At 69.4% G+C, this 97,748-nt stretch carries 64 protein-coding genes and 2 pseudogenes (1 of these 66 cut by a window edge); 28 read left to right on the plus strand and 38 right to left on the minus strand.

Features of this window, described 5'->3' with window-relative positions; genetic code table 11:
* The 3 genes in view from CMC5_RS41155 to treZ are tightly spaced (each overlapping or abutting the next) and all read right to left on the minus strand, a layout consistent with a single transcriptional unit that may run on beyond the window.
* On the minus strand, nucleotides 1-59 hold the beginning of the coding sequence (locus CMC5_RS41155; RefSeq protein WP_050435545.1) for a DUF1295 domain-containing protein. The gene continues 880 nt to the left of window position 1, outside the view; the window shows 59 of its 939 coding nt (coding positions 1-59); its start codon is at nucleotides 57-59; its stop codon lies beyond the left edge, outside the window.
* On the minus strand, nucleotides 56-2,206 hold the full coding sequence (locus tag CMC5_RS41160; RefSeq protein ID WP_063796447.1) for an amylo-alpha-1,6-glucosidase: 2,151 nt from the start codon (nucleotides 2,204-2,206) through the stop codon (nucleotides 56-58). Before CMC5_RS41160 ends, CMC5_RS41155 begins: the two co-directional genes overlap by 4 nt.
* Complete coding sequence (gene treZ / locus CMC5_RS41165; RefSeq protein WP_082363333.1) at nucleotides 2,203-4,209, minus strand: malto-oligosyltrehalose trehalohydrolase; 2,007 nt, start codon at nucleotides 4,207-4,209, stop codon at nucleotides 2,203-2,205. Before treZ ends, CMC5_RS41160 begins: the two co-directional genes overlap by 4 nt.
* A gap of 356 nt (nucleotides 4,210-4,565) precedes the next feature.
* Here treZ and CMC5_RS41170 point away from each other — a divergent pair, with 356 nt between their 5' ends.
* Both CMC5_RS41170 and CMC5_RS41175 read left to right on the plus strand, forming a co-directional pair.
* On the plus strand, nucleotides 4,566-5,063 hold the full coding sequence (locus CMC5_RS41170; RefSeq protein ID WP_156339269.1) for a hypothetical protein: 498 nt from the start codon (nucleotides 4,566-4,568) through the stop codon (nucleotides 5,061-5,063).
* A gap of 285 nt (nucleotides 5,064-5,348) precedes the next feature.
* Nucleotides 5,349-6,326, plus strand: a complete 978-nt coding sequence (locus CMC5_RS41175) for an SUMF1/EgtB/PvdO family nonheme iron enzyme (RefSeq protein WP_156339270.1) — start codon at nucleotides 5,349-5,351, stop codon at nucleotides 6,324-6,326.
* Nucleotides 6,327-6,361: 35 nt separating this feature from the next.
* On the opposite strand, the gene CMC5_RS41180 is transcribed toward CMC5_RS41175, so the two are convergent.
* Nucleotides 6,362-7,639 (minus strand): DUF418 domain-containing protein, encoded by a 1,278-nt coding sequence (locus CMC5_RS41180; RefSeq protein WP_082363334.1) that lies wholly within the window; start codon nucleotides 7,637-7,639, stop codon nucleotides 6,362-6,364.
* Between the two features lie 299 nt (nucleotides 7,640-7,938).
* Here CMC5_RS41180 and CMC5_RS49050 point away from each other — a divergent pair.
* Nucleotides 7,939-8,559, plus strand: a pseudogene (locus tag CMC5_RS49050) (DNA-methyltransferase); the annotation flags it as partial.
* A 118-nt stretch (nucleotides 8,560-8,677) separates the two neighbouring features.
* Here CMC5_RS49050 and CMC5_RS41190 read toward each other — a convergent pair.
* Both CMC5_RS41190 and CMC5_RS41195 read right to left on the minus strand, forming a co-directional pair.
* Nucleotides 8,678-10,162 (minus strand): hypothetical protein, encoded by a 1,485-nt coding sequence (locus CMC5_RS41190; RefSeq protein WP_156339271.1) that lies wholly within the window; start codon nucleotides 10,160-10,162, stop codon nucleotides 8,678-8,680.
* On the minus strand, nucleotides 10,159-10,752 hold the full coding sequence (locus CMC5_RS41195) for a hypothetical protein (protein ID WP_050435549.1): 594 nt from the start codon (nucleotides 10,750-10,752) through the stop codon (nucleotides 10,159-10,161). Before CMC5_RS41195 ends, CMC5_RS41190 begins: the two co-directional genes overlap by 4 nt.
* Before the next feature lie 90 nt (nucleotides 10,753-10,842).
* Here CMC5_RS41195 and bioA point away from each other — a divergent pair, with 90 nt between their 5' ends.
* Nucleotides 10,843-12,162, plus strand: coding sequence for an adenosylmethionine--8-amino-7-oxononanoate transaminase (gene bioA / locus CMC5_RS41200; protein WP_050435550.1), 1,320 nt, complete (start codon nucleotides 10,843-10,845; stop codon nucleotides 12,160-12,162).
* Between the two features lie 353 nt (nucleotides 12,163-12,515).
* Nucleotides 12,516-14,072: a protein kinase domain-containing protein gene (locus CMC5_RS41205; RefSeq protein WP_050435551.1), complete on the plus strand. Its 1,557-nt coding sequence runs from the start codon at nucleotides 12,516-12,518 to the stop codon at nucleotides 14,070-14,072.
* Nucleotides 14,073-14,113: 41 nt separating this feature from the next.
* On the opposite strand, the gene CMC5_RS46790 is transcribed toward CMC5_RS41205, so the two are convergent.
* The 5 genes and pseudogenes from CMC5_RS46790 to CMC5_RS49060 form a co-directional block, all read right to left on the minus strand.
* Nucleotides 14,114-15,376, minus strand: coding sequence for a hypothetical protein (locus CMC5_RS46790; protein ID WP_050435552.1), 1,263 nt, complete (start codon nucleotides 15,374-15,376; stop codon nucleotides 14,114-14,116).
* A gap of 26 nt (nucleotides 15,377-15,402) precedes the next feature.
* Nucleotides 15,403-16,416, minus strand: coding sequence for an FAD binding domain-containing protein (locus CMC5_RS41215; protein ID WP_050435553.1), 1,014 nt, complete (start codon nucleotides 16,414-16,416; stop codon nucleotides 15,403-15,405).
* Between the two features lie 11 nt (nucleotides 16,417-16,427).
* A complete protein-coding gene (locus tag CMC5_RS41220; RefSeq protein WP_156339273.1) occupies nucleotides 16,428-18,812 on the minus strand; it encodes a xanthine dehydrogenase family protein molybdopterin-binding subunit in 2,385 nt (794 codons plus the stop codon).
* Nucleotides 18,809-19,438 (minus strand): (2Fe-2S)-binding protein, encoded by a 630-nt coding sequence (locus CMC5_RS49055; protein ID WP_082363616.1) that lies wholly within the window; start codon nucleotides 19,436-19,438, stop codon nucleotides 18,809-18,811. Before CMC5_RS49055 ends, CMC5_RS41220 begins: the two co-directional genes overlap by 4 nt.
* A 177-nt stretch (nucleotides 19,439-19,615) precedes the next feature.
* Nucleotides 19,616-20,506, minus strand: a pseudogene (locus CMC5_RS49060) (2-isopropylmalate synthase); the annotation flags it as partial.
* Between the two features lie 360 nt (nucleotides 20,507-20,866).
* Here CMC5_RS49060 and htpG point away from each other — a divergent pair.
* Entirely contained in the window at nucleotides 20,867-22,885 is a 2,019-nt protein-coding gene (gene htpG / locus CMC5_RS41230; RefSeq protein WP_050435556.1) for a molecular chaperone HtpG, read from the plus strand.
* A 556-nt stretch (nucleotides 22,886-23,441) separates the two neighbouring features.
* Here the strand turns inward: htpG and CMC5_RS41235 are convergent.
* Complete coding sequence (locus CMC5_RS41235) at nucleotides 23,442-24,302, minus strand: tetratricopeptide repeat protein (RefSeq protein ID WP_050435557.1); 861 nt, start codon at nucleotides 24,300-24,302, stop codon at nucleotides 23,442-23,444.
* A 99-nt stretch (nucleotides 24,303-24,401) separates the two neighbouring features.
* Here CMC5_RS41235 and efp point away from each other — a divergent pair, with 99 nt between their 5' ends.
* On the plus strand, nucleotides 24,402-24,974 hold the full coding sequence (efp, locus tag CMC5_RS41240) for an elongation factor P (protein ID WP_050435558.1): 573 nt from the start codon (nucleotides 24,402-24,404) through the stop codon (nucleotides 24,972-24,974).
* Between the two features lie 235 nt (nucleotides 24,975-25,209).
* On the opposite strand, the gene CMC5_RS41245 is transcribed toward efp, so the two are convergent.
* On the minus strand, nucleotides 25,210-26,700 hold the full coding sequence (locus CMC5_RS41245; protein ID WP_050435559.1) for a hypothetical protein: 1,491 nt from the start codon (nucleotides 26,698-26,700) through the stop codon (nucleotides 25,210-25,212).
* 23 nt (nucleotides 26,701-26,723) lie between these two features.
* On the opposite strand from CMC5_RS41245, the gene CMC5_RS41250 reads away from it, so the two are divergent.
* The 4 genes from CMC5_RS41250 to CMC5_RS41265 all read left to right on the plus strand — a co-directional run bounded on the left by CMC5_RS41250 (nucleotide 26,724) and on the right by CMC5_RS41265 (nucleotide 30,795).
* Nucleotides 26,724-27,353, plus strand: coding sequence for a DUF5522 domain-containing protein (locus CMC5_RS41250; protein ID WP_050435560.1), 630 nt, complete (start codon nucleotides 26,724-26,726; stop codon nucleotides 27,351-27,353).
* 34 nt (nucleotides 27,354-27,387) lie between these two features.
* Nucleotides 27,388-28,293 carry a DUF6923 family protein gene (locus tag CMC5_RS41255; RefSeq protein WP_050435561.1) on the plus strand — a complete coding sequence of 302 codons (906 nt, stop codon included), beginning with the start codon at nucleotides 27,388-27,390 and terminating at the stop codon, nucleotides 28,291-28,293.
* Between the two features lie 323 nt (nucleotides 28,294-28,616).
* Nucleotides 28,617-29,630 carry a lipase family alpha/beta hydrolase gene (locus CMC5_RS41260; protein ID WP_281180801.1) on the plus strand — a complete coding sequence of 338 codons (1,014 nt, stop codon included), beginning with the start codon at nucleotides 28,617-28,619 and terminating at the stop codon, nucleotides 29,628-29,630.
* A 115-nt stretch (nucleotides 29,631-29,745) separates the two neighbouring features.
* Nucleotides 29,746-30,795 (plus strand): lipase secretion chaperone, encoded by a 1,050-nt coding sequence (locus tag CMC5_RS41265; RefSeq protein WP_050435562.1) that lies wholly within the window; start codon nucleotides 29,746-29,748, stop codon nucleotides 30,793-30,795.
* Between the two features lie 54 nt (nucleotides 30,796-30,849).
* On the opposite strand, the gene CMC5_RS41270 is transcribed toward CMC5_RS41265, so the two are convergent.
* The 5 genes from CMC5_RS41270 to CMC5_RS41290 all read right to left on the minus strand — a co-directional run bounded on the left by CMC5_RS41270 (nucleotide 30,850) and on the right by CMC5_RS41290 (nucleotide 36,376).
* Nucleotides 30,850-31,773, minus strand: a complete 924-nt coding sequence (locus CMC5_RS41270; protein WP_156339274.1) for a hypothetical protein — start codon at nucleotides 31,771-31,773, stop codon at nucleotides 30,850-30,852.
* A 132-nt stretch (nucleotides 31,774-31,905) separates the two neighbouring features.
* Entirely contained in the window at nucleotides 31,906-32,790 is an 885-nt protein-coding gene (locus CMC5_RS41275; protein WP_156339275.1) for a hypothetical protein, read from the minus strand.
* Nucleotides 32,791-32,851: 61 nt separating this feature from the next.
* Nucleotides 32,852-33,703, minus strand: a complete 852-nt coding sequence (locus CMC5_RS41280) for a hypothetical protein (protein ID WP_050435565.1) — start codon at nucleotides 33,701-33,703, stop codon at nucleotides 32,852-32,854.
* Between the two features lie 955 nt (nucleotides 33,704-34,658).
* Nucleotides 34,659-35,450 (minus strand): enoyl-CoA hydratase/isomerase family protein, encoded by a 792-nt coding sequence (locus tag CMC5_RS41285; RefSeq protein ID WP_050435566.1) that lies wholly within the window; start codon nucleotides 35,448-35,450, stop codon nucleotides 34,659-34,661.
* Nucleotides 35,451-35,488: 38 nt separating this feature from the next.
* The gene (locus CMC5_RS41290; protein ID WP_050435567.1) at nucleotides 35,489-36,376 is read right to left on the minus strand and encodes a 3-hydroxyacyl-CoA dehydrogenase family protein; all 888 of its coding nucleotides are present in this window, start codon (nucleotides 36,374-36,376) and stop codon (nucleotides 35,489-35,491) included.
* Between the two features lie 302 nt (nucleotides 36,377-36,678).
* Between CMC5_RS41290 and CMC5_RS41295 the strand changes: the two genes are divergently transcribed.
* The 5 genes from CMC5_RS41295 to CMC5_RS41315 all read left to right on the plus strand — a co-directional run bounded on the left by CMC5_RS41295 (nucleotide 36,679) and on the right by CMC5_RS41315 (nucleotide 54,101).
* Complete coding sequence (locus tag CMC5_RS41295) at nucleotides 36,679-47,898, plus strand: tetratricopeptide repeat protein (protein ID WP_082363335.1); 11,220 nt, start codon at nucleotides 36,679-36,681, stop codon at nucleotides 47,896-47,898.
* A gap of 15 nt (nucleotides 47,899-47,913) precedes the next feature.
* Nucleotides 47,914-48,804, plus strand: a complete 891-nt coding sequence (locus tag CMC5_RS41300) for an aminotransferase class IV (RefSeq protein ID WP_050435568.1) — start codon at nucleotides 47,914-47,916, stop codon at nucleotides 48,802-48,804.
* A gap of 46 nt (nucleotides 48,805-48,850) precedes the next feature.
* Nucleotides 48,851-49,993 carry an efflux RND transporter periplasmic adaptor subunit gene (locus CMC5_RS41305; RefSeq protein WP_050435569.1) on the plus strand — a complete coding sequence of 381 codons (1,143 nt, stop codon included), beginning with the start codon at nucleotides 48,851-48,853 and terminating at the stop codon, nucleotides 49,991-49,993.
* 17 nt (nucleotides 49,994-50,010) lie between these two features.
* Nucleotides 50,011-53,121 (plus strand): efflux RND transporter permease subunit, encoded by a 3,111-nt coding sequence (locus CMC5_RS41310; protein ID WP_050435570.1) that lies wholly within the window; start codon nucleotides 50,011-50,013, stop codon nucleotides 53,119-53,121.
* A 155-nt stretch (nucleotides 53,122-53,276) separates the two neighbouring features.
* The gene (locus CMC5_RS41315; RefSeq protein ID WP_063796760.1) at nucleotides 53,277-54,101 is read left to right on the plus strand and encodes a DUF4097 family beta strand repeat-containing protein; all 825 of its coding nucleotides are present in this window, start codon (nucleotides 53,277-53,279) and stop codon (nucleotides 54,099-54,101) included.
* Between the two features lie 115 nt (nucleotides 54,102-54,216).
* Here the strand turns inward: CMC5_RS41315 and CMC5_RS41320 are convergent, their stop codons facing one another.
* The 4 genes from CMC5_RS41320 to CMC5_RS41340 form a co-directional block, all read right to left on the minus strand.
* Entirely contained in the window at nucleotides 54,217-55,626 is a 1,410-nt protein-coding gene (locus tag CMC5_RS41320) for a hypothetical protein (RefSeq protein WP_050435572.1), read from the minus strand.
* 839 nt (nucleotides 55,627-56,465) lie between these two features.
* The gene (locus CMC5_RS41330; protein ID WP_050435574.1) at nucleotides 56,466-56,870 is read right to left on the minus strand and encodes a RidA family protein; all 405 of its coding nucleotides are present in this window, start codon (nucleotides 56,868-56,870) and stop codon (nucleotides 56,466-56,468) included.
* Between the two features lie 115 nt (nucleotides 56,871-56,985).
* Nucleotides 56,986-57,645, minus strand: a complete 660-nt coding sequence (gene recR / locus CMC5_RS41335) for a recombination mediator RecR (RefSeq protein WP_082363337.1) — start codon at nucleotides 57,643-57,645, stop codon at nucleotides 56,986-56,988.
* 66 nt (nucleotides 57,646-57,711) lie between these two features.
* Nucleotides 57,712-58,035: a YbaB/EbfC family nucleoid-associated protein gene (locus CMC5_RS41340; protein ID WP_050435576.1), complete on the minus strand. Its 324-nt coding sequence runs from the start codon at nucleotides 58,033-58,035 to the stop codon at nucleotides 57,712-57,714.
* 220 nt (nucleotides 58,036-58,255) lie between these two features.
* On the opposite strand from CMC5_RS41340, the gene dnaX reads away from it, so the two are divergent.
* Nucleotides 58,256-60,643 carry a DNA polymerase III subunit gamma/tau gene (dnaX, locus tag CMC5_RS41345; protein ID WP_050435577.1) on the plus strand — a complete coding sequence of 796 codons (2,388 nt, stop codon included), beginning with the start codon at nucleotides 58,256-58,258 and terminating at the stop codon, nucleotides 60,641-60,643.
* Nucleotides 60,644-60,669: 26 nt separating this feature from the next.
* Here dnaX and CMC5_RS41350 read toward each other — a convergent pair whose 3' ends face one another.
* From CMC5_RS41350 to CMC5_RS41365, 4 genes are all read right to left on the minus strand, one after another.
* On the minus strand, nucleotides 60,670-61,707 hold the full coding sequence (locus CMC5_RS41350) for a hypothetical protein (protein ID WP_050436428.1): 1,038 nt from the start codon (nucleotides 61,705-61,707) through the stop codon (nucleotides 60,670-60,672).
* Between the two features lie 8 nt (nucleotides 61,708-61,715).
* Nucleotides 61,716-63,581 (minus strand): serine/threonine-protein kinase, encoded by a 1,866-nt coding sequence (locus tag CMC5_RS41355; protein WP_050435578.1) that lies wholly within the window; start codon nucleotides 63,579-63,581, stop codon nucleotides 61,716-61,718.
* A 255-nt stretch (nucleotides 63,582-63,836) separates the two neighbouring features.
* Nucleotides 63,837-64,535: a thioredoxin family protein gene (locus tag CMC5_RS41360; protein WP_050435579.1), complete on the minus strand. Its 699-nt coding sequence runs from the start codon at nucleotides 64,533-64,535 to the stop codon at nucleotides 63,837-63,839.
* 63 nt (nucleotides 64,536-64,598) lie between these two features.
* Nucleotides 64,599-65,687, minus strand: a complete 1,089-nt coding sequence (locus CMC5_RS41365) for a phosphatase PAP2 family protein (RefSeq protein ID WP_156339276.1) — start codon at nucleotides 65,685-65,687, stop codon at nucleotides 64,599-64,601.
* Between the two features lie 852 nt (nucleotides 65,688-66,539).
* Here CMC5_RS41365 and CMC5_RS41370 point away from each other — a divergent pair.
* Together CMC5_RS41370 and CMC5_RS41375 are read left to right on the plus strand one after the other, a co-directional pair.
* Entirely contained in the window at nucleotides 66,540-68,351 is a 1,812-nt protein-coding gene (locus CMC5_RS41370; protein WP_050435580.1) for a bifunctional ADP-dependent NAD(P)H-hydrate dehydratase/NAD(P)H-hydrate epimerase, read from the plus strand.
* A gap of 143 nt (nucleotides 68,352-68,494) precedes the next feature.
* The gene (locus tag CMC5_RS41375; RefSeq protein ID WP_050435581.1) at nucleotides 68,495-69,109 is read left to right on the plus strand and encodes an RNA polymerase sigma factor; all 615 of its coding nucleotides are present in this window, start codon (nucleotides 68,495-68,497) and stop codon (nucleotides 69,107-69,109) included.
* A gap of 66 nt (nucleotides 69,110-69,175) precedes the next feature.
* On the opposite strand, the gene CMC5_RS41380 is transcribed toward CMC5_RS41375, so the two are convergent.
* Entirely contained in the window at nucleotides 69,176-70,681 is a 1,506-nt protein-coding gene (locus CMC5_RS41380) for a serine hydrolase (RefSeq protein ID WP_050435582.1), read from the minus strand.
* A gap of 293 nt (nucleotides 70,682-70,974) precedes the next feature.
* On the opposite strand from CMC5_RS41380, the gene CMC5_RS41385 reads away from it, so the two are divergent.
* From CMC5_RS41385 to CMC5_RS41425, 9 genes are all read left to right on the plus strand, one after another.
* On the plus strand, nucleotides 70,975-74,460 hold the full coding sequence (locus CMC5_RS41385) for a PD-(D/E)XK nuclease family protein (protein WP_245678177.1): 3,486 nt from the start codon (nucleotides 70,975-70,977) through the stop codon (nucleotides 74,458-74,460).
* Nucleotides 74,457-78,296 (plus strand): UvrD-helicase domain-containing protein, encoded by a 3,840-nt coding sequence (locus tag CMC5_RS41390; protein WP_245678180.1) that lies wholly within the window; start codon nucleotides 74,457-74,459, stop codon nucleotides 78,294-78,296. Before CMC5_RS41385 ends, CMC5_RS41390 begins: the two co-directional genes overlap by 4 nt.
* Nucleotides 78,297-78,365: 69 nt before the next feature.
* Nucleotides 78,366-79,220 (plus strand): TetR/AcrR family transcriptional regulator, encoded by an 855-nt coding sequence (locus CMC5_RS41395; RefSeq protein WP_050435584.1) that lies wholly within the window; start codon nucleotides 78,366-78,368, stop codon nucleotides 79,218-79,220.
* A 189-nt stretch (nucleotides 79,221-79,409) separates the two neighbouring features.
* On the plus strand, nucleotides 79,410-80,726 hold the full coding sequence (locus CMC5_RS41400; protein WP_050435585.1) for an inositol-3-phosphate synthase: 1,317 nt from the start codon (nucleotides 79,410-79,412) through the stop codon (nucleotides 80,724-80,726).
* A 25-nt stretch (nucleotides 80,727-80,751) separates the two neighbouring features.
* Complete coding sequence (locus CMC5_RS41405; protein ID WP_050435586.1) at nucleotides 80,752-81,681, plus strand: phosphatase PAP2 family protein; 930 nt, start codon at nucleotides 80,752-80,754, stop codon at nucleotides 81,679-81,681.
* Nucleotides 81,678-82,955 carry a GtrA family protein gene (locus CMC5_RS41410; RefSeq protein ID WP_050435587.1) on the plus strand — a complete coding sequence of 426 codons (1,278 nt, stop codon included), beginning with the start codon at nucleotides 81,678-81,680 and terminating at the stop codon, nucleotides 82,953-82,955. The genes CMC5_RS41405 and CMC5_RS41410 overlap by 4 nt, the downstream gene beginning before the upstream one ends.
* On the plus strand, nucleotides 82,939-85,461 hold the full coding sequence (locus tag CMC5_RS41415; protein ID WP_156339277.1) for an efflux RND transporter permease subunit: 2,523 nt from the start codon (nucleotides 82,939-82,941) through the stop codon (nucleotides 85,459-85,461). The genes CMC5_RS41410 and CMC5_RS41415 overlap by 17 nt, the downstream gene beginning before the upstream one ends.
* A gap of 10 nt (nucleotides 85,462-85,471) precedes the next feature.
* On the plus strand, nucleotides 85,472-86,395 hold the full coding sequence (locus tag CMC5_RS41420; RefSeq protein ID WP_050435590.1) for a DNA-methyltransferase: 924 nt from the start codon (nucleotides 85,472-85,474) through the stop codon (nucleotides 86,393-86,395).
* Between the two features lie 55 nt (nucleotides 86,396-86,450).
* Complete coding sequence (locus CMC5_RS41425) at nucleotides 86,451-87,011, plus strand: hypothetical protein (RefSeq protein ID WP_050435591.1); 561 nt, start codon at nucleotides 86,451-86,453, stop codon at nucleotides 87,009-87,011.
* A gap of 102 nt (nucleotides 87,012-87,113) precedes the next feature.
* Here the strand turns inward: CMC5_RS41425 and CMC5_RS41430 are convergent, their stop codons facing one another.
* The 11 genes from CMC5_RS41430 to CMC5_RS41480 form a co-directional block, all read right to left on the minus strand.
* Nucleotides 87,114-87,719 (minus strand): L-threonylcarbamoyladenylate synthase, encoded by a 606-nt coding sequence (locus CMC5_RS41430; RefSeq protein ID WP_050435593.1) that lies wholly within the window; start codon nucleotides 87,717-87,719, stop codon nucleotides 87,114-87,116.
* 27 nt (nucleotides 87,720-87,746) lie between these two features.
* Complete coding sequence (atpG, locus tag CMC5_RS41435; protein ID WP_050435594.1) at nucleotides 87,747-88,679, minus strand: ATP synthase F1 subunit gamma; 933 nt, start codon at nucleotides 88,677-88,679, stop codon at nucleotides 87,747-87,749.
* Between the two features lie 3 nt (nucleotides 88,680-88,682).
* Nucleotides 88,683-90,557, minus strand: a complete 1,875-nt coding sequence (gene atpA / locus CMC5_RS41440) for a F0F1 ATP synthase subunit alpha (protein WP_050435595.1) — start codon at nucleotides 90,555-90,557, stop codon at nucleotides 88,683-88,685.
* Nucleotides 90,558-90,594: 37 nt separating this feature from the next.
* Nucleotides 90,595-91,137 carry a F0F1 ATP synthase subunit delta gene (locus CMC5_RS41445; RefSeq protein ID WP_050435596.1) on the minus strand — a complete coding sequence of 181 codons (543 nt, stop codon included), beginning with the start codon at nucleotides 91,135-91,137 and terminating at the stop codon, nucleotides 90,595-90,597.
* Nucleotides 91,134-92,174, minus strand: a complete 1,041-nt coding sequence (locus CMC5_RS48865; RefSeq protein WP_050435597.1) for a F0F1 ATP synthase subunit B — start codon at nucleotides 92,172-92,174, stop codon at nucleotides 91,134-91,136. Before CMC5_RS48865 ends, CMC5_RS41445 begins: the two co-directional genes overlap by 4 nt.
* The gene (locus tag CMC5_RS41455; RefSeq protein WP_245678181.1) at nucleotides 92,171-92,644 is read right to left on the minus strand and encodes a F0F1 ATP synthase subunit B; all 474 of its coding nucleotides are present in this window, start codon (nucleotides 92,642-92,644) and stop codon (nucleotides 92,171-92,173) included. The genes CMC5_RS48865 and CMC5_RS41455 overlap by 4 nt, the downstream gene beginning before the upstream one ends.
* A 217-nt stretch (nucleotides 92,645-92,861) precedes the next feature.
* Nucleotides 92,862-93,254 carry a PIN domain-containing protein gene (locus CMC5_RS41460; protein ID WP_050435599.1) on the minus strand — a complete coding sequence of 131 codons (393 nt, stop codon included), beginning with the start codon at nucleotides 93,252-93,254 and terminating at the stop codon, nucleotides 92,862-92,864.
* Between the two features lie 3 nt (nucleotides 93,255-93,257).
* Entirely contained in the window at nucleotides 93,258-93,569 is a 312-nt protein-coding gene (locus CMC5_RS41465; RefSeq protein WP_156339278.1) for a hypothetical protein, read from the minus strand.
* Between the two features lie 31 nt (nucleotides 93,570-93,600).
* On the minus strand, nucleotides 93,601-95,127 hold the full coding sequence (locus tag CMC5_RS41470; protein WP_050435601.1) for a hypothetical protein: 1,527 nt from the start codon (nucleotides 95,125-95,127) through the stop codon (nucleotides 93,601-93,603).
* 36 nt (nucleotides 95,128-95,163) lie between these two features.
* On the minus strand, nucleotides 95,164-95,787 hold the full coding sequence (locus tag CMC5_RS41475) for a MiaE family protein (RefSeq protein ID WP_063796451.1): 624 nt from the start codon (nucleotides 95,785-95,787) through the stop codon (nucleotides 95,164-95,166).
* A gap of 85 nt (nucleotides 95,788-95,872) precedes the next feature.
* Nucleotides 95,873-96,727, minus strand: a complete 855-nt coding sequence (locus CMC5_RS41480; protein WP_245678182.1) for a TonB-dependent receptor — start codon at nucleotides 96,725-96,727, stop codon at nucleotides 95,873-95,875.
* Between the last annotated feature and the right edge of the window lie 1,021 nt (nucleotides 96,728-97,748).

The following is a 97,748-nucleotide window of genomic DNA, read 5'->3' on the forward strand; positions in this document are numbered from 1 at the left end:
CAGGAGAGCGACAGGCTGGAGAGCTGGTCGAGGGCGGAGCGAAGAGAGACGTCGTTCACGAGGGAGGGATCAGGGAACTGGAGGCGAGGCGCCCGGTCCGTTCGTCCTGACGCTCGCTACCATCGCCGCTGTTCGAGGTCATGGCAAGGCACCGGAGGGCCTCCGCCACGCTCCAGGCCTGTGCGACGCAGCCTCGCGGCACGAACGGGGGCTCGGCGTCGAAGATCTCGCTGATGGTGCCCACGCCGGCCTCGCTGAGGTGCGGTTCGAGCGCGAGCACGAAGCCGCGGGCCTCGTCGCGAGCGTGGGGGTGCACCTTGAGCCAGGCGTCGACGAAGGGACCGATCAGCCAGCCCCAGACGGTGCCCTGGTGGTAGGCCATGTCGCGCATCCGCAGGTTTCCGAAGTAGCTCGGCCGGTAATCGGGGTGGTCTGGCGACAGGGATCGGAGTCCGTACGGCGTGAGCAGCTTCTCCTTCACCTGCCGCACGACCGGCTCCCAGCGCGCGCGATCGAGGATGGGATGGGGGAGCGAGATCGCGAAGAGCTGGTTGGGTCGGAAGGCGGCGTCGTCGCCCTGCTCGCCGTCGATCACGTCGTAGAGGTGCTGACCTTTCGCGTACCAGAACCGCGCGTTGAAGGCCGCGCGAGCGCGCTCGGCGTGGGCGAGGTAATCGCAGGTCTCGTCGTCCTCGCCCCCGCACTCGGCCCAGCGCCCCATCAGGCAGAGGGCGTTGTACCAGAGGGCGTTCAGCTCGACGGCCTTGCCACGGCGCGGGGTCACGACGAGGTCGCCCACCTTCGCGTCCATCCAGGTGAGCTGGTAACCCTCCTGGCCCTGGCGCAGCAGGCCATCCGCCGGGTCGACCCCGATGCCGAAGCGGGTCCCGGCGAGGTGGCGGGCGATGATGTCGCGGAGGGTCGGCAGGAGGATCTGCAGCGTTTCGTCGTCGCCCGTCGTCGCGAGGTAGCGGTCGATGGCGTGGAAGAACCAGAGGGTGGCGTCGGCGGTGTGATAGAGGCCGGCGTTCTGGTTGTCGGGGAACATGTTGGGGATCAGCCCATCGCGCACGTACTTGCCGAACGTGCGGAGGATGTACCCCGCCTCCTTGTGGCGACCCGTGGTCAAGGTCAGGCCTTCGAGGCTGATCATCGTGTCGCGTCCCCAGTCGGTGAACCACGGGTAGCCAGCGATGACCGTGCGGATCTCGTCGCCCGAGGCGCGACACCGGGCCGCGTCGGCGACGCGTCCGGCAGGCGTGATCAGGAACTGGTCCGCGGCGAGGACCAGCTCGGCGGCGAGGCCTTCGCGAAGCGCCGGCTCCGTGGCGAGCAGCAGCCGCTTGCGGCGCTCCTGCTCGGCGCGGCGGGCTTCGGCAGGAGGCAGCGCATGGATGACCTCCCAGCTCTCCGTGGAAGCCACGAGGGTGACCTCGGAGCCGGGGTCCAGTTCCAGACGAAAGAGCCCCGGCGTGTAGAGATCGCCGCTGGCGTCGTAGCCTCGGCTGCGCTCGATCCGGTAGTGGACGTCGCGGATGGGCTTGCCGTCGATGCGGATCCCCGCAGGCTGCCCGTAGAACTCCAGCCGGAGCGAGGGCAGGTCGTCGTCGCCGGTGAGCTCGTACCGGGCAGCTATGATGGTGAGCGAGTAGTTCGCGTCGAGGGGGCGCTCGAGGGAGCCTTCGTGCGGCCGGAAGTTCACCCAGGGCTGTAGCTCCAGGCAGATGGAAGCGTTCCCTTCGAGGCTGTAGGTGATGTGCGTGGTGTTCTGGCCGTGGACCATCAGGAGCCGCTTCTCCAGGATGGCGCCCTGGGGCAGCTCGTAGCGCCACACCGGCATCCCCGCGTCGAGCTTGAACTCGATGAGCTTGGCGAGCCCGCAGTCCGGGTGCGCCGCCCCGGGCTCGCTCTGCGCACCGAGGGACACCAGTTCCCCGCAATGACCGCGTTCACCAGGGGCGTGCGCCACCTCGCGCAGGTGATTGAGCATCATCGTGCGGCCATGCGGCGCGGGCAGCGCGGCGATGAGCAGGCCATGAAAGCGGCGGGTGATCAGCCCGGCCAGGGTCCCCGAGGCATACCCGCCCAGACCGTTGGTCACCAACCACTCGGCGCTCGCCGGGTCTTCTCCATGTTCGGGATCGGCGCCTGCTCCGGGCGCATCGCCGAGCAGGTCGACACGGCGGCACGGTAGCTCGGACGTCATCGCGCGTTCTCCTTCTCCTCGTTCGTTGCCTCGGCATGGGCGCTGGCCTCCACCTCGGTCTCCGGGTGCTCGGCCTTCGCCACCACACCCGCCACGCACGCCACACCCGCCACGACCTGAGGAACCTGAACGGGCCGCAGCACCACCGCCGCGTGTCCTGGCAAGAACCACCCCTCGGCCTCGGTCTCGACAGGCGGCGTCCCCTCCCCCCCGTAACGTGGCGCCTCGCTCGACCAGAGCAGCCCCCAGCGGCGACCGGAAGGAGGCGCGAGGAGCGGCTCCGGCGCCGGCACGAGCCGCAGATCCAGGCCGAGGTTCACCAGCAGCAAGCGGTCCTCCCCTCGCTCGCCGAAGAACCGGAGCACGAACGCCTCCGGCCCCAGCACCGCCCCGTCGACCCCTCGCGGTCGCTGCGCCGAGAACGTCGGGTCTTCGCGGCGCAAGGTGAGCAGATCGCGGTGCAAGCTCACCGCCTCCGCGTTGCGCTCCCGCTCCAGGGGATCGAGCTTGCACTGGTGGAAGGTCGCCGGGTCGGCCGGCTCGTCCAGCCGCCGTTGTGCCTCGGGATCCTGGAGGGTGGGGAACTGCACGAGAAAGTCGGCCCGCCCCCGGGACACCAGCGTTGCCAGCTCGGGGTGATGATCCGCGAAGTAGAGGAACGGCTTCGACGAGTTGCACTCCTGCCCCTGGAACAGCATCGGCGTCGCCGGGATCAGCAGGGTGAAGGCGGTGAGCGCGCGGACCCGCCCGGGTGACGAGAGCGCGTGGACGCGCCGACCGCGCGCGGAGTTGGCCACCTGATCGTGGTTCTGGAGGAACGCGACGAACTGCGCGGGCGCGAGATCGAGGGAGGCCGTCCCCCGGCGCTGCTTCTGCCACGCATAGCGCTGTCCCTGGTACAGGTAGCCCCATTTCGCCACCGAGACGAGTTCCTGCGGCGCGCCACGGGTCTCCGAGTAGTAGGCGCCGTTGTGGCCGGTCAGCGCGGCCATGGCGCTGTGGTGGAAGTCGTCGTTCCACAGGGCGTCCAGCCCGAACCCTCCCGCCTCGACGGCACGCACGATGCGGCTGTCTTGCGGCTCGTTCTCCGCGATGAGCAAGGTCGCGCGCCGGCCGCCAGCCGCCCGCACACGCTGCGCGACGTCGGCCAGGATGTGCTCGGGCGAGCTGTCGAAGATGCACTGCGTCGCGTCGATGCGCAGGCCATCGAACCGGTATTCGTCGATCCAGTACCCCGCGTTCGCGAGGAAGAACTCGCGCACCGCCGCCGAGCGCTCCCCGTCGAAGTTGATCGCGGCTCCCCAGTCCGTCTTGTAGCGGTTCGAGAAGTAGTCCGCCGAGAACTGCCCCAGGTAGTTCCCGTCCGGCCCCAGGTGATTGAACACCACGTCGAGGATCACCCCGAGACCGAGCGCGTGCGCCTGGTCGACGAAGCGGCGGACGTCATCCGGGGTCCCGTAATGGTGGTACGGCGCGAACAGGGACACGCCGTCGTATCCCCAGCCGAAGCGTCCCGGGAACTCGGCGATGGGCATGATCTCCAGCGCGGTGATGCCCAGCGCCGCGAGCGCAGGAAGCTCCTGCATCGCGGCCTCCCAGGTGCCTTCCGGCGTGAAGGTGCCGATGTGCATCTCGTAGAGCACCTGCCCCTTCAGCGAGAGGCCCGGGAAGGCGTCGACGCGCCACGTGAACGCGCTCGGGTCGACGACCTCCGACGGCAGGTGCGGCCCCTCGGGCTGCCAGCGCGAAGCCGGGTCGGGGTAGAGCTGCGCATCGTCGTCGAGGCGAAAGGCGTACCGCGTCCCCACCCCGAGCCCTTGCACCAGCTTCGAGAAATACCCATTCCCTTCCACGTCGAGCTGCACCGTGAGCGGCGCCTCACCAGGAGCGCTCACCACCACGCGCACCACCTCGCGGCGCGGCGCCCACACGCGGAAGGACACGCCTCCCGCCGTCGGCTCGGCCCCCACCGGCAGCCGCCGAGAAACCGCAGCGCCCTGCATGCCGGACCTTTCCCATTCCCAGGCCAGACTCACGCCCGCAAGTGTTGGGAATCGTCGCGCCGACGTGGAGCGGGGTCCTGCCTGGTCCATCCCCCGGGTTCACCCGGACGGCGTTGTCCGAACGCGACGATTCCGACCCCATGGTTCGATTGCGGTCGATGGCCCGCGCGACGTCCACGCGCGCCTTGGTCGCAGGTGGCGCGAATCGAGCAGCTCTGGCGCCGATTGCGCCACGCTTGCAGGCGCGCTCATCGCTCCGAGCCGGCTCTGCCGCGGCGTGCTCCTTGCTCGATGAGCCTCCGTGCATCGCAATCCCCTGCGCGACCCGCGCAGCCGCATGCACGCGGAGGGTTTCCATGAAAATGAAGTCATTCACTTTGGTCGCGCTGCTCCTCGGTGGCTCTCTCTTCAGCCTCGGATGCAGCGCGAACTTGCAGGACACCGGCACGGAGGGCGCGCTGAAGGCCGTGGAGGCGGCAGACGAACAAGCAGCCGACGAGCAAGCAGCCGACGAGCAAGCAGCCGACGAGCAAGCAGCCGACGAGCAAGCAGCCGACGAGCAAGCAGCCCACGCGGCGACGCGAGGAGAGCCGATCACCACCTGCGGCGGGTTCACGGGGCAGCCGTGCGGCGGAACGAACGAGTGCGTCGACGATCCCAGCGACGACTGCGACCCCCAGAACGGCGGCTCCGATTGTGGCGGCATCTGCGTCGGCGCGATGTGTGGCGGCTTCGCCGGCATTCCTTGTTCCAGGGACCACGTCTGCCTCGATGATCCCCGCGACGACTGCGACCCGGAGAACGGCGGCGCCGACTGCCCAGGGACGTGCATCTTCGCCGGGGATCCCGAGTGACCTGCCGCGGCGCGGCGTGACCTGCGCCACGCCCTTCACCCACGCGCGCCGTCAGGCAAAAGGCAAGGGAGCTGTCCCAGCCGCCACCGAAGATCGCCGCAGAATCGCCCAGCCGAACGATCTCCGGGTACACTCCGGCGCGTGACGGGCGCTTTCCCCTTTTCGCGCATTTTCCCCTGCATTCTGGGACTTCTCGCTGGGTGCTCGTCCAGCGAACGGACCCGGGCGCCGGCGGAAGCTGCGGCCGAGGCCCCTCCTGTCGCAGCGCCCTCCGAGGGGGGCGAGGTGATCCAGGCCAGCGTGCTGACCCTTCCCTCGACGCCCGCCCCAGCACCGGGCGACGGACCCCTCGGCGCCCTGGAAGGACGCCCCGACGGCGCCGACCCGGCCGCCGACACGCAAGCGCAGCCCGCCGAGGAGCCTTCGCCGCCCGCCCCTTGTCCTCCCGAAATGGCGCTCATCGGCAAGTACTGCGTGGACCGCTGGGAAGGGCACCTCGTGGTCGAGGGAGGTGATCCGGCGACTGGCCAGGAGCTGGTGCACCCGTACTCGCAGCGCCCCGAGGCGGGTGTGCGCTACGCGGCCCGCAGTGCGCCCGACGTCTACCCGCAAGCGTTCATCAGCCGCGTCGAGTCCAAGGCGGCCTGCGTCGCTTCCGGCAAGCGGCTCTGCTCCCGCCAGGAGTGGATGCAGGCCTGCCGAGGCCGCGGCACGTACCGCTATCCCTACGCTCAGCGCGGCGAGCGCGGCAAATGCTCGACCGGGAAGCCGCACCTCCTCTCGGCGCTCTTCGGGGCGAAGGGGCGCGGCTGGACCTATGACGATTTCAACAGCCCGAAGCTCGCACTGGAGCCCGGCTACCTCGCGAAGACCGCCGAGTACGAGGGCTGCGCCAGCGAGCTCGGCGTCCACGACATGGTGGGCAACCTGCACGAGTGGGTGAGCGACAGCGTGGATCAACACTTCGTCGACCGGCTCGCCGAGGAGATCGAGCGCCGCTCGCAGCCCTGGCACGAGGGCAACGGCGTCTTCATGGGCGGCTTCTTCAGCACGACCAACGAGCTGGGGCCTGGCTGCTACTACACGACCATCGCCCACGAGCCCGCCTACCACGACTACTCCACCGGCTTCCGCTGCTGCGCCGACGCGACCTTGCCGCCCGAGCCCGAGAAGCCCACCGCGGGGAAGGGCAAGACGTCGAAGCGTCCGCAGACGGCGCCGGTCGAGGACGCCGTCGCCGCTGCGGCGCGGCGCGGTAGCTGAACGAAGGCTGAGCTGGCAAGCCTCCGCTCAGGTGCTCACGAGCGCATGGGCTGTCGCTTCCCGTACGTCAGCGTGCGCCAGAGCCACTCCAGGGGTCCGAAGCGATACCGCGAGAGCCACCACCGGCTGAGCGCGAGTTCCACCGCATAGATGCCGAAGACGACCAGGAGCCCGGCCGCGGGCCCCAGGTGCCCGTACAGTCCGAAGCCATACCCATAGAAAATGATCCCGCAGAGCAGGGATTGCAGCAGGTAACAGGAGAGCGCCATCCGTCCGGCTGCCGTGACCCACGAGAACCGCGCGCCCCAGCCTGGCCTCTGGAGCAAGAGCAGCACCCCGGCGCCATAAGCGAGCGCCTGCGCCACATACACCGCCGGTTGAAACGCGCTCACCAGGTCGACGAGTCCCCGCCACCCGCTCGGGACCCGCTGGCTCATCGTCCCTTCGAGCAGCGTGACGCCGACCCCCAGGACGAGCCCACCGATCAGCATCCGCCGAAGCGACGCCCGATGGCGCGCTGGCTCCTGCACGACCCCGGAGCGCCACACGAGGACACCCACCAGGAACGAACCGAACGCGGCGTAGGCAGCCGGCAGGAGCGTGGGCAGGTACTGGACGTAGTCGTGGATCCGGTAGCGAGCGACTTCCAACCAGCCTCCGTGACCATAGACTTGCAGCGCGACCTCGACGTGCTGGCGCGCGCTCTCCAGCTCTTCCACAGGAGGCACCGCCCGCGCGAGCCCACCGACCACGAGGCGACAGGTCACGAGGATCGGCGGGAGCGCAAACACCAAGGCCGCCCAGAAGGTCAGGGTGCGTGTCGTGCACCCCAGGAAGAGGAGCAGCAGCGGTCCGAGCAGTGCGTAGACGTGGAGCACGTCGCCCATCCAGAGCAAGCCCACGTGCGCGACGCCGAAGAGCAGCAGCACGGCGAGGCGACGCAAGGCGCGACCATGGAACCCTCCTCCCCGCGCCAGCGCGTGCTCCCGCTGCAAGGCGAGGCCTGCGCCGAACAGCATGGCGAACAGCGTGAGAAACTTGCCGTTGAAGAACGTGATGACGGCGAACTCCGCGGCGCGATCGGCGACGCCACGAAAGAGATCCGGGTCGAGCACCGATCGCGAGGGGTGGTCCCGGAACCAGTAGGTCAGGTTCACGGCGAGGATGCCGAAGAGCGCGACCCCTCGCAGCGCGTCGAGCACATCGAGCCGGTCTGCAGGCGCCGTGGGCTCCGCAGCGGACGGGGTCTCGTCAGGCGCCAGCGCCCGCTCCGCACGGACTGCGCCTGGCGATGGAAGACTCTCTTGGTTCATGGGTCCGTGCGTCGGAGGCGCCGAGCATAGCTCGGGATCCCACCCCTCCGGCAGACCGCCCACCGCACGCATGTCGGAGGCTCGCCCCCACCGAGAGGACACGCTAGGGTCGCGCGTCGATGGGTCGGACCAAGGATCAGAACGCCCCTTCGTCCCGTCGTCGTCGCGCCGACCTCGCCCCTGCGGCCCCACCGATCGCGCCTGGTGATCCGTTGCCGGAAGGCGAGACGGCGAGGGCTCGGGCCGCAACGCAAGCCCCACCGATCTTCCGTCTCCATCAGGGTGACGCCGTCGCGTGGATGCGCAGCCTCCCGGCCGAGAGCGTCGACCTCGTCATCACCGATCCTCCGTACGAGTCGCTCGAGAAGCACCGCGCGATCGGCACCACGACGCGGCTCAAGCACAGCAAAGCGTCGAGCAACGACTGGTTCACCATCTTCCCGAACGCCCGCTTCGACGAGCTGTTCAGCGAGATCTGGCGGGTCCTGAAGCGAGACGGCCACGTCTATCTGTTCTGCGACAGCGAGACGATGTTCGTCGTCAAGCCGGTGGCAGAGCGGATCGGGTTCAAGCTGTGGAAGCCGCTCGTCTGGGACAAGAAGCGCATCGGGATGGGCTACCACTACCGGAGCCGCTACGAGTTCATCCTCTTCTTCGAGAAGGGCAAGCGCAAGCTGTCGAACCTGGCCATCCCCGACATCCTCGAAGCCCCGCGCATCGTCGGGGGCTATCCCACGGAGAAGCCCTCGGACCTGAGCCGCATCCTCGTGGAGCAGAGCAGCGCGCCTTTCGAGCGGGTGGCCGATCCCTTCATGGGCTCCGGCTCCGTCGGCGTGGCCGCGTTGCAGATGGGCCGGGAGTTCTGGGGTGCGGATCTCTCTCCGAACGCGGTGGAGATCACCAGGAAGAGGCTCGCCGAGGTCGGTGGCGAGGAGGCCTCCTTCGAGGGCGTGGCCTCGACGCGCTCGCCACGCGCAGCGAGACCTCGCCGCACCGTGGCGCCCGCCGTCGAGCCGACATCCAGCGACGGCCAGCCGCTCAAGGCGCGCGCGACGTCGTCTCGTCAGCCGCCTCGGCGGCGTAGTGATACGCGCTGAGCGCTCGGTGCCAGGCCATCAGCGTCTGTGCGCGTCGGCCTGCCGTGCTCTCGCTGAGCCCGGGGACACTGGCCTCCAGGAAGGCCGGCGCGGAGTTCGGGTCGACTTCCCGCAGCGTCCTGCCGCGGCTCCATTGAATCCAGGCGTCACCACAGATGCTGGACTCGAAATGGACGACGGTCGCGCGCAGCCGGTCCTCGTCGCCCAGGCGAGCGATGAGCCGCCCTGCTGCGGTCAGTTCCCCTGAATCGCCGAGCAATCCGAGAATCTCGGCTGCGCGTCGGTAATAGGCGACCTGCCGCCGGGTCACCCCGAGCGACACGGCGTTCACTTCGTGTTGCCCCGCCACCATCTGGACCAGGCCGAAGATGCGTTCGAGATCGTCGGCCTGGGGGATGTCACGCGTGTCCAGGTGACGGAGCGCCTCCGCTTCGGTCACCTGAAGCAGCCGCTTGCGCCACCCGGCGTCGATGACGAGCTGCGGGGAGGAGAGTTCCTCTTCCAGCTCGCCCTGCGACACACTCAGCCGGATCCCGCTCCGCTGAAGGCGTGCCAGAAGCTCCAGAAGCTCACGCGCGCCGATGCGCTCCGGGGTGTCCTTCAAGAGGACGTTCAGCGTCTCGATCGCATGGGGAGGTAGCCCCGGGGCGGCGACTTCGAGGAGGAACGAGCCGGTCAGCGCACGGCAAGGCAGCAGGGTGACGTCGAGACCGAGGCACTGGGTGACGAAATCTCGGAACAGACGGCCAAACGACGCCGCGATCTGGCCCACGGCGTCGAGTTCGAGCGCATCTCCCGCCCGCTCGGAGGCCATCTTGATGCGCAGCGTGCTCATGAGCGCCGGCGTCATCCGGGTCCATGCGGCGGCCCCCACGCCCTCCCCCTCGCATGCCGGGTCGAGCTGCACCATCCGCGCCTGGGCGTCGCGCGCCTCCGCGTCGTCCTGCGTTGCCTTCGAGAGCGCCCACCACCCCTCGGCGACACCCGGGTACGCCTCCAGGAGCGCGCGCAGGGCGCCGGGATCGAGCGTCGAGGGCTCGGGTGCAGCGGGACGACCTGCCCCGAGCTGTCGCAGCGCCACGGAGAACGCCGTCACGGCTTCCTGATAGGGCTCACGCAGCCGGTCGATCATCACCGCGCCGGCCGCCGTGGAGAACACCGTCCGGGGAAGGCGCGACCAGACCTCGGCAGCCCGCACCGGATCCCGCGCCTCCAGGAACAGACCACAGGCCTCGATCCACGTCCCCAGCTTCTCCGCCTCCGGCGCGGTCTCCGCGAGTGCTTCCAGGGAGAGCTTCGCGGCGCGGTGGAAGAGCAGGACGGCCTCCCACTGGTCGGCGCGATCGCCGAGCGTCCGCAGCCGCGTGGCCCGCATCTTCGCGACGCTCGCTGCTCGGCGGAGCGCTGCCCGCTCGGCCGGGCTCACGGCTTCACCTTCTGCCACACCGCGACCCGCGGCTCACAGCACCACAGGGAGAGGTAGGCCTCTTTCACATCGGCGCGCTGCACGAGCTGCGCGTGCTTGCCGACCTTCCCCTTCGCGCCGCGGAGGGTCTGCTCCAGCGCCGCGTACCCTCTGCTTCCACGGCCAGCCACCTCGACGCCCTTCAGGGCATCCGGTGTGGCGTCCAGGAGCAGATCGGGGGAGCGGAAGTAAGCCACTTCTTCGATGCGGCGACGGAGCAGACAGGAGGTGGCCACGAACGCCAGCCCGTAGGCGGCATACTTCGCCTGGTCCTCCTTGGTCAAAGTCTTCCCACTGCGGAAGCGCGCGAGGTCGGCTTCGAGCCGAGGGTCGCGCCTGGCCAGCCGGCGCACGTTCCAGGACAGGTCGAGCCGGTGCTCGACGGGGCCGCGGCGCGTGATTTCTCGCACCTCGAAGGCGTGCTCACACTGGTCCCCCACCGGATCCAGCCAGCAGATGAGCTGCGCGATCACGTCGATCACGAAGTCCGGCTCCTGGTCCTCGTAGAGCCGCTCTAAGTCGTACGACCACCGCTTCGGCGACGTGCTCATCCAGACAGCGACCGTAGCGGGTGGCGATCCTTCCCGACAAGCCCGCCCAGCCCTGCCCGATGAGCGCACCGAGCGGTATCCTCCGCGCCGATGCATCTCGATCGTGAAGCCATCGTCCGGCTCGACAAGCAATACGTCTGGCACCCGTACACCGCCATGCGGCGGTACATCGACGAGGTCGATCCGCTCGTGATCGATCGCGCCGAGGGCGCGCGCCTCTACGACGTCGACGGCAAGAGCTACCTCGACGGCAACTCGAGCTGGTGGGTGTCCACCCTCGGCCACAACCACCCACGGCTCGTCGAAGCGCTGCGACGGCAAGCCTCGAAGCTCTGCCACACCTCCCTGGCCGGCGTGACCCACGAGCCCGCAGCGGCACTCGCCGAGGCCCTCGTCGCCGTGGCGCCTCGCCCCCTCTCGCGCGTGTTCTACAGCGACAACGGCTCCACCGCGAACGAGGTCGCGATCAAGCTCAGCCTCCAGTACTTCCGCAACGTCGGGCAGCCCGCGCGCAAGCGCTTCGTCGCGCTCGAAGGCGCCTTCCACGGCGAGACCATGGGCGTCACCAGCCTCTGCGGGGTCGAGGTCTTCCGGCGGCCGTTCGCCGGCGCGGTGATGGAGTGCCTCTTCGTCCCGCCGCCCCCGGCCGGCGAGGCGCACACGGCAGGTCACGAGGTGGCCTTCGGCGCCCTCGCCGAGGTGCTCGAACAGGGCCGCGGCGAGATCGCTGCCGTGGTCCTCGAACCCCTCGTGCAAGGCTCGATCGGCATGCGCATGTACGATCCCGAGCTGCTCCGGCGGGCCCGCGCGCTGTGCGACGCGCACGACGTCCTGCTCGTGATCGACGAGGTCTTCACCGGCTACGGCCGCGCTGGCGGCATGTGGGCCTGCGCCTCCGCGGGCGTCACGCCCGACATCATGACCGTGGGCAAGGGGTTCACCGGCGGCGTCCTGCCCATGGCCGCCACGCTGACCACGGACCGGATCTTCGACGCCTTCCTGCCGCCGGAAAACACCTTCTATTACGGCCATTCCTTCTGCGGAAACCCGCTCGGCGCCGCCATCGCCCGGGAGGTCCTCGCCGTGTTCGAGGAGGAGCAGCTGCTCGCCCAGGCGGCGCCGAAGATGGCGCGCATCGCCCAGGCATTCTCGGATCTCGGCCAGATTCCGGGCGTGTCGAACGCCCGCGCGCTGGGCATGATTGGCGCGCTGGACCTACGTCCAGGTGCGGGGTACCTCGGCGATCTCGGGTGGCGCGCCTATGCCGAAGCGCGACGCCTGGGCGCATACCTGCGCCCCCTCGGCGACGTGGTCTACATCGCCCCGCCTCTCACCATTCCCGACGACGACCTCACCGAGCTGCTCGACATCGTGCGGCGCAGCGTGCAGTTCGCCCTCGGCGCGGCCTGATCCCGGGATCGCGCGCGCACAGCGGTCCTCCCGCGCCGGCGGCCCACCAAAACGGCATCCCGCGCACGGGACCGGTGCGTATTGGAGCTTACCGAAGAGCCTTTCGCGTGCGAAGCTGATGGACCGGAGGGAAGGGGGCTCTCTGGCGGCCGAGCCACCTGGCGAGGTCTGTGCATCTCACGATCCACATGGCGCCCCCGCAGAGGCAAACAGGTCAGAGGGGAACACTCACCGTCCAGAGAGCGCGAAACGCACGCGCGCCGAGGATGGGAGCCTGGGCACGAGGGGGGAGCAGGCAGATGGGCTCATTTGCAAACCTTCAGGGCGGCCCGTATGGTCGGAGGATGGAGGGCATGACGGTTCCACCCGTGGTCAGCGCTGCGGAGGAGTTGGCCTCCACACAGGCGACCCAGGTGGAATCTTCGGGGGACCCTTCAATCCCGCCCCTCCACACCCCCGAGGAGGAGCGCACGCTCCCGAACGGCGCTGGCATCGACACCGTGGTCCTGGAGCGCAGGCAGCGCATCGAGGTGAGTCCCCCCGAGGGGCCGAGCTTCGGAAGCACCGGCGCCTTGCCTCCGGACGCGCCGGAGGTGGATGGCACCCTGGTCACCCCCTCAGACGGGACCCTGATCGGCGGCATCTACCGCGTGGTGGGCCGGCTCGGCGAGGGTGCGATGGGCGTCATCCTGCTCGCGCAGGACGAGCAGCTCCAGCGGCCCGTCGCGATCAAGCTGCTGCGGTCCGAGCAGATGGATCACCCGTCGATGCAGCACCGCCTGCTCGACGAGGCGCGCGCGATGGCCCGGGTGCATCACCCGAACGTCGTCGAGATCTACGCCTTCGGTGAGCACCGCGGCGGCCTGAACACCCGCGACAGCTGGCCCCCGCCCTCCATGCAAGGGAGCGCGCCCTACTTCGTCATGGAGTACGTCGATGGCGCGACGGTCGACGCCTACGTCCGCTCGCGTGGCGGCGCGCCGCTCCCGCTCGACGAGGCGCTCCACCTGCTCGACCAGATGTGCCTCGGCGTCACCGCCATCCACGAGGCGGGCATCGTCCACCGCGACATCAAGCCGAGCAACATCCTGGTCGGCCCCGGGCGCCGCGTGGTCGTGGCCGATCTCGGTCTGGCGAAGAAGCTCTCCCCCGACGACGCGCACCGGCCCACCTTCTCCGGGACCCCGGCGTACATCGCGCCCGAGGTCGCGCTGCGCCGCTCCGTCGACCGCGCGCTCTTCCCGCGGGTCGACGTCTACGCGCTCGGCCTCATCGCCTACTGGCTCCTCGTCGGGCGCCTGCCCTTCGAGGGGCGCAACATGATCGAGCTGTTCAAGCAGCACGCTTACCGCGCGCCGCCGCCTCCCAGCGAGCTGAACCCGCGGCTGCCGCCCTCCTTCGACGCGCCGGTGCTCGCCGCGCTCGCGAAGGACCCGGAGGAGCGCACCGCGACGGCCGAGGATCTCCGCTTCGGCCTGCTCAAGGCCCGCGAGGACGCGCCGCTCTCATGGATGCCGATGCGCGTGCTGGTCGCCGACGACAGCGACGAGTTCCGCGCGCTGGTCGGGATGGTGCTGGAGGCCGCGCTGCCCCGCGCCCAGGTGGTGACCGTGCCCGATGGGCAAGCCGCGCTGGACGAGATCCGCAAGCACCCCCCGGCGCTCGCCGTCGTCGACCTCGACATGCCGGTGATGGACGGCATCGAGTTGACGGCCGCTGTGCGGGCGCTCCCGCGCGGCGGCGACTTCCCGATCATCGTGGCCACCGGCAGCGGCGGCGCCGCGGAGTGGAAGCGCCTGTCCCAGCTCGGCGCCTCGGCGTTCCTGGTCAAGCCGTTCGACGCCGGCCAGCTCGTCACCCTCGCCCGCGGTCTGCTCGGCGACCTGGCCGAAGCGCTGTCCAAGCGCTGAGCGCTGTCCAAGCGCTGAGGTGCACCACGACGTCGAGGCCCTCACTCGGGCGTGGGCTTCTTCTTCCGCTCTCCCATCAGCACCGGGATCATGAGCAGCAGGCTCGCCCACACCGCGAGGAAGCGGGCCTGGAAGAGCTGATCGAAGATGCTCTCGAAGCGCTCGCCCATCGTCTCTTCGTGGCGCACCGAGCGTGGCGGCCCCGGTGGCGCCGGCGCCCTGGGAACCGACATCCCGGGCTCGCGCGGCGGCGCAGGCTCTCGCGGCATGTCGTCGCTCTCGTCCCGGTGCGAAAGGCGCTCGATCGCCGAGGCCCCGAGCGCGTGCCCTTGCGGCTCGACCGGCGCGACGGCGCGCTCGTGCTCCATCGGGCCGCTCCAGGGATCGACGTCTTTCGAAGGTCCTCCCATCCCACCAGCGCGCGAGCCCTCGTACCCCGACGGCGCCTGCTGCGCGGCCTGAGCGAGCTGCGCGGCCTGCGCCGCCTGCGCCGCCTGCGCCTGCGCCGCTTGCGCCTGCGCCGCTTGCGCCTGCGCCGCCTGCGTCTGCGCCGCTTGCGCCTGCGCCATCTCGGCGGCCTGCGCTTCGCCGAATGCCTCGTAACGCGGGAACGTGCCGAGCGGCGCCCCGGTCGGCGGCGACTCCAGCACCACCTTCACCGGCAAGTAGAGGCGGTTCAGCTCCTCGATGGGAATCTTCTCCACCCCCTCTTGCGTCAGCTTGGCCCGCGCCGTGTCGATCGCGCCTTGCTCTTCCTGGATCGCCTTCTTGCAGCCCGCGAGCGTCGCGTTGAAGTCGAGCGCGATGGTCCCTTGCGAGCGCCGGTCCTCTGGATCGAGTGCCGTGCACTCGCGCACGATGCGGCGCGCGTCGGGCCCGCGCGTGCGGTGAAGCACGGCGAGCTCGAGCTGCTCTCGCCCTTCCACCGTCCGCGAGACGTCCGCGCGCGTCAGGTAGCGGTAGCGCACGCGCATCGCCGTCCGGTGTGCGTCCAGCGCCGTGTCCACGACCTCCACCGCCTCGCGCTCGAACACCTCGGTCTTCACCCCGGGCACCTCGCGCTTGCTCACCAGCACGTGGGCTTGCCGGAGCGCAGGGAAGACCGAGAGCACCTGCTGCCGCACCCGCTCCACGATCACGAAGTCGGAGGCGCCGGGTTCGACGTAAACGTAGCTCTCGAAGCGGACCAGCGGCTGGTGTTCCTCTTCCTGAACACCGGCGTCTGGTGCGCTGCCCCCACCCCCACCGCAGGCAACCAACAGGGCCGCGCCGAATACGAGCGCGAGGCGCGAAGGTACGAGCATGACAGGCTACTCTAACGCGGGTTGGCTCATGCGAGGCCAGCCGCGCGTGCAATTGCTTTGCGAACCAGGATCCGGACCATCTGCCTGCGCCAGATCACCTCCTCGTCGAGGTTGCTCAGCGGCCTGCATTCGTTGAAGGCGGCCTCAGCAAGTGCCTCGACGAGCTGTTCCCGCGGTGATCCAGGCGGAATCGAGGCGGCCGCACGGACCCGTCTCGGGCGCGCTCCCAGCGCGGAAACCACCACATCGGCGGCCTCCACCGACCCGGGCGCGCCACAGCCCACCTCACCGCGATCGACGCGAGCCGCCACCGACAGCAGCGGGAAGTCGATCGCTCCACGCCGCCGTAGCTTCTCGAACGCGCTCAGACGCCCCGGGACGAGGGGCACGCTCACCCGGACCACCACCTCGCCCGGGACGAGCACGGTGTTGCGGATGCCGTCGGCAGTGTAGAAGTCGGCCGCCGCGACCCGCCGCTCCCCCTTGGGCCCGAGCACCTCGATCGTCGCTTCCAGGGCGATGAGCGCCGGGGCCGAGTCGTTGGACGCGGCCGCCACGCAGTTCCGGCCACCACGCACCACGTGGCACACGGTCCCGTCCTTCTTCAGACAGAAGCCCAGTGACTTCCGCCAGAAGTAGGTCTGGTTGTAGTAGCGACACCGCGTATCCAGGCAGATGTTGCCGCCCAGCGTCCCCATCGCCCGGTGGTGAGGCCCGCCGACCTGGGCGGCCGCCTCCGCGAGCGCTGGCGCCACCCGCTGCACGACCAGGCTCTCGGCCACCTCGAACAGGCGCATCCCCGCACCCACCAGAAGCCGTTCTCGCCCTTCGGCGTCACGCGAGAGCCGGATGCCCCGCAGCTCGTCGAGCCGGTTCACCGACACCAGCAGCTCCGGCGCGAACAGCCCGTGCTTCATGTTCGGGAGCAGATCGGTCCCCCCGGCGATGATCTGCGCCTTGTCCCCCAGCTCCGCGAGCAGGTTCACGGCCTCGGTCAGCGTCCGGGGCCGGTGGTACTTGAAGATCGGCAGCGGCAGCATGGCGCTTCAGTTCACTCCGCCGCGACCACGGCGCCCGCGCCGCTTTTGGACCCGACGCCGCCCGCGCTGCCCGCGCCGCCCGCGCCGCCCCTGGCGCCGTCTTCCACCTCGCGCCGTGCCTTCTCTTGCAGCGCCGCGAGCACCCGCGACGGCGTGAAGGGCAGCCGGTCGATGCGCACCCCCACCGCGTCGTAGATCGCGTTCGCGATCGCCGGAATCGACGGATGCAGCGGCCCCTCCCCGGCTTCCTTCGCCCCGTGCGGCCCCTCCGGGTCGTGCGACTCCACGATCAACGACACCAGATCCGGCACGTCGAGCGACGTCGGGATCCGGTAGTCGAGCAAGCTCGGGCCCTGGTGCAGCCCGTCCGCGCCGATCACGTGCTCCTCCAGCAGCGCCTCGGCCGCCCCCATGTACGCCGACCCCTCCATCTGCCCCTCCACCAGCGTCGGACACAGCGCCTTGCCGCAGTCGTGCGCGACCCAGATCGTCTTCACGTCCACCCGCCCCGTCTCCACGTCGACCGCCACCTCGGCCACGTGCGCCGTGAACGAGTACGCCGGCGACGCCCCGATCGTCCCGCCCCGGTAGTCGCCACCGAGCTTCGGCGTGTTGTAGTAGCCCACCGCCCCCAGCGTCCCGAAGCGCCCTTCCGCGAGCTGGATCGCCTCGGTCACCGTCACCCCGCGCCCGGGATCGTTCGCCACGACCAGCGCACCGCGCGTCACCAGGATCTCCTTCGGTGACACCTCGAGCTTCGCCGCCACCGCCTCGCGCAGCTTGTCGCGCACCTGCCGCGCCGCGTGCAGCGCCGCGTTGCCGTTCATGAACGTCCCGCGCGACGAGTACGCCCCGAGATCCACCGGCGCGAGGTCCGTGTCCCCCGAGATCACCCGCACCGCGCCCAGATCGAGCCCCAGCTCGTCGGCCACCAGCACCGCGAGCATCGTGTCGCAGCCCTGCCCGATCTCGCTCTGCCCCGAGAACACCGTCACCACGCCCGACCGGTCCACCTTGAGCTGCACCGCGCTCTGCGGCATGTCGTTCGGGTAGATCGCGTAGTTCGTCCCGCAGATGTACGCGCTCACCGCCACCCCGAGCCCGCGCCCCGGGCCGAGCTTCCCGCGCCGCTCTTTCCAGCCGCTCGACCGCTCCACCGCATCGAGGCAGGCCTCGATCCCGTTCGACGTCACGCGCATCCCGTTCAGCGTCGTCGACGCCGGCCCCACCAGGTTCTGGCGGCGCAGCGCGATGGGATCCATCCCGAGCCGCTCGGCGATCTTGTCGAGCGACACCTCGAACGCGAACCGCGGCTGCACGCTGCCGTGCCCCCGCTTCGGCCCGCAAGGCGGCTTGTTCGTGAAGTAGCGCGTCGACGAGAACCGGTAGCCCTCGGCGAACGCCGGCAGCGTCAAGAGCTGCCCCGAGTAGTACGCCGTCACCAGCCCGAACGACGAGTACGCGCCCCCGTCGATCGCCGTCTGCGCGTCCACCGCGGTGAGCTTGCCCTCGCGCGTCGCCCCCACCTTCATGTGCATCCGCATCGGGTGGCGGCCGCGGTGTGCATAGAACTCCTCTTCCCGCGTGTAGAGGATCTTCACCGGCCGCCCAGTCACCATCGCCAGCTTCGCCGCACAGAACTCCAGCGAAAATGGCTCGCTCTTGCCCCCGAACGCCCCGCCCACCGGCGGCTGGATCACCCGGATCCGCGCCGGCGACACCCGCAGGACCCGCGACAGCTCCCGGTGCAGGTAATGCGGCACCTGCGTCGTCGACCACACCGTGAGCAGCCCATTCTTGTCGTGCTGCGCGATCGCACAGTGCGTCTCGATCGGCGCGTGCGCCGATCCCTCGTAGTAGTAGTCCCCCTCGATCACCACGTCCGAGCCCGCGAGCAGCCCGTCCACGTCCCCGAACGACAGGGCGACTTCCTTGGACACATTGTCCTTGCCGCCCTTGCCCAGCCCCACCTCCGGCCGATCGATCGCCCCTTGCAGATCGGTCGCCGCCGGCAGCCGCTCGTACGTCACGTCCACCAGCTCCGCCGCCTCGTGCGCGAGCCGCTCGTCCTCTGCCGCCACACACGCCACCGCATCGCCCACGAAGCGCGCCCGCTCCAGCGCCAGCGGGAACTCGTCCGGCGTCCAGGGAATGATCCCGAACCGCTCCGGCATGTCCTTCCCGGTGATCACCGCCACCACCCCCCGCCGCGCCAGCGCCCGCGACGCGTCGATCTTCGCGATGCGCGCGTGCGGGTACGGGCAGCGCACGATGCGCCCCCAGAGCATCCGCGGCAGGTGGATGTCGTCCGTGTACCGCACCTGCCCCGTCACCCGCGGCGCGAGCAGCGCCCGCCCGCGCCGTCCCAGCAGGCCCGAGCCTTGCCCCGCGCTCATGACGCCTGCCCCTTGCGCGAGCGGCTCGCGTTCGACGGCAGAGGCTCCGGTGCGCACTCGTTGCCAGGCATGTCCACCCCGGCCTCCGCGTCCGCCTCGCCTCGCTTGATCTTCGCCGCCAGCTCCACCGCCTCGATGATCTTCGTGTACCCGGTACACCGGCACAGGTTGCCGGACAGCGCGAGCTTGATCTCGTCACGCGACGGACACGGACACCGCTCCAGCAGCGCCGTCGCGCTCATCAGCATCCCGGGCGTGCAGAACCCACACTGCCCACCGCCGAGCCGATCGAAGCAGTCGAGCAGCGGATCGATGTGCGGCGCCCCGGCGAGCGTCTCCACCGTCTGTACCGCGCGCCCATCGGCTTCCAGCGCCAGGGTCAGGCAGGACAGCACCGGCACCCCGTCGAGCAGCACCGTGCACGCGCCGCAGTCGCCCTTGTCGCAGCCCTGCTTGGTCCCGATCAGATCGAGGTCGTACCGGAGCGCCTCCAGCAACGTCCGCCGCGCTGGCACCGCGAGCGCCACCTCGCTCGCCCCGACCGGTCCTGCGCTCCCCACGGTCTCCAGCCCCCCGTGGCTCCCGCGCCGCACCGCGCCCGCACCTTGCACGAGGTGGAGCGTCATCGCTTGCAGCACCTCGACGGGCTCCTCCGTCCAGTGTTCCGAGAGGTTCCGGTAGCTCCGCACCCCGTCGCGCTCCTTCTGGTAGCGCGCGCCCGCGATCGGGTGATCGGGCGGGATCGTCCACGAGAGCGCGCGGGCCGCGAGCTCGCAGTACGCCACGAGCCGCGCCCGAGGCACCGCCGGCCGCGCGCCGAGGCGTCCCAGGTTGTCGATGAGCAGCTCCAGGCTGGTGTTGCCGACCCGCTCCCCCACGCCGAGGGCCGTCCCGTGCACCCGCTCCACCCCGAGCGACGCCGCCCAGAGCGCCGTCTGCAACCCCAGGCCCCGGTCGTTGTGCGCGTGCCAGTCCAGCTCCACGCCCGTCGATCCCATCGCGCGCAGCGTGTCGCGCACGAACGTCACCAGCTCGGCCACCCCGTACGGCGTCACGTGCCCCGTCGTGTCGCAGAGGCACAGCCGGCTCGCGCCTGCGTCCACCGCCGCGCGGAACAGCGCCTTCAGCACCTCCGGGTGCGCGCGCGTCGTGTCCTCGGTGACCAGACAGAAGGGCAGCCCTCCCCGCCGAGCCACGTCGGCGGCCGACTGGATGGCGCGCACCATGAAGTCGAGGTCCCACCCCTCGGCCAGATGCCGGATGGGCGAGCTGCCGATGAACGCGTACACCTCGATCGGCAGGCCGCTCTCATCCGCGGCGCGGACGATCCCCTCCACGTCGGCGGCGACCGTACGGGCGGCGGCCGTGGCCACGAGCGGCAGCTTCGCGTCCCGGATCTCCCGGCACAGCGCGCGCGAGTCCTCCGTGTGCCGCGTCCCGGCGCCAGGCAAGCCCACGCTGACCACGTCCACCCCGACCGCGGCCATGGCGTGCAAGAGGTCGATCTTGTGCGCGACCGGCGGATTCACCCCGGAGGCGTTCTGGAGCCCGTCCCGGAGCGACTCGTCCACGACGCGCACGCTCTTCTGCGGCCTCCAGGAGAGCGCGGGCGCCTCGTCGTCCGCCCCCTCCGCCCCGGAAGTCCCCTCGGTGCGCTCGTCACCGCGGTTCCAGTCGTAGATCGCGCGTTGCATGGGAGCCGACCGCCTCCGCTACCGCTTCCAGGGGAGGGGCGACGCCACGGCCGCCCGAGTTCCCGCCGCCGTCCAGAGTGAGCCGGCAGGTTACCCCCAATCGCCCGCCCGAGGACCCCCAAACGCCCGCTCGACGCCCCGCGGCAACCCCCGGCGTGCGCCTTCAGCATCCTCCCGGAACCCCGCGAATGCCCGTCTCGCTCCTCTCCGGAGCGCGGCCGACCCCCACCCGAGCCTGCGAAATCCCACCCCGCGGCCTCTCGAAATCCCCGAGGAACGACGACCCTTCCCTCTTTCCGAGCAACAACGTTCGCGGAGGGTATTGCCCTTTTCGAAATAGGATCCATTCGTGTCGGGGCCATGAGCACGGAGAACCCGAACCCCACCCCCGAAGCCACCCCTGCCGACGCCGCCGCCAGCGCCTCGGCCGCTGCCACCCCGGAAGCCACCCCGGCCAACCCGCCGGCGGAAGCTGCCGCGGCCGCCACCCCGGAGGCCCCCGCCGTCGAACTCCCCTTCCAGGCCGAGGTGCAGCAGGTCCTCGCCCTGGTCATCAACTCGCTTTACACCAATCAGGAAGTCTTCCTCCGAGAGCTGATCTCCAACGCCTCCGACGCCCTCGACAAGGCGCGTTTCCTCGCCCTCACCCGCAAGGACGTCACCGAGCAGCAAGGCGAGCCCGGGATCACCATCACCCTCGACGAGACGGCCCGCACCCTCACCATCGACGACAACGGCGTCGGCATGACCCGCGACGAGGTGGTGCAGAACCTCGGCACCATCGCCAAGAGCGGGACCCTGGAGTTCCTCAAGGCGAACGCGGAGGCGGCGAAGAAGAAGGAAGACGGCTCGGCCCTGCAGCTCATCGGTCAGTTCGGCGTCGGCTTCTACGCGGCGTTCATGGTCGCGAGCCGCGTCGACGTGCACACCCGCTCCATGCTCCCGGGCGCCGAGCCCGTTCTCTGGCGCTCCTCGGGCGCGGGCACCTTCTCGCTCTCGACCGGCGACCGCGAGCACCCCGGCACCCGCATCGTGCTCCACCTGAAGGAGGACGCGGCCGAGTACACCAAGCCCTGGCGGATCAAGGACATCATCCGCAAGTACTCCGACTTCGTTCATTTCCCCATCAAGCTGGGCGACGAGATCGCCAACCGCTCGAAGGCCCTCTGGACCTTGCCCAAGTCGCAGGTGACCGAGGAGCAGCACGCCGAGCTGTACCACCACGTGACGAGCGGCTTCCTCGGCGAGAAGCCGCTGCACCACGTGCACATCGCCATCGACGCGCCGGTGCAGTTCTATGCCCTCCTCTACATCCCGGAGAAGGCGCCGCCGGACATGTTCCAGAAGGACCGCCAGGGCATCCGGCTCTACGCCAAGCGCGTGCTCATCATGGAGGACTGCGACAAGCTCGCGCCCCTCTACCTGCGCTTCCTGCGCGGCGTCGTCGACTCCGAGGACCTGAGCCTCAACGTCTCGCGCGAGATCCTCCAGGAGAACCGCACGCTGTCGCAGATCGAGCAGCAGATCACGCGGCAGGTGCTGAAGTCACTGAAGGAACTCGCCGAGTCCGACCCGGAGAAGTACCAGGCGTTCTGGAAGGAGTTCGGCAAGGTCCTCAAGGAGGGCGTGACCATCGACTGGAAGAACAAGGACCAGATCGCCGAGCTGTGCCGGTTCGAGTCGCTGAAGACCGAGGCCGGCAAGGTGATCTCCTTGCGCCAGTACATCGAGGCGATGCCCGAAGGTCAGAAGGAGATCTACTACATCACCGGTCTCGGCCGGGCCGCGGTGGAGCGCAGCCCGCACCTCGAAGCGTTCCGCAAGCGCGGCTACGACGTGCTGTTTCTGACCGAGCCCGTCGACGAGTGGGTGGTGAAGTCGATGGACGAGTTCGACAAGCACCGCTTGAAGAGCGTGACCCACGGCGACGTGGATCTCGGCGAGGAGGCCGAGGACGAGAAGAAGAAGGACGAGGCCGAGGCCATCGAGTCCGCGCTCAAGGCGGTGAAGGAGGCGCTCGGGGATCGGGTGAAGGAGGTGCGGGCGTCACGCCGGCTGACGGACAGCGCGAGCTGCCTCGTCTCGGCCGAGGGCGACCCAGGGGCGAACTTCGAGCGGATCCTGAAGATGATGGATCAGGCCCCGGGTGCCCTGAAGGAGTCGAAGCGCATTCTGGAGCTGAACCCGGCGCACCCGATCGTGAAGAACCTGAGCAAGGTCGCCGAGCGCGAGCCCAGCTCCGAGCGGGTGAAGCAGTGGGCCGAGCTGCTTCACGACCAGGCGCTGCTCGCCGAGGGCGTCGTCGAGGACCCGGCGAAGCTCGTGGCCAAGATCCAGGACCTGTTGACCCAGGTCTCCAGCGCCGCCGTCACGCCCTGATTCGTCCAGCCTGAACCGCCGACGGGCGCGTCCTCGATCTCCGACGCGCCCGGGGGCGGCCCCCTGGCAACCCCGCCACCTCGCCCCGACCCAGCATCAACAGGTCGGACCGTTCCCCCCCGTCGATGCTGCACCAGCATCAACAGGTCGGACCGTTCCCCCCCGTCGATACTGCACCAGCATCGACCCCCTGGACCGTTGCGACCCTTCGATGCTTCACCAGCATCGACCCCTCGGACCGTTGCGACCCTTCGATACTTCACCAGCATCGACCCCCCGGACCGTTCCCCCCCGTCGATACTTCACCAGCATCGACCCCCCGGACCGTTCCCCCCTGTCGATACTTCACCAGCATCGACCCCCTGGACCGTTCCGACCCCTCGATACTTCACCAGCATCGACCCCCTGGACCGTTCCGACCCCTTTCCGCTTCCGCGTCCGCCCAGCAAGGCGCCGCGATCCGTCCACCGGCCCGCTGCCGCCGCATCCGCCGTGCTGCCCGAAGGGGGCGCGGCGCTCGGCGCGCGGCGCTCGGCGCGCGGCGCTCGGCGCTCGCTCAGTGCTTGATCGACACGTCGGCCAGGGCCATCCGCGCGTCGTTGATGAGCGGGCTGTCCGGGAACCGCCGGATGAACGAACGCAAGGTCGTCTTCGCGTCGTTCCAGGCCTGGATGTCGAGCAAGCACTCCGCCAGGAGCAGCGTTGCGTCGTCCATCACCTCGCGGTCCGGCGACGCCTCCGAGAGCGTCGTCAGGATCGGGATCGCGTCACGCTGGCGGTTCAGCTTCCGGTACGCCCGTCCGAGGTTCAAGCGCGCCGAGGGCGTGTGCGCGGCCGTCTCCTTCTGACGGATCGCTTCCTCGAACGCGACCGCCGCCTCGTGCCAGCGCCCCGTCCGCATGTGATCGAGGCCGGTCTGGTACGACTTGATCGACAGCTCGGCGCGCATCCGGTCCACGGCGTCGGAAAAGAAGGCGAGCTCGGCGCGGGAGATGGGCTCCTTACGAATGTTCTCGAAGCCCTCGATCACTTCCTGGCGCCGCTCGGCCCGGATCAGCTCGTAGAAGGCGGCGGCAGCGCTCTCGGCGCGGGCGCGATCGTCGCCGCGCTGCTGGAGCGCCTTCAGGTCGGCCTCGTACTTGGCGATCTTCTCGCCGATGCCCCGCGTCTCGCTCTGGACGGCCTCGACCCGTGCGTCCCAGGCCAGCTTGACGACGCCGATGACCACCACGACGAAAAGGACGTTCGCGCTCGCGCTGTTCCAGAAAGCGCGGCGCTCGTTGCCCATCTGGCGCCGCGACATGCTCTTGAGATCGGCCGCGAGCGCATTGGTCAGGTTGTTCGTCTTGATGATGAGCGCCCGCGATTCCACGATCTCCCGCTTGATTTCCCGGAGTTCGTCGTCAAAGTCGCGCATCTTCTTTCCACCGCCGATTCGACGGCCATTCCGGCGCGCTGGGCAAGAGAGCACGCCTGTGGTAAACGGCCGCCCCGCAACCTACCAGGACTTCAGCGTATGGACACGAGCGACATCCGAAAAGGTCTGAAGATGATGATGGACGGCCAGCCTTATGCGGTCGTCGACTTCCAGTTCGTCAAGCCTGGGAAAGGTCAGGCGTTCACCCGCGTGAAGGTGCGCAACATGGCCACCGGCGCCGTGCTGGAGCGCACCTTCAAGTCGGGCGAGAAGCTGGAGCCGGCCGATGTCGAGGAGAGGAATCTCCAGTACATCTACCCGGAAGGCACGGACTACGTCTTCATGGACGCCGCGACCGGCGAGCAGATCCCGGTGGCCGGCGAGAAGATCGGCGACGATTCGAAGTGGCTGAGCGACGGCCTCATCGTCCCCGTCACCGTGTTCAACGGGATCGCGATCGGCATCAGCTTGCCTCCGCACGTCACGCTGCAGATCGTCTCCAGCGAGCCCGGCGTGAAGGGTGACACCGCGAGCGGCGCCACCAAGCCCGCCACGGTCTCCACCGGCGCGGTCGTGAACGTGCCCCTCTTCGTGCAAGAGGGGGAGTGGATCAAGATCGACACCGCCGACGGGAAGTACCTCGAGCGCGTGAACAACGTCGGCAAGAAGTAGCCGACCCGCACGGACGCGCCTGCGCGCTCTCGCGTGGGCGCGCGTCGCTCGCTTCTCACACGACGCGCCTCGACGGCTCGCGCTCCGGCGAAGCCGCGCGGAAGGCTTCGCTCACCTCGGCATGCACTGGACGCTCGATGGAGCGCGCCTCGGCATGCACGGGACGCTCGATGGAGCGCGCCTCGTCGTCATGGCCGCGAGCGCGTGGGCGCCACGAGGACGCCCTGCTCGTCCGTCAGGGCTTGACCATGTCGGCGAGCGCTTCGGCGCGGCGGAGCGTCTTCTCGATGTCCGCGTCGGCGCACCGGATCGGCCCGTCGCTCAGCGTCACGGCGGCGGTGCCGCCCGCGTCTTCGCAGAGCAGCGTGCGCAGGCGGCGGATGGCGTTCGCGCGCGCGGGGACGTCCGGGGCCTTGGACTTGTTGCCAGCCGTCTGGAGGAGCCCCTCGGCGAGGGCGCGCAGCGCAGCGCCCGGTTGAGAGGCGTCGCGCGAGAGGCCCGCGGGTCGATCCAGGAACCAGAGCGGCGCAGTCACCGGCCTGGGCGCACGCGCGGGGGAGTTCGCGCGCGCGGAGGCGGAAGGCGCGGCGTTCGCCTCGGCCGCTTCCGGCGCGTGAGGCGGGCTGCCGGCGGCGGGTCCGTGATCGTGCCCGTCGTGGTCGCCGTGCGCGTGCGGGTCGTGCGCGGGTGCCGGGGCGGAGCGCGGCTCTCGGGGTTCGGGAGCTGGGGGCGGGACCGCAGCCTCCACGGCAGGCGTGAACGTGAACCGGAGGGCGAGATCTTCGCGCCCGTCCCCATCGCGGTCGGAGGCGTCGAGGACGACGTCGAGGGACTCGCGCGTCCGAGGCGACGAGCCCGCTCCTGCCCCTGGCGCGCTGGCCGAGCTGATGTCGCCGATGATGCCGCGGACGCGCAGCTCCAGGATGAGGGCGGGCGTCGCAAGGCTGCCCGGTAGCGCCGTGCGGAGCAGCGCGACCCAGCGGCTCGCGCGGTCGAGCTGCTCGTCGGGGCAGCGCGGGACGACGGCGAGGGCGAGCGAGACGGGGCTGATCTGCGACAGGGCGGCGCGCGAGGAGCAGCCCGCAGGCGCGAGCGCGGCAGGGAGCGCGGCCAAGGTGCGGGGAGCGCCGAGGGTCCCCGCCGAAGAAGCGCCAGGGACGAAGAGAAGCTCGCCACGCAGGCCGTCGGGAGCGCGCGTCCAGGCGACGAGATCGCGGGCGCCATCGCCGTCGGCGTCGAAGACGAGGCCCGTCTCGAAGCTGCGGCCCGCGGGCGCCTCGGCCACACGATCGCCCTCGATGGTCCAGCGCTTGCCGCCGCCATCGGGGGGCGGGGTGCCCACGAGGAGCGGGCCCGTGCCCACGAGGAGCCCGCCGCCGTCGGCGCCACCATCCAGGATGCCCGCGTCGGCCCCCGGGTGAGGCTTGGTCTCGGCGCGACCCGTGGGCGCCGCCGTCGGGCTGGCGCTGGCCTGAGGTGCAGAGGCCGCGTTCGAGGGATCGCTCGAGCCGAGGGTGTAGGGCGTGTACGGGTGCTCGTTGCGGCAACCGTCACAGCCAGCGATCAAGGCCAAGGGGAGGAGGTAGCGGGGGTGCAGTCGCATCGGTCGAGGAGGGCGTCGCGTCACGTCGTTCGTCTTCGTCATCGCGTCGGTGTTGGTCACGAGGGCACGAGTGCCCCGAGCGGCGCCCGCAGGATGGCGCAGCGCGAGCTTCCCGGGTAGCATCGAAGATCCAGGTCGGTGGCCCGATGAGCACCAAACAGATCAAGCTCGTCGAGGGCGAGGACTACTACCTCGAGAACGGACGTTACGTGTTCACGTCGACGTTCCACCTCAAGCGAGGGTACTGCTGCAACTCGGGCTGCCGTCACTGTCCGTACCGGGGGCGAGAAGACGAGTTCGCGCGGCGGCGGCGCAAGGACATGGTCCAGATCAGCGGCGCAGCCACCGTTCGCACCTCGAGCGCCAACGGCGGCGCGAGCGCCATCGGCGCGGCGAGCACCAATGGCGGCGCGAGCACCAATGGCGGCGCGAGCACCAATGGCGGCGCGAGCGCCACCCGTAGCGCGGATGGGGGCGCCGCGGCGCCGCCCGGGGACGCGACGGAGGTGATCCAGGTACAAGCCCCCGCCAGCATCCCCGGCAGCGTGCGCCAGGGATCGGCGCTCGTGAACATCCCGGGTCTCCACGTCCCGACGAAGGCCCCCGCGAGCACCGCCGGGAGCGCGTCGTTGCGCACTGCGCAGGAGGCGTCGAACGCTGGGGATGCAACGATCCAGAAGCAAGCGTCGGAGAATGCTGGCGGTGCAACGATCCAGGGTCACGGACGCGCGAACGTCGACGCAGATCGCCTGGAAACAAGCCTGAAGAAGGGGTGACTTTGGGCGCAGCGCCGCGGATAATCGCCGCATCATGCACGCGCTTCGCTCGCTTCTCGGATACGGGGGTCTGGGGTTGCTCGCCGTCGGCTCGTTGCTGCTCATCGGCTGCTCGGCCGAGGGTGGGGCGTCGTCGTTCAGCGAAGGCAACGGCGGCAACGGTCAGGGTGGATCACAAGGCGTGGGCGGAGGCCTCGGCGGCGATCTGGGCTTCGGAGGCGGCACCGGCGGCACGCACGAGAACGCCGAGGTGTTCGCGCACAGCCCGAGCACGCTGTTCCGCCTCGATCCGACGACGAAGCAGATCACCACGGTCGGCGAGTTCAAGGAGTGTCGGGACCAGGTGATCGACATCGCCATCGACGAGAAGGGCGAGATGTACGGGACCACGTTCGGGTCCCTGGTGCGCATCGACAAGACCACGGGCATTTGCACCCAGATCGCGACGGGGACGTACCCCAACTCGCTCTCGTTCGTGCCGAAAGGCACGGTCGATCCGAACGAGGAAGCGCTGGTCGGGTACCAGAGCGCGGACTACGTGCGCATCGACAAGGAGTCGGGGGCGATCACGACGCTCGGGTCTCTGATCACGCAGTCGAATCCCATCGGGAGTTACTCGTCGAGCGGAGACATCGTGTCGGTCATCGGTGGCGGCACCTACCTGACCGTGAAGGGCGCGGACTGCAGCGACTGCATCGTGGAAGTGGACCCGACGAACGGTGGGCTGAAGCGGGTGATCGGGAGGCTCAACAAGCGCGAGGTCTACGGCCTGGCGTTCTGGGGCGGCGCGGCCTACGGCTTCAACAACGACGGCGAGCTGTTCCAGATCAACCTGCAGGACGGGACCTCGACCGACATCCCCTTCCCGGGGGCGTCGCCGCTCCTGCAGTTCTGGGGCGCTGGCTCCACCACCTCCGCGCCCTTGACCCCCATCGAGTGACGCGCGCGCTCTCTCTCGCTCTCCATGCGCTCCGCGCGCGAGGACGACGTGCGCGCGCCCGGGGCCGGCATCGCCAGGGTGCGCACTTGAACGACTCCAGGGTGGATCGTGGAGGCTGGTACGTCGTTGTCCCACTGGATCTTTCAGGTCTCAGGTGGATGGGACCGTGGCTTGGTCGTTTTGCAGCACGGTCGCCCTCGCGACGGGCTGCGTCATGACCCGTTCCGTTGTGATGGCTTTTTGGTGGGCTGATCGCGGGTGACGCGTGGTGTCGGTGGCGGGCACATCGGTTGCGATGGAGCGCTGCGTCAGGAGGCAGGCGAATGAGCGAGCGGGATGCGAAGCAGTCGGTGATGGGTCGGTGGTTCGCGCGGGGCGCGGGGCTGCTGGTCCAGGCGGCGCTGGTGATGGGATGTGCCACAGCGCCGGTGGACGAGGCCGAGCAAGAGGTGGTGGAGAACGACAACGACGCGCTCTTCAATGACAACTACGCGCAGACGAGGTACCCGATCGTCCTCGCGCACGGGATGGCGGGGTTCGACTCGCTGTTCGGGGTGCTCGACTATTTCCACGGCGTGGAGTCGACGCTGCGCTCCAGCGGCGCGCAGGTGTACGTGACGCAGGTGCCGGCGTTCAACACGACCGAGGAGCGCGGTGAGGCGCTGCTCGCGCAGGTGCAGAACATCGTCGCGCGGAGCGGCCGCGGGAAGGTGAACCTGATCGGGCACAGCCACGGCGGTCTGGACATCCGCTACGTCGCCTCCGTTCGTCCCGACCTCGTGGCGTCCGTGACGTCGGTCGGCTCGCCGCACCGCGGCGCAGAGCTGGCGACGTACCTGCGCGGTCAGGTCCGGCCGGGCGGGTTCACCGAAGGGGTGCTGTCGTATTTCGCCAACTCGCTGGGGACGGTGCTCGGGCTGCTGAGCGGTCACTCCAGCCAGCAGAACGCGCTGGGCGCGCTGCACGCGCTGTCGGCCGACGGGATGGCCCAGTTCAATGCGACGTACCCGGCAGGGATCCCGTCGACGAAGTGCGGCCAGGGCGCGTCGTCGGTCAACGGGGTGAAGTACTACTCGTGGTCGGGGACGGGCGTGGTGACGAACGTGCTCGACGCGGGCGACTACGCTTTCGGCCTGACGCGGCTGTTCTACAACGAGGCGAACGACGGGCTGGTCGGCCAGTGCAGCTCGCACCTCGGGACGGTGCTGCGCGACGATTACTACATGAACCACCTCGACGAGGTGAACCAGCTCGTCGGCATCACGGCGCTCTTCACGACGGATCCGAAGTCGGTGTTCCGGTCGCACGCGAACCGGCTGAAGAACTCGGGTCTGTGAGCAGCGAGGGCGGGCGGCGCCGCGGTGAGCGGGCCGCCCGCTGATCCCTCGGCGGGTGCTTCGCCAGCGAGGTCGACTCGCCAGCGAGGACGACTCGCCAGCAAGGAGGCGCGGCGTGGCGGCGAGATGGCAGAAGGCGGTCGGGGCGGGGGTGCTCGTCGCAGGCGCTGCGGCGCTCTGGCTCCACGGTGGCAATGCGTCGTCTTCGGGTCCGCTCGGCGCGTCTCGCGCGGAGGCGGCGGCGACGTCGGCGGGGACGCGGTCGCTCGGGTCACGCGCCACCGCACCTGCCGCGCTGCCGAGCGCGCAGAAGCCGGTGAGCGAGGGGGCCATCGCCGCGCAGTCACCGCGCTCCCTCCAGGGGACGGACGTCGACGACGCGCTGCGCGTCGACGATCGGGGGCGGCTGATCCTCGGGCCGGAGGTGATCCGGTTCTTCAACTACTTCCTGTCGGCGACGGGCGAGGAGTCGGACGAGACGATCCGGGCGCGGATCCTCGCGGCCATCCGCGAGCGGCTCGACGAGCCGGCGGCAGGTCAGGCGGAGGCGTTGCTCGGCAGGTACCTGGCGCTGCGCGAGGCGTCACGCGACATGAGCGACCGGCTGACGCAGGAGGCGGAGCCGTCGGCGCGGCTGGAGGTCATCCGGCGGATGCGGCGGGAGCACTTCACGTCGGACGAGGCGGAGGCGCTGTTCGGCGCCGAGGAGCAGGAGTCCTCGGTGGCGGCAGCGCAGAGCGAGGTGATGCGCAACGAGCGTCTGTCGGCCGAGGAGCGGGACGCGAAGCTGGACGCGCTGGAGGCGCAGCTGCCCGAGGCAGCGCGGGAGGCGCGTGCAGAGGCGAGGCGGCCCGCCGAGCAGCTCGCCGAGGAAGAGGCGATGCGGGCAGAGGGGGCGACGGCCGCGGAACTCCACAAGCACCGGGTGGCGACGGTGGGCGTCGAGGCGGCGGGGCGGTTGCAAGCGCTGGATCAGGAGCGCAATGCCTGGGAGCAGCGGCTGGAGGCGTTCCGGCAAGAGCGGGAGAAGCTCACGCGCGCAATGGGCGACGGTGACGCGCAGACGGTGGCGGTGCTCGGTCTGCTGGAGCGGTCGTTCTCACCGCCGGAGCAGCTGCGGGTGCGGGCGATGCTGAAGATGCGGGGCGAGCCGATCGAGATGTGAGGTGGTGGGTCGCCGGGCCAGCAGGCGCGGGGCCATTGCGCCAGCGGAGGGCGGTCAGTTGCGCCAGCAGGCGAGACCCATCAGCTGGCCGAGTCCGCTGCTCACGGGCGCCCGCCCGACCTGGGCGCCGGTGGTCTGCTCGAAGGTGTAGAGGATCCGGTCACTGAGGACGATCAAGGTGCCATCCGTGTCGTTGGGCCAGAGGCCGTCCACCCAGCCGTCGAAGTTCTGGAGCGCGATGGTGGCGATGCTGTCGAACGCGGGGATTGGCTCCCGCTCGATGAAGCTCGTGGAGTGCCACGCCGAGAACAAGCTCGTGCGGCTGGCGGCGAAGACGAACAGGTTGTCGTTGTTGACCTGGAAGACTTCGGCGACCGAGCCCGCTCGAAGGTCGTCGAAGGTGGCATAGCGCTCGAGGTTGGACTCGAAGCTGTCGTAGGGTCTCACCAGCAGGCTGCCTTGCCAGGTGGTGATGGCGGTCACGCCACGGCTCATCGTGGCGGGCTCGATCACGCCGAGGTCCAGGGAAATGCGGGCAGCGCCGCGCTCGCCTTGGGGGAAGTAGAGATGGTTCCCCAGGACGCCGATGGAGCTGTTCTTCCACGCCGCCTGGAGGTCGCCATCGAGGAAATCGAAGAGGTGGCAGTGCTGCCCGGTGGCGGGGGAGACGACAGCCACACCCTTGTAGGCGGTGGTGACGCAGACGACGGGTTGCGCCGCGAGATCCGGGCAGCGTTGCTGGATGGGCTCGGGGACCGCTTCACCCGGCAGGCCACCGCCGGTGCCCGGGCCGCCGCCGCCCGTGCTCGCGGAGGAGGTCGGTGTCCCTGCACCACTCCCTGTCGTCCCGCTGGGGAAGCCACCCGCACCGCCTTCGCCGCCGCCAAGATCATGATCCACGACGACGATGCCGCCACAGGCTGTGGCGACGAAGAGGGCGAGCCCGGACGCGAGCCGCAGCATCCACGCGCTGTTCATGTGCATGTCGTTTCCGGAGCGGTGCAAGAGGCCCTGAGGGGCGTCAGGGTCGACAAGGAAGCTCGTGGGTAGCGTAGGCGAGAGGCTCCTCGGGAGACAAGAGCCGGGGATGAGCGCGCGGGATCGCTGGGCTCAAACGGGGTTGCGCCAGCAATGGAAGCCGCGCATCTGGGTGAGCGTGCTGTCCACCGGGACGCGGGACAGCAAGGCGCCGGTCTGTCGATCGAAGGTGTAGAAGGTGGCGCTGTCATCGAGCAGGAGCATCGTCCCGTCCACCTCGTTGGCCCACATGCCGTAAATCCAGTCGTCGTAGCCCTGGAGGTGGATGTCGGGGCGAGGCGCGAGGTCTGGCAGCGCATGCTCGGAGATCACGTCGTCCGCGTGCCAGGCGGAGTAGAGGCTGTTTGCGCCGCCTGAAATCATGAAGGGATGACGGCCGAACGAGGTGGTGCTCTCGGGCTCCACCACGCCGATCTCCTCGAACGAGCCGAAGGTCTCCAGCTCCTGGAAGCCCGAGTCGAAGCCGCGGAGGACCAGCAGCTTGTCGCCCCACGACGTCACCGCATCACAGGAGTACGGGGCCGAGAAGTCGAGGGTGGGATCGTCGAAGGCGCGGCGCTCCACCTGCGTGTAGCCGCACCAGTGAACGTGGTTGCCGATCACGCCAAGGGAGTTGCTGCCGTTCTCGTTCGCGCCGTACAGGGAGCAGTACCTGCCGTCCGACGGGGACACCACGAGCATGCCGTGCTCGGAGTTCGCGACGCACACGAGCGGCTGGTCCGCGATCTCCGGACAGGCACGGCGCACGCCTTCCGGCACGCTCCCAGCGCCACCTGCGCCCGAGGAGGAGCCCGAGTTCCCCGCGCCAGCACCACCTGTCCCACCAGAGGTGACGATGCCTCCCGCGGCCCCGGCGCCGTCGGAACTCCGAGCGTCGTTGTCGACGACGACGTTCCCTCCGCAGGCGATGGCGGCGAGACCGGAAGCGAGCAGCAAGAAGCCAAGGGCAGGGTGCATGGTCGTATCGTCTCCGAGAGCCTGCGGGGTGCGGTCGCGCGCCGCACGCCGCATGCCCGTGTCAGAGCGCATTGTGCCAGCAGTGGAGGCCGCGCTGGGGAAAGCCTTGCTCGCCGGGCGGGTGCTGGTCGAGGAGCTCTCCCGTATCGCGGTGGAAGACGTAGATCGTTCCATCGTTGAGCACGAGCACGGTCCGATCGGCCTCGTTCGTCCAGAGACCGTCGACCCAGGCGTCGAAGCCCTGCATGAGGGTGCCCGGGAGGACGGTGAAGTCCGGGGGCACCTCGTGCACGATCTCGCTCGTCGCGTGCCAGGCGCTCGACAGGACGTTCGGGCCGCCAGAGATGACCGAGTTCATGAAAAAGCTCGGGCTGGTGAACCAGAGGGTGCGCTCTTCGGGTCGATCGAAGTTTCGGTAGAACGACAGAAGCTGAGGTCCTTCCGCGAAATCCCCGAGGAACGCCACGCTGTCCTGCCACACGGTGACGGCCCAGCACGGTTCGGTGGGGATGATCTCGAAGCTGCCATCCTGGAGAGACAGGCGGCTCACGCCTTGCCCCATCTCGCACCAGTAGAGGTAATCCCCCAGCATGCCGATCGACGGTGCGTTCTGAGGTCCCTGATACCCCGGAGGACGACAGGCACTCCCGCGTCCAGGGGAGAAGACGATCAACGAGCCCCCCTCACCCGCAACGCAGACGAGGGGCTGCTGGGCTTGCTCGGGGCAAGCCGCCCAGAGGCTGTCGAGGCCGCCGCTGGAGCCGGTCCCGGGTGTCCCTGCGCCGACGCCCACACCGGGTCCCGTCCCCCCGGCGCCGCCAGCGCCGAGGTCGTGATCCACCACCACATTGCCGCCACAGGCCAGGCCGAAAAGGCCCGCGGCGAGCATCGAGATCCACGTCGTCTTGTTCATTGGAAAGGATCCAGCGACAGGTCGTCTCCGTGAAGCCGGGATGCGACGTGACGCTCGGACACGGATCGCGGACCGGAGGGAACATGCACGAGACACGATGTGCGCCGCGCCGTTCTCGACACGCATTGTGCCACCGATGGGCGCCGCGTTGGCGGAATGCGTGCCGCCGAGGGGCGACCCGCTGGCGGAACCCATGCAGCCTGCGCTGGTCACGGACTTCTCCGCTCTCTCGGGCGGATGCGGCTCACGGCCTCGTTCGCGCCATGTCCAGTCGTCCAGCCATCGAGGCCCTGCATGCAGGGGTTCGGCAGGTGAATCCTCGCCGCGTGCATGAGCTGTCAGCGCATCGTGCGATGGGGCTCGCCAGCATGGGGCGAAGGAGAAACGACGCGGATCCTCCGTGCACGAGGCAGCGCTCGAACCCGAGCAGGTGGGCAGGTGAAACCATTTCGCGACGAATGCGACATCGGTGTGTGCCCATTGCTCAGTCCGGGCATCGGCTGGTCGCTTTCTCGTCACTTTCGCTCGACAGAGCGAGGTGAGATGGCATGATGACTTTGCCGCGGGCGTTTCGGTCCGTCCCCCCCCGACCGAAATGCAGCGCGGCGCTAATTCGAGGCTCCGTGGGCGAAGCCCCTCCTCTTTGCTCACGGAAGCCGCCGCGCGCATGCCGATTCTTCCCCAAAAGTCGGTATGCGCGCGGCTTTTTCTTTGTCGGCTGGATGCTGCCCACCTGCATGGGAAGCCCGGCCAAGCGCAGAGAGCGGGCTCGGCGGACGAGGCAGCGCATGCATGCGCCTCGACGATGCCTGCACCAGCTCGGCGCTCGTCTTTTCGATGGGTGGATCCGGGGTGGATGCGCGGGGTGAGTCGGCCGCCGTGACCACGACGCGGCGGAGGTGTGCGTGGGTCCTGCCAGGCGCTGGACCCAGACCTTCGCGCGGCTTCGGCGTGACTACTTCCCGGTGAAGGTCGCTTTGCCCTTCTCCAGGAAGGCCTTCATGCCGGCCTTCTGATCCTCGCTCCCGAACAGCGTGGCGAACGCCTGCGCCTCCAGCTCGTTGGCGCTGACGAGATCGGTGCCTTCGCCGCGGAGGATGACCCGCTTGGCCGCGGCCACGGCGAGGGGGCCGCGGCTGGCGATCTTGAGGGCGATGTCGCGCACGCGGGAGAGCAGGTCGGCGGCCGGGTGGACAGCGTTGACGAGGCCGAGGGCGTGGGCCTGCTCGGCGGTGATCATGTCGCCGGTGTAGATGAGCTCGCGAGCGCGGCCCGGGCCGATGCGCCGGGTGAGCCGCTGGGTGCCACCGAAGCCCGGGATGACGCCGAGGTTGACCTCGGGCTGGCCGAGCTTGGCGCCCTCCGCCGCGTGGATGAAGTCGCAGGCGAGGGCCAGCTCGCAGCCGCCGCCGAGGGCGGCGCCGTTCACCGCGGCGATGACCGGGAAGGGCGCGTCTTCGATCAGAGCGCAGAGGCGGTGGCCGAGCTCGGCGAAGCGCCGCGCCTCGACGCTGTTCATGGCGGCCATCTCGGCGATGTCCGCGCCAGCGACGAAGGCGCGGCCGGCGCCGGTGAGCACGGCGGCGCGGACCTCGGACGGTGCAGGCGCGTCGATGAGCGCCTGGAAGGCCTGGGTGAGCTCGCGAAGGACCGTCGGGTTGAGGGCGTTCAGCTTGTCAGGGCGCTGGATGGTCACGATGGCGAGGTGGCCGTCGCGCTCGACCGTGACGAGAGAGGTGGTGGACATCGTTGGTTCTCCTCGGAAACGGGGGTGGGCAGGGGTGCTCAGACGGCGCGGCCGGTGCGCTGGCCCTTGGCGTCGTAAATGTAGAAGCCGCGGCCCGTCTTGCGGCCGTACCACCCGGCGGCGACGAGGTTCCGGAGGAGCACGGGGGGGCGGTACTTGGAGTCACCCAGCTCCCGGTGGAGGACCTCGGCGATGGCGAGCACGGTGTCCAGGCCGATGAGGTCCGCGAGTTCGAGGGGGCCCATGGGGTGGTTGAGGCCGAGGCGCGCGCCGGCGTCGATGTCTTCAGGCTCGCCGATGCCTTCCTGGAGGACGAAGCAGGCCTCGTTGAGGAACGGGATGAGCATGCGGTTCACGATGAAGCCGGGCTGGTCCTTCGAGACGATGACCGTCTTGCCGAGCCGCTCCGAGAGGGCGCGGACGGTCGTGTAGGTGGCTTCGGAGGTCTGCACGCCGCGGACGATCTCCACGAGCTTCATGAGGGGAACGGGGTTCATGAAGTGCATGCCGATCACGAGATCGGGGCGCTTGGTGGCACCGGCGAGGCGGGTGATCGAGATCGAGGAGGTGTTGGAGGCCAGGATGGCGCCCGCCGGGAGGGCCGCGTCGGCGCGTCGGAAGAGGTCGAGCTTGAGATCGACGTTCTCGGTGGCCGCTTCGACCGCCATGTCCGTCGTCGCGAGATCCTCCATGCCGCCGGCAGGCGTGATGCGGTCGAGGAGATCCTGACGCGCCTCCGCCGTCATCTTTCCCTTGTCTACCTGCTTGCCCAGGATGGACGCGATCTGGCCCTTGCCAGACTCCGCCACGTCCCGGCTCACATCACAGAGGAGCACTTCCAGCCCGGCGGAAGCCGCCACCTGGGCGATGCCCCGCCCCATCTGCCCCGCCCCGATGACCCCGAGCCGCCTGATCGTCGTTTCCATGGCGGGGCCTGATAGCCGAACCAGGGCCCGCCGTGAACCGCCGGACGGCGGACGGCTCCCGAGCCTTGAAACCGCGACAGGGAGGGGGCTATCTTCGCTGCCCCAGTGGAAGCTCACGATGTCGGCGGGCGCCGCACGAGGGCGTCGACCCAGCGGTCCAAAGCGAGCCGACGTGTGCTGACGCCGGGGCGGGCAGTGGATGGTTCTGGGCTGAGCGTGGTCGCGATTTCCGCCGACCGTCGTGCTGGTGTGCGCGGCGGTGCAGCGGGGCCGGAGAAATGATGAGCGTTGAGACGATTCGCATGGCGCTCGGGCGCCTGCAGGACGAGCCGGAAAACGATGCTGCCTGGAAGGAGCTCGAGGACGCCGTCACGGCCCCGGGCGTGAGCGAGACCGACGTGGAGCGGCTTCTCGGCGCAGCACGGGCCAAGCACGAGCAGCGCCGCGAGTGGGGCGCTGTCGCACGGATGCTCGAGCTGGAGATCGCGCTGTCCTCCGGTGGCGCCGTGGAAGCGCCGATGCAGGCGGAGCTCGCGCGGATCTACAGCGAGGAGCTGATCGACGTCGATCACGCCGACGCCGCCTACAAGCGCCTGCTCGAGCTGCGTCCAGGCGACACGACCGCGACGGAGGCCCTGGAGGGCTCCGACGTGAAGCGCGAGAAGTGGCGCGAGCTGATGGAGCGCTACGTGAGCGAGGCCGAGGCGGCGACCGACGACGCCTTCCGGAGCATGCTCTACACGAGCGCTGCCGACGTGGCCTACCGCTACGGCCGGGACGAGGCGGCGGAGAAGGTGCGCTCGTACCTGGAGGAGGCCCTCGACCGCGACCGGAAGAACCGGCGCGCGACGGCGCTCGCGGAGCTGGCCTTCGCGGCGTCGGGCGAGTGGGAGATGGTCGCCCGGGTCCAGGGCATCGTGCTCTCCGAGGGGCAGCAGAAGGAGGACCGGGTCGCCGCCGGGTTGCGCGCCGGGCGCACGCTCGCGAAGCGGCTGAGCGATCAGCCGCGGGCGGTGGCGATCTACAAGCAGGTGCTCGATCTGGCCCCGGGTCAGGCGGAGGCGATGTCGTTCCTCGCCGAGGCTTACTCGGAGGCGTGCGACTGGGACCGGCTCGTCGCGCTGTACGAGGACCAGCTCCGCGGCGGCGGCGTGAAGTCCGGCGAGGAGCTGGGCATGCTGGTGCAGATCGCGATGGTGCACTGGCGGATGCGGGAGCAGCCGGAGGCGGCCGAGCCCTACTTCGACCGGGTGCGCCGGGCGGATCCGACCCACGAGGGGATGATCGGCTTCTTCCGCGAGCTGTGCCAGGAGCGCGGTGACACGGGACGGCTGAGCACCATCCTCACCGACGCGCAGCGGGCGCTGCCCGAAGGACCGCAGCGCAGGGCGCTCGCGACGGAGATTGCGCGGATCGCCGAGTCCACGGAGAACGCGGCGAAAGCGATCGATCAATACAAGGCGGTGCTGCGGGCCGACCCGGAGAGCAAGGAGGCGCGCGACGCGCTGAAGCGGCTCTACCTGCAGACCGAGGGGTACAACGCGCTGGTCGAGCTGTACCGCTGGGACCTGGAGAAGACGCCCGCCGAGGACGCCGCTGGCCGCGCCGCGGTGCTCCGCGAGATCGCGAGGATCTACCGCGACCACGCCCGCAACGACGCGGCGCTGGTGACGGTGCTCACGCAGCTCGTGCAGCTCGACGACAAGGACATCGACGCGGTCCGGGAGCTGACGACGATCTACGAGGGGCTCGGGCGCTGGCGCGATCTGCTGCAGTACCAGCAGCGCCTCGCGGAGCTGACCACGGACGACACCGAGAAGGCCGATCTGTACCGGGCGGTGGCTCGGCGGTGGATCGATCAGTTCTCGAACGTGCAGAACGCGATCACCGCCTACGAGGCGCTCTTGCAGGTCGAGGGCTCCGACGAGGAGGCGCAGCAGAAGCTTCGCGAGCTGTACCTGAAGCGGCGCGCATGGCCGCAGCTCTACGCCCTGTACGAGCGGCAGGTCGCCAGCGCGGAGGGCGAGGCGCGCATCGAGCTGCTCGGTGAGATGGCGAAGCTCGCGGCGGAGCGGCTCGACCGAGGGGCCGACGCCATCGCGCTGCAGAAGCAGATCCTGGAGCTGGAGCCGGGGACGGCCGGGGTGCTCGACACGCTGGAGAAGCTTGCCGAGCGCGAGAAGGACTTCGCCACCGTGGCGGAGGTGCTGGAGCGCCGGGTGGAGCTGGCGACGGACGACGCAGGACGGCTCAGCGCGCTGCAGAAGCTCGGCGCCGTCTACGCGGAGCGGCTGAAGGACGGGACGGCAGCGGCGCGGACGTGGCGACGGGTGCTCACGCTGTCGCCGGGACACGCGCGCGCGCTGCGGGTGCTGCGCGATACGTACTTCACGGCCGGCGACTGGGATGGGCTGGAGGAACTCTACGCTTCGCAGCGTGACTGGGAGGGGCTGGTCGACTTCCTGTCGACGGCCGCCGACAAGGCGTCGGATCCTCAGACGAAGCTCGACATCTCGTTCCGTGCAGCGCGCATCTTCGAGGAGGAGTTGAAGGCGCCGGAACGCGCAGCGCGCTCGTACGAGCGGGTCCTCACGGTGTCGCCTCGGGACGCACGCGCCGCCGCGGCGCTGGTACCGATCTACGAGAAGGAAGAGAAGTGGTCCCGTCTGCCGGCGCTCTACGAGATCCTGCTCGAGACCACGGTGGAGATCGAGACCAAGGTCGAGATTCTGCGGAAGCTCGCCGCGGTCACCGGCGAGCCGCTTTCGGACAAGGCGAGTGCGGTGGGGTACGCGCGGCGCGCCTACGAGCTGCAGCCGGACGACGAGGGGCTGGGGTTGCTGGAGGCCTGGTCCCGCGCGGCGTCGAACTGGGGGCCGTTCGTGGAAGCCGTCGAGGGGAGGCTCCGCCAGGCGGAGGACCTGGCTCCTGACGCGAGGAGGAGCCTGCAGCTCAAGCTCGCCGAGGTCTACGCCCGCGAGATGGGCAAGCTGGACGAGGCGGTCTTGGTCTACCGGGCGCTCGTCGAGGAGGATCCCTCCGACGCCGACACCGTGCAGGCGCTCGATGAGCTGCTCCGCGCAAGCGCGCGCAAGGAGGATCTGCGCTGGCTCTTCGACCTGCGCGCCAACCAGGTCGAGGGAGAGGATCGCGCGGAGATCCTGGAGGAGTGGGCGACGCTCGAGGAGGAGGTATTCGGCGATGCGTCGAAGGCCATCGAGCTGCTCCGGAAGGTGACGGCGCTGGTGCCGAGCCGGAGCGAGTCGCTGCGGGCGCTGTCGCGCTTGCTGACGGCTGCGGGTGAGTTCGAGGCGGCGGCCGAGGTGGTGGCCGCGCACCGCGACAACAGCGAGGGCGAGGACCGGGCGCGGCGCGAGATCGAGCTGGCCGGGCTCTACCTCGACCGGCTGGCGCGGCCCGTCGACGCCTTCGAGGCATGCGTGCGGGCGCTCGAGATCGAGGCGCACGACGGCGATGCCATCGCCATCCTGGGTCGCCTGATGGAGAAGCCGGAGACGCGCGCACGCGCAGCTCAGGTGCTCTCCACCGAGTACGCCGAGATCGGGGATCCGAGGCGGGAGGCGACGGCGCTGCGGGTGCTCCTCGAGAGCGAGCAGGACGCAGAGCAGCGCCGTGAGCTGTACCTGCGCCTGGCGATCGTGGAGGAGTCGAAGCTGCGGGCGGCCGGCACGGCGTTCGACGTGTTGCTGCGTGCGCTGCACGACTTCTCGGACGATCTGGTGCTCTGGGATCGGGCGGCGGAGCTGGCGCAGCGCGCGGGACGCCCGACCGATCTGGCCGAGGCCTACCGGCTGCACCTGGTCGCCGGACGCACGGAGGGAGACAAGGTGCTCGGTAGCTCCATCGAGGTGGAGCTGTGCGAGCGGGCGGCGAGCTTGCACGACGAGCAGCTCGGCGATCCGGAAGGGGCCATGCCCTACCTGGAGCGGGTCCTCGCCGTGGATCCCAACAACAACCGGGCGTTCAGCCGGTTGAAGCAGATCCTCACCAACGCGGAGCGGTGGGGTGAGCTCGAAGATCTCTACGACAAGGCGGCCAAGGCGACGACCGACCAGCAGGACCGGATCGAGCTGCTGAACGAGGTGGCGCTGATCGCCGAAGAGATCATCGGCGATGCGTCGAAGGCCATCGGGTACTACGAGCGGGTCCTGGCACTGGACGGGTTCCATGTGCCGTCGCTCGACGCGCTCGAGAAGCTCTACGAGCGCGAGGAGCGCTGGCAGGATCTGGCGACGCTGCTGGAGCGGCGGCTGGAGACGGCGACCGAGGAAGAGGGGGTGGACATCAAGCTCCACCTCGGCCGCATCTACCTGGATCGGCTGCTTCAGCCCGACCTCGCCCTGACGCACCTGGAGGACGTGCTGCGGCTGCGCCAGAACGACGCCGAGGCGCGCAGCCTGGTGGAGCGGGTGCTGGAGATCGGGAGCTTGCGGCTCCGGTCGGCCCGGGTGCTCGAGGTGGTGTACGAGGCGCGCGACGAGATCCGGCAGCTGGTCCGGGTGCTGGAGATCCGGCGAGAAGGCGCGACCGACGAGCTGGAGCGGCGGGAGCTGCTGCGGCGGATCAGCGTGCTCAGGGACGAGCGGCTGCGAGACGACGCTGGCGCGTTCGCGACGCTGTCGGAGCTGGTGCCGCTCGAACCGGAAGATCCGGCGGCGCGGTCGCGGCTGCTGGAGATCGGGCGGCGGCTCGGCGCGCACGAGCAGGTGGCCACGGTGCTCACCGCAGCGGGCGACGCATGCCCGACGCCGGTGACGCGGGGCGAGATCCTGATGGAGGTCGCCCGAATCTACGAAGATCTGCTCGACGATGCGGATCGGGCCGAGAAGGTCTACCGACGTGTCCTGGAGATCGACGCGAGCGATGCGCAGCTGGTGATCCCGGCGGCGCAAGCGCTGGGGCGCATCTACGCCTCGCGTGAGCAGCATCAGGCGCTGGCCGAGGTGCTGGGCATCGAGGTGCGTCTCGAGGACGATCCGGACACGCGGCGAGCACTCTACGAACGGATCGGCATCCTCTACGACACGGTGCTCGACGACCCGGCCAAGGCGATCGAAGCGTGGAGCGCTCGGTTGAGCGACGACGCGACGGACGCCTCCGCGCTCTCCGCGCTGGAGCGGTTGTACGAGCGCACGTCGCAGTGGCGCGAGCTCGTGGGCGTGCTCCGGGCGCGCGAGCAGTCGACGGACGACGGCGACGAGCGTCGTCGGGCGATGACGAAGGCCGCCGAGACCCTGGCGCACAAGCTGGCCGACGTCCCCGAGGCGATCAATGCCTGGCGGGCGGTGCTGGACGAGTTCGGGCCGGAGCGCTCGACCCTGGCTTCGCTGGAGACGCTCTACGAGCTGGACGAGCGGTGGGTCGAGCTGGCCGATGCGCTCGACGTGGATCTGTCGCTGACCGACGACACGAAGCTGCGGCTGGAGCTCCTGGCCAAGCTGGGTGATGTAAGGCGGCTGCACCAGAACGACGCCGAGGGGGCGCTGGACGCCTATCGGCAAGCGCTCACGCTGGATCGCTCGGACGTGCGTTGCCGCAAGGCGCTGGAGGCGATGCTGGAGCGCGAGGACGCGCGACGTGAGGCCGCCGAGACGCTGGAGCCTCTCTATGAGGACGATGGCGATGCGGAGCGGTTGCTGCGCGTGCTGGAGATCAAGGTCGAGACAGGGACCGAGGCGAGCGAGCGGCTGTCGACGCTGAACAAGGCGCTCCGTACCGCCGAAGGGCCGCTCGGCGACACCGCACGGGCCTTCAGCTACGCGCTGCGCGGCCTGAAGGAGGCCGCCGGCGAGCCCGAGGTCTCGAGCTGGATCGAGACGGTCGAGCGGCTCGGCGAGGTGACGGGGCGCTGGGCCGAGGTCTGCGCGCTGTTCGAGGAGATCGCACCGGAGATCCTCGACGGGGATGTGCAGCAGAACGTGCGCCTCCGGGTGGGCGAGCTGGCGCGCCACAAGCTGGCCGACCGCGATCGCGCCATCAACCAGTACCAGAAGGCGCTCGAAGCCCACGGCGACGACCGGCGGGCGATGATCGCCCTCGAGGAGCTGTATGGCGAGGCGGACGACGCGGAGAACCTGCTCCAGATCCTGAAGCTCCGGGTCGAGAACGCGGCAGACGACGACGAGAAGAAGCGGCTGCTCTTCCGCGTGGCGGATCTGCAGCGGGGTCCGCTCGGGGACAAGGAGGGGGCGATCTCGACGTACGAGGCGATCCTCGACATCACCCTCGACACGGTGGCCATCAAGGCGCTGGACACGCTCTACCGCGACGCGAGCCGCTACGAGGATCTGATCCGCCTCTACGAGCGCCAGCTCGACGCAGGCGGCGGTCCCGCCGAACTCGCAGAGTTGCACGTCAAGATCGCCCTGGTCGCGCACCAGCACACGGGCGATGTGCAGCGGGCGTTCGACGAGCTGTCGGAGGCGCTGCTCATCGAGCAGAGCCACGTCGGCGCGGTGACGCTCCTGGAGTCGATCCTGGAGAATGCCACCGATCCGGAGCACAAGGCGCGGGCCGGCGAGATGCTGGAGTCCGTGTACCTGCGCCGCGCGGACTGGAGTCGCGTGAAGGTGGCCCTCGACGCGCGCCTCACCGCGAGCCACGAGCCGGCGGAGCGCCGGGATCTGCTCCAGCGGCTGGCCACGCTGCACGAGGAGCAGCTCGAGGATTACCGCTCTGCGCTGGAGACGGTCGCGAAGCTCCTGCACGAAGACCTCACCGACGAGAGTGTGTGGGCGGAGCTGGAGCGCCTGGCGAAGGTGGCGAGCGCGGAGCGGCGGCTCGCCGAGATCTACGCCGCGGAGCTGAACGAGCTGTCCGGCGACGACGACTCGAGCGCGAAGCTCTGCCGCCGGACCGGCGAGATCTACGCCGACCTCGGTGAGGTGGCCGAGGCGCTCCGATGGTACCGGAGAGCGCACGAGTTCTCGCCGGAGTCGCGGGAGCTGTTCCTCGCCATCGATGGGCTGCTGACGAAAGAGCGGCGCCACAACGAGCGCATCGAGCTGTACCGGGCGTCGCTCGACCACCGCGACGGTCAGGATCGCCTCGACGCGCTGCACACGGTGGCAGAGCTGGAGCGCCGGGAGCTGGGTCAGCCGGCGCTGGCCATCGAGACCTACCGGGCTGCGCTCGACGTGGACGACAACGACACGCGGTCGCTCGATGCCTTGACCGAGCTGTACCGAGAGCTGGATCGCCCGCGGGATCTGGCCGATCTGTACCTGCGTCGGGCCGAGGCAGCGCCCGACGGGGAGCAAGCCGCGCCCTACCGGCTGTCGCTCGCCGAGATCCTCCGGACTCGTCTGGAAGACACCACCGGCGCGATCGATCAGCTCGAAGCGATCGTGACCGAGGTGCCGTGGCACACGGAGGCGATCAAGGCGCTGGAGGCGCTCGTCAACGACGGCGAGCACAAGGCGCGGGTGGTGGAGATCCTGAGGCCGCTCTACGAGCGGTCGGACGACTGGCGACACCTCATCCGCCTGAACGAGGAGCGGTTCGCGCTGGCGTCGGATCCCCAGGACAAGGTGGCCGTACTCCGCGAGACGGCGAAGCTCTGGGAGACCCGCGGCGGCGATGAGCTGAAGGCCATTCAGGCGCTGCGCGCCGCCTTCCGGATCGATCCCGACGATGGCGAGACGCGGGCGGAGCTGACCCGGCTGGCGTCTTCGCTGGGCGCCTGGGAGGAACTCGCCGAGAGCCTGGAGCAAGGGGCGCTGGACACGTCGGACGACCTGACGCGGCGAGAGCTGCTCACGTCGCTGGCCGGGATTTACGATCGCCAGATCGACGATCCTCGGCGCGCCCTCCGGGCGTACGAGCGCCTGAGCGCACTGGATGAGAGCGATCCGGAGCCGCTGGAGGCGATGGACACCCTCGCCGTGCTGCTCAGCGACTGGGGCACGCTGATCCGCGTGCTCGAGAAGAAGAGCGAGATGGCTTCGGACGAGGAGAACGCCTCCATCTGGCGGCGAATCGCCGAGACCAAGCTGGACATGATCGAGGACTCCGAGGGTGCCATCAGCGCCTACGAGCGAGCCCTGGAGTACGACGCGCAGAGCACGATGACCCTCGATGCGCTGATCAGCCTGTACGAGCCGCTCGACAAGGCGCAGCGGCTCGTGGAGCTGTACGCGCAGCGGGTGGAGCTGACCGAGCCCGACGAGGCCGATCTGCGCTACGACCTCAACGTGAGCGCGGCAGAGCGCTACGAGAAGGCGCTGGAGAGCCCGCGCGACGCGATCGCCTCGCTGAACGCTGCGCTGGAGGCGCGGGCGGGGGATCCGGCCGTGCTCAAGGCGCTCGAGCGGCTGTACCGCAATGAGCGCTTGTGGGACGAGCTGCTGGAGAACCTCAAGCAGCAGGCAGGAGCCGCGGAAGACACCGACACGCGGGTGGCGCTCAGGACCGCGATCGGCGACCTGTACGCGAGCGAGCTGCAGAGCCCCAGCGATGCGATCGAGCAGTACCAGCTCGTGCTGGGCGAGGCGCCGACGAACGACCACGCCATCAAGGCGGTGCGCGCAATCGGCGAGGCCCACGAGGATCTTCGCCTCGACGCGGCGAACGTCCTCGAGCCCGTGCTCCGCAACGCAGGCCGGTACGAGGAGCTGGCCGCGGCGCTCGAGCTGCGGCTTCGGGCGCAGACGGAGCCCTCGGACCGGGCCACCACCCTGCGCGCGATTGCGCTGGTGCAGGACGAGCAGCTGAGGCAGCCGCTCGAGGCCGAGGCCGCGCTGCTGCGCGCCCTGGAGGACACGCCGGACGACGTGACGCTCCACGAGGACATCGAGCGGCTCGCGGAACGCACCGAGGGCTTCGGTCGCTACTGCGATGCGCTCGCGCAGCGGGCCGGGGCGATCTTCGACGCGACGGTAGCGAAGGACCTGTGGCTCCGCGTCGGTCGCGTGGCCGAGGAGAAGCTGAAGGACGACCGCCGCAGCGTGGAGGCCTATGCCAAGGCGGTCGAGCACGCGGGCGACGAGCCCGAGCTGCTCGAGGCGCTCGATCGGCTCTATGGTCGCCTCGGTGACACGAAGGCGCTGGCCGACGTCCTCGAGCGTCGGGTCGCCGTCACCACCGACGAGCGAGAGCAGGCAGAGCTGTTCTACCGGCTCGCGGTGATCCAGATCGAGTCCTTCGACGACAAGTCGCAGGGGCTCGCGACGCTGCGCCAGTCGCTGGAGCGCGCCGTGGATCACGAGAAGGCGAGCGCCGCGCTCGAAGCGCTGACCGACAAGCCGGAGCTGTTCGAGGAGGCCGCGGAGGCGCTGGAGGGCGTCTACCGGACGCGCAACGACAACGCCTCGCTGGCGCGCCTCTACGAGAAGCGGATCCGCTCGGCACCGACCGGCGCGGACCGGGTGCGGCTGCGGCTCGAGCTGGCGAAGGTGCTGGAGGAGCGCGCCGGTGACGCGCGTGCCGCCCAGGAGACGCTCGAAAAGGCGCTCGTGGACGAGCCTGCAGACGCAGACGTGCTCGCGGAGCTGGAGCGGCTCGCTCCGATGACCGGTGGCTGGCAGAGCGCCGCAGCAGCCCTCGAGAAGGCGGTCCGTGAGGCCGAGGATCTCGACGGCGACACGGCACGCGATCTGTGGATGCGCATCGCCGAGTGGCAGAAGGACCACGTTGGCGAGCCGCGAGCAGCCGAGCGAGCCTTCGAGGAGGCGCTGAAGCACGACGCCAGCAGCGAGCACATCCTGCGGTCCATCGAGCAGATCCAGCGCGTACCTGGCAGAGAGCTGGATCTCGTCGCGACCTTGCGGCGGCTCGCGGCTCTCGACGGGATGGACGGTCAGGCGGCCGATCTTCGTCGCGAGGCGAAGCAGCTCGCCGAGGAGTCACTCAAGGACAAGGAGCTGGTCGAGGCGATCCTGCGGGAGATGATCGCCGACGACGAAGGCGACGCCTGGGCGCTGGCCGAGCTGACGAAGGTGCGCGAAGCGGCCAGTGACTGGAAAGAAGTCTACGGGCTCCTGGTCCGTCAGGCCGAGCTCGCCGCCGAGTCCACGCTGATCCGCGAGAAGCGTCACGCGGCGGCTTCGGTGGCGCGCGAGCGGCTCGGGGATCACGCAGGCGCCGTCGAACTCTATGAGACGATCTTCGAGGACGACCCCGCCGACGAGCCTGCGGCTCGGGCGCTCCGCGAGCTGTACGCAGCCACCGGGAAGTACAAGGAGCTGCTCAAGCTGCTGGAGCGACTCACCGACCTCGCCGAGACGCCGTCGGCACGCTCCGCGCTGCGGCTGGAGAGCGCGGAGCTCTGCCTCACCCGGCTCGATGCGGTCAGTGAAGCCACGGAGCACCTGCGCGCGGTGCTCGACGAGGAGCCGGAGAATGACAAGGCGACCGCCTTGCTCGCTCAGCTCCTGGAGAAGACGGGCCGCGACCAGGAGCTGTCGGATCTGTTCGTGCGTCAGATCGACCTGGCGAAGGAGCGGAACGACGTCGCCGCAGAGCTGCTCTACAGCGTCCGTCTGGGCGAGGTGTACGAGAAGCGGCTGAACGATACGGGTCGAGCCATCGAGTCGTACCGAGCGGTCCTCGAGCGCGAGCCGCGACACAAGGAGGCGCTGCTCTCGCTGGCGAGGCTCTACGAACAGAAGGGCGACAAGGCTGCCGCCGCCGAGCAGCTCGAGGTGGTCCTCGCCGACACGAGCGGCGCCGACGCGGTGACCATCGCACTCCGGCTCGCGGACCTGCACCGCGCGCTCAGCGACGAGGCAGCCGTCCGACGGGTCCTGGAGCGCGGACTCTCCGCGGACCAGACGGCGACGGAGGTCCGGAAGCGCCTGCTCTCACTCTACGAGAAGCAGGAGGCGTGGACCGAACTCGCCGACCTCATCACCGGCGATGCCGACGCCGCGAGCGAGGCCCCCGAGAAGGTGAGCCTCTACCGGAAGGCCGCGCAGATCCACATGGAGAAGCGCAGCGATCCAGGGAGGGCGGCGGAGCTGCTGGAGAAGGCCTCCGATCTCCAGAAGGGCGATCGCGATCTGCTCCTCGCACTCTGCGACGCGTACAGCGCATCAGGTCGGGGGCAGAAGGCCGCCGAGGCCCTCCAGAAGATCATCGAGTCCTACGGGGGTCGTCGATCCAAGGAGCTGGCAGCCATCCACCACCGCCTCTCCAAGGCGTACCTGGCCGATGGTCAGCAGGAGAAGGCGCTGGCCGAGCTGGACACGGCGTTCAAGATCGATCCGGGCTCGATCGCCATCCTGCGCGAGCTCGGGGTGCTCTCGCTGTCGCTGGCAGGCTCGACCGAGGACAAGGTCAAGGAAGGCCACCTGGATCGCGCCCAGAAGACCTTCCGCGCGCTGCTCTTGCAGAAGCTCGATGACAGCGCGCCGATCACCAAGGCCGAGGTCTTCTACTACCTCGGCGAGATCAGCCACCGGCAGGGTGACGACAAGAAGGCCATCCAGATGCTGGAGCGCGCCCTGGACAGCAACAAGGAGCTCGCCATCGCCAAGGAGCTGATGGCAAAGCTCAAGAAATAGCGTCACCCTCCCCGGGTGACCCGACTTGCCAGCATCGATGGCGTGATCTCCAAGCCCGAGGAAGCCAAGGTCTCCGTCTACGACCGCGGCTTCCTCTACGGCGACAGCGTCTTCGAGACCATTCGCACCTACGCAGGCGAGCCCTTCGCGCTCGACGAGCACCTGGCCCGCCTGGAACGCTCGGCGGCGCGGGTCGCCATCACGCCTCCCCTCCCTCGCGTCGACTTCGCCTTGGAGATCCGACGCGCCATCCGCGCAGCAAGGAACCCAGAGAGCTATGTGCGGGTCATGATCACCCGCGGCACGGGTCCGATGGGGCTCGACACGGGCCTCGCCGAGCAAGCGCTACGGGTGGTGCTGGTCGAGCCCCTGCAATCCCTGCCCGCCACCGTGTACCGCGACGGCGTGTCCGTGATCACCTTCAAGACGCGAAGAGCCGCCGATGAGGTCGCGCAGGGAGCCAAGGTCAGCAACTACCTGACCAGCATGATGGCGCTGAAGGAAGCTCGAGCCGCTGGTGCTCACGAAGCTCTGATCCTCGACGGCAGCGGCGACGTGCTCGAAGGCACCACGTCGAACGTGTTCATCGTGGAAGGAGCGACCCTCTCCACGCCACCCGAGGAGGCTGGCATCCTGGTCGGGATCACCCGCGCGCACGTCCTCGAGACGGCTCACGAGCTGGGAGTGGCCGTCAAGATCGAGCGGCTGCCGCTCGACCGGGTCCGCCGCGCGGACGAGGTGTTCATTACCTCGACGCTTCGAGAAATCGTGCCCGTCATCCAGGTCGACGCCCAGCCGATCGGGGGCCATGTGCCTGGTCGAACGACACATGCTATTCACGCCGCATTCCGACGAAAGGTCGGCCTGGCAGCCGAGCCGCTGCCGTGGGAGCAGATCAGGGACTGAACGGTCGACACCGCACACGCCTCTGATCCGCAGTGAAGCGGAAACCATGCACGAACGAGTTCGCCGGGGTCTGATCCGATCAGTCCTCCTCCTGACGCCGAGCGCCTGCGCGTCGGAGACACCACCACCACCGCCACCCCCCGCCGAGGTCGGCGTCGTCGACGTCCAGCCGGAGCACGTCGTCCTTCGCGAAGAGCTCCCCGGACGTATCGCGCCGTTCCGCATGGCTCAGGTGCGTGCGCGCGTCGCTGGCGTCGTCCTGAAACGCAGCTTCGCGGAGGGCAGCGAGGTGAAGCAGGGTCAGCCCCTGTTCGTCATCGACCCGGCCCCCCTCAAGGCCGAGATGGACGGCGCCAACGCCACCCTCGCGCGAGGCCTGGCGACCTTGAACCAGGCCGAGTCACAGAAGAAGCGCACCGCCGAGCTTCTCGACGGCAATTCCGTCAGCGTCGAGCTCTACGAGACCACCGTCGCTGCGGAAGCCACCGCGCGCGCGGACGTCGCGCAGGCACGCGCAGCGCTCATGCGAGCACGCCTCAACCTGGGTTACGCGACCGTGACGGCGCCCATCAGCGGAAAGATTGGCGGAGAACTCGTCACCGAGGGCGCTCTCGTGGGCCAGAACGAGGCGACGCCCCTCGCGGTGATCCAGCAGATCGATCCGGTCTACGTGGACATCAAGCAGCCAGCGTCGCAGCTGATGCGCCTGCGCCGCGCGGTACCGGAGAGCGCGCGCCAAGGAGAGGCGACGGCGACGCTCGTCCTCGACGACGGCAGCGAGTTTCCCCAGAAGGGCAAGGTCCTCTTCTCGGACATCAACGTCGATCCAGGCACCGGAGAGGTGACCTTGCGCACGTCGTTCCCCAACCCCGACCGCACGCTGCTCCCTGGCATGTTCGCGCGCGTGAAGCTCGATGGCCGCGTTTACCCGGAAGCGCTGATGGTGCCGCAGCAGGCCGTCGCCCGCGACTCGGGCGGCGGCACCACCGTTCTCGTCGTCGACCCGGAAGGGAAGCTCGAAGCGCGGCCCGTCCGCGTCGGCGGGGTCGATCGCGATCGGTACATCGTGGAAGAGGGCTTGAAGGCTGGAGATCGCGTGGTGGTCGACGGTCAGCAGAAAGTCACGCCAGGCGCCGTGGTCCGTGCCGTCCCCTGGACGGCAGGTAAGACCGCCACCGCCAGAGACTGAGCGAGTTCGAGGCAAGCATGCCCAGGTTCTTCATCGACCGACCGGTCTTCGCGGTCGTGGTTGCGCTGTTCATCGCCCTCGTCGGCGCCCTGTCGATCCCCCGCCTGGCCGTCGCGCAGTACCCATCGGTCGCACCCCCGACCGTCGCCATCTACGCGAACTACCCGGGCGCCACCCCGCAGACCCTCGACCAGAGCGTCGTCAGCTTGATCGAGCGCGAGCTGAGCAGCGTGAAGAAGCTGCTCTACTTCCAGTCGTCGAGCGACTCGTCGGGTGGAGCGCAGATCATCGCCACCTTCGAGCCCGGCACCGATCCCGAGCTCGCGCTGGTCGACGTCCAGAACCGCCTCAAGGCCGTCGAGCCCCGCCTCCCCGCCACCGTGCGGCAGAACGGCCTCTTCGTCGAGGACTCCGCGTCGAGCTTCCTGATGATCGTCAGCCTCTCGTCGCATGACGGGAGCGTCGATCCCACGGCGCTCGGCGACCTGCTCGCCCGGAGCGTCATCGATGAGATGAAGCGTGTCCCCGGTGTCGGGCGCGTGCAGCTCTGGACCAGCGAGCGCTCCATGCGGATCTGGATCGACCCGATGAAGCTCGCGGCCCTGTCGCTCTCCCCCGCGGACGTGAGCGCTGCGATCGGTGCGCAGAACCTCCAGTTCGCCTCGGGCCGCATCGGCGCCCTGCCCAGCCCGCAGACCCAGCAGATCACCGCGACCGTCATCGCCGACGGACAGCTCACCACCCCCGAGCAGTTCGGCGAGATCGTCCTGCGTGCCCGGGCCGATGGCTCTCGCGTCCTGCTCCGGGAGGTCGCCGAGATCGAGGTCGGCCCGCAGAGCCTGAGTTCCTCCTCACGGAGCAACGGCAAGCCCGACGCGGCCATCGGCATCCAGCTCGCGTCGGGCGCCAACGCGATGAAGACCTCGGACCTCGTGCGCGCGCGCATGGAGGAGCTGTCGCGCGGCTTTCCGCCCAACGTGGTCTACGCCATCCCGTACGACACGGCCCCCTTCGTCAAGCTCTCGGTCAACAAGGTGCTGGAGACGCTCGCCGAGGCGATGGTGCTCGTCTTCATCGTGATGTTCATCTTCCTCCAGAACATCCGCTACACGCTGATCCCCGCCGTCGTCGTCCCGGTCGCGCTCCTCGGCACCTGCGCGGTCATGCTGGCCGCCGGCTTCTCGCTCAACATGCTCAGCCTCTTCGGCATGGTGCTCGCCATCGGCATCATCGTCGACGACGCCATCGTCGTCGTCGAGAACGTGGAGCGCCTCATGGCCGAGGAAGGCCTCCCCCCACGCGAGGCCACGCGCAAGGCCATGGACGAGATCACCGGCGCGGTCGTGGGCATCACGCTGGTCTTGTCGGCCGTGTTCGTGCCCATGGCGTTCGCGTCGGGCGCCGTCGGCGCCATCTACCGGCAGTTCTCGGTGGCCATGGGCGTATCGATTCTCTTCTCGGCCTTCCTCGCCTTGACGCTCACCCCGGCGCTCTGCGTCACGCTCCTCAAGCCTCACACCGCGGATCATGGCCCTCGACGCGGCATCTTCGGCTGGTTCAACGACCGCTTCGACAGGCTCACCCGCGGCTACCAGTCGTGGGTCGGGGCGGTGCTCACCCGTCGCGTGAGGACGCTGCTCGGCTTCGCCGTCATCCTGGCCGGGCTCGCCGTGCTCTACGTCCGCCTCCCGACCTCGTTCCTCCCCGAGGAGGATCAAGGGACCATCATCACCGACGTCCAGCTTCCTCCCGATGCCACCTATCACCGCACGCTGAAGACCGTCGAGCAGATCGAGCAGCACTTCCTCAGCCGCCCCTCGGTCGAGAAGGTCGCCACCTATCCTGGGTTCGGGTTCTCGGGCTCAGGGCAGAACGTCGCCATCGCCTACGTCATGATGAAGGACTGGAGCCAGCGCACCGACGGTGCCACGGCGCAGTCCGAAGCTGCGAAGGCAAACGAGGCCTTCGGGGGCATCCGCGACGGCATCGTCTACAGCCTCGTCCCGCCCCCCATCTCCGAACTCAGCAGCACCTCGGGCTTCACCTTCAAGCTCCAGGACCGCAGCGGCCTCGGGACCGACGCGCTCGTCGCGGCCCAGCAGCAGCTCCTCGCCCTCTCCGAGAAAGACCCTGCCCTCTCGGGCGTGCGCGCGGAGACCCAGAGCGACGCCCCCCAGGTCCGCCTGCGCATCGACCGGCAGAAAGCCAACGCCCTCGGCGTCCGCTTCGAGGACATCGCCAGCGCGCTCTCGACGGCGCTCGGCTCGGCTTACGTCAACGACTTCCCGAACCAGGGACGCCTTCAGCAGGTCATCGTCCAGGCGGCATCCTCCAGCAGGATGCAGGTCGAGGACCTCTTGAAGCTCTTCGTACGCAACGACACCGGCCAGATGGTGCCGCTCGCGGCGTTCACCTTGGCGCAGTGGGAGCGAGGCCCCCTCCAGCTCGCGCGATTCAACGGGTACCCGGCGGTCGGCGTCAGTGGAGAACCCGCCCCTGGGCGCAGCACCGGCGAGGCGATGGAAGCCATCGAACGCCTGGCGACGCAGCTCCCCCCCGGGTTCGGCATCGAGTGGACCGGTCAGTCGTACCAGGAGAGGCTCTCTGGCGCCGAAGCGCCAGCGCTGCTGGCCCTGTCGCTCGTCGTCGTCTTCCTCGTGCTCGCGGCGCTCTACGAGAGCTGGCTCATCCCGCTCGCGGTGATCCTCGTCGTTCCCCTCGGCCTCGTGGGCTCGGTGCTCGCGATGTCGCTCCGCGGCCTCCCGAACGACGTGTTCTTCAAGGTCGGACTGATCACCATCATGGGCCTCTCGGCGAAGAACGCCATTCTCATCATCGAGTTCGCCAAGAGCCTCCGCGCACAGGGCATGAGCCTCCGCGAAGCGGCCATGACGGCTGCGCGGTTGCGCTTCCGGCCGATTTTGATGACATCGTTCGCATTCATCCTGGGCGTCGTGCCTCTGGTCGTCGCGCGCAGCGCAGGCTCGGCGACGCAGCACGCCATCGGCACGGGCGTCTTCGGAGGCATGTTCACTGCCACCGTCTTCAGCATCTTCTTTGCCCCCCTCTTTTTCGTCCTCATGAGTCGCAGGAACCAGGCGGCCCCCTCGGCTGCCGTCAGCAAATGACCGAGATCCAGGGTCTTCGGGCGGGCACGGCCGGGTTCCTGTTGCGCGCTTGATTTTTTCGGGGCCTCGACCGTCCAATGACGAAGAATGCGGGAGAGACTCTCCACGGAAACGTCGGGTCCCTGCCGCGCAGACCCAGTTCAGAGGAATCCACGATGAACCACTCGCTTCAGACCGCTTGCCTCTTCTTCGCGACCGCCTTCACCCTCGCCGGCTGCAACGTGGAATTCGCGGGTGAGATCAAGCCGGCCACCCGCTACCAAGGCACGGCCGAGTCCGCCACGAACGCCTACAGCCCGGGTCTGCCAGTCCGCATCGTCAGCGCCAATGGCGCCGTCGACGTGACGCGCGGGAGCGGCAACGACGTGAGAGCGACCTTCCGTCCGTTCGTGATGGGTGACGAGGACGCCGCAGCGCAGGCGCAGCAGCAGATGGAGCGGAACCTGAACTTCTCGGTCGGTGGTACTGGAGAGATCGTGATCGAGGTGGTGAAGGCGAACGGTAGCCCCACCACCCTGGGCGCCGACATCGAGGTCGCCCTGCCTCCCACGTTCGATGGCGAGTTCGAGGTGGTGCAGGACAACGGGAGCGTCGATGTCGACCTCTCCGGGACGAACGCACGCTCGACCGTCATCGTCAGCGACAACGGCTCCATCGACGTGGTTGGAGCGCGAGGGCGGCTCGACGTGGAAACGGGCAATGGCAGCGTCGACGTGGCGGTCGCCTCGTGGGCGACCGCAGGCGCGAACGGCCGCGTCAGCTCGGGGAATGGCAGCATCACCTTCCAGGTCCCCGCCGCCACCAACGGGTCCCTGACCGTGACCACCCGGGGCACGATCACCGAGCAGAGCCTCCCGACCGACTGGGCAACGGCAGAGAACGAGTTCGGCAAGTCGTACACCATGGGAACGGGTGCTGGCGCCCAGGTCGACATCTCCAATGCCGACGGCCTCGGCGATGTCACCCTCATCGCCCGCTAGCCTCGTCAGAACACCGAAAAGAAAAGAGGCGAGCGCCGCGTTCCGGCACTCGCCTCTTTTTCATCAGCGGGCGAGCGTCTCCTGAGAGGAGACGCCAGCCGCCTTCAGCGCGACCTCATCCGCCGCTCGGCTCGTCGGAGTTCGACGCCGCAGCGCCTTCCTCTGCCGAGGCCTCGTCAGAGGCTTCGCCCTCTCCAGCCCCTTGAGGGACGCTCCCCATCGGCATGGGGATGCGGAGCTGCCCGCCTCCCTGCTGCGCCATCATCGCCAGCGCCTTGTTGAAGAACGAGGTCAGGAAGGGGATCTCCCGCGGCGGTGAAGTGATCAGACCGGCCTCGCGGATCGCGCGCGCCACGGCGAGCGCCCCGAGCGCCGCCGCGTCACCACGGCGGGCGCGCAGCGAGACCGCGCTGTCACGCATCCGCTCGGCGAACACGGCACGCACCTCCGGCGAGAAGAAGCGATCGGTGGCCGCCTCGATCTCCTCACGAAGGGCGGCATTCACCTTGGCAGGATCCTGCAGACCATCCGGCCCGAGCTTCTGGCCGAGCCCCTGCAGCGCCTCGTCCATCGCCTGCCGCGTCGGCAGCCAGCCACGGAACTCTGGCTCGTCGTGCAGCGCCAGCGACTTCGGCGCGTGCTCGGCGACGAGCTCGGCGGTGATCTGCTCTTCCAGATCCGCCACCGGGTGCTTCGCCTCCACCTCGGCCGCCGTCTCCACCAGCTCCCGGCACCCTTCGAAGCCGAGGGGGATGACCTGCCCGGAGGTCGCGTTCTGCTTTCTGGCCTGCGCGATGCGGTGACGCGCCCAGGCCACGGGGACCGGCACCGGCGCCGTCCCCAAGCTCTCGAGGGCACGCGCGCGCCCCTCCTTGAGCTGCGAGCCGCTCAGCCAGCCGCTGCCTGCGTGCAGCACGCCGACGCCCTCCCGCACGATGACCTCGGCGATGTGGTATCGCCCGCTCGCCTCGCGACGGGTCACCGTCACGGCCGAGGTGCCCGTGGCATCCGGCGGCAGCAGCGTGGCCTCCTCGGCGCCCGAGCGGTCGTCCGCGAGGCGCACCACCCGGGGGCGGCTCGGGATCGACACACCACGCGCTTTCAGGATGTTCAGCGCACGACGCGCCGTCTTGCGCGCAGAAGCCGGGGTGTCGTCCGCTTCTGCAGCCGCGGCGACCGCCTCGACGTTGCTCTTCGCGGCCCAGGCCTCGACCAGCGCGCTCCCCGACTCCCCTGCCCCGCGCAGCGCCTCGACGGCCTGCTCCCAGCCAGCGGAGAGCAGCTCGGCGTCGAACTCTCGCGGTGCCTCCGCCTGCGCGGTCGGAGCGTCGGCGCCCTTCGACTTGCTGACGGAGGCCTGCTTGGCCTTGGTCTTCGCGGCGAGGGCTTCCTTCGGCGTCAGCGCCGGCTTGTTGCTCCCCTGCTGCTGCACCACCTTTGCCGCGGGGAGCGTGAAGATCAGGTGCGACGGACGTGACGGCTTGCTGTCCTTGGGCTTCTCGCCGGTCGCTGCAGGCCCGGTCACGGTGATGATGCGTGACGGCTCCTTGGCAGGAGCCGGTCGCCCCTGCGCCTTTGCGGCAGCGTCGCCGGGCTGCCCAGGACGCGGCCCACGGTCCGGACGAGGTCCACGATCCCCGAACGCTCCGCGCTCCGGACGCGGCCCACGGTCCGGACGCGGCCCACGATCCCCGAACGGACGCGGCCCACGATCGGGGCGCGGTCCACGATCGGGACGCGGCCCACGGTCCGGTCGCGGCCCTTCACCCCCCTCTTGAGGGAGCGACCGCGCCTGCTCTCCGCCGGGACGCGGCCCACGGTCTGGTCGCGGCCCACGATCGGGGCGCGGCCCACGGTCCGGTCGCGGTCCACGATCTCCGAACGGACGCGGCCCACGGTCCGGACGCGGTCCACCAGACGCCCCCGCCGGCGGCCTGGGAGCGCGGTAATCTCGCACCCTCGGCGCCGCAGCAGCCCCAGCAGCTGCGTCACCACCCTCCGTGGGCGGCGCAGCAGAAGCCTCGTCCAGCGTCGGCCGACGCCGGGGCGCGATGGCGTCCAGCAGCGAGCCCTGGGACTCCTGAGGAGCCTTCGCAGGGCGCGCCGCGCCTTGACCTTCCGGCTCCCCTGCACCGCCCTCGTCAGCGCGACGTGTGCTCGCCGACCGCACGACCCGACGCGCCTTCGGACGATCGGCGTCGTCACCTTCGGCACCAGCTTGCGCGGGTGCTTCCGCCTTGTTCTGAGACTCCGCCGCAGCGGGCGCCTCCGCCGTGTCGCGAGGCGCCTTCGCGGCCTCGTCTGCCTGGGGCCGGGGCTCCGTGCTCTCCGCCCTCGTCGTGCTCTCGCTCTGTTCTCTCGTGCTCATCTGGAGGCTCCCCGGGAGGTGGGAACGTGGGCAACCATGTCGATCTCGACGGCCGCGCCTTTCGGCAACGCCGCCACCTGCACCGTCGCCCGCGCGGGAGGCACGTTGCCCACGACCTCCCCGTAAACTCGGTTCACGACGGCAAAATCATTCATGTCGAGGAGATAGATCGTGGTCTTGACCACGTCATCCCACCCGGCGCCTGCAGCGGCGAGGACCTCGTTCAGGTTCTTCACCACCTGCTGGGTCTCAGCCTCGATGCCTCCGGTGACGAGCTCACCCGTGGAGGGATCGATGGGGACCTGGCCGCTGAAAAAGACAAAGTCGCCGGCGCGCACGGCCTGCGAATAGGGCCCGATGGCGCGGGGGGCGCGCTCGGACGTGATGGCGGTCTTGGACACGTTGACCTCCCAGACTCGGAATACCCGCTCTTCTGACCTGCGGTGAGTCGCGTCGCGGTCCCTGGACCGCTTCCCGTGTTCGCGCATGTACCATGATCCCGGCACAGCAAGCGATTCACCCGAAGCTCTTACGCCCTTCGATGGCCCTGCCCAGGGTGACCTGGTCCGCAAACTCCAGATCTCCTCCGTGCGGCACGCCACTTGCGATCCTGGTTACTTGAATCCCCATGGCGCCCAGCTCACGGGCCAGCAAGAGCGCGGTGGCCTCCCCGTCGACCGACGGCGGCGTGGCGACCAGCACCTCGCGGACCGGCTCGTCGGCATCCTGGAGCCGCGCCCGAAGCGCCCCCAGGGGTAGATCCTCGGCGCCGATGCCCTCCAGAGGAGAGAGCAGGCGACCCAGAACGAAATAACGGCCCCGCATGGCACCGCTGCGCTCGATGGCCAGCAGATCCTGGACGCGCGCCACGATGCAGAGCAGCGCCCCGTCACGCCGCGAATCCAGACAGATCCCGCAGCGCGTCCGCCCGTCTTCGCCCACCTCGGCGATGTTGTTGCAGCGCTCGCAGGGTCGCACGTGATCCCGCAAGGCCGCGAGTTCCTTCCCCAGCTCACGCGCCGTCCCCTCGTCGGGGGTCGTGGTCAAGAAGAGCGCATACCGCTGGGCCGTCTTCTCTCCGACCCCCGGCAGCCGGGCCAGCAACTGAGCGACCCGCCCTAGCCGCGCTGGCAAGGCGCCACGGGAGATCGTTCCGAACTCACCACCTCGGCTCATAGTCCTGAAAGGTGCACCAGGATTGAATCTGCAGACGCTTGGAGGAGAGAGGTGCGCAAGGGAGGATCAGGAGTGCATGCCAGGGATTTTGATGCCCCCGGTGACCTTGGCGATCTCTGCCTCTACATGCTTGTCCGCCGCGTCGAGGGCCGAGTTGGCTGCGGCGACCACGGCGTCGAAGGCCAGCTCCGCCCCCTCGCTGGCGAGGAACTCCGGGTCGATCGTGATCTTGCGGAGCTTGCCCTCGCAGGAGACGGTGACGCTCACCTTGTCCCCGGCAGCGCCGGCGCTCATCTCGTGGTCCTTCAGCCCGGCCCGGACCTCGTCGATCTTGCGCTGCATGCGCGCCGCCTGACGGACCAGCTCGTTCATTCCACCGCGGAATTGCATGTTCTTTCCGGCAGGGTATGCCGTGAACCGGCCGCGCTGCAACCCCGCAGACCGGCGTTGAGGCGACCCGAGACGCACCCCGCGGACCACGACGAAGAAACCGACGTGGCAAGACCTGGAGGATGAGGGGAATGAGGAGCATCACGGCGGCTCCCAGCGCGCTGTGCCGACACCAGCGACCAGCGACGCGCCCGCAAGAAGATGCTAGTGCGGTGCGCCTATGAGCTACGTCGTCCTCGCCCGAAAGTGGCGCCCACAATCCTTCGAGGATCTGGTCGGTCAGGACCACGTATCGACGACGCTCGGGAACGCCATCGCCCGCGGCCGGGTGGCTCACGCCTTCCTGTTCACCGGGGTCCGCGGCGTCGGAAAGACCACGAGCGCCCGCATCCTCGCCAAGGCGCTCAACTGCGTCCACGGCCCGACCGCGAAGCCTTGCCAGCAGTGCGCGCCGTGCACCGAGATCACCGTCGGCGCCGACGTCGACGTGCAGGAGATCGACGGCGCCAGCTACAACGGCGTCGACGAGGTCCGCAAGCTCCAGGAGAGCCTGCCGTACCGACCCGCGCGCGACCGCTTCAAGATCTTCATCGTGGACGAGGTCCACATGCTCTCGAACGCCGCGTGGAACGCCTTCCTCAAGACGCTCGAAGAGCCCCCTCCCCACGTCAAATTCATCTTCGCCACGACCGAGGTCCACAAGGTCCCCGTCACCATCCTGAGCCGCTGCCAGCGCTACGACTTCAAGCTCCTCAGCGCCCAGACCATCGCGGCGCGCCTGCGCTACGTGCTGGAACAAGAGGGGATCCCCGCCGAGGACGGGGCAGTCAAGGCCATCGCCCGCGAGGCCGCGGGCAGCATGCGCGACGCCATGAGCCTGCTCGACCAGGTGATCGCCTGGGTCGGCGTCAGCGGTGACCAGATCACCACCGACGGCGTCGCCAAGGTGCTCGGCGTCGCCGACCGGGAGATCCTCCACCGCCTCGCCGAGGCCCTCGTGGACGGCGATCCCGCCGTGTGCTTGCGCATCGTCGGCGACATCGCCAAGGAGGGGTACGACCTGCCGCACGTGGCCCGCGACATCCTCGCGCACCTGCGCGACCTCGTGGTGGCGCGCGTCTGCGAGGACCCGGGCCCTCTTCTCGACCTCGCCGACGCCGAGATCGCCGACATGAAGGCGCTGGCCGCAAAGGCGGACCCGGACGATCTCACACGGCTGCACCAGGGCTTCTCGCGTGCCTTCGACGACATCGCCCGGAGTGGGCAGCCTCGCGCATCGCTCGAGATGGCCCTCGTCCGCCTGGCGCGACGCCCGCCGCTCGTCCCCGTCGACGACCTCTTGCGACGCCTCGGCGAGCTCGATCGACGCATCAACGGCGGCGGCGGCAGCGGCCCTGGCCCCGCTGGCGGCCCCCCCCGTCCACCACAACGCCCGGGGGGCGCACCGCCGCCTCAGGGTGCCCCTCGACGGAGCGCAGCCCCGGCCGGAGAGAGCCGGGTCGCGCGGAGCCCCGCTGGAGAGGGAACGGAGGGACGGGCCGCCGAACCACCACCAGCCGCGCCCTCCCCACCACCAGCCCCTCAAGCTCCCACGGCGCGCGGCGCCTCGTCACCTCCGCCGCCGATGGCCCCCGCACACGCGGCTCCCACGGCGCACGCGGCTCCCACGGCGCACGCCGCCCCCGCTGCGTACACAACCGCGACCGCACGCGCGGCGCACGCCGCCCCCGCTGCGCATGCCGCTCCCTCAGCGCACGCGTCTCCGAGCGCCCATACGGCTCCCGCCGTGCAGAATGGAGCGGCGCGCGCCCCCCTCCCTGCGTTCGTGGCTCCCCCCTTCAAGGAGCCTCCGACCAGCCCTTCCCAGCGCCCTGTCTTCAAGGAGCCGCCCGCCAACGGCGTCGTCAGGCCGAACTTCTCCGAACCTGCCCCGACCAGCACGCCCTCTCGGCCGAACTTCTCCGAACCTGCCTCGGGCGCCCCTGTCACCCGGCCGAGCTTCTCCGACCCCCTCCCTCACGGCGGCCCAGGACAGGGCAGCCCTGGACGCCCCAACTTCCCCGAGCCTGCGCCTGCTCCGGGGGGCCCTGTTCGTTCGAACTTCCAGGAGCCATCGACGCTGGTCTCCGGTCCAGCCCCCACCGCCCCCTGGGCGGAGAAGATCGCCCCCCCACCCGCGCTACCCGAAGGCGTCGACCTCGCAGCCTGCCGCACCATCCTCGATTTCGTCCGGGCCCAGCGACCACCTCTCGCCTCGTTCCTCGAACGCGCCGCCATCCTCGCGCTCGGCCCCGAGCGCACCGTGTTCGGCTTCCCCACCAGCGAGTCGATCGCCTTCGCGCACGCCAGCGACCCCGCGGCGCGCCAGATCCTCTCCAACGCTTTGCGCGCCCACTTCGGGACGCCTGTCGAGGCCGAGTACGAGACGCTCCCGGCCGGCAGCCAGGCGGTCACCATGGCGCAGATCTACAGCGCCGAAGACCGAGCCCGCCACAACGCCCGCCTCCGCGCCGTCGCAGCGCACCCGCTCGTCGTCGCCGCCGTGGAAGTCCTCGGCGCAGAGCTGCGCGACATCCAGCTCCCTCCCGACCCGCCCCCCGAGCGCTGAACCGCAAACGCCGAGCGCGCTCGATCTCAGAACGCGCCCAGCACGTACAGGCCGCCCCCGTTTGATCCCACGGATGGCACCAGCCTCGCCTTCTCGTACGCCGCCCCCACAGGTTGCGACGAGCGACCCGACAGCAGGAGCATCGTCACCCCAGCGCCCACCGCGGCCACACCGACCCCGATGCCGATCGTGGAGACCAGGGCCTTCGTCTCCGCGGCGTCGATCTCGCCCCGCCCCGCCGGCGTGCAGCGCTTCGCTGGACAGAGCGCCGGATCGTCTTCCGCGCGGCTCGCCTGCCCTGCCGCCAGCCCTCCGAAGACCGCACCGACCCCCACCGCGGCGACCCCCACCGCGCCCACCACGAAGCCGGCAGTCCACAACCCACCGCGCCCGACGCTGGCATCGGCGCCCGCATCGCTCGACGAAGCGCCTCCCTTCTCCGACGACCCCTCGGGGAGGGGCAGGAGCGCCGGAACCACCACCGTCTTTCGATCGGCGACCTCACCGACCTTCACCATCACCGACCAGGCCGCATACCCAGGTGCAGAGGCCGCGATGACGAGCTCCCCCGGATCGACCGGGATCGGCGTCCCGAGGGCCGCCGCCGGCAGCGCCTGATCGTTCTTCCGGATCACCATCCCTGGCGTCGGCGTCGCATCGACCCGGAGCCAGGACAGCTTCGGCGAAAGCGCCTCGATGTGTTCCTTCGCAAAGGCCTCACGCGCCTCGTGACCATCCCGCTTCGACGCGAACATCACCTCCTTGAACTGGAGGGACGCCGTCGCCGTCTTGCCGATCGCCTCGTTACAGAGGGCGAGGTTCAGCAAGGTCCCCGTCCCAGGGCGGAGCTGGAGGCTCTCCTGGAACTTCGGACATGCCTCGGGGAACCGCTGCGCTTCCATGAGTCTCCGCCCTTCTTCGAAGAGCGTCTGCGCCAGCACCTCCGACTCGACGTTCCGGGTCGCAGGCTCCGCAGCGGCCGGCGCTGCATGCAGAAGCGCACAACCTGAAAGGAGAGCCAGGAAGACGAGAGACCTGGGACGCTTCGGGGTGTGCTGGTGCATGACGGAGCTCACTTGTAGTCGTCCAGATTCACAGGCCTGGGCGGTTTCCCGCTCTGCGCTGGGTGGGCGGTCACTTTCGGCTGCACGGGACGAGACGCTCCGTTGCCAGCGCTCGCCTTGGTCGTCGTGGAGGGAGGCGCTGCCGGTGCGCTGGACACCGCGGATGCCGCGGATCCCGCCATCGCCCCCGCGGTCTCGCCCGAAGGCGCCGACCCGCTCGTCTCGGGATGGGCTGGTGAGGTCGAGTCCCCTGAAGGACTCACCACAGGGACCTGGGGCTCGGTGCCTGCCATCGCCGACGAGAAGGGCTCCGGCTGGGCTTCCGTGCTCGCAGCCCCGGGCGTCTCGGCCGGGCCAGCCTGCAGCCGCGGGATCACGAACCCGACGACCACCGCCAGGCTGACCAGCGCCCCCGCCACCATCCCCACCACCACACCTCTGGACACGCGCGGTGGCACCACCGGGCTGACCATGCTGCCCGTCCCGCTCCCCGTCGCAAACGAGGCCGTCGCGCGCGCACTGGCTGGCCCGGCATAAGGGCCTGGCAGGATCGGGACGCCGCCCTGTGCATCCGCGGCCCCTTCGGCCCCGCGCGCCATGGCCGCGGGGTAGCCGGGCGAGGCGTTCCCCGGCGAGGCGTTCACCGCTACCGCTCGAGCCCCGGGCGTCAACGGATGCGTCGACTCCAGGGAAGGCGAGGACGGCTCACGTCGAGGCGCAGGGTACGACGGTTGCGATGGTGACGTCGGCCTGTAGACGGGCGACGAGATCGCGGGCACGGGCTGCTGCATCCCTGGCCCCGACGGCGAGGGCACCGGCGTCGACCCTGCCGGGTACGACGCCGCCGGATACGAAGGCCCCGTCGGGTGCGACGCCACCGGGTACGAAGACCCCGTGGGGTACGAAGGGGAAGGTGGCCGGTAGACGGGAGGCGCGCCGGGCGCCGACAGACCGCCCATCCGGGCGAGCCGCTCGACGTGCGGCAGGCTCCGCGGCGGCGCGAAGGGCGCGAAGGCCAGCACCATCTCGGAGACCGACCCGTAGCGCTGCTCTCGATGACGCGCGTACGCCTTCGCCAGCGCCGCCGCGAACACCTCCGGCAGGTCGGGGCGGAGATCGCGCAGCGCCGTGGGGATGCCCGTCAGCACCTCCGCGCAGAGCTGGGGCAAGGTGGTGGCGTAGAAGGGCGGCCTGCCCGCGCAGAGTTCGAAGAGCGCCACGCCGAGCGCGTAGATGTCGGTGCGGTGATCCACCGAGCGCGTCTGCTGCATCTGCTCCGGTGACATGTAGAGCGCCGATCCCATCGCCGCCGTGGTGCTGGTCAGGTTGTCGACGCGATCGTTCAGCACCTTGGAGATGCCGAAGTCCAGCACCTTCACCAGCGGCGAGCCGTCGCTACGCCGCGTCAGGAAGAGGTTCGAGGGCTTCAGATCACGGTGGATGATCCCCTGCGCGTGCGCCTCGGCGATCGCCTCGCAGCCCTGGATGACGTAATCGACGGCGTCCTCGCACGACAGCGGCCCTTGCCGCTGGAGGAGCTGGGCCAGGTCCTCGCCGACGAGGAATTCCATCACCATGTACGGCGCGCCGTCGTCCAGCGTGCCGACATCCGAGACACGGGCGACGTGCTCGCTCTTGATCTTCACCGAAGCCCGCGCCTCGCGAAGGAAACGCGCGGACGACTCGGCGTTGAGCGCATGCTCGGCGAGCAGGAACTTCAGCGCGACCCGCTCGTCGAGCGCCAGATGGCGCGCCTCGACGACGACCCCCATGCCGCCACGCCCGATGACACGCTCGACCCGGTACTTGCCGACGAGCAACGTCCCCGGCTCGATCGGGGGCTGCGACGGCTGACGCGGCACGTGCTCGGACACGGGCCGCGCATGTTCACAGCTTCGCCTCCAGCGAGCAACCCCTCGCCTCCGGGTCGCTCAGGCCCCGAGGGTGTCGGAGGGCATCGAGCGCATCAGGAGCACAGGCCGTCTGGCGCCGCCTCCTGTCCGGCCAGCGCCTGCGAGGCGCGAGGCGCGAGGCGCGAGGCGCGAGACGCGAGCGCCTCGATCTGCCCGTCAGGAAGCACGCGCGCGTCGATCGCCTCGTTCGAGCAACGAACGCTTCGGCCGATCCGGTCAGTACTTGACGCCGCAGCCGTACGACTCGGTCTCGGGCGTGGAGACGGGCTTGCCTGCCTCCAGCTCGGTGAGCGCGACCTCGACGTAGTTGGTGACCTTTTCGTCCTTTTCAGGCTCGCCACCCCGCGTGCTGTCGATGGCGCCGGCGTAGATCAGGATTCCCTTGGGATCGATGACGTACATGTGCGGGGTGCGGGTCGCGCCATACGCCTTGCCGGTCACGCCGCTCTCGTCGAGCAGGATGGGGTGCTTCATCCCGAACTCGGCCGCTGCCTTCACGTTGGTCTCCTTGCCGTGGCCTTGCTTGCCGGCGGCGCTGGAGTTGATCGCGAGCCAGACGATTCCCTTGTCGGTCGAGCGCGCCGCCATGTCCTTCAGCGCCCCCTCGCGGTGCGCCTTCTGCACGAACGGGCAGCCAGGGTTGAACCACTCGAGGACCACGGTCTTCCCCTTGAAATCCGAGAGGCTGACCGTCTTGCCGTCGAGGTCCGTCAGGGTGAATTCGGGCGCAGGTTGCCCGATCTTCAGGGCCGCCGCGGGCGCGGCGTGCGCTGGCGCGGCCTGTGCCGAGGCCGCCGGAGCCGCCGATCCCCGCGGCTCGGGGCTGGCTTGGGCCGGCGCTCCCTTGGAGGGCTCACCGGGTGGATTGCAGGCAGCGGAGAAGGTCAGCAGGACGGCGATCAGGCATCTCTTCATGCGCCCTGGACTAGCACGCCGGCCGGGCGGCGGCTTCCGCCTCGGAGCCCCCCCCCCATGCGCTCAGAACTGTCCTACCAGGGCCCCCCCGAGTCCGGACGGCACGACGCTCATCGTCAGCCCCTGGTCCCGCCTTGGCGCTCTGCCTTCGTCCGAGCCGGCACGCGCCCCCTGCTGTACGTCACGCGGCGCAGGTTTCGCGCCTCCACGGTAATGAAGGAGCCAGGGCAGCCCGAACCCGACCAGCGTTCCCCAGGTCGCCCCCAAGATCACGTCGCTGGCGTGATGCTGATCTCCGACCACCCGCAACGTACCCACGGTCGCCGCTGCAAGGAGCGAGCTCGCGCATGCGGCGACGTCACCCGCCCCCCCTCCGTAAAGAGGCTGGTGCAGATGATGCGTACAGGTCAACCCTGCCGAGGTGAAGGCGACCGTGGCGTGTCCACTGAAGAAGCTGCGGTACCGATCGTTGCCCAAGCACCGATCCGGCTGGGATGCCTCGGGCCCGACACATCGGTCCGCGTACGGGCGCTCACGGCTCACGAACCCGGCGACGAGCCCTTGCACCGCCATCGCCAGCAGGACCGTCTCCGCATCGATCAGGAGCATCTGGAGCGCGACCTCGCTCTGATCGTGCTGCCACCAGGCGACGAGGCCGGCGTCCACGACCTGGTGCGCGAGCGTCAGCCCGATGAGGACGTCGCTCACCCCCCGGGCGACGGCGCGGCCAGGCTCCGCTCGGAGCTGGAGCCCGTCGCGAACGCTATCGTCGAAGCCGTTGCGCTCTCGCCAGCGCGAGGGGACGGGCTGGATCAAGAACGAGCCAGCCGCGAGCCCCGCGAACATCACCGTGGCCGCGTACTCGACGGGGCGAAACTTCGGCCAGCGAGGATCCCAGGCGACCTTCGGCGCCCACGCCGGCGTCGGGACACCTGCCATCACGCCTTCTGGCGCGGGCACGCTCGGCGACGCCCGGGGACCCGGTGGCGTCGGCGCGACGGGCTGGGCGGCAGCCCGGCAAGGGCTCAGGAGCACTGCCAGGCACAGCGCGCTGGCAGCGAGCGTCGCCGTGGCAAGCGCCTGCTGACGCGGGAAGCGTCGCGGGCGACGCCACCGAGCGCCGGCATCGAGTGCAGTTCGGGGCTCAAGCACGCCTGAAGCCTTCCACCGTTACAGAGGCGCGCGGTTCCCTGTCAACCGGCGGGAGGGGCGCGGGCATTCCGCCGGCACCGCCCGCCAGAGGCACCATGGCCCGGGGTCAGGTGCTGGGGAGTTGTTTTCTGCCAGGTCACGACCGTGACCTGTGGGACGCAGCGAGCGACGGGCATCAGGTCGAGCCCGCACACCGTCGCCATGCGCCGGCGCCGCGACGTCGTTGCGCGAGCCAAGGTCGTGGGGACCAGGGAGGGCAGCAACAGAGGGGCGCATCTGGGGGGGGAGCGCCGCTGCAGAGGTCGCGTGACGGTGCGGACCTGGGCTCGGCGCCAGGCCGACGCGTCCAGGTTACGCGCGCATCCACCTGTCGTTCGGACGCTTCCGAGGGGTTGTTCTCGAAAACCAGGTGCCGTCACCCGAGCTACGGCACCTGGTCACGGGTGCACCTCGGGGCCGTCGGGCGTCGACGACGCCAGGTCACGGCTCGCCAGGGCCTTCCAGGCCTCCGAAGAGGCATTTCCAGAATGAAACCGAATGGTTTTACGCCACGTGACGTCGGCACTCCGGCGCCCTGACCGTCGGGTCGGGTGGGTCGGACGAGCCGTCGGCAGAGGGAATGAAGCCGTGAAGGCAGCAGCCAGGGACCCGAAGCCTCGAGAGCTGCGAGAGCCGCCAGTGCTTCGGGAGCAGCCAGAGATGCGAGAGCCGCCAGCGCTTCCGAGCGCTTCCGAGTCCCCCAGGGAGGGGCGGGATCGTGGAACGTCCGAGGGGAGCAGAGAATCCAGGGGAGGAGGGCCGAGGAAGAGGATGGGGTAGGCCCGGAGGGCTGCCCCGTTCTATGGTGGCCAGGTGATCCCTGTCCTCTCCCGCGCCCAGATGCGGGCATTCGACAAGTTCGCCATCGAGGCCTGCCACGTGCCGGGGATGGTGCTCATGGAGAATGCCGGGCGAGGTGCCGCCGACGTCATCTCCGCCATCATCGATGCCCGCCGGCTCAAGCAGCTCCAAGGAACGCCGGAGGAGGCCTCTCCGAGCGTGTGGCACGGGCCGGCAGGCTCACCACGCCCCCCTTCGCTCCTTCCTCCGCCGCCTTCGGGTGCGCCCGCCACGCTGCACCACCGCGCGACGGCCGGGGCCCAGCGTGGGCGCCCGCTGCGCCGTGACAAGGCAGCGGCTTCCGCGGAGCGAGCGCGCTCGTTCCCGGTCCGCCACATCCCGAGTCCGGGCCAGCCGGCGACCTACCCGCTGGAGGCACGGGTCGTGGTCGTCTGCGGCGCGGGGAACAACGGGGGGGACGGGTACGTGGTCGCGCGGCACTTGCTCGCGCGCGGCGCCGACGTGCACGTCTTCCTCACGTCCCGCTCCGAGGCGGTGACGGGAGAGTCGAGGATCAACCTCGATGCCTACGTCGATCTCGGCGGCGAGCTCACCGAGATGCCGAGCGACACGCCGCTCACCCCCCTCGAGGAAGCGCTCGAGCGGGCCGACATCGTGGTCGACGCCATCTTCGGGACGGGCCTCGACCGCCCCATCCACGGCCACCTCGCCGAGGTGATCGCGGTGATCAACGCGGCGTCCTGCCAGTGCATCGCGCTCGACGTGCCCTCCGGCCTCGACGCCGACAGCGGCGCGCCCCTCGGCACCTCGGTGCAAGCCGACGACACCGTGACGTTCGGGCACCTCAAGATCGGCCTGCTCACGCCCGACGGCGCACGCCTCGCCGGCAACGTGCACGTCGTGGATCTCGGCGTCCCCGACGCGCCCATCCTGGCCCAGGTCGGCTACGTGGCCGAGGTGATCCGCAAGGAGACGGTGCGCTCGTACCTCCAGCCGCGCGAGGCGAACACGCACAAGCACGCGGCCGGCAACGTGCTGGTCATCGCGGGTTCGTCCGGCAAGCTCGGCGCGGCGCTGCTCACGGCGCGGAGCGCGCTCCGCTCGGGGGCGGGGCTGGTGACCATCGGGACCTGGCCCGACGCGGCGCTGGCGCTGCAGTCGCGGGTGGTCGAGATCATGACCACGTCGATCGAGCCCGAGCAGCTCGAAGCGTCGCTGGAAGCGGCGCTCGCCAGCCGTCACGCCGTCGCCATCGGTCCGGGCCTCGGTCTGGACGACCGGGCGCGCGCGGTGGTGGATCACGTGGTGCTCCGCTGGGATGGACTCAAGGTCGTCGACGCCGACGCGCTCACCCTCTTCGCCGGACGCGCCGAGGTCCTCGCTACGGCCAAGGGCAGCCTCGTCCTCACCCCTCACCCCGGGGAGCTGGGGCGACTGCTCGGCCGAAGTGCACGTGCCATCGAGGAGGATCGCTTCGGCGCCATCCGCGAGGCGGTGCGGATCACCCAGGCCATCGTCGTCCTCAAGGGGGCCCGCACCATCATCGCCACCCCCGACGGGCGGATGTTCATCTGCATGGCGGGCAACCCCGCGCTCGCCACGGCCGGCTCGGGGGACGTGCTCACCGGGATCATCGCCGCGTTCGCGTGCTCCATGGCCGCCGAGTGCGCCGCCATCGCCGGGGTCTTGATCCACGCCCTCGCCGCGGACGCCTGGAGCCTCGCCACCGGCGCCGATCGGGGGCTGCAAGCCAGCGAGATCGCCGAGAAATTCCCGGGCCTGATCGCCGCGCTGTCCCGGGGCATCGATCCCCTCGCTCCCTGATCCCCCCACGGGCCCACGCCGGTGTCGATTTGACACGCCTCCGCGGGCCCAGGGCCGCACCCAGCGGGTCGCCCTCGTCGTGATTTCAGGCACTTGGGTCGTGGTCCTCCTCTTGCGATGGCGTGGGGACAGGAGGACTGCCGATGCTCGCCTGCCGTGTCACCCCGACCCCTGCCCCTCACCAGAAGAACAACGCGGTGCATGCCGACGCTCTTCCTCCTTCCGGTGTGCGTCCGAGGACGGCCTCCGAGGTGCGGCTCGGTCTGGTGACCATGCGCCCCGAGCTGTTCGCACGCGCGCTGCGGATGACCCGGTCGGCCACGCTGGCAGAAGACGTCGTCCAGGATGCCGTCGAGCGGGCGATCCGCTTCGAGTCCAGCTACGAGACCGGGACCAACCTGCGCGCGTGGCTGAACCAGATCCTGTTCAGCGTGTTCATCAGCCGCTGTCGTCGCAGCCGGCGGGAGCGCAACGCGCTCGACGCGCTGACGGCCGATCCTTGCGCCTGGATCAACCCGGAATACGAAACCCCGACGATGAAGTCGCTCTCGTGCGGCCTGCGCCGCGCGCTCGACCGGCTCCCCGCGGCCTACCGCAGCGCGGTGGTGCTCGTGGACGTGGAGGAGGTCACCTACAAGGACGCGGCGCTCCGCCTCGGCGTCCCTCCGGGGACGGTGATGAGCCGGCTCCACCGGGGGCGGCGGATGCTCGCCGAAATGCTGGGTGGGACCTCGGACCTCAACCTCGCGGCGGCGTGAGCGGGGCGGCGCGGGACGGGTCCAGGCGCCAGGTGGCCGTGAACTCACGGCGGCGTCGAGGGAGGCTCACTCCAGCCAGCGCTTCATCAGCGCGTCGATGCGGGCCCCGAGCGCCGGGATGCGCGGTGCGTAGCACACGCCGCTCGTGAGGCAGGGGAGCGGGCCGCCTGTGTGGTTCGCGTCGACGTAGCGGTAGCCGAGGTTGCTGATCAGCGCGACGATGTAGTGCCGCCGCGCGCGCCCCGGGATGCCCGTCACGATGCCAGCGTCGCTGCCGAAGTTCAGGGTCAAGCCGGTCTTGTGGGCGAACACGACCTCGGCGGCTTCGTTGCAAGGCCGTGCATCACGCGAACGCCGCAGCTCGTCGACGTCGACGCTCCCGTCGCGACGCACCCACCGGGCAGGCATCCGCGCGGGGATTCCTCGCACGATGCCGTCGACCCCGCACAGCGCCGAGGTGCTCAGGGCTTCGTGGAACGCTTGCTCCTCCAGCAAGGTGTAGAGCCGCTGCTTCGAGGCGGGCGAGAGCAACGTGCCCTCGGTCGGCCAGGTGGGGGGCGGCGCGGCCGGGTCGAGCAGCCAGAGCAGCCGCACGGTGTCCCACGCCCCCATGTGGATGGATCCCGGGCGCCAGTCCCCTCCCGTCACCGGGGACGTGCCGCGGATCTGGAGCGTCGAGAGCCCACTTGCGGCGAGCAGACCGTTCACGCGCTCCATCGCTCCGAGCGCGTGCAGCTTGCGGACGAGGGCGCGGGTGCTGGTGTTGTCGCTGCGGGTGATCATGTCGTCGAGCCAGGCGTCGAGGGGTCGCTGGACGGTGCCATCACCGACGAGCTGATCGCGCCGCAAGGTCCCCTGGTCGACCAGCCGAAGCACGTGCACGGCGACGGGGAGCTTGAAGAGGGAGGCAGGATACGGGAGGTCGAAGTCGACGCCGGTGAGGCCTGCCACGACGTCGTCGCCGTCGGCCCGCGGCACCGCGCGAGGGCCGTCCCAGCGCATGGGGTTCCATCGTCGAAAGCGCAGGCCGGTGACCTTTCGGGTCACGGGATCGATGGCGTTCACCCGGACCCCGGCCAGGTCGGCCGACAGCGAGACGCTCGCGCCGATCGGCGCGCACCCTTCCGGGAAGGCCACCACGGCGAGGTCGACGCTGGGGAAGCGACCGAGAGGCGCGCCAGGGCAAGGCACGCCCGGTGGACAGTCTTCCTCGGCCTTCGGGCCCAGATCGACGACACGATCGAGGCGGGCATCGCTCAACGCGTCGCGAAGACCCCGCTCCAGCGGGGTGAGCCCGTCCGGCCCGCGCTCTCCGAGTGGACATGTGGCCCGAGAAGGTGCCTCGGTGCTCGACGCAGGACCCGGGTCGCTGCCGCCCGCGACGTCCACCGTCGGCGCGGGGGTCGACGTCGACGCGAGCGGTGGGGCCGACGCGGATGCCGATGCGGATGCCGATGCGGATGCCGATGCGGGGGAACGCGCCGCTTTTCGCGCGACGAGGGGATGCGCCTCGAGGCACCCACCGAGCAAGACGAGCCCGGCGAGATGGAGCGTGAGAATCAGACCCGGCAAGGGTGAATGCACGAACTGTCCGCGAGAAGAACCCGCGAGAAGAATACCGAGAGCGGGTGACCTGCGCACCCACCCCGGGGCGGGGCCCACGGTCCTGGGCACGATTTCGAGGTCGAGCCGCGGGCCGCGCCAGAGAAACCGTCGCAGGAAAGTGCCCGCAGGCGTGGGCGGACACGCGCGCTCGGTCTACAGTTGCCCGACCCTTGTCTCGCGCCCTCGTCACTTCCCCCAGCGCTGCCGCAAGGCTGGACCGAGCATCGGCCTGGCTCCGCCGCAGGCGTGGATCCGAGCGGGTGCTCATCCTGGGCGCGTCGGTCGAGGCCGCCAACGAGCTGGTCTGTGCGGTCGTCTCCAAGCGGCGCGCGGCCTTCGGCTGGCACCGCCTCACCGTGGGACGCCTGGCCGCAGCGCTGGCCACGCCCGCACTGGTGACCCGGGGGCTGGTGCCAGCGGGCATGCTGGCGCTGGAGGCGCTCTGCGCGCGGGTGATCGATGGCCTGCATCGGCGCGGTGATCTGGGCCGCTTCGAGCCCGTCGCCGATCGCCCGGGTTTGCCCCGCGCGCTCGCTCGAACGCTCGAAGAGGCGCGCCTCGCCGGTCTGGATGCTGCGTCACTCACGCAGACCGACCTCGACCGTGTCCTCGTGGCGTTCGAGGCCGAGCTGGACGAGGCGTGCCTCGCTGATCGCGCGCTGGTCATCGAGCTCGCCGCCGAGCGTGCGCGCGACCCGGAGGCGAAGCACCCGCTGCTCGGGCTGCCCACGTTGATGCTCGACCTCCCCGTCGGCTTCGCTCTGGAGCGCGATCTGCTCGCTGCGCTGGTCGCTCGTTCCCCCGACGCGCTGGCGACGAGCCCGGCGGGGGATGCGCGGAGCGCGCGCCACCTCGATCAGATCTTCGGTGTGCCCTGGGAGCGGCTCCGACCGCCGGGCGCCGAGAGCCCCGCTGGACGCGCATCCTCCTTGATCCGGGTGCAGGAGCGCCTCTTCGACGAGGCCAACGAGGAGCCGTCGAAGCTCTGCGACGATGTCCGCATCCTCTCGGCGCCAGGCGAGAGCCGCGAGTGCGTGGAGGTGGCGCGCATCGCGCTCAAGGAAGCCGCTCGGGGCGTGCCGTTCGACGAGATGGCCATCTTCCTGCGCGCGCCGGAGCAGTACCGGGCGCACCTCGAAGAGGCGCTGCGCAGGGCGGGAATCCCGGCCCACTTCGCCCAGGGGACGGTCCGGCCCGATCCGACGGGGCGCGCGCTCCTGGCGCTCTTGACGTGCGCGGCGGAGAACCTGTCGGCGTCGCGGTTCGCGGAGTACCTCTCGCTCGGGCAGGTGCCCGACGTGACGGCCGAAGGGGCGCCCCCTCCCGCGCTGGGGGAGGGAGAGCGCTGGGTGCCGCCCGACGAGGAGCTGATCCCGGAGACGATGCTCCGGGATCCGTTCAGTGATCTCGACCTGGACGCGGATCTCGACGACGACGCCGGCCCGAAACCCGCTCGGCGCAAGGGGGGTCGGAGCGGCAGTGCGTACAAGGATCGCTGGCTCCGGAGCAGCGGAACGGGCCCCGACGCCGAGCGTGGAGGCCCCTCCTCCGCGCCCTCCGAGGCCGCGCGCGAAGGGCAAAACGATCCCTCGGTGTTCCGCGACGATCCGGCAGGTGCGCTCGACGAGTCCGAGGATGCGCTCGACGAGTCCGGGGATGCGCTCGGGGAGCCGCCGGTGGACAGCCGCCGGCCGGAGGAGGCGATGGACGAGGATCCCCCCGTCGTCGACGGCACATTGCGCGCGCCGCGGCGGTGGGAGCAGATCCTGGTCAACGCCGCGGTGATCGGCGGGCTGGACCGGTGGCGGCGACGCCTCGACGGCTACGAGAACGAGCTGCGGCTGGACCTCACCGAGGTCAAAGAAGAGCGCGACGTCGAGCGAATCCAGCGGACGCTCTCGGATCTCGACGCCCTTCGCCGCTTCGCGCTGCCACTGCTCGCCGACCTGCCACGCCCCGGGCATCAAGCGAGCTGGGGCGACTGGCTCAACCGGCTGGGCGCGCTCGCGACGCGGGCGCTGCGCAGGCCCGAGCGCGTGCTCGGGGTCCTCGCCGAGCTCACTCCGATGGCCCGCATCGGGCCGGTGGACCTCAACGAGGTGCGCATCGTTCTCGCAGCACGGCTGACCGAGCTGCTTCAGCCACCACCCGATCGGCGAGAGGGGAGGCTGTTCGTCGCGCCCATCGAGGCGGCGCGCGGTCGCTCGTTCAAGGCGGTGTTCGTCCCGGGTCTCGCGGAGAAGCTGTTCCCGCAGAAGGTGATGGAAGAGCCCATCCTCCGCGATGCGCTGCGCCGCAAGATCGCCGAGGTGCGCCCCGATGCGCCCCTGGAGACCAGCGACGATCGGGTCGCGCGCGAGCGCCTCGCGCTCCACCTTGCCGTCGGCGCGGCGAGGGAGCGGCTGGTGGTGTCGTACCCGCGGGTCGACATGGATCAGTCGAGGCCGCGGGTACCGTCGTTCTATGGCCTGGAGCTGCTGCGGGCGGCGGAGGGTCGCCTGCCCGGCTTCGGTGAACTCATCCGTCGCGCCGAGCAGGGTGGCGGCGCAGCGCGCATCGGCTGGCCTGCCCCGGCGCGGCCCCAGGACGCGATCGATGCGGCCGAGCACGATCTGGCACTGCTGGAGACGCTCTTCCACCAGCCCGAGGAGCAGACGATCGGGACGGCCCGCTACCTGCTCAGCGTGAACCCGCACCTGGCGCGGGCGCTCCGGTTCCGCGCGCGACGCTGGTTCTCATCGTGGACCACGGCCGATGGGCTCTACCGCCCTTTGCCGGAGGCGCGGGAGGCGCTGCAAGCGCACACCTTCGCCGCACGCTCGTTCTCGCCGACGGCGCTCCAGCACTTCGCGGCCTGCCCGTACCGCTTCTTCCTCTATGCGGTGCACAAGCTCTCACCGCGCGAAGTGCCCGAGGCCGTGGAAGAGATGAACCCGCTCCAGCGCGGCTCTCTGGTGCACGAGGCGCTGTACGAGGTGCTCGTCACCCTGCGCAACCAGGGCAAGCTGCCCATCACGCCCGACTCGCTCGACGACGCGCGCGCGGAGCTGGATCGGGTGCTCGACGGGGTCGCGGCGCGCTTCAAGGACGAGCTGGCCCCGGCGATCGAGCGGGTCTGGGCCGACGGGATCGCCTCGGTGCGCGCGGATCTGCGCGAGTGGTTGCGGCGCGCGTCCGAGGACGACGAGTGGGAGCCCATCCACTTCGAGCTGTCGTTCGGCTTGCCCATCCGGCGCAGCCGCGACCGGGAGAGTGTGGAAGAGCCGGTGCACCTCGACAGCGGCGTGCGGCTGCGCGGCTCGATCGATCTCGTGGAGCGCAGTCGCCAGGGCGCGGTGAGGGCGACGGACTACAAGACGGGCCGGGTGCGCACCGACCGCAATGCGATCGTCTCCGGGGGCGAGACGCTCCAGCCGGTGCTCTACGCGCTGGTGCTGGAGAAGGTGATGCCGCCAGGCACCGAGGTGCACTCGGGGAGGCTCTACTACTGCACGTCGGCGGGCGGCTTCACCGAGGTGCCCATCTTGCTGAACGACAAGGCGCGCGCGGCCGCGGCGGAGGTGGTGGGGACCATCAGCAACGCGATCGATCAGGCAGCGCTCCTGGCGATGCCGGCCGAGGGGGCGTGCACCCACTGCGACTACCGGGCAGTGTGCGGTCCTTACGAGGAGCTACGGGTGGGGAAGTTCAAGCGGCGTGATCTCGAGCAGCGTCGTCGGCTGGAGCAGCTCCGGAGGCTCACGTGACCACGCAGCCGCAGAAGGCCACGGCGGCAGGTGCGGAGAGCGCGGCGAGTCCGGCGGGGGCGACCGCGACGAGCCAGGCGGCGACGAGCCAGGCGGCGACGAGCCAGGTGGCGACGAGCCAGGTGGCGACGACGGGGCGCGTGCTCCCCGATGGGGAGGCGCGGCGTCGGATCCGGGAGGATCTTCGGTCGACGCTCATCGTCGAGGCGGCCGCCGGGACCGGGAAGACGACCGCGCTGGTGTCGCGCATCGTCGAGGTGCTACGGCGCGCGCCCGAGGAAGGTGGCGGCACGCTCGATCGGATCGTGGCGGTCACCTTCACCGAGAAGGCCGCGGGCGAGATGAAGCTCCGCCTGAGGGCGGGGATCGAGCACGCCCGCGCGCTCGCCGCGGAGAGGCCAGACGAGCGCGGTCGGCTCGAAGCCGCTCTCGCGCATCTGGAGGCAGCGCGCATCGGGACGATCCACTCGTTCTGCGCGGACCTCTTGCGCGAGCAGCCGGTGGAGGCGCTCGTGGATCCGCTGTTCCAGGTGGCGGCCGACGACGAGGCGCAGTCGCTCTTCGATCAGGCATTCGATGCGTGGTTCCAGCGCGCCCTGAGTGAGCCTCCCGAAGGGGTACGCCGGATCCTGCGGCGCCGCAGCCGCGCCGACTCGAACGGTCCGCGGGCGCTGCTGCGCGACTCGGCCTGGCGTCTCGCCGATCATCGGGACTTCGGGTGTCCGTGGCGACGCGATCCGTTCCCGCGCACGCAGGCCATCGACGCCGTGATCGACGAGCTGACGGCGCTCGCGGCGCTGGCCGCCCACGCGGAGAGCGAGAGCGACTACCTGGCCCAGAACCTGTTCAAGCTCGGCCGCTACCTGGCCGAACTGCAACGGCGGGAGGAGGTCACCGGCGAGCGCGACCACGATGGGCTCGAGGCAGAGCTGGTGGAGCTGGGTCGCTGGAAAGAGTGGAGGTGGCGCGGTGGCGGCAAGTACTACGGTGGGGGGCTCACTCGCGCCGAAGTCCTGACGCAGCGCGATCGAGCGAAGGCGGCGCTCGACGATCTGCTGATGCGACTCAACGCTGATCTCGCCGCCTGCTTGCACCGTGAGCTGCGCCCGCCCATCCAGGCCTACGAGGTGCTGAAGACGCGCGCCGGGCGCCTCGACTTCCTCGATCTCCTGCTCCGCACGCGGGACCTGCTGCGGCGTGGGCGCGCGGTGCGCGAGGAGCTTCAGCGTAGGTTCACCCACCTCTTCGTCGACGAGTTCCAGGACACCGACCCGCTGCAGGCCGAGATCCTGATCCTGCTCGCGGCCGACCATCCGCGTGAGACCGACTGGACCCGCGCCCAGGTGATCCCGGGCAAGCTGTTCGTCGTCGGCGATCCCAAGCAGTCGATCTACCGGTTCCGTCGCGCCGACGTGGCGCTCTACGAGGCGACGAAGCTGCGCCTGGTCTCGAGCGGCGCGGAGGTCCTGTACCTCAGCACCAGCTTCCGCAGCGTCCCCTCCATCCAGGAGGCCGTGAACGCCGCGTTCGCACCGCTCATGCAAGGAGCGGCAACCTCCGCTTCGTCGACCGACGAGGTGTCGGACGGGTCCCGGTCGACGGTGCAGTCGCCGGCCACCCAGGCGCAGTACGTTGCGCTGGAGCGGTTTCGCGACGATCCGCCTGGACAGCCGGCGATCGTGGCCCTGGCGGTGCCGAGGCCGTACGGGGAGTACGGTCGCATCGTCGATTTCAAGGTGAGGGAGTCCATCCCCAGCGCGGTCGCGGCGTTCATTCACCACGCGATCCAGGCGCGCCGGTGGATGGTGACCGAGCGCGAGCGGCCGAACGAGCGTGTACCCCTCGAAGCCCGCCACGTCTGTCTGCTCTTCAAGCGCTTCCAGACCTTCGGGGAGGACACCACGCGCGCGTACGTGCGCGCCCTGGAGGCGCGACGCATCCCGCACGTGCTGGTGGGCGGGCGCTCGTTTCACGAGCGCGAAGAGGTGATGGCGGTACGCAACGCGCTCACCGCGATCGAGTGGCCCGACGACGAGCTGTCGGTCTACGCGACGCTGAGGGGCCCGCTGTTCGCGCTCACCGACGATGTCCTCTTGCTATACCGGCACCGCTTCCGCTCGCTGCACCCGCTGATCGCACAGGACGAGGCCGACCTCGCGTTCACCTCGACCGCGGGAGGTCAGCCGCTCGCCGAGGTCGGGGTGGCGCTCTCCGTGCTGGGCCGCCTGCACCGGCAGCGCAACCGTCGGTCCATCGCCGACACCCTCGGGCTGCTCCTCGAGGAGACCCGCGCCCACGCGGGCATCGCCATCTGGCCCACGGGGGAGCAAGCGCTCGCCAACGTGCTGCGGGTGATGGATCTCGGGCGGCGGTTCGAGAATAGCGGAGCCACCTCGTTCCGGGCCTTCGTGGAGCGGCTCGCCGCGGACGCGGAGCGGGGCGAGGCCGCCGAAGCGCCGGTCGTCGAGGAGGGAACGGAGGGCGTGCGCATCATGACCGTGCACCGGGCCAAGGGGCTGGAGTTCCCCGTGGTCATCCTCGCCGACCCGACGACGCCAGCGGTCCACCAGAACCCATCGCGGTACGTGGATCCAGAGCGCGGCCTGTGGGCCGAGTCGATCGCCGGGTGCTTGCCGGTGGAGCTGTGGGATCGCCGGGAAGAGGTACTGCGACGGGACCGAGAAGAGTCGGTGCGCCTCGCTTACGTGGCAGCGACGCGGGCCCGAGAGCTGCTCGTCGTCCCCGCCGTGGGCGACGCCACGGGGACGACCATCGGCGAACCCTGGCTCGACGTGCTCAATCCGGTGTTGTTCCCGCAGCCGAAGCAGCGCCGCCACCCAACCGCATCGCCAGGCTGCCCTCCCTTCGGCCCCGACAGCGTGCTCGAGCGGCCGGCACGCGCGGAGGCGAGCGAGCGTGATTCGGTCGCGCCTGGGCAGCACGCGCCGCAGCGAGGCCGTCACGGCGTGGTGTGGTGGGACCCCCACACGCTGGATCTGGATCGCGAGCCGGCGGCGGGTCTCCGGCAGCAGCGCATCCTTCAGGCGGACGACGATGGCGCGCTGTCGAGCGCGAGCGAGAAAGCCCACGAGGGCTGGCTCTCCGACCGGTCGCACGCGATCCAGAGCGGAGCGATCGCGTCGCTCCGTGTGCGCGGGGTGAGCACGCTCAGCAAGGAGGTGGCGCGACGCGCGAGCGAGGCGGAGGAAGCCGCACAACGCGCCACCGAGGTGGAACGAGCGCCGCGGTCCGCGGGCGAGGTGGTCGAGCCTTTGGCGCCCGACGCAACGAGCCCGCCGCCATCGCTCGCGCCGCTGCCTCCGCTGGACACGACGCCGCGCGAGATCACCTTCGATGCGACGGTGGTCAGGCGGCGAGGAAGGCCGCGCGGGAACCGCTTCGGGACGCTGGTGCACAGCGTGCTCGCGGAGGTGGAGCTGGAGGCCGAGCGCCCTCAGATCGCGGCGGTGGCCGAGACCCAGGCGCGCATCCTGGGCGCCACGAGCGACGAGCTGGACGCCGCCGTCGACAGCGCGCTCATCGCACTCCAGCACCCTCTTTTGCGGCGGGCCGCGGAGAGCGCGCGCCGGGGGGACTGTGTGCGCGAGATGCCCGTGATGCTGACGCTCGCGGACGGGACGGTGGTGGAAGGCTCCGTGGATCTCGCGTTTCGCGAGGAAACGGCAGGCACGGCGCTGTGGACCGTGGTGGACTTCAAGACGGACCTGGATCCCACCGACTCGTCGGTGCGTTACGAGACGCAGCTTCGCCTTTACGCAGAGGCCATCGAGGCTGCTACCGGCGAGCGAGCGCAGGGGATCGTGCTGGCGATCTGAGCCATTCAGAGGGCCGATCCGCTGCTCTTTGATTGCTGTGGTTGAATTTCTGAGCTACGGCTCCAATTTATGGCCCGCGGCCGTCCTCCGATGATCACCGACGAGCGGCTCCTGGAGATCGCTCGCCAGGTCTTTCTGGAGCGGGGCATCCGTGCCACCACGGCCGACGTGGCCGAGCGCGCCGGCGTTTCCGAGGCGACGGTGTTCCATCGGTACAAGACGAAGGACGCCCTCTTCCGAGCGGCGATGGACTTCGACATCGAACGTCCGCCGCCATTTCTCACCGCGCTGGAGCAGAAGGTCGGGCACGGGGACCCGGCCGAGCACCTCTTCGATGTGGGCATGGCGGCGCTCGCATCCGGGCGGGAGCGCATCCCGCTGATGATGATGTCGTGGTCCAACCCGGAGGCCATGCTCCATCGGCTGAGCGGGTGCGAAGGGCTCTTCAGGGTCTATGAGTTGCTCATCCGCTACGTCGAAGCGGAGTCGCGCGCAGGCCGGCTCCACCCCGCCGTCGACGCGCGGATCTTCGCCTTCATGTTCCACGGGAGCATCCAGGGCTACCTGATGCTCGAGCTCATCGCGCCTCGCTCCGTGATGCCTCCGGACACGTTCGTGCGAGGGATGGTGAACGTCTTGCTGGGCCAGAGGACCGGGCCTTCCAGAGGAGCGTCGCGCAAGAAGAGAGCCTCCTCTTCGGCGCCCAAGAAGCGAGGTGTTCTTCCCGCAGGCCCGAAGAGGCGCACCTCTCCAGCTCCCAAGACGGTCTCTTCCCGGGAGCGAAAGGTCGTTGCCTCTCCGAAGAAGAAAAAAAGGGCCGCTTCATCCGAGGCCACGACCTCGGGAAGGGCGGCCCACAAAACCGGGGTGACCGAACCTGTCATCCGGCGGCGCCCTCACACTCCTCAGAAGGAAACGTCATGACCGAGGAGGAAACGTCATGACCGCCCTTGCCGGGATGGATCCACGTCCCATGGAGCGATCGTGGCGCTCTGCGTTCATCTGGCTTCGCCAGGAGCGGGGCCCGGGTGAAGCCCCACCCACGCACGCGGATTAATTGAGTCCTCCATCAAGAAGAACCAAGGTCCCCTGGTTCGGACGCTCGGAAAGACGATGACCACGCCCTCCCTGACCATCCGTCCCCCCTCCGGCAAGCTCGCCGTACTCCTCCCGGGCCTCGGTGCGGTGGCGACGACCTTCATCGCCGGCGTGCTCCTCGCTCGCCGCGGCCTCGGGAGCCCCATCGGCTCGTTGACCCAGATGGGCACCCTGCGCCTCGGCGGCCCGAACGGAGAGCGCAGCAGCCTCGTACGTGACGCCGTCCCGCTGGCCACGATGGACGATCTCGTCTTCGGGGCCTGGGACATTTTCCCGGAAGATGCCCTCGATGTCGCCCGGCACGCCGAGGTGCTCGAGTCGCGCCACCTCGACCCGATCGCCGAAGAGCTCCGAGAGATCCAGCCGATGAAGGGCGCGTTCTACGCGCGCTACGTGCGACGCCTCAATGGAACGCACGTCAAGGAGGCGAGCTCCAAGGCGGAGATGGTCGAGCATCTCCGGGAAGACATCCGGAGCTTCATTCGCCGTCACGGCGCTGCCCGCGCCGTCGCCATCTGGTGCGGGAGCACCGAGGTGTTCCTGCCGCCCTCGGCAGTGCACCAGAGCATCGAGGCGTTCGAGGCCGGGCTCGCCAGCGACGATCCTGGCATCTCGAGCTCCCAGCTCTATGCGTGGGCGTGCATCAAGGAGCGCGTCCCCTTCGCCAACGGCGCGCCGAACCTCACCGTCGACTTCCCTGCGGCCTGGCTGCTGGCGAAGGAGATGCGCGTCCCGCTCGCAGGCAAGGACTTCAAGACGGGCCAGACGCTCCTGAAGACGATCCTGGCCCCCGGGATCAAGGCGCGAAGCCTTGGCGTCCACGGGTGGTTCTCCACCAACATCCTCGGCAACCGCGACGGAGAGGTGCTCGACGATCCGGACAACTTCAAGACGAAGGAGGCGTCGAAGCTGGGGGTGCTCGAAGAGATCCTGCAGCCGCAGCAGCACCCGGAGCTTTACGGCGACCTCTATCACAAGGTCCGCATCGAGTATTACCCGCCGCGAGGCGACGCCAAGGAAGGGTGGGACAACCTCGATATCTTCGGGTGGCTCGGCTACCCGATGCAGATCAAGGTGAACTTCCTGTGCCGCGACTCCATCCTCGCAGCTCCCATCGTGCTCGATCTGGCGCTGCTGCTCGATCTCGCGGCGCGAGCTGGCCTCCACGGCACGCAGGAGTGGCTGGGCTTCTACTTCAAGAGCCCGATGCCGACGCCGGAGTCGCGCCCCGAGCACGATCTTTTCATTCAGTCGATGAAGCTGAAGAACACGCTCCGGTGGATGATCGGCGAGAGCGCCGAGCGTCCCCAGGGCGGCGGGTCCTTCGAGTGAACCTCGGAGGACGGCGAGGTGCGACATGACGCTTCGATGGCCGCGCAACGGGAACACCTGGGGATGGCTGTCCCTCGGAGCTGCCCCGCTGCTGCTCCTGCTGATCCACACGGCCCTGGGTCTCCGACCTGAGCACGTCGTCCTCACGGCGGCGTGCGTCGCGCTCTCCTGGGTGGGACCGCGCGCCCGAAGCTTCCTGGCCCTCGCCGCGCCGTTCGTCATCACCGGCCTCGCCTACGATTTCCTGCGTCTGTTCATCCACCTGCGTGGCGATGTCCACGTGGGGGATCTGTACGCCGCCGAGCGGCTCCTGTTCGGGGTCCCCACGGCGCTCGGTCGGGTCGCGCTGAGCGAGGTCGTGGCGAAGGCCACGCACCCCGTGCTCGATGTCGTCACCGGCCTCGTCTACATCTTCTACCTCGTCGAGCTGTTCGCGGTGGGCGGTTACCTGTGGTTCAAGGACCGTCGACGGATGCAGCGGCTCGCCTGGACCTTCGCCCTCGCCAGCTTGCTGGGGTGGATCACCTGGATCGCCTGGCCAGCAGCGCCGCCCTGGTACGTGGATCTCCACGGGATGGGCCCCGCCGACCTCTCCGTGCCCTCGAACCCTGCCGGAGGGTCGCGCTTCGACGAGCTGCTCGGGGTGAATGTCTTCGCTTCGTTCTACGCGCGCAGCTCCAACGTGTTCGGGGCCATGCCCTCTCTCCACGTCGGGTATGCCGTGCTCCCGGCGCTCGCGACCTGGACGCTCGGCGGAAAGCTCCGCACCTTCACCGCGGTCTGGGCCGGCCTCATGGCCTTCTCCGCGGTGTACCTACGACACCACTACATCCTCGACGTGCTGGCGGGCATCGCCACGGCGCTCGTCGCCGACGCCCTCGTCCGAATGGCCCAGCGTGCTCCGGCGGAGTCGGAGTCGCGCGTCGACGACGTATCGACGGAGGTCTCCGCATGATCACTCCCTGGGATGCCCAGCCGGGAACGCTCGCTGCTCTGAACCGTGTCTGGACTGCTGCCGCCCCGGCCCTCCTGCTCATCGCCTATCTCCTGCTCGGCCTCGCGGCCTACGGGATCCGCGGCCTGGCGCGTGGTCGCTTCCGCGATGAAGAGATGGACACGCGCGGCCTGGGTGGCCTGACGACGGCGCGCGCGAGGCATTTCTTCGCCTGGCTCATGCGTCCCATGTGGCGTGGGCTCGCCGCGGCCGAGGTGCCACCGAACGCGATCACGACGCTCTCGGTCGGGCTGGCCATCGGGGCGGGGGTCGCGCTCGCGGCAGGGCGCTTCTCTCTCGGCGGGTGGCTCTACGTGTGTGCGGGCGCGCTCGATTTCCTGGATGGTCGTGTGGCGCGCGAGACGGGCCGGGCGTCCTCCGGAGGCGCCGCGCTCGACTCGGTGCTCGACCGCTACTGCGAGTCCGCCGTGCTCGTGGGGTTGTGCTGGTACTACCGCACGAACTGGGTGCTCTTTCCCTGCCTGCTGGCGTTGACCGGCTCTCTCTTCGTGCCGTACGTGCGCGCACGAGGTGAGGCGCTCGGCGCGACGATGAAGGATGTGGGCTTCATGCAGCGGCCGGAGCGCATCCTCGTCCTCGGCCTCTCCGTCGCGTTGAGTCCCATCTTCGAGGCGCTGTATGCGCCGCTGGAGGTGCGCCCGGTGCACTACCTGGCGATCGTCGGCGTCGGGCTGGTCGCCGTCACCTCTCACATCACGGCCATCCAGCGTCTGGTGCACCTCGTGCACTCCCTCGGCGACGGCGAGAGCACCGATCATCGGCCTCTACCCCGCAGCATCATCGTGAGTGTGCTCGCCACCGCCCTCGATTTCAGCGTCGTCCGGTTGCTGCTCCGGCAGTGGGGGCTCTCGGCCCCGCTGGCGACGGCGCTGGGATGTGTTGCGGGAGGCGTGCTGGCCTTCCTGCTCTCGCGCTCCTGGGTCTTCGAGGCCGACGCGGGTCCGCGCGCCCGTCAAGCAGGTCGCTTCCTGTTCGTGTCGGGGACCAGCGCGGGCTTGAACGCTGGCGGTGTCGCGCTGCTGCTCCTCTTGCCTTCCATGAACAACCAGGTCGCCTGGGTGGTCACCCGGGCGGTCGTGTTCCTGACCTGGAACTACCCCCTGCTTCGCGACCACGTGTTCTCGAGTGCCCTGCGTGGCGAGTCGATTTCCGACGCGAGCGCGGGCCCGGTGAGCCTGGCGCATGCCGGAGGAAGAGATGCGCCCCAGTCCTGAACCCGAACACGCGCGCGGGCTCGGTGTCGTCACTGCGATCCTCCGCCGCCTCCTCGAAACGGTCGCCCTCGCCTCGTTCCGCCGTCCTCTCGTCTCCGTCACGTTCGTCGCCCTCTTCGGGCTGCTGGGGACCTGGGCGACGGGAAAGCTGCGCCTCGATCCCGACATCACCCAGCTCCTGCCCCCCGACTATCCGAGCGTGCAAGGGGTGGAGGCGCTTCGTGCCCGCTTCGGCGGCGTCGGCAACGTCGTCCTGCTGGTCGAGGGCGGAGACCTCGCGGCACGTCGTCACTTCGCCGACGCGATCGCGCCGCGGCTCGAGCAGCTCGACAGTGTCCAGTTCGTCGATCATCGGTTTCCCGCCGAGTTCTTCGAGGACCGCGCGCTGTACTTCATGGAGCAGGCGGATCTCGAGGTGCTGCGAGACCGGCTCGACGCCCGGCGCCGCTGGGAGATCGAGCGCTCGCTCGTCGATCTCGACGACGAGCCGCCTCCGTCGGTCGATTTCTCCGATCTCGAGGAAAAATACCGTCACCGGCTCGAGCACACGGGCGCGACGCGCTCCGGCCCTTACTACGAGAATGAGTCGGGGACCGCGCTCGCGATCTTCGTGCGGCCCACGCGTCTGGCCTCGGATCTCGACTTCTCTCGTCAGGTCGTGGGTGACGTCCAGCAGGTCATCGACGAGGTGCGCCGCACGGAGCCCGCAGCCGATCTGCGGATCGAGCTGACGGGTCGCTACCCGAAGCGCGTGGATCTACAGACGCTCCTCTCGCACGACCTCGCGCTCACGTCGGCGCTGGCGACAGCGCTGGTCATTGCCTGGGTCGCGCTGCACTTCAGGCGGTTGCTCGCCGTCGGCCTCGTGCTGGCACCGCTGTACGTGGGGCTGACGCTTGCATATGGCGTCGCCAGCGCGCTGTTCGGGACGCTCAACATCCTCACGGCGTTCATCGGCGCGATCCTCCTCGGGATTGGCATCGACCACGGCATCCACATCCTCGGGCGGTACGAGGAGGAGCGAAGAGCAGGAGCCTCCGACGAGGGAGCCATCCAGATTGCCTTCGGAGAATCTGGACGTGTCTCGGTCGCCGCCGGCTTGACCACCGCGTCTGCCTTCCTGTGCCTCACGTGGACGGACTTCCGGGCATTCCGCGAGTTCGGCTTGCTCGCGGGTGCGGGTACCATCCTGGTGCTGCTCTCGTACGTGACGGCGCTGCCCGGGCTCCTCGGTCTCCTCGCGCGCTTCGCTCCCCGTCTGTCGGCGGCGAGCAAGGGGATCACCTTGCCCGGCGTCTCCTGGATGCGCCGCGCCGCTCCGGTGCTGTTCTTCGGGCTCGGTGCCCTGACGCTGGTCACGGTGACCCAGATCCCCCGCGCTCATTTCGATGCCGATTTCTCGCGGCTCGATGATGCCGATCTCCCCAGCTTTCGCCGCGACAAAGAGGTCAACGCGATGCTGGGTCGATCACAGACCCCGCTCGTCATCCTGGCCGACTCGGACGCCGAGGCGCAGGAAGCCGCCGACATCGTCCGGGGCCAGATGAAGCAGCTCGGTCCGGAGGCCACGATCGGGACCGTCGCGACACGTGGCGATCTCCTTCCCCCGGATCAGCAGGCGAAGTTTCCCACGCTGCAGCAGATCGACCGCATCGCGTCACGCTTCGAGAGCGCGACGCTAGAACCCAAAGATCGCGATCAGCTCGCCAAGCTCCGAAGAGCGGCCAGCCATGAGCCCTTCGCGCCAGAGGACTTGCCGCCGTCGCTCCGGCACGCCTTCGAGCCGCGCGCTGGCTCGGGACCAGCTCACTTCGTCCTGCTCTACCCGACGGTGAGCATGGGTGAGGCCGCGGCCGTGAGGCGGCTCGCGGCTCAGCTCGGACCGATCTCGTTGCGCTCGGGGAAGGCGGTCTCGACGGCCGGCGAGCCGATGGTGATGGCCGATGTGCTCGCCGCCGTGGAGCGCGATGCGCCGCGCATCTTCCTGCTCACCTGCGCGTTCGTGTTCATGACGCTCCTGCTCACGCTCGGCAAGGTGCGCCTGGCGCTGCTCGCCCTCGCACCGGCGCTCCTCACCCTGGCGGTGACGGTCGGTCTGCTGCCGGTGGTCGGGCTCGATCTGAACTACCTCAACATGATCATCCTGCCGATCCTGCTCGGGATCGGCGTGGACGACGGGGCGCACCTGGTGGCGCGGATCGACGCTGGCGAGCCGCTCGAAGACGTCTGGCGCCACACGGGGTGGGACATCACCGGCGCCATCCTGACCGATGTCTTCGGGTTCGGTGTGCTCGCGCTCGCGTCCCACCCGGGGCTCGCCAGCCTCGGCCACCTCGCCCTCCTCGGCCTCAGCGTGAACTTCGTCGCCTGCGTCGTCTTCCTTCCCGCGGGTCTCGCCCTGCTCGGCCGGCTCCAGGCGCGTCGTGCTCGGCTCACCGCGCCCGCAGAGCCCTCGGCTGGCGCGCCCTCCGACAGCTCTTCCGCCGTTCCTTCGTCCCGGAGCTGAACTCGGCCACATGAACGACCTTGGCCTCTTCGGCCCCGAAGGTGCTGGTGTTCTCCAGGGGGATTGCCTGGAGCTCACCCGGCAGATCCCCGATGGCTCCGTTCATCTCATCCTCAGCGACATCCCCTACGGGATCGGTGCCGAGGCGTGGGACGTGCTCCATGAGAACACCAACTCGGCGCTGCTCGGGGCGAGCCCCGCCCAGCAGCGCGCAGGCTCGGTCTTCCGGCGGCGAGGCAAGCCGATCAACGGGTGGAGCGAGGCCGACGCTGAGATCCCGAGGGAATATCAAGCCTTCTGCGCCCGCTGGGCGTCGGAGTGGCTGAGGGTCCTCAAGCCTGGCGGTTCAGCGGTCGTGTTCGCGGGGCGACGCTTCGCGCCGCGCTGCGTGACGGCGCTCGAGGACGCCGGGTTCAACTTTCGCGACATGCTCGCCTGGTCGCGCCCTCAAGCCGTGCACCGAGCGCAGCGCCTGAGCGTCGTGTTCGAGCGTCGGGGTGACACAGAGCGGGCGCAGCAGTGGACGGGCTGGCGACTCGGTAACCTGCGTCCGACGTTCGAGCCCATCCTCTGGTGCTTCAAGCCGTACCGGATCACCATCGCAGACAATGTGATCGAGCATGAGGTGGGGGCGTACAACGAGGAGGCATTCCGTCGTCACTTCGGGAGCACCGACAACGTGCTCTCTTGCGGCCTCGACCAGGGAGAAGGCGGCTTGCACCCGACGCAGAAACCGCTCCGGCTGCTCAAGGGTCTGATCGAGCTGACGACGCTCCCCGGTCATCTCGTCCTGGACCCGTTCGCCGGCAGTGGCTCGACGGCGGTAGCGGCCCAGGCAACAGGACGCCGCTACCTCGTCATCGAGCGCGATCCCGCCTATTGCGAGGTCATTCGCCAGAGGCTCCGTCCAGCGAGCGAAGGCTCCTCCGGTTAGTTCACCTTCACCGGGCGAGTGGACGAGCGTGGACGAAAAGGCTAACCGATCTCCCATGAAGGGCTGGTGGTTCGCCGTCGTTCTCGCGGCTGCGCTCCCGAGCTGTTCCCGCTCGGGAGGCTCGGGCAGTCATCGCGCCGAGGTGAAGCCTGTCGGGCCGGAGTCCGTACAGATCGTGCCCGCCTCGGGGCAGCTCCCGTACTGCCTCGCGTTCACGGTCTCCGAGCACAGGGTGATCCGGCAGCTCACCATGGCGGCCGATCGGCAAGCCGTCCCTTGCAGCGCGAACGAGCCAATCGCCGGGCTGACGTACCGGATCCCCGCAGAAGAGGGGAAGGTGCGGGTCATCGTGCTGTTCTCGGATCAGCCTGTGAAGGCTGACCCCATCGCCGCCCAGATTTTCGAGATCGCGTCGGTGGGGCGCCAGGTGACGGCCTTCGATCTTCGTGTTCCGGGCAAGGTGGTGCTCGAAACGCTCCACTTCACGCCGTCGAGCGGGGTCCCGTCCGACGCCGTCGAGGGGGACGCGGTCGTCAGCGACGCTGGCGCAGCAGGCGACGGTGCCCCCGTGAACGACACCGGCGGGATGGACGCTGGCACCGACGCTGCTCCCTGAGAGCCTGTCGGGGCAGCCGAGAAAGCCTGTCGAAGCAGGCGAATCGCGTCGATCGAGGGGGGGCCACCCAGCAGCCGCCGGCGCACGGTGGCCTTCAGCGCGTCAGACCAGTTCGTCCGTGGGACCAGCGCCCTGGCGCACGATGTGCACGCGCCCTTCGCTCAGGTCCACCACCGTGGTGGGCACCATCCCGCCCCCCCCGGCATCCAGCACCATCCCCAGGCCCTTGAAGCGGTCGTCGATCTCCGCGGGATCCACCAGCGGCTCGTCGCCCACCGGGGCCGCCGTCGTGCTGATCAGCGGACGCCCCAGCGCCGTCACCAGGGCCACGGGGACCGGGTGCGCGGGAACGCGGATCCCCACCGTCTTCTGCTTGAGGTGCAGGTACTTCGGGACCTCGCGCGTCGCCGGCAGGATGAACGTGTACGGCCCCGGCAAGAAGCGCTTGAGAAGCCGGTACGTGTGGTTCTCCACCACGGCGTACCGCGCGATGTCGCTCAGATCCGGGCAGATGAACGCGAGCGCCTTGTCCTTGCGCATGCCCTTGAGCTGATAAATCCGCTCGATGGCCTGCTTGTTGAGCAGATCGCACCCGAGCCCATACACCGTATCGGTGGGATAACCGATGATGTCGCCGCGCTCGAGGAGCTCGACGGCGCGGGCGATCTTGCGGGGCTCTGGGTGCGCTGGATTGATGGAGAGGAGCACGTGACGTTCTCGCCCGACGAGCGCTGATCAGTCCTTCAGCGCTTCGCTTCCGCCGATGATTTCCATCAGCTCCTTGGTGATCGCTGCCTGACGCGCCTTGTTGTACTGCAGCGTCAGCGCCTCGATCATCTCCGTTGCATTCTTGGTCGCCGCGTCCATGGCCGTCATTCGAGCACCGAGCTCGCTCGCCATCGACTCGTAGAGCGCGCGCAGGATGGAGATGTCGACGTACATCGGCGCGAGCCGCTCCAGGAGCGCTTCCTTGTTCGGCTCGAAGATGAACTCTGCCGGCGCATCGTGAGCCGGCCCGGCCTCTGCCGTCGTGCTGGCGGGCCCTCCCGAAGGGAGGAGCCGCTCCACGACGACGTTCTGGGACATGGCGCTCTTGAACTCGTTGTAGACGAGGTAGATCGCGTCGACCTCGCCCCGGAGGAAGGGCCCCAGGATCTGGCCGCCCACGCGACGGGCCGATTCCATGTCCAGCTTGTCCCACACGCCGGGCAGGTACTCCCGGAGCGGCGCTTGCCTCCGGGTGAGGTAATCGCGCCCCTTGCGGCCGATCACGACGATCTGGACGTCCTGCCCTTGCGCAGTTCGATCACGCCACTCTCGCTCCGCCCGCTTGTTGATGGTGGCGTTGAAGGCACCGCAGAGACCGCGGTCGCTGGTCAGCACCACCATCAGCACCCGCGACTCGGGGCGCTTCACCAGGAGCGGATGCGACAGCGTCTCGATGGCGGCTTCGCCGGGCCCATTGCCACCCTCTGCGGCAGCCTGCTCCACGTCACGGGTGATCTCCCAGAGTACCTGCTGCACCTTCACGGCGTAAGGTCGCAGCTCGGTGATGCGCAGCTGCGCGCGGCTCAACCGCGCGCCCGCCACCATCTTCATGGCGCGGGTGATCTTCTGCGTCGACTGGACGGTGGTCTTCCGCTTGCGGATGGCCTTGAGGCTGGGCACGGACTACTTCCCCTTCTTTGCAGCCTTCTTCGGCGCCACGTCCTCGTCCTCGTCCTCGTCCTCATCCTCCACAGAGGTCCCGGACGAGCCCTGGGCAGAGCCGCTTTCCACCACGAAGCGCTTCTTGAAAGCCTTGATGACCTCGTTGATCTGGCCCTTCAGCTCGTCGTTGAGGGCCTTCTTCTCGGCGATGTCCTTGAAGATCTGCGGATGCTTCTGCTCGACGAAGCCGTTCAGCTCGGACTCGAACTGGCTGAGCGAAGCCACCGGCAGGTCGTCGAGGTAGCCGTTGACGCCAGCGTAGATGATGAGGACCTGCTTCTCGACGGGCAGCGGGACGTACTGCCCCTGCTTCAGGATCTCGACCATGCGCGCACCGCGCTCCAGCTGCGAGCGGGTCTTCGCGTCGAGGTCCGATGCAAACTGCGCGAACGCGGCCATGGCGCGGTACTGCGCCAGGTCGAGACGCAGCGTACCGGCGACCGACTTCATCGCCTTCGTCTGCGCGTTACCACCGACGCGGCTGACGGAGATACCGACGTTGATGGCCGGCCGGACACCCGAGAAGAACAGGTCGGACTCGAGGAAGATCTGCCCGTCCGTGATGCTGATGACGTTCGTAGGGATGTAAGCCGACACGTCACCTGCCTGGGTCTCGATGACCGGGAGCGCGGTCAGCGAGCCGCCCGACTGGGGCTCCCGGATGATCTCGTAGTCGCTCGCCTTCGCCTTGTCGGAGAGGAGCTGCTCGAGCTTCTTGATCTCGTCCTTCTTCTCGTCCTTCAGCGCCTTCTCGAGCTTCTCCGCGTTGTCCTTGTCGATGAGCTGGTAGAGTGACGCCCGCGCCTCGGACATGCCATGCGCGCCGATGTGGGCTTTCTCGTCCACACCGCGATAATTGAGATCGCCACCCTCGATCTTGGTCCCCTTCTTCACGACGTAGAAGATGTCGGCCATCTTCGCCGCGCGCTCCAGGAGGCGGGAGTGGAGATAGAAGACGTCGCCCGGGTAGGCCTCACGGCCCGGCGGGCGGCGCAGCAGCAGCGAGAGCTGCCTGTACGCGACGGCCTGCTTGGAGAGGTCATCGTAGATGACCAGTGCATGCCGGCCGCTGTCGCGGAAGAACTCGCCCAGGGTCACGCCGGTATACGGCGCGATGTACTGGAGCGGCGCGGTCTCGCTCGCCGTGGCGGCAACCACGGTCGTGTACTCCATGGCGCCCTGGCTCTCGAGGCGATCCACGACCTGACGCACCGTCGAGAGCTTCTGCCCGATGGCGACGTACACGCAGAAGACGCCCTTGCCCTTCTGGTTGATGATCGCGTCCACGGCGACGGCGGTCTTGCCCGTCTGACGGTCGCCGATGATCAGCTCGCGCTGACCACGACCGATGGGGATCATCGCGTCGATGGCCTTGAGCCCCGTCTGCATCGGCTCGGTGACCGGCTGACGCTGGATGATTCCCGGCGCCTTGACCTCGACGCGGCGACGCACCTTGGACTCGAGCGGTCCCTTGCCGTCGATGGGCAGACCGAGCGCATTGACCACGCGGCCGACCGTCTCCTCGCCGACCGTCACTTCCATGATGCGGCCCGTACGACGAACGGAGTCGCCTTCCTTGATGACGCTGGTGTCACCGAAGATGGCAGCGCCCACGTTGTCCTGTTCGAGGTTCAGCACGAGCCCCATCAGGGTCGTTCCATCACCTCCGGTGAACTCGATCAGCTCGCCGGCCATGGCCCGCGTGAGTCCGTGGACACGAGCGATACCGTCACCGACGGTCAGTACCGTGCCCGTCTCGCTTACCAGCGCGGTCTTGTCGATGTTCTGAATCTGCTTCTTGATGATCTGGGAGATCTCTTCGGCGCGGAGCTGCATGCGGGTTCCTCGGTAGGAGGGCTGTTTCTGGAAATCTTCAGGTGCGGAGCAGGGACTCGCGGAAGTTCGACAGGCGAGCGCGGACGCTGCCGTCGATGACCTGATCGCCGATCTTCGTCACCACGCCGGCGATGAGGGAAGGGTCCTGCTTGTGAGTGATCGTGACCTTTTTTCCGGTCGCTTTTTCAATCTCCGTCCGGAGTCGAGCGAGGTAAGCCTCACCCAGGGGACCGGCGCTGGTCACCACGGCGCGGACGAGGCTCTGGTCCTCGTCGGCGAGCCGAGAGAGCTGCCGGGCGATGTCCGGAAGGGCGGGCAAGCGCCGGCGCTGACCGAGGAGCCGGAGCGTTCGCTGCGTCGTCTCCGACAGGCTCATGCGGTTGCACAGCTCCACGAGCAGCGCGTCTCGTTGCGCTTCGGGGAGGAGCGGATTGTCGAGCACGGTCCGCAGTTCCTCGTGACCCCCGTAGGTCGCGCTGAACTCGCTGATCTCCTGGGCCAGGCGCGGCAGCGTGCCTGCCTCCTTGCCAATTTCGAAGATGGCGCGCGCGTACCGTCGCGCGATGCTGTCGAAGCTCATTGCGTCGCTCCAGCCTTGCTCTGCGAGTTCTTTGCCTGACCGTCGGCCGTCCCCAGCGACCCTGCGAAGGTGCTCAGGTAATCCTCGGCGAGCCGCTGCTGATCGGTCGAGGAGACCTGGGCCTGGATGAGCTCTTCGGCCGCCGCCACGGCACCTCGCACGGCCTCCGCGAGGAGCTGCGCGCGCGCTTCCTTCAGTTCCTGCTCGATGCGGAAGGCGGCATCACGCTGCATGCGCGCGCGACGCTCTTCCAGTTCCACGAGCAGGTTCTTCCGCTCCGCCTCGGCCTGGGCGATGTAGTCGGCCTTCAGCGTCTCCAGCCGCTCGTCCAAGTGCTCGAGCTTGTCCTCGTAGTCGCCCAGACGTCGCTCGGCCTCCTGCTTCAGACGCGAGGCCGTGTCGATGTCCTGCATGATCACCTGGCGACGCTTCACCAGCGCCTCCTTGAGCGGCTTGCGACCGAACACGAACAACGTCGCCGCCAGGATCCCGAAGTTCAGCATCGACGCCAGGAATGGCGGGGGCTGATTCTTCGGATCACAGGGATCAGTCTTGTTGTTGTAGCGGAAGAGCAGGCTGTTGATGCCGCCCTTCTGGGAAGCCTCGTTGTCGACGGCAAGGATGCCCTGCCACCAGTTGACATGGTGAGGCGCGTCCATCGGCCCGTGGCCAGGGCAGTGCTCCGGCTTGGGAGCAGGCGCAGGCGCAGGTGCCGGGAGCGCACGACCCCCCATGCCTGGCTGCGGGATGGGGCGCACCGGGAGCTGTCGGCCAGGGACCTGCTGTCCCCGACCCGGCGGAAGCTGCTGCCCACCAGGGCCCATCGGCCGCCCAGGGGGGAGCCCGGGCGCCGGCACCGGCGCGGGCATGCCCTGTGGCATTCCAGGCTGAGCACCGGCCTGATCCCGCCCCATCAGCACAGGGGGATGGCCGGCAGGCATTCCCTGATTCGGCGGCGGAGGCTGCTGAGCCCCTGCCAGCGAGGAGATCAGGACGGCAGCGAACCCCAGGTTGGTGGCGAAACGACGCGGACTCACGAGCGCACCTCTCGTCCAAGCACGCGCGAAGCAATCTCGGCCGCGAGCGCGGGCTGAGCTTCGGCGAGTTCCTTGCGCATCTGCGCGACCTCGGTCGCGATCCGCGCCTTCCCCTGTTCCAGGAAGCGGGCCGTCTCCTCGCGGGCCTCCGCGAGGACCTTCGCTTCCAGAGCCGCCGCTTCGCGGCGAAGTCGCTCGCGCTCTTGCCCCGCTTCTTGCTGGATCTTCTCGAGTTCCTGCTCGTAGCGGGTCAGGAGGGCGCCAGCCTCCTCATCCATCTCGCGCGCTTCGGCCTTGGCGCCATCGATGCGCCGCTCTCGCTCCTCGAAGACCCGCAGCAGCGGATCGAAGAGCAGAGGCTTCAGCAGGAGGATGAAGAAGGTGAACAGGACCAGCTGCGCCAAGAACGTCAGATCGAAATCGACGGAGATGGCGCCGGACGCGAAGGGTGCGAGGTGATGGAGGTTCACTGGCATAAAGTCGGCCGCGGTCGACGCTGACGTTGCGAGCGCTGGGCATGACTCCCGAGGGAGCCTTTTCAGGCGCCGGCACTAGCATGTGAAAGGCAAAGCTGGAAGTATCTTCCGGCCCCGGCGACGAACCCTGGATCATGTCGCCGAACGCCCGCAGCAACCCCGCAGGAAAGCGGGTGGCCCCGAGGGGGAAGGGCTCGTCCTCCCCGTAGGCTCAGGCGGTCCAGTCCTCCACGCGGAGACGAGGATACCGGGTGAAGTCGGTGGGCCGGCGGGTGACCAGGGTGAAGTCGTGGACCGTGGCGATGGCTGCGATCATGGCATCGTCCGGGTCGCCCTGGGGAGCGACGGTGGCCCGGAACTTCGCGAAGGCCTGGGCGGCCACGAGATCGAAGGACGCCACCTTCACCGCCGACACGAGCTGCAGGATGTCCTGCATCAGCCTCGGGTGCTGCGAGCGACGAGCGGCCACGAGGAGCTGGCTCACCGAGATCACGCTCGTCCACCGATCCCGCGTGGGCACGCTGGCGAGGCGCCGCACCAGATGCCGCGAAGGCGCCGAGCGCAAAATCTCGGCGAGCGTCGCCGCATCGAGGAGGTAGGCCATGCTTCAGCCCTCCCGGTCGGGCTGAGGCTCGACGTCAACGCGATGCCAGAGCCCCGTCCGGGAGGCATCCGACACGAGCGTGTCGACGAAGTCGTCGTGGTGGCAGGTCCCGCAGAGGGCGAGCAAGGGATCGGCGCCGCCGCCGGCAGGATCCGGTGGGTCGATCCGGTTCAGATCGGTCATCGGAACGATCGCAGCCACGGCTTGCGCCCCGCGCACGATGACCGTTCGTGCGTGCGCGCGCTCCGCCGCCTCGACGGCATCGAGGCAATGAGATGGAAAGTCGGCGAGTGGAATGCCGTACTTCTGCGCCACCAACCTGGTCTATCGGATCAGCGCGCGCGCGTCATCCCAGGTCGGAAAGGTCGGCCATCAGACGCTCGAAGCCCTCGTCCAGCTCCGCGCCCGTGACCGCGGTCGGAAGCATGGCTGTACCGAGCAGCCCAGGCGTCGCCCGGAAGACACCGTCGTCCTCACGGATCGCTTCGACTGCTCGCGGATTGCGGAACCAGTCCTCATCGAAGCGCTGGACGAGCGCGTACCGGTCGCACGCTGCAAGCAGCGCTCCGAGCAAGTGAACCGAGACCCCAGCGTCCAGGGCCGGCACGACGCCGACCAGCTCGGCAGGGAGCGGGATCCCCAGCGCGCGTCGGGTCTCTTCCTCGAAGTGCTCGCCTCCCTCGCGCCGACCCATGAGTAGCGGGTTGCCGGGCAACCCGACCCGATGCCCCTGTGTGAGACGCAACTGCGCCGCGTCCAGTCGCAGCGTCAGCAAGAGCGCCCGCGCGACGACCCGCGCTTGATCGCGCGCACGCGCTCGACCGAGCCCCAGATGCTTGACGCAGAACACCGGGTCCGCTGGCAATGCGGCAAAGAGCGCGGCCCGTCTCGCTCGCCGAACATCGAACGGTGAGCGCGTCAGCGCAAACGGCGCCGTGCGCGGCATGCACGCATCCGAGAGTGCCGCGCCGAAGCGACCCAGCGCGCGCGCGAACGAACTCGCTCCCAGAGCCCTCGGCAGCTGCCCCAGATCCAGGACGAGCCCCTCGGCGAGACCCCCCTCACGGAACAGCACCTCGACCCATCGCGCGTTCGGCCGCGCTGGCCACCCCTCCGTCGCATCTCGCGCAACGGCGCGCCCGAGCGCTTCATCCCAGCGCCGAGAAGGCTCCAGCAGTGGCGCGGTCTGCTCGAGCAACCTCGCTGCTACCTCCAGGGCCGCCACCGGCGGATCGCACGGAAGTTCGAGCGGCGTTGCATCCGGCTCCACACCGAGCAAGCGCGTGGCCTCCTGGCGTCGGTCGGCTTCGATGCGCGCCGCTTCGACGATCGGACCTGCCGCATCGACGAGCTGCTCCGCGTACGCGCGGCGCACTTCCTGACGAGACGCGCCGAGCAAACCGAGGAGCGCATCGCGCGCCGACTCCCTCCCCGTCGCGCTCGCGCGCAGCGCCCCTTCCGCTGGACCCGGCCTCCCCCCTCCCGAAGGCTCGACGGACGCCGTCGGTGCATGCCACGCCTCCGCAATGCGTACCCGATCGGAAAACAGAACACGCTCGAGCGTCAGGTACTGCACCCACCTGGCCAGCGCCACCGCGTGAGGGTCGGGCGCAGCTGGCGTGACCGTCGAGAGAAGACCCAGCTCGGCCCCGAGCCCGACCTCTGGACGCACGAGACGCTCGTACGTCGCCCTGGAGCTGACCCGCCGAAATGGCGCGAGCGGGTTGCTCAGCGCCCCATCAGGGCCTCCCTCTTCTCCCTGGAGCTCGGCCAGACCCGCGGCCCCACCGCGCCACAGCGCACGCACCGCGCGACCCCACGTCGCCGCGGCCTGCGCGACGTCTCGATCGAGCTGTGCCGCCTTTGCGTCCATGCGTTCACTCTCTCCTGCTCCTCGGGGTGGTGAAGGCTAGCCGTGGATTGCCGGGACGCCCCCCAGGCGCGCGGCGATTTCTCCCTCGGCCCGAGCGAGCTCACCGAGCCTCGCACGTGCGACCCCCGTGTCGCCCAGCACGTCGGCTGCAAGATCCGTGAACGTCCGGTAGTGTCTGGCTTCCGAGGCAAAGAGATCCTCATAGAGCGGCGCCAGCTCGTGCTGGCGCGCCGCGAAAGCGTCGGCCAGCAACCTGAACCGCTCGCACGAGCGCGCCTCGATCAGCGCACCGACGAGCAAGCGGTCTCCCATCACGTCCCGTGCGCTCCGACTGTGCCGGAGCGCCGCCACCTTCCGCAGCTCGCCCGCGTAGGCGTCCACCTCCGGCGTCCCGATGCTCAACCCTCTCCGGTCCAGCTCGTCGAGGAGCGCCCGGTAGTGTCGAAGCTCCTCCTCGGCCAGCTCGACCAGCGTGCGCAGCACCTTCACCCCGACGGGCGCGTCGGGACCGGTCAACACGGCGGCGCAGCGGGTGGCGAGCGAAAGCGCGTTGGACGCCGCCTTCATCTCGCAGTGAGCATGGTCGACGAGGAGCGCTGGCAGGTTCGCCAGCGCGATCTCGGCCCAGCGCGGATCGGTTCGTGTGGTCAGACAGAGCACGCGGCCTCCACCTACGGCAGGCGGAGGCCGAAGAGAAGTGGGGAGTGCTGTCGATGCGCGTCTTGCGGCCCGACGCCTGGGAGCCTCACATCTCGGCAGGAGACCGAGTGAGGCCGGCCGCCTCCAGGTGGTAGCTCAAACTGAAGAACACCGTCGTCGCGCCGGGGTCGGCCAGCGCACGACGCACCGATGCCTCGATCGCGAACTCATTCCCCACGTAGCCGAGCCCGCCGGAGAGCGCGTGCTGCTTCGCCCCTTGATCGAACCGGTAGCCGAGCCGGATCGGGAAGTGGTTCGCCACGAGGTACTCCCCGCCCACCATCAACCGCATGCTCGGATCCAGGTACGAGTTGAAGTCGGCCAGCGCGTCCACCTCCACGGAGAAGTCCTGCGTCCCGATGCCGACACCTCCGCCCACGGTCGTGGGGAGCAGGCCGTGCTTTGGATACGTCAGGTTCTGCCCCACCGCAGAGATGTAGACGGCATCGCTCACCTTGAGGATGAGCCCCGCATCGAACGTGAACTCGTCGACGCTCGCCAGGTAGCCGCCATCGCCATCGTCCGCGTCCCGGAGGCCGCCGGAGACCGCGCTGTTCCCCAGGCCGCCGGCACCCAGCCTCCCCTCCTGGAAGATCTTTGCGTACTTCCCCGTCAGGCCGAGGAAGAGCCGATCGGTGATCGGGTACGCCAGCGCCACCCGCGCATCGAGGTACGACCGATCCGTGCCGTCTCCATCGATGAAGCCCCCGAGCACGGAGATGCTGCCCGCGAGTCGGCCGGTCACCGAGTCCGACACCACGCCGCCATAGACCTGCCTGCGCGCCTCAGGGCTGATCTGAGCGAGGGCCTCCACATGGTAGACCCGGGTCTCGACCATCGCCGCCGGGTTGACGAAGATCGCCGAGGTCGCGTTCCCGAGGGATCGGAGCGCTCCGCCCATAGCTGCAGCGCGCGGCGTCTCATTCTCCCCGTACGCGTACGCGAGCTGGGGCGTGATCGGCGTCGGCTCGGCGGAAGCCTGGCGAGGCCCTGCGCCTATTCCGATTCCAATCGTCAACAGGAATGTGGCCCAGCGCCCAAAGCACATGGAACGGCTCACGGCAAGGCCTCGAAGCGCATGGAGGCGCCATACCGATTATCGTTCTCGAAGGACAAATTTTGGATGCTCCTGACACCAATCCCGCTCGCACCGTGGTTCCGGCCGCATCTCTGCTGCCTCCTGAACGAAAGTTGCCCACTCCTTCTGACGATGAGAAAACCCTCCATTCCACCTCTGGATCGGCATTGATTTTCGCGATTCGCGAGGAGACGTGGCGCCACTTGCCTCTTGACCATCGGAACCAGCGGAGTTTGTCGCGAGAAGGCCGAGCGCGCCGCCAAATCGCCGCGTTGCGTCGCTACTTTCGCACGACAGCACCGAGACGACTGGATCCACCGCCCGCGAAATCCGTTACGCACTTTCGTTTCCTACCCCGAAAACCCATTCATTTCATGGGAGTAGCGACACTTCTCAGTTGGGGTATGGACGCCCGGACCGACCCGGTGGTACGTCCGAATTCGTCCCTCTGATGCCTCACGTCGCACCAAGGACGCGAAGAAATACCTCCCGGGGAGACAGACCCTTGCGAGGAGGGTGCAGGGTAGGTTGGAGTGAACCCTGGGGCTTGGGATCTGAGGGAAAGTACCCTCCCCTACCTCACGTCGAATCGAGACAGCAGCACCCTCCCTGCCGCGTGAACCGGGAGATTTCTACTGCTCGAGGCAATGGCAACGAAGGGCCGATGCACTGACTGTTGAAAAGTCGGCCGGCTCGTCGAAAACAGACAGAATACTGCTGGGAACTCCAGCAGTTACAAGGGCCATTCCTTGATGGCCCCTGTGGAAAAAGTGGGGACGCTCAATACCGAGCTTCCCGCTCTCTTTCTTTGATCGTTGTATTGCGGGGCGAATTTCAGGCGACG

Source organism: Chondromyces crocatus (genome assembly GCF_001189295.1).
Lineage (GTDB): Bacteria > Myxococcota_A > Polyangia > Polyangiales > Polyangiaceae > Chondromyces > Chondromyces crocatus.

Coding starts and splice junctions, on each gene's coding strand:
- CMC5_RS41160 (WP_063796447.1), bottom strand. CDS start 2,206: ATGACGTCCGAGCTACCGTGCCGCCGTGTCGACCTGCTCGGCGATGCG.
- treZ (WP_082363333.1), bottom strand. CDS start 4,209: ATGCAGGGCGCTGCGGTTTCTCGGCGGCTGCCGGTGGGGGCCGAGCCG.
- CMC5_RS41170 (WP_156339269.1), top strand. CDS start 4,566: ATGAAAATGAAGTCATTCACTTTGGTCGCGCTGCTCCTCGGTGGCTCT.
- CMC5_RS41180 (WP_082363334.1), bottom strand. CDS start 7,639: ATGAACCAAGAGAGTCTTCCATCGCCAGGCGCAGTCCGTGCGGAGCGG.
- CMC5_RS41195 (WP_050435549.1), bottom strand. CDS start 10,752: ATGAGCACGTCGCCGAAGCGGTGGTCGTACGACTTAGAGCGGCTCTAC.
- bioA (WP_050435550.1), top strand. CDS start 10,843: ATGCATCTCGATCGTGAAGCCATCGTCCGGCTCGACAAGCAATACGTC.
- CMC5_RS41205 (WP_050435551.1), top strand. CDS start 12,516: ATGACGGTTCCACCCGTGGTCAGCGCTGCGGAGGAGTTGGCCTCCACA.
- CMC5_RS46790 (WP_050435552.1), bottom strand. CDS start 15,376: ATGCTCGTACCTTCGCGCCTCGCGCTCGTATTCGGCGCGGCCCTGTTG.
- CMC5_RS41215 (WP_050435553.1), bottom strand. CDS start 16,416: ATGCTGCCGCTGCCGATCTTCAAGTACCACCGGCCCCGGACGCTGACC.
- CMC5_RS41220 (WP_156339273.1), bottom strand. CDS start 18,812: ATGAGCGCGGGGCAAGGCTCGGGCCTGCTGGGACGGCGCGGGCGGGCG.
- CMC5_RS49055 (WP_082363616.1), bottom strand. CDS start 19,438: ATGACGCTCCACCTCGTGCAAGGTGCGGGCGCGGTGCGGCGCGGGAGC.
- htpG (WP_050435556.1), top strand. CDS start 20,867: ATGAGCACGGAGAACCCGAACCCCACCCCCGAAGCCACCCCTGCCGAC.
- CMC5_RS41235 (WP_050435557.1), bottom strand. CDS start 24,302: ATGCGCGACTTTGACGACGAACTCCGGGAAATCAAGCGGGAGATCGTG.
- efp (WP_050435558.1), top strand. CDS start 24,402: ATGGACACGAGCGACATCCGAAAAGGTCTGAAGATGATGATGGACGGC.
- CMC5_RS41245 (WP_050435559.1), bottom strand. CDS start 26,700: ATGCTACCCGGGAAGCTCGCGCTGCGCCATCCTGCGGGCGCCGCTCGG.
- CMC5_RS41250 (WP_050435560.1), top strand. CDS start 26,724: ATGAGCACCAAACAGATCAAGCTCGTCGAGGGCGAGGACTACTACCTC.
- CMC5_RS41255 (WP_050435561.1), top strand. CDS start 27,388: ATGCACGCGCTTCGCTCGCTTCTCGGATACGGGGGTCTGGGGTTGCTC.
- CMC5_RS41260 (WP_281180801.1), top strand. CDS start 28,617: ATGAGCGAGCGGGATGCGAAGCAGTCGGTGATGGGTCGGTGGTTCGCG.
- CMC5_RS41270 (WP_156339274.1), bottom strand. CDS start 31,773: ATGAACAGCGCGTGGATGCTGCGGCTCGCGTCCGGGCTCGCCCTCTTC.
- CMC5_RS41275 (WP_156339275.1), bottom strand. CDS start 32,790: ATGCACCCTGCCCTTGGCTTCTTGCTGCTCGCTTCCGGTCTCGCCGCC.
- CMC5_RS41280 (WP_050435565.1), bottom strand. CDS start 33,703: ATGAACAAGACGACGTGGATCTCGATGCTCGCCGCGGGCCTTTTCGGC.
- CMC5_RS41285 (WP_050435566.1), bottom strand. CDS start 35,450: ATGTCCACCACCTCTCTCGTCACGGTCGAGCGCGACGGCCACCTCGCC.
- CMC5_RS41290 (WP_050435567.1), bottom strand. CDS start 36,376: ATGGAAACGACGATCAGGCGGCTCGGGGTCATCGGGGCGGGGCAGATG.
- CMC5_RS41295 (WP_082363335.1), top strand. CDS start 36,679: ATGGCGCTCGGGCGCCTGCAGGACGAGCCGGAAAACGATGCTGCCTGG.
- CMC5_RS41305 (WP_050435569.1), top strand. CDS start 48,851: ATGCACGAACGAGTTCGCCGGGGTCTGATCCGATCAGTCCTCCTCCTG.
- CMC5_RS41310 (WP_050435570.1), top strand. CDS start 50,011: ATGCCCAGGTTCTTCATCGACCGACCGGTCTTCGCGGTCGTGGTTGCG.
- CMC5_RS41315 (WP_063796760.1), top strand. CDS start 53,277: ATGAACCACTCGCTTCAGACCGCTTGCCTCTTCTTCGCGACCGCCTTC.
- recR (WP_082363337.1), bottom strand. CDS start 57,645: ATGAGCCGAGGTGGTGAGTTCGGAACGATCTCCCGTGGCGCCTTGCCA.
- CMC5_RS41340 (WP_050435576.1), bottom strand. CDS start 58,035: ATGCAATTCCGCGGTGGAATGAACGAGCTGGTCCGTCAGGCGGCGCGC.
- dnaX (WP_050435577.1), top strand. CDS start 58,256: ATGAGCTACGTCGTCCTCGCCCGAAAGTGGCGCCCACAATCCTTCGAG.
- CMC5_RS41350 (WP_050436428.1), bottom strand. CDS start 61,707: ATGCACCAGCACACCCCGAAGCGTCCCAGGTCTCTCGTCTTCCTGGCT.
- CMC5_RS41360 (WP_050435579.1), bottom strand. CDS start 64,535: ATGAAGAGATGCCTGATCGCCGTCCTGCTGACCTTCTCCGCTGCCTGC.
- CMC5_RS41375 (WP_050435581.1), top strand. CDS start 68,495: ATGCTCGCCTGCCGTGTCACCCCGACCCCTGCCCCTCACCAGAAGAAC.
- CMC5_RS41395 (WP_050435584.1), top strand. CDS start 78,366: ATGGCCCGCGGCCGTCCTCCGATGATCACCGACGAGCGGCTCCTGGAG.
- CMC5_RS41400 (WP_050435585.1), top strand. CDS start 79,410: ATGACCACGCCCTCCCTGACCATCCGTCCCCCCTCCGGCAAGCTCGCC.
- CMC5_RS41405 (WP_050435586.1), top strand. CDS start 80,752: ATGACGCTTCGATGGCCGCGCAACGGGAACACCTGGGGATGGCTGTCC.
- CMC5_RS41410 (WP_050435587.1), top strand. CDS start 81,678: ATGATCACTCCCTGGGATGCCCAGCCGGGAACGCTCGCTGCTCTGAAC.
- CMC5_RS41415 (WP_156339277.1), top strand. CDS start 82,939: ATGCGCCCCAGTCCTGAACCCGAACACGCGCGCGGGCTCGGTGTCGTC.
- CMC5_RS41420 (WP_050435590.1), top strand. CDS start 85,472: ATGAACGACCTTGGCCTCTTCGGCCCCGAAGGTGCTGGTGTTCTCCAG.
- CMC5_RS41425 (WP_050435591.1), top strand. CDS start 86,451: ATGAAGGGCTGGTGGTTCGCCGTCGTTCTCGCGGCTGCGCTCCCGAGC.
- atpA (WP_050435595.1), bottom strand. CDS start 90,557: ATGCAGCTCCGCGCCGAAGAGATCTCCCAGATCATCAAGAAGCAGATT.
- CMC5_RS41445 (WP_050435596.1), bottom strand. CDS start 91,137: ATGAGCTTCGACAGCATCGCGCGACGGTACGCGCGCGCCATCTTCGAA.
- CMC5_RS41460 (WP_050435599.1), bottom strand. CDS start 93,254: ATGGCCTACCTCCTCGATGCGGCGACGCTCGCCGAGATTTTGCGCTCG.
- CMC5_RS41470 (WP_050435601.1), bottom strand. CDS start 95,127: ATGGACGCAAAGGCGGCACAGCTCGATCGAGACGTCGCGCAGGCCGCG.
- CMC5_RS41480 (WP_245678182.1), bottom strand. CDS start 96,727: ATGGGCGGAGCGCTCCGATCCCTCGGGAACGCGACCTCGGCGATCTTC.